The sequence below is a fragment of the Clostridium sp. TJA020 genome (assembly GCF_058310295.1).
Genome location: NZ_JBZEFC010000006.1, coordinates 1 through 115,343 on the forward strand (window position 1 = coordinate 1; position 115,343 = coordinate 115,343).

The 115,343-nt window shown below is 27.5% G+C and carries 99 protein-coding genes, 10 tRNA genes, 3 riboswitches and 2 other annotated features (1 of these 114 running past the window's edge); of the genes, 22 read left to right on the forward strand and 87 right to left on the reverse strand.

The window, feature by feature from the left end:
* Positions 1-686: 686 nt before the first annotated feature.
* The 13 genes from AC4FQ1_RS09690 to rph form a co-directional block, all read right to left on the reverse strand.
* Entirely contained in the window at positions 687-1,415 is a 729-nt protein-coding gene (locus AC4FQ1_RS09690; protein WP_491169562.1) for an MgtC/SapB family protein, read from the reverse strand.
* Positions 1,416-1,853: 438 nt separating this feature from the next.
* Positions 1,854-1,927, reverse strand: a tRNA-Gly gene (locus AC4FQ1_RS09695).
* A gap of 5 nt (positions 1,928-1,932) precedes the next feature.
* Positions 1,933-2,007: transfer RNA gene (locus tag AC4FQ1_RS09700), tRNA-Gly, on the reverse strand.
* A gap of 119 nt (positions 2,008-2,126) precedes the next feature.
* Positions 2,127-2,202: transfer RNA gene (locus AC4FQ1_RS09705), tRNA-His, on the reverse strand.
* Positions 2,203-2,206: 4 nt separating this feature from the next.
* Positions 2,207-2,283, reverse strand: a tRNA-Arg gene (locus tag AC4FQ1_RS09710).
* Between the two features lie 6 nt (positions 2,284-2,289).
* Positions 2,290-2,363: transfer RNA gene (locus AC4FQ1_RS09715), tRNA-Gly, on the reverse strand.
* 104 nt (positions 2,364-2,467) lie between these two features.
* Positions 2,468-2,543, reverse strand: a tRNA-Pro gene (locus tag AC4FQ1_RS09720).
* A gap of 3 nt (positions 2,544-2,546) precedes the next feature.
* Positions 2,547-2,623, reverse strand: a tRNA-Arg gene (locus tag AC4FQ1_RS09725).
* A 73-nt stretch (positions 2,624-2,696) separates the two neighbouring features.
* A tRNA-Gly gene (locus AC4FQ1_RS09730) sits at positions 2,697-2,770 on the reverse strand.
* A gap of 101 nt (positions 2,771-2,871) precedes the next feature.
* Positions 2,872-2,947, reverse strand: a tRNA-Pro gene (locus tag AC4FQ1_RS09735).
* 219 nt (positions 2,948-3,166) lie between these two features.
* Positions 3,167-3,643, reverse strand: a complete 477-nt coding sequence (locus AC4FQ1_RS09740) for a YfcE family phosphodiesterase (protein ID WP_303130184.1) — start codon at positions 3,641-3,643, stop codon at positions 3,167-3,169.
* 8 nt (positions 3,644-3,651) lie between these two features.
* On the reverse strand, positions 3,652-4,263 hold the full coding sequence (locus tag AC4FQ1_RS09745) for an XTP/dITP diphosphatase (RefSeq protein WP_491169563.1): 612 nt from the start codon (positions 4,261-4,263) through the stop codon (positions 3,652-3,654).
* A complete protein-coding gene (gene rph, locus AC4FQ1_RS09750; RefSeq protein ID WP_491148718.1) occupies positions 4,263-5,009 on the reverse strand; it encodes a ribonuclease PH in 747 nt (248 codons plus the stop codon). The genes AC4FQ1_RS09745 and rph overlap by 1 nt, the downstream gene beginning before the upstream one ends.
* Before the next feature lie 161 nt (positions 5,010-5,170).
* Between rph and AC4FQ1_RS09755 the strand changes: the two genes are divergently transcribed.
* Positions 5,171-6,712, forward strand: a complete 1,542-nt coding sequence (locus AC4FQ1_RS09755) for a hypothetical protein (RefSeq protein WP_491169564.1) — start codon at positions 5,171-5,173, stop codon at positions 6,710-6,712.
* 94 nt (positions 6,713-6,806) lie between these two features.
* Here the strand turns inward: AC4FQ1_RS09755 and AC4FQ1_RS09760 are convergent, their stop codons facing one another.
* The gene (locus AC4FQ1_RS09760; protein ID WP_491169565.1) at positions 6,807-8,291 is read right to left on the reverse strand and encodes an ABC transporter substrate-binding protein; all 1,485 of its coding nucleotides are present in this window, start codon (positions 8,289-8,291) and stop codon (positions 6,807-6,809) included.
* A 143-nt stretch (positions 8,292-8,434) separates the two neighbouring features.
* Between AC4FQ1_RS09760 and AC4FQ1_RS09765 the strand changes: the two genes are divergently transcribed.
* Positions 8,435-8,716 (forward strand): hypothetical protein, encoded by a 282-nt coding sequence (locus AC4FQ1_RS09765; protein WP_303130178.1) that lies wholly within the window; start codon positions 8,435-8,437, stop codon positions 8,714-8,716.
* A 35-nt stretch (positions 8,717-8,751) separates the two neighbouring features.
* On the opposite strand, the gene AC4FQ1_RS09770 is transcribed toward AC4FQ1_RS09765, so the two are convergent.
* The 3 genes from AC4FQ1_RS09770 to pcrA are packed head-to-tail and all read right to left on the reverse strand — an operon-like array spanning position 8,752 to position 13,285.
* Positions 8,752-9,024: a hypothetical protein gene (locus tag AC4FQ1_RS09770; protein WP_303130177.1), complete on the reverse strand. Its 273-nt coding sequence runs from the start codon at positions 9,022-9,024 to the stop codon at positions 8,752-8,754.
* 4 nt (positions 9,025-9,028) lie between these two features.
* Entirely contained in the window at positions 9,029-11,020 is a 1,992-nt protein-coding gene (gene ligA, locus AC4FQ1_RS09775; RefSeq protein WP_491169566.1) for an NAD-dependent DNA ligase LigA, read from the reverse strand.
* A gap of 21 nt (positions 11,021-11,041) precedes the next feature.
* A complete protein-coding gene (gene pcrA, locus AC4FQ1_RS09780; RefSeq protein ID WP_491169567.1) occupies positions 11,042-13,285 on the reverse strand; it encodes a DNA helicase PcrA in 2,244 nt (747 codons plus the stop codon).
* 134 nt (positions 13,286-13,419) lie between these two features.
* Here pcrA and AC4FQ1_RS09785 point away from each other — a divergent pair, with 134 nt between their 5' ends.
* Positions 13,420-13,866: a hypothetical protein gene (locus tag AC4FQ1_RS09785; protein ID WP_491169568.1), complete on the forward strand. Its 447-nt coding sequence runs from the start codon at positions 13,420-13,422 to the stop codon at positions 13,864-13,866.
* Between the two features lie 33 nt (positions 13,867-13,899).
* Here AC4FQ1_RS09785 and AC4FQ1_RS09790 read toward each other — a convergent pair whose 3' ends face one another.
* The 4 genes from AC4FQ1_RS09790 to AC4FQ1_RS09805 all read right to left on the reverse strand — a co-directional run bounded on the left by AC4FQ1_RS09790 (position 13,900) and on the right by AC4FQ1_RS09805 (position 16,263).
* A complete protein-coding gene (locus tag AC4FQ1_RS09790) occupies positions 13,900-14,385 on the reverse strand; it encodes an HdeD family acid-resistance protein (RefSeq protein WP_303130173.1) in 486 nt (161 codons plus the stop codon).
* 98 nt (positions 14,386-14,483) lie between these two features.
* Entirely contained in the window at positions 14,484-15,356 is an 873-nt protein-coding gene (locus AC4FQ1_RS09795) for an AAC(3) family N-acetyltransferase (protein ID WP_491169569.1), read from the reverse strand.
* 24 nt (positions 15,357-15,380) lie between these two features.
* Positions 15,381-15,965 carry a pentapeptide repeat-containing protein gene (locus AC4FQ1_RS09800; protein WP_303130171.1) on the reverse strand — a complete coding sequence of 195 codons (585 nt, stop codon included), beginning with the start codon at positions 15,963-15,965 and terminating at the stop codon, positions 15,381-15,383.
* Between the two features lie 19 nt (positions 15,966-15,984).
* The gene (locus AC4FQ1_RS09805) at positions 15,985-16,263 is read right to left on the reverse strand and encodes a hypothetical protein (RefSeq protein WP_491169571.1); all 279 of its coding nucleotides are present in this window, start codon (positions 16,261-16,263) and stop codon (positions 15,985-15,987) included.
* 267 nt (positions 16,264-16,530) lie between these two features.
* Here AC4FQ1_RS09805 and AC4FQ1_RS09810 point away from each other — a divergent pair, with 267 nt between their 5' ends.
* Entirely contained in the window at positions 16,531-17,433 is a 903-nt protein-coding gene (locus AC4FQ1_RS09810; protein WP_491169622.1) for a radical SAM protein, read from the forward strand.
* A 121-nt stretch (positions 17,434-17,554) separates the two neighbouring features.
* Positions 17,555-18,181 carry a superoxide dismutase gene (locus AC4FQ1_RS09815; RefSeq protein ID WP_303130169.1) on the forward strand — a complete coding sequence of 209 codons (627 nt, stop codon included), beginning with the start codon at positions 17,555-17,557 and terminating at the stop codon, positions 18,179-18,181.
* Between the two features lie 125 nt (positions 18,182-18,306).
* Here AC4FQ1_RS09815 and AC4FQ1_RS09820 read toward each other — a convergent pair whose 3' ends face one another.
* Both AC4FQ1_RS09820 and AC4FQ1_RS09825 read right to left on the reverse strand, forming a co-directional pair.
* Positions 18,307-21,624, reverse strand: a complete 3,318-nt coding sequence (locus AC4FQ1_RS09820) for an FtsX-like permease family protein (protein ID WP_491169572.1) — start codon at positions 21,622-21,624, stop codon at positions 18,307-18,309.
* A 14-nt stretch (positions 21,625-21,638) separates the two neighbouring features.
* On the reverse strand, positions 21,639-22,340 hold the full coding sequence (locus tag AC4FQ1_RS09825) for an ABC transporter ATP-binding protein (protein ID WP_491169573.1): 702 nt from the start codon (positions 22,338-22,340) through the stop codon (positions 21,639-21,641).
* Positions 22,341-22,473: 133 nt separating this feature from the next.
* Between AC4FQ1_RS09825 and AC4FQ1_RS09830 the strand changes: the two genes are divergently transcribed.
* Both AC4FQ1_RS09830 and AC4FQ1_RS09835 read left to right on the forward strand, forming a co-directional pair.
* The gene (locus AC4FQ1_RS09830) at positions 22,474-23,025 is read left to right on the forward strand and encodes a TetR/AcrR family transcriptional regulator (protein WP_491169574.1); all 552 of its coding nucleotides are present in this window, start codon (positions 22,474-22,476) and stop codon (positions 23,023-23,025) included.
* Positions 23,026-23,205: 180 nt separating this feature from the next.
* A complete protein-coding gene (locus tag AC4FQ1_RS09835; RefSeq protein WP_303130163.1) occupies positions 23,206-24,864 on the forward strand; it encodes a glutamine--tRNA ligase/YqeY domain fusion protein in 1,659 nt (552 codons plus the stop codon).
* A gap of 137 nt (positions 24,865-25,001) precedes the next feature.
* On the opposite strand, the gene gltX is transcribed toward AC4FQ1_RS09835, so the two are convergent.
* The 11 genes from gltX to AC4FQ1_RS09890 form a co-directional block, all read right to left on the reverse strand.
* Positions 25,002-26,660 (reverse strand): glutamate--tRNA ligase, encoded by a 1,659-nt coding sequence (gltX, locus tag AC4FQ1_RS09840; protein WP_491169575.1) that lies wholly within the window; start codon positions 26,658-26,660, stop codon positions 25,002-25,004.
* A 61-nt stretch (positions 26,661-26,721) separates the two neighbouring features.
* Positions 26,722-26,930 (reverse strand) — a binding site (T-box leader).
* A gap of 432 nt (positions 26,931-27,362) precedes the next feature.
* The gene (locus AC4FQ1_RS09845; protein WP_491169576.1) at positions 27,363-28,079 is read right to left on the reverse strand and encodes a pseudouridine synthase; all 717 of its coding nucleotides are present in this window, start codon (positions 28,077-28,079) and stop codon (positions 27,363-27,365) included.
* Positions 28,080-28,331: 252 nt separating this feature from the next.
* Positions 28,332-30,332 carry a triple tyrosine motif-containing protein gene (locus AC4FQ1_RS09850; protein WP_491169577.1) on the reverse strand — a complete coding sequence of 667 codons (2,001 nt, stop codon included), beginning with the start codon at positions 30,330-30,332 and terminating at the stop codon, positions 28,332-28,334.
* Positions 30,333-30,486: 154 nt separating this feature from the next.
* Positions 30,487-30,930 carry a YaiI/YqxD family protein gene (locus AC4FQ1_RS09855; RefSeq protein ID WP_491169578.1) on the reverse strand — a complete coding sequence of 148 codons (444 nt, stop codon included), beginning with the start codon at positions 30,928-30,930 and terminating at the stop codon, positions 30,487-30,489.
* A gap of 3 nt (positions 30,931-30,933) precedes the next feature.
* Entirely contained in the window at positions 30,934-32,286 is a 1,353-nt protein-coding gene (locus AC4FQ1_RS09860) for a glucose-6-phosphate isomerase (RefSeq protein ID WP_303130983.1), read from the reverse strand.
* Between the two features lie 442 nt (positions 32,287-32,728).
* Positions 32,729-33,526 carry a 7alpha-hydroxysteroid dehydrogenase gene (hdhA, locus tag AC4FQ1_RS09865; RefSeq protein WP_491148746.1) on the reverse strand — a complete coding sequence of 266 codons (798 nt, stop codon included), beginning with the start codon at positions 33,524-33,526 and terminating at the stop codon, positions 32,729-32,731.
* Positions 33,527-33,759: 233 nt separating this feature from the next.
* A complete protein-coding gene (guaA, locus tag AC4FQ1_RS09870; RefSeq protein WP_491169579.1) occupies positions 33,760-35,292 on the reverse strand; it encodes a glutamine-hydrolyzing GMP synthase in 1,533 nt (510 codons plus the stop codon).
* A gap of 196 nt (positions 35,293-35,488) precedes the next feature.
* Entirely contained in the window at positions 35,489-36,943 is a 1,455-nt protein-coding gene (gene guaB / locus AC4FQ1_RS09875) for an IMP dehydrogenase (RefSeq protein ID WP_491169580.1), read from the reverse strand.
* Positions 36,944-37,058: 115 nt separating this feature from the next.
* A riboswitch (purine riboswitch) is annotated at positions 37,059-37,156 on the reverse strand.
* 175 nt (positions 37,157-37,331) lie between these two features.
* Positions 37,332-38,957 carry a chaperonin GroEL gene (gene groL, locus AC4FQ1_RS09880; RefSeq protein ID WP_491169581.1) on the reverse strand — a complete coding sequence of 542 codons (1,626 nt, stop codon included), beginning with the start codon at positions 38,955-38,957 and terminating at the stop codon, positions 37,332-37,334.
* Positions 38,958-38,969: 12 nt separating this feature from the next.
* Positions 38,970-39,254, reverse strand: a complete 285-nt coding sequence (gene groES, locus AC4FQ1_RS09885) for a co-chaperone GroES (protein WP_491169582.1) — start codon at positions 39,252-39,254, stop codon at positions 38,970-38,972.
* A gap of 201 nt (positions 39,255-39,455) precedes the next feature.
* Positions 39,456-40,949, reverse strand: coding sequence for a 4Fe-4S dicluster domain-containing protein (locus tag AC4FQ1_RS09890; protein WP_491169583.1), 1,494 nt, complete (start codon positions 40,947-40,949; stop codon positions 39,456-39,458).
* A gap of 168 nt (positions 40,950-41,117) precedes the next feature.
* Between AC4FQ1_RS09890 and AC4FQ1_RS09895 the strand changes: the two genes are divergently transcribed.
* The gene (locus tag AC4FQ1_RS09895) at positions 41,118-41,414 is read left to right on the forward strand and encodes an HNH endonuclease (RefSeq protein WP_303130745.1); all 297 of its coding nucleotides are present in this window, start codon (positions 41,118-41,120) and stop codon (positions 41,412-41,414) included.
* Between the two features lie 52 nt (positions 41,415-41,466).
* On the opposite strand, the gene AC4FQ1_RS09900 is transcribed toward AC4FQ1_RS09895, so the two are convergent.
* The 20 genes from AC4FQ1_RS09900 to AC4FQ1_RS09995 form a co-directional block, all read right to left on the reverse strand.
* The gene (locus tag AC4FQ1_RS09900) at positions 41,467-42,366 is read right to left on the reverse strand and encodes a DNA-3-methyladenine glycosylase family protein (RefSeq protein ID WP_491148765.1); all 900 of its coding nucleotides are present in this window, start codon (positions 42,364-42,366) and stop codon (positions 41,467-41,469) included.
* Between the two features lie 17 nt (positions 42,367-42,383).
* Positions 42,384-42,788, reverse strand: coding sequence for a C-GCAxxG-C-C family protein (locus tag AC4FQ1_RS09905; protein WP_303130747.1), 405 nt, complete (start codon positions 42,786-42,788; stop codon positions 42,384-42,386).
* Positions 42,789-43,011: 223 nt separating this feature from the next.
* Positions 43,012-44,205: a phospholipase C gene (locus AC4FQ1_RS09910; protein WP_491169584.1), complete on the reverse strand. Its 1,194-nt coding sequence runs from the start codon at positions 44,203-44,205 to the stop codon at positions 43,012-43,014.
* 158 nt (positions 44,206-44,363) lie between these two features.
* Positions 44,364-45,212: a 3-hydroxybutyryl-CoA dehydrogenase gene (locus AC4FQ1_RS09915; protein ID WP_491169585.1), complete on the reverse strand. Its 849-nt coding sequence runs from the start codon at positions 45,210-45,212 to the stop codon at positions 44,364-44,366.
* Between the two features lie 34 nt (positions 45,213-45,246).
* Entirely contained in the window at positions 45,247-46,245 is a 999-nt protein-coding gene (locus AC4FQ1_RS09920) for an electron transfer flavoprotein subunit alpha/FixB family protein (protein ID WP_491169586.1), read from the reverse strand.
* A gap of 20 nt (positions 46,246-46,265) precedes the next feature.
* The gene (locus tag AC4FQ1_RS09925) at positions 46,266-47,045 is read right to left on the reverse strand and encodes an electron transfer flavoprotein subunit beta (RefSeq protein WP_491148771.1); all 780 of its coding nucleotides are present in this window, start codon (positions 47,043-47,045) and stop codon (positions 46,266-46,268) included.
* A 16-nt stretch (positions 47,046-47,061) separates the two neighbouring features.
* Entirely contained in the window at positions 47,062-48,201 is a 1,140-nt protein-coding gene (locus AC4FQ1_RS09930) for an acyl-CoA dehydrogenase (RefSeq protein ID WP_491148772.1), read from the reverse strand.
* Between the two features lie 60 nt (positions 48,202-48,261).
* Positions 48,262-49,044 (reverse strand): short-chain-enoyl-CoA hydratase, encoded by a 783-nt coding sequence (locus AC4FQ1_RS09935; protein ID WP_491148774.1) that lies wholly within the window; start codon positions 49,042-49,044, stop codon positions 48,262-48,264.
* A 275-nt stretch (positions 49,045-49,319) separates the two neighbouring features.
* Positions 49,320-49,958 carry a redox-sensing transcriptional repressor Rex gene (locus AC4FQ1_RS09940; RefSeq protein WP_303129807.1) on the reverse strand — a complete coding sequence of 213 codons (639 nt, stop codon included), beginning with the start codon at positions 49,956-49,958 and terminating at the stop codon, positions 49,320-49,322.
* Between the two features lie 593 nt (positions 49,959-50,551).
* A complete protein-coding gene (locus tag AC4FQ1_RS09945) occupies positions 50,552-52,771 on the reverse strand; it encodes a heavy metal translocating P-type ATPase (protein ID WP_491169587.1) in 2,220 nt (739 codons plus the stop codon).
* 15 nt (positions 52,772-52,786) lie between these two features.
* Positions 52,787-53,131: an ArsR/SmtB family transcription factor gene (locus AC4FQ1_RS09950; RefSeq protein WP_491169623.1), complete on the reverse strand. Its 345-nt coding sequence runs from the start codon at positions 53,129-53,131 to the stop codon at positions 52,787-52,789.
* Between the two features lie 230 nt (positions 53,132-53,361).
* Complete coding sequence (locus tag AC4FQ1_RS09955; protein ID WP_303129812.1) at positions 53,362-53,940, reverse strand: zinc dependent phospholipase C family protein; 579 nt, start codon at positions 53,938-53,940, stop codon at positions 53,362-53,364.
* A 305-nt stretch (positions 53,941-54,245) separates the two neighbouring features.
* Positions 54,246-55,097, reverse strand: coding sequence for a MurR/RpiR family transcriptional regulator (locus AC4FQ1_RS09960; RefSeq protein WP_491169588.1), 852 nt, complete (start codon positions 55,095-55,097; stop codon positions 54,246-54,248).
* A 239-nt stretch (positions 55,098-55,336) separates the two neighbouring features.
* Positions 55,337-56,218 carry an ROK family protein gene (locus AC4FQ1_RS09965; protein ID WP_491169589.1) on the reverse strand — a complete coding sequence of 294 codons (882 nt, stop codon included), beginning with the start codon at positions 56,216-56,218 and terminating at the stop codon, positions 55,337-55,339.
* An 11-nt stretch (positions 56,219-56,229) separates the two neighbouring features.
* A complete protein-coding gene (locus tag AC4FQ1_RS09970; protein ID WP_491148782.1) occupies positions 56,230-57,027 on the reverse strand; it encodes a sialate O-acetylesterase in 798 nt (265 codons plus the stop codon).
* Positions 57,028-57,115: 88 nt separating this feature from the next.
* Entirely contained in the window at positions 57,116-57,568 is a 453-nt protein-coding gene (locus AC4FQ1_RS09975; protein ID WP_303129820.1) for a NanQ anomerase/TabA/YiaL family protein, read from the reverse strand.
* Between the two features lie 38 nt (positions 57,569-57,606).
* Entirely contained in the window at positions 57,607-59,145 is a 1,539-nt protein-coding gene (locus tag AC4FQ1_RS09980) for a sodium:solute symporter family protein (RefSeq protein WP_303129822.1), read from the reverse strand.
* 87 nt (positions 59,146-59,232) lie between these two features.
* A complete protein-coding gene (locus AC4FQ1_RS09985; protein ID WP_491148785.1) occupies positions 59,233-60,099 on the reverse strand; it encodes an N-acetylneuraminate lyase in 867 nt (288 codons plus the stop codon).
* Between the two features lie 37 nt (positions 60,100-60,136).
* On the reverse strand, positions 60,137-60,802 hold the full coding sequence (locus tag AC4FQ1_RS09990; RefSeq protein ID WP_491148787.1) for an N-acetylmannosamine-6-phosphate 2-epimerase: 666 nt from the start codon (positions 60,800-60,802) through the stop codon (positions 60,137-60,139).
* A gap of 485 nt (positions 60,803-61,287) precedes the next feature.
* Positions 61,288-62,355: a mannose-1-phosphate guanylyltransferase gene (locus tag AC4FQ1_RS09995; RefSeq protein ID WP_491169590.1), complete on the reverse strand. Its 1,068-nt coding sequence runs from the start codon at positions 62,353-62,355 to the stop codon at positions 61,288-61,290.
* 166 nt (positions 62,356-62,521) lie between these two features.
* Here AC4FQ1_RS09995 and AC4FQ1_RS10000 point away from each other — a divergent pair, with 166 nt between their 5' ends.
* The 3 genes from AC4FQ1_RS10000 (at position 62,522) to AC4FQ1_RS10010 (ending at position 66,567) form a co-directional block, all read left to right on the forward strand.
* A complete protein-coding gene (locus AC4FQ1_RS10000; protein WP_491169591.1) occupies positions 62,522-63,136 on the forward strand; it encodes a DedA family protein in 615 nt (204 codons plus the stop codon).
* A gap of 144 nt (positions 63,137-63,280) precedes the next feature.
* Positions 63,281-63,613, forward strand: coding sequence for a DUF1622 domain-containing protein (locus AC4FQ1_RS10005; protein ID WP_303129834.1), 333 nt, complete (start codon positions 63,281-63,283; stop codon positions 63,611-63,613).
* 311 nt (positions 63,614-63,924) lie between these two features.
* On the forward strand, positions 63,925-66,567 hold the full coding sequence (locus tag AC4FQ1_RS10010; protein WP_491169592.1) for a cation-translocating P-type ATPase: 2,643 nt from the start codon (positions 63,925-63,927) through the stop codon (positions 66,565-66,567).
* Between the two features lie 34 nt (positions 66,568-66,601).
* Here AC4FQ1_RS10010 and AC4FQ1_RS10015 read toward each other — a convergent pair whose 3' ends face one another.
* The 4 genes from AC4FQ1_RS10015 to AC4FQ1_RS10030 all read right to left on the reverse strand — a co-directional run bounded on the left by AC4FQ1_RS10015 (position 66,602) and on the right by AC4FQ1_RS10030 (position 70,983).
* Positions 66,602-67,978, reverse strand: a complete 1,377-nt coding sequence (locus AC4FQ1_RS10015; protein WP_491169593.1) for an aldehyde dehydrogenase — start codon at positions 67,976-67,978, stop codon at positions 66,602-66,604.
* Positions 67,979-68,003: 25 nt separating this feature from the next.
* Positions 68,004-68,735, reverse strand: a complete 732-nt coding sequence (locus tag AC4FQ1_RS10020; protein ID WP_287567636.1) for a DUF3298 and DUF4163 domain-containing protein — start codon at positions 68,733-68,735, stop codon at positions 68,004-68,006.
* 207 nt (positions 68,736-68,942) lie between these two features.
* Positions 68,943-69,839: a 23S rRNA pseudouridine(2604) synthase RluF gene (gene rluF / locus AC4FQ1_RS10025; RefSeq protein ID WP_491169594.1), complete on the reverse strand. Its 897-nt coding sequence runs from the start codon at positions 69,837-69,839 to the stop codon at positions 68,943-68,945.
* Positions 69,829-70,983, reverse strand: a complete 1,155-nt coding sequence (locus tag AC4FQ1_RS10030; RefSeq protein ID WP_491169595.1) for an anti-sigma factor domain-containing protein — start codon at positions 70,981-70,983, stop codon at positions 69,829-69,831. Before AC4FQ1_RS10030 ends, rluF begins: the two co-directional genes overlap by 11 nt.
* Positions 70,984-71,255: 272 nt before the next feature.
* Here AC4FQ1_RS10030 and ispF point away from each other — a divergent pair, with 272 nt between their 5' ends.
* Complete coding sequence (gene ispF / locus AC4FQ1_RS10035) at positions 71,256-71,729, forward strand: 2-C-methyl-D-erythritol 2,4-cyclodiphosphate synthase (protein ID WP_303129848.1); 474 nt, start codon at positions 71,256-71,258, stop codon at positions 71,727-71,729.
* 60 nt (positions 71,730-71,789) lie between these two features.
* Here the strand turns inward: ispF and AC4FQ1_RS10040 are convergent, their stop codons facing one another.
* Complete coding sequence (locus AC4FQ1_RS10040) at positions 71,790-73,121, reverse strand: Na+/H+ antiporter NhaC family protein (RefSeq protein ID WP_303129849.1); 1,332 nt, start codon at positions 73,119-73,121, stop codon at positions 71,790-71,792.
* A 76-nt stretch (positions 73,122-73,197) separates the two neighbouring features.
* Positions 73,198-73,368: riboswitch (SAM riboswitch) on the reverse strand.
* Positions 73,369-73,505: 137 nt separating this feature from the next.
* Positions 73,506-74,180, reverse strand: a complete 675-nt coding sequence (locus AC4FQ1_RS10045; RefSeq protein WP_303129851.1) for a hypothetical protein — start codon at positions 74,178-74,180, stop codon at positions 73,506-73,508.
* Positions 74,181-74,350: 170 nt separating this feature from the next.
* On the opposite strand from AC4FQ1_RS10045, the gene AC4FQ1_RS10050 reads away from it, so the two are divergent.
* The gene (locus tag AC4FQ1_RS10050) at positions 74,351-74,755 is read left to right on the forward strand and encodes an HNH endonuclease signature motif containing protein (protein ID WP_303129853.1); all 405 of its coding nucleotides are present in this window, start codon (positions 74,351-74,353) and stop codon (positions 74,753-74,755) included.
* Between the two features lie 54 nt (positions 74,756-74,809).
* Positions 74,810-75,019, forward strand: a binding site (T-box leader).
* A gap of 73 nt (positions 75,020-75,092) precedes the next feature.
* Positions 75,093-77,024: a threonine--tRNA ligase gene (thrS, locus tag AC4FQ1_RS10055; RefSeq protein WP_491169596.1), complete on the forward strand. Its 1,932-nt coding sequence runs from the start codon at positions 75,093-75,095 to the stop codon at positions 77,022-77,024.
* Positions 77,025-77,071: 47 nt separating this feature from the next.
* On the opposite strand, the gene AC4FQ1_RS10060 is transcribed toward thrS, so the two are convergent.
* The 5 genes from AC4FQ1_RS10060 to AC4FQ1_RS10080 all read right to left on the reverse strand — a co-directional run bounded on the left by AC4FQ1_RS10060 (position 77,072) and on the right by AC4FQ1_RS10080 (position 81,004).
* Positions 77,072-77,629, reverse strand: coding sequence for a 5-formyltetrahydrofolate cyclo-ligase (locus tag AC4FQ1_RS10060; protein WP_491169597.1), 558 nt, complete (start codon positions 77,627-77,629; stop codon positions 77,072-77,074).
* A 27-nt stretch (positions 77,630-77,656) separates the two neighbouring features.
* Positions 77,657-78,046, reverse strand: coding sequence for a hypothetical protein (locus AC4FQ1_RS10065; protein ID WP_491169598.1), 390 nt, complete (start codon positions 78,044-78,046; stop codon positions 77,657-77,659).
* 237 nt (positions 78,047-78,283) lie between these two features.
* Positions 78,284-78,439: a hypothetical protein gene (locus AC4FQ1_RS10070; protein ID WP_303130594.1), complete on the reverse strand. Its 156-nt coding sequence runs from the start codon at positions 78,437-78,439 to the stop codon at positions 78,284-78,286.
* Between the two features lie 68 nt (positions 78,440-78,507).
* Entirely contained in the window at positions 78,508-80,334 is a 1,827-nt protein-coding gene (glmS, locus tag AC4FQ1_RS10075) for a glutamine--fructose-6-phosphate transaminase (isomerizing) (protein ID WP_491169599.1), read from the reverse strand.
* 409 nt (positions 80,335-80,743) lie between these two features.
* Positions 80,744-81,004 carry a GIY-YIG nuclease family protein gene (locus AC4FQ1_RS10080; protein ID WP_491148851.1) on the reverse strand — a complete coding sequence of 87 codons (261 nt, stop codon included), beginning with the start codon at positions 81,002-81,004 and terminating at the stop codon, positions 80,744-80,746.
* A 139-nt stretch (positions 81,005-81,143) separates the two neighbouring features.
* Between AC4FQ1_RS10080 and AC4FQ1_RS10085 the strand changes: the two genes are divergently transcribed.
* Genes AC4FQ1_RS10085 through AC4FQ1_RS10095 form a run of 3 tightly spaced genes read left to right on the forward strand, consistent with a single transcriptional unit; the run spans position 81,144 to position 85,205 of the window.
* Positions 81,144-81,590 carry a MarR family winged helix-turn-helix transcriptional regulator gene (locus tag AC4FQ1_RS10085; protein WP_303130599.1) on the forward strand — a complete coding sequence of 149 codons (447 nt, stop codon included), beginning with the start codon at positions 81,144-81,146 and terminating at the stop codon, positions 81,588-81,590.
* Between the two features lie 14 nt (positions 81,591-81,604).
* Positions 81,605-83,344 carry an ABC transporter ATP-binding protein gene (locus tag AC4FQ1_RS10090; protein ID WP_303130600.1) on the forward strand — a complete coding sequence of 580 codons (1,740 nt, stop codon included), beginning with the start codon at positions 81,605-81,607 and terminating at the stop codon, positions 83,342-83,344.
* Positions 83,331-85,205, forward strand: a complete 1,875-nt coding sequence (locus AC4FQ1_RS10095) for an ABC transporter ATP-binding protein (protein ID WP_491169600.1) — start codon at positions 83,331-83,333, stop codon at positions 85,203-85,205. Before AC4FQ1_RS10090 ends, AC4FQ1_RS10095 begins: the two co-directional genes overlap by 14 nt.
* Positions 85,206-85,247: 42 nt before the next feature.
* Here AC4FQ1_RS10095 and AC4FQ1_RS10100 read toward each other — a convergent pair whose 3' ends face one another.
* The 3 genes from AC4FQ1_RS10100 to AC4FQ1_RS10110 all read right to left on the reverse strand — a co-directional run bounded on the left by AC4FQ1_RS10100 (position 85,248) and on the right by AC4FQ1_RS10110 (position 88,737).
* Positions 85,248-86,345: a hypothetical protein gene (locus AC4FQ1_RS10100; protein ID WP_491169601.1), complete on the reverse strand. Its 1,098-nt coding sequence runs from the start codon at positions 86,343-86,345 to the stop codon at positions 85,248-85,250.
* A gap of 95 nt (positions 86,346-86,440) precedes the next feature.
* Positions 86,441-87,595 carry a tRNA uracil 4-sulfurtransferase ThiI gene (thiI, locus tag AC4FQ1_RS10105; protein ID WP_491169602.1) on the reverse strand — a complete coding sequence of 385 codons (1,155 nt, stop codon included), beginning with the start codon at positions 87,593-87,595 and terminating at the stop codon, positions 86,441-86,443.
* Entirely contained in the window at positions 87,592-88,737 is a 1,146-nt protein-coding gene (locus AC4FQ1_RS10110; RefSeq protein WP_491169603.1) for a cysteine desulfurase family protein, read from the reverse strand. The genes thiI and AC4FQ1_RS10110 overlap by 4 nt, the downstream gene beginning before the upstream one ends.
* A 191-nt stretch (positions 88,738-88,928) precedes the next feature.
* On the opposite strand from AC4FQ1_RS10110, the gene AC4FQ1_RS10115 reads away from it, so the two are divergent.
* Positions 88,929-89,093: a hypothetical protein gene (locus AC4FQ1_RS10115; RefSeq protein ID WP_491169604.1), complete on the forward strand. Its 165-nt coding sequence runs from the start codon at positions 88,929-88,931 to the stop codon at positions 89,091-89,093.
* Positions 89,094-89,163: 70 nt separating this feature from the next.
* A tRNA-Met gene (locus AC4FQ1_RS10120) sits at positions 89,164-89,239 on the forward strand.
* Positions 89,240-89,327: 88 nt separating this feature from the next.
* Here AC4FQ1_RS10120 and AC4FQ1_RS10125 read toward each other — a convergent pair.
* The gene (locus tag AC4FQ1_RS10125) at positions 89,328-89,960 is read right to left on the reverse strand and encodes a cyclase family protein (RefSeq protein WP_491169605.1); all 633 of its coding nucleotides are present in this window, start codon (positions 89,958-89,960) and stop codon (positions 89,328-89,330) included.
* 450 nt (positions 89,961-90,410) lie between these two features.
* A riboswitch (TPP riboswitch) is annotated at positions 90,411-90,517 on the forward strand.
* 37 nt (positions 90,518-90,554) lie between these two features.
* Between AC4FQ1_RS10125 and thiT the strand changes: the two genes are divergently transcribed.
* Positions 90,555-91,256 (forward strand): energy-coupled thiamine transporter ThiT, encoded by a 702-nt coding sequence (gene thiT / locus AC4FQ1_RS10130; protein ID WP_491169606.1) that lies wholly within the window; start codon positions 90,555-90,557, stop codon positions 91,254-91,256.
* Between the two features lie 52 nt (positions 91,257-91,308).
* On the opposite strand, the gene glmM is transcribed toward thiT, so the two are convergent.
* From glmM to cdaA, 8 genes are all read right to left on the reverse strand, one after another.
* Positions 91,309-92,655 (reverse strand): phosphoglucosamine mutase, encoded by a 1,347-nt coding sequence (glmM, locus tag AC4FQ1_RS10135; RefSeq protein ID WP_491169607.1) that lies wholly within the window; start codon positions 92,653-92,655, stop codon positions 91,309-91,311.
* Positions 92,656-92,728: 73 nt separating this feature from the next.
* Entirely contained in the window at positions 92,729-93,043 is a 315-nt protein-coding gene (locus AC4FQ1_RS10140; RefSeq protein ID WP_491148865.1) for a YerC/YecD family TrpR-related protein, read from the reverse strand.
* Between the two features lie 89 nt (positions 93,044-93,132).
* Positions 93,133-93,960 carry an AIM24 family protein gene (locus AC4FQ1_RS10145; RefSeq protein ID WP_491169608.1) on the reverse strand — a complete coding sequence of 276 codons (828 nt, stop codon included), beginning with the start codon at positions 93,958-93,960 and terminating at the stop codon, positions 93,133-93,135.
* A 121-nt stretch (positions 93,961-94,081) separates the two neighbouring features.
* The gene (gene buk / locus AC4FQ1_RS10150; protein WP_303130384.1) at positions 94,082-95,149 is read right to left on the reverse strand and encodes a butyrate kinase; all 1,068 of its coding nucleotides are present in this window, start codon (positions 95,147-95,149) and stop codon (positions 94,082-94,084) included.
* A gap of 23 nt (positions 95,150-95,172) precedes the next feature.
* Positions 95,173-96,081, reverse strand: coding sequence for a phosphate butyryltransferase (gene ptb / locus AC4FQ1_RS10155; protein WP_303130385.1), 909 nt, complete (start codon positions 96,079-96,081; stop codon positions 95,173-95,175).
* 190 nt (positions 96,082-96,271) lie between these two features.
* On the reverse strand, positions 96,272-97,870 hold the full coding sequence (locus AC4FQ1_RS10160) for an NAD(P)/FAD-dependent oxidoreductase (RefSeq protein WP_491169609.1): 1,599 nt from the start codon (positions 97,868-97,870) through the stop codon (positions 96,272-96,274).
* 11 nt (positions 97,871-97,881) lie between these two features.
* Positions 97,882-99,186 carry a CdaR family protein gene (locus AC4FQ1_RS10165; protein ID WP_491169610.1) on the reverse strand — a complete coding sequence of 435 codons (1,305 nt, stop codon included), beginning with the start codon at positions 99,184-99,186 and terminating at the stop codon, positions 97,882-97,884.
* On the reverse strand, positions 99,156-100,010 hold the full coding sequence (gene cdaA / locus AC4FQ1_RS10170) for a diadenylate cyclase CdaA (RefSeq protein WP_303130390.1): 855 nt from the start codon (positions 100,008-100,010) through the stop codon (positions 99,156-99,158). Before cdaA ends, AC4FQ1_RS10165 begins: the two co-directional genes overlap by 31 nt.
* A 167-nt stretch (positions 100,011-100,177) precedes the next feature.
* Between cdaA and AC4FQ1_RS10175 the strand changes: the two genes are divergently transcribed.
* Both AC4FQ1_RS10175 and AC4FQ1_RS10180 read left to right on the forward strand, forming a co-directional pair.
* Positions 100,178-101,182 carry a hypothetical protein gene (locus AC4FQ1_RS10175; protein ID WP_491169611.1) on the forward strand — a complete coding sequence of 335 codons (1,005 nt, stop codon included), beginning with the start codon at positions 100,178-100,180 and terminating at the stop codon, positions 101,180-101,182.
* Positions 101,183-101,244: 62 nt separating this feature from the next.
* Complete coding sequence (locus AC4FQ1_RS10180) at positions 101,245-101,868, forward strand: cell wall hydrolase (RefSeq protein WP_303130395.1); 624 nt, start codon at positions 101,245-101,247, stop codon at positions 101,866-101,868.
* Between the two features lie 28 nt (positions 101,869-101,896).
* Here AC4FQ1_RS10180 and AC4FQ1_RS10185 read toward each other — a convergent pair whose 3' ends face one another.
* The 10 genes from AC4FQ1_RS10185 to AC4FQ1_RS10230 all read right to left on the reverse strand — a co-directional run.
* Entirely contained in the window at positions 101,897-103,354 is a 1,458-nt protein-coding gene (locus AC4FQ1_RS10185; protein WP_303130396.1) for an NADP-dependent glyceraldehyde-3-phosphate dehydrogenase, read from the reverse strand.
* A gap of 246 nt (positions 103,355-103,600) precedes the next feature.
* Positions 103,601-105,148, reverse strand: a complete 1,548-nt coding sequence (locus tag AC4FQ1_RS10190; RefSeq protein ID WP_491169612.1) for a nitrite/sulfite reductase — start codon at positions 105,146-105,148, stop codon at positions 103,601-103,603.
* A gap of 489 nt (positions 105,149-105,637) precedes the next feature.
* Positions 105,638-106,843, reverse strand: a complete 1,206-nt coding sequence (gene iadA / locus AC4FQ1_RS10195; RefSeq protein WP_491148878.1) for a beta-aspartyl-peptidase — start codon at positions 106,841-106,843, stop codon at positions 105,638-105,640.
* 114 nt (positions 106,844-106,957) lie between these two features.
* Positions 106,958-107,596, reverse strand: coding sequence for a biliverdin-producing heme oxygenase (locus AC4FQ1_RS10200; RefSeq protein ID WP_303130404.1), 639 nt, complete (start codon positions 107,594-107,596; stop codon positions 106,958-106,960).
* 249 nt (positions 107,597-107,845) lie between these two features.
* Positions 107,846-108,376 (reverse strand): chromate transporter, encoded by a 531-nt coding sequence (locus AC4FQ1_RS10205; protein WP_303130405.1) that lies wholly within the window; start codon positions 108,374-108,376, stop codon positions 107,846-107,848.
* A gap of 1 nt (position 108,377) precedes the next feature.
* Positions 108,378-108,914, reverse strand: a complete 537-nt coding sequence (locus tag AC4FQ1_RS10210; RefSeq protein WP_303130407.1) for a chromate transporter — start codon at positions 108,912-108,914, stop codon at positions 108,378-108,380.
* Between the two features lie 148 nt (positions 108,915-109,062).
* A complete protein-coding gene (gene ptsP, locus AC4FQ1_RS10215) occupies positions 109,063-110,682 on the reverse strand; it encodes a phosphoenolpyruvate--protein phosphotransferase (protein WP_491148880.1) in 1,620 nt (539 codons plus the stop codon).
* 442 nt (positions 110,683-111,124) lie between these two features.
* Positions 111,125-112,624: a glutamate/gamma-aminobutyrate family transporter YjeM gene (gene yjeM, locus AC4FQ1_RS10220; RefSeq protein WP_491169613.1), complete on the reverse strand. Its 1,500-nt coding sequence runs from the start codon at positions 112,622-112,624 to the stop codon at positions 111,125-111,127.
* A 364-nt stretch (positions 112,625-112,988) separates the two neighbouring features.
* Entirely contained in the window at positions 112,989-114,026 is a 1,038-nt protein-coding gene (locus tag AC4FQ1_RS10225; protein WP_303129672.1) for a ribonucleotide-diphosphate reductase subunit beta, read from the reverse strand.
* 22 nt (positions 114,027-114,048) lie between these two features.
* A protein-coding gene (locus AC4FQ1_RS10230) for a ribonucleoside-diphosphate reductase subunit alpha (protein ID WP_491169624.1) crosses the window boundary here: on the reverse strand, positions 114,049-115,343 show its 3' portion. Its footprint extends 895 nt past the window's final position; 1,295 of the gene's 2,190 nt are visible here — the last part of the coding sequence; its start codon lies off the right edge, out of view; its stop codon occupies positions 114,049-114,051.

The following is a 115,343-nucleotide window of genomic DNA, read 5'->3' on the forward strand; positions in this document are numbered from 1 at the left end:
TTAGGCACGCCGCCAGCGTTCGTCCTGAGCCAGGATCAAACTCTCAATAAAAAGTTTAATCTCGCTCTTAAAACTTACTTGTAAAAAGAATTGCTGGTTCTAAATGTATTTCTATATTCTGTTCATTTTTCAAAGATCAAATTTCATATCGCTTCAAGCGACTTAATTATCTTATCATCAGAGAAATTCATTGTCAACACTTTTTTAATGTTTTCAACATTTTCTTGTGTTCTTCTCGTTTAATCTCTCGCGACGACATGGATTATTCTATCACAGTCTAAATATGTCACAATATATCTATATATTATTATTTAAATTTATAGTCTATTTTCTTTATTTTTCTTTATTTTTCTTTATTTTTATTATATTGATACTCCTGGTAAAGTTTTTGTTTATTTCACCTAATTAATATTAAAAATTTAATTTAAGTATTAATAATAAACACCGTGAATATATATATATATATATATATTTAATCTTAAATATATATTATTATAATTAATTAAAATAAATTTTTAAAATAATAACTTATACGTATTATAACTAATTTTCTTATACTTATATTTATAATTTAAGTATATTAAAAATCAAATGTTTTTTAATATATAAAAATAAAAAAACTCATATTAACATTAATGTTAATATGAGTTTATAAATAAAATATATATATTTTTTTATTTATATATTCATTTTATTATTTTAGCACTTAAAATTTCCTCAACTGAACATATATCTGAAATAATCTCATTTAAATCAATATTTCTAGGCGCTTCTATACTATAAACACACCTTTTTATATCATATATATTTTCATCATTTCTAATATATTCTTCTCTGCATTCTTTATAATAAAAATCTATCCCCTTTATATTTATATCTTCATCAGATAATATACGATCTATTTCTCTTATTGTATTTTTATTGCTTTTATACGTTACTTCAAACTTAAATATTTCTATTTTAGTTATAAATTTATTCTGAAACTTTTTAAAAAAAACTAATACAATAAATATAATTAATGCACTTATTATACTAATTGTATAAAATCCCATTCCAATAGCTAGTCCAACACAAGCAACTGCCCATATAGAAGCAGCTGTTGTAAGACCTTTTATGGATCCTTTATTTCTAATTATAGTTCCAGCTCCTAAAAATCCAATTCCAGATATAACTTGAGCTACTATCCTCCCTGAATCCACTTTTAAACTCCCTAACAATTCTTGGTTTAATTGAATTTGGTTAATTACAAAATATCCTAGTTGTAGTTCAATAAGTGCAGAAATAGTAGCTCCTAAACAAACTAACATATGTGTTCTAAATCCAGCCGGCCTATTTTTAAATTCTCTATCATATCCTATTATTCCACCAATAATAACTGAAAGCATTAATCTAATTAATATATCAATTTCTTTCATTAAATACCATTTCTCTATAAAAAATTATTCTATTAAAGTTTACTAAAATAAAATATAATATATTCATATATTATATTTTTTGAATACTATAAACTAGTAAATAAATTAATTTATTTATTACAAAGTTTAAAAGTAAAAAATCAAGAATTTATTAATATTCATTTTAAAATCAATTGATTTTAAAATTATATTTTATTTTTTAAAACATTCTTTTATAACTATTTAAAACATTAACTAATAATTCTATAAATTCAATCACTACATATAATTCTAAGAATTATTTGAAAATTTTATAAATTTAATTATAAAAAAGATATCCACAAAAAATATTCTTTAATTACATATCTTTTGTGGATATCTTTTACCAAATGTGGATTTTATCAAACACTTTATATATTTTAGGAATAAAAAAAACAACTAAACTTATTAGTTGTTAAATGGAGCGGGTGAAGGGAATCGAACCCTCGTAACTAGCTTGGAAGGCTAGGGCTCTACCATTGAGCTACACCCGCATATTTGGAGCGGAAAACGGGACTCGAACCCGCAACATCCACCTTGGCAAGGTGGCGCTCTACCATTGAGCCATTTCCGCATCTTTTTTTAAATTTAATTGTGGTGCAGATGAAGGGAGTCGAACCCCCACGCCGTAGGCGCTAGATCCNAATACCACAGTCAAAGTGTGGTGCCTTACCACTTGGCGATATCCCTGTATGGGGTGAACGATGGGACTCGAACCCACGACAACCAGTGCCACAAACTGGCGCTCTACCAACTGAACTACGTTCACCATATGGTGCGTTTTAAGGGATTCGAACCCCTGGCCCACGCCTTAGAAGGGCGTTGCTCTATCCAGCTGAGCTAAAAACGCATCTATTGGAGCGGGTGAAGGGAATCGAACCCTCGTAACTAGCTTGGAAGGCTAGGGCTCTACCATTGAGCTACACCCGCATATTCTTTTTCTCTTTACTATCTGATTATTAAGTCAACAATCAAACACCTTATCTTTTATACAAGTTTTAAACTTCCTTGTCAATATAAAACTTGATTTTAAGTGGTCGGGGTGACAGGTCTCGAACCTGCGACCTCATGGTCCCAAACCATGCGCGCTACCATCTGCGCCACACCCCGAAATGGTGCGTTTTAAGGGATTCGAACCCCTGGCCCACGCCTTAGAAGGGCGTTGCTCTATCCAGCTGAGCTAAAAACGCATCTCAGAACGTTTATTATTATAAATCATTCTTTATTTTTTGTCAAGAACTTTTTTTGAAGTTCTTTTCAAAGTGGAGCGGGTGAAGGGAATCGAACCCTCGTAACTAGCTTGGAAGGCTAGGGCTCTACCATTGAGCTACACCCGCATGTCTAACTTAATTCATCAATTAAGTTTTGCAACAACCTGCCCTATTATTTATACAGGTTTTTGTTTCATTTGTCAAGTTATTTTTGACAAATTTTTAAGTGGTCGGGGTGACAGGTCTCGAACCTGCGACCTCATGGTCCCAAACCATGCGCGCTACCATCTGCGCCACACCCCGTTGAGTCATTATCCATTGCTTTCGGAACCTCTCATTTCATCTGTTCTCTCTCGCAACGACAATGACTATTCTACATTATGAAACTTAATACGTCAATACTTTTTTTAAAAAAATTCTAATTTAATTTAACACTTTATACTTTTCTATTATATTGATAATTTTATAAATAAATTATCAATATAACAACCTGCTTATTAATAATTTAATCTCATAATATAACTACTCTAAACTTTCCAAATATACTTCAGGTTCTTTTCCATTTTCAATTTCTATAAACCCTATACTCCTTCCCCTACCTCTTGGTAAGGAAACACTACCTGGATTCATTAATATTATACCATTATGATTAATTATTAATTCTTGGTGAGTATGCCCAAAAAGAGCTATATTAGCATTTAATTCTTGTGCTCTATAGTAAATATTGTTCAAATCATATTTAACTCTATATTTATGTCCATGTGTTGCAAATATCTTAAATCCATTTATGTCTATAATTCTTTCTACAGGATATTCATTTGAATAGTCACAATTTCCTAATACAGCATATACTTCACCATTAAAATCTCTTGATAATTCTGAGACATCATCAACATTATCACCTAAGTGTATTAAAATATCTGCAGTTGCTATTTTTTCTTTTGCAACCTCAATATATTCTTGAATTCTATGAGTATCACTAACTACAGCTATTAACATAATACCTCCTACAATATATCAAAAATATTATCTTTTAATTTTTTTAAAGCAACTCCTCTATGGCTAACCTTATTTTTTTCTTCTGCTCCTATTTCTCCAAAAGTTTTATTAAATCCTTCATAATAAAATAAAGGATCATAACCAAACCCACCTTCTCCATTTAAACTTTCAATTATTTTACCTTCTACTTCTCCGCATATATCTAAAACTTTACCTTCTGAATTTATTAAAGTTAAATGGCACACAAATTTTGCTCCTCTATTTTCCATAGGTACACCTTTTAATTTTTCTAATAATTTTTTATTATTTTCATTGTCATTTCCATGCTCTCCCGCATACCTTGCTGAATATATTCCTGGTTCTCCATTTAAATAATCTACTTCTAATCCTGAATCATCAGCCATAACTATAAAATCACTATCTCCTCTATTTAATAGATAATTTCTTATTTCACTGGCCTTTTTAGTTGCATTTTCTTTAAATGTATTTCCATCTTCTATTACATCAATATTTATATTTTCATCTTTTAAAGATTTTATTTCTAGATTCATTTCTTTTAATATAGTTTTTATTTCTTTTATCTTCTTTTGGTTATTACTAGCCAATATTAATTTTTTCATTATTGACCTCCTGTTCCAATCCATAAAGCATCCATCTTAAGAGCACTTTTTTGAATCTCTATCATTTGTTTTAATCCTTTTTCACCTAAATCTAATAATTCATTAAGCTCACTTCTTGTCATTGGTGATTCTTCACCTGTTCCTTGTACTTCAACAAACTCACCTTCATGAGTTCCAATTATATTCATATCTACTTTTGCATTTGAATCTTCCTCATAACATAAGTCTATAATTTTTTCACCGTTTACTATACCTATACTTGTTGCAGCAACAAAGCTTCTTATAGGATAAACCTTAAAAGGCTTTTCTTTATGAAGCTTATTTACAGCATCAACCATAGCAACAAATGCTCCAGTTATTGATGTTGTTCTTGTTCCCCCATCAGCCTGTATAACATCACAATCTATCCATAAAGTTTTTTCACCTAAAGCTTTTAAGTCAACAACAGATCTCAATGCTCTACCTATTAATCTTTGTATTTCCATAGTTCTTCCATCAATCTTTAATCTAGCTATATCTCTAACTTTTCTTGTTCCAGTTGATCTAGGAAGCATATTATATTCTGCAGTAATCCATCCTTCCCCTGAACCTTTTAAAAATGGTGGTACTTTATCTTCAATAGATACATTACAAAGAACTTTTGTATCTCCTACCTCTATATATACAGAACCTTCTGCATATTTTGTGTAATTCCTAGTTATTTTAGTAGGTCTTACCTGATCATTTTTTCTTCCATCTATCCTCACTAAAATTGCCTCCTTATATTAAACCAATTTAAAAATATTTTATATATACTTTGTATCATTTTTTAGTTTTATGCACTTTTTTTAATTTTATCTCATATTAATTATTATAAGAATTATATATGAGGTGAAATATTTTGAGATATATAGGTCCATTTTTTCGAATGAATAGCTTATCACATTGTGAAATATGTGGTCAGCTTTTTCACTTATCAAAAGAAGCTGTAAAACTACTAGCTCTAAATTCTAAATGTGGATATACTTTATCTTCTAGAAGTGCTAAAAAAATTGCATCTACAAAAGATATTAGCATATTAAGTAAATTTTCTCCAGTACTCTGTTTATATAAAAAATCATCCCCAATTTTTATGCATAATAAAACTTCAAACGGATTTGATTCATCTTCTTTTAAACGTGAAATTATTCCAACAACAAATGCTTTACTTACAATGTCATTACTAGAACTTAGTGATTATTATTCTTTTTTAAGCAAAGATTCTAGTAATTATCAATTGGCAAAAGGATATAGACAATTAGCTCATGAACAACTGGATTTTTATTATGAAAATTTAAGAAATGCTGAAGGAATATTTATACCTAAAAAAAGTCTATTTGAAAATAATTCTAAAGAAACTAATTTAATTGATAAAAATAGAAAATTTGCATTTAGTGATCAAGCATTTATGATGAATGCTTACTATTTATATTCTAAATATGAAGATAATGAGCAAGTAAAAACAGATTATGAGGAATTTTCTAATCAAATTTTACAAATGTTTTTAGATTATAAAGAAGCACTTTACAATTTATCCTTTGATGAAGGACTTAAAACTTTGCTAGCTTTTAATATTTATTATAAAAATTCTAAAAATAAGTCTATAGTCCCTTTAATTATAGATTTAAGTGAATTTATGATTAATAAATTTGATGAAAAAAATTATTATATTGAATCATTGGATAAATCTACACTTCTTGCAATTAATTTAATGTATTCTTACGAACATACTACTCTAGTAACTTTTAAAGATAAATACTGCGAGATAATGGATAAATTACTTTCACTTTATGATGAAGATAATAATGTTATTGAAAATTTAACTACAAAGAAAGAAATTAAATATACATCTTTTGATATATGCTTTTATTTGTTATCTATAATAATGTATGCTGATATATCAGATACTTTAAGAGAGTATAATTCTACTATTTCTAAAATATATAAAAAATATATTTTAAATTCTAATATTGTTACTAGTTGGCCTGAAGCTCCAGACTTAGATAATGAAGAAAGGTATATGAATTTTAGTACTCTTTCTAAAGACATGTTAGATGAAACATTCTTTACAATGCCAAATTTACCATCTCTATCAACTACTGGTATGGCTCCTGTATTTTTAAAAAATATAGTTTACTCTAGAAAAAAAGAAGATTTCAAAACTTCTGATAAAAAAACATTTGATAGTTATAAAAATATGTTTATTTTCTATATGTTTATTTATACTTTTAAGGATGTTTTCTTTAGAAAATTAAACCTTTTAGAAAACACTTATGAAGATTCTAAGAAAACTAATATAGATGAAGATATTAATACTACTGAAGACTCTACTACTTCTATAAACACAAATACTATTAAAGAAACAAAAGAGTTAAATAATAATTCTGAAGAATCTTCTAATACTAAATCTACTTCTTTAGAAGAAACTTAAATATTATATAATGTCTTGTTTTAAAAATTTATTTATATATAAAAATAGGTTAGGCTTAACTTTTATATTTATAAAAGCTAGGCTTAACCTTAATTTATTTTAATGTTTCAAATTTTATATTTCCATTCCAATCAAATTCTATATTTTCAACTTCACTAGATATAGCAACATTTTTATTTTCAAATAGTAATGGTAATATTCTGTAATTATTAAATAAATTTGATTCTAATTCTATAAATTCTCCTTTACCACTTAATTCTTTTTTATAAATACTCTCCTCTTTATCTGTATAGTAAGGTTTTAAATTTTTATAAAATTCTAATCTATTATTTGTATTTGCTACTAAATCAACTATTAATATATCATATCTCTTTCTTAACTCTAAGTTATTAAAATCTTCTTCCGTAGTTAATGTATATCTTATATTACTATCTGTATTTGAATCAAACCATGATTGAATATATTTACATAAGGCTCTATTTTCATTATTATCTTTTGCTAATATAGTTATAACTTCTGGAAGCTTTGCAGAAACTTTATTAGTCATTACTTTTCTTGATTGGAGCTTATTTAAGTTATCTTTATCTCCTCTAAAGTAACTACACTCTGTAAGCTCTAAATAATTATTATTTTCTTCCTTATAATCTAAAATTACAGAATTCAGAGTATAATATATAACTTTTCTAACTGATAAAGGAAGTTCCTCATCTTCTGAATTTAAAACTATATACTTTCCACTATCAGAAGGAAATGTTTTTAATCTCCCCTCTTCTTCTAATCTATTTAACTCAGTATTTGGTGGTTCTACAACTAAATCTCTATCTCCAATTTCAAAAGCCGCCATTGATAATTCTTCACTTTCATCAGATATTATTTTTATACAATTTGGAGAGTCTGTATCGCTTTTTTTATTTTTTTCTAATAATATTTCTCTATCATTCACATCACTTATATAATATTCACCTGAGTATATTATATTTTTATGATTTCTTTTTATATTATTCCACATCATTAAGTACTTTCTCAATCTATACTGTGGCTTTGTTAATTCTTCTAAAAACTTTTCATCTTTGTTATTTAGTCTAATAGTTAATATATTATCTTTTGCTCCAATAGCAACTCCACTTTCAAATGTAACATTACCATTTCTAAATTCTTTTGCCCCATAAACATTTAAAAAAGAACTTATATTTTCATCATACTCTTCTTTCAATAATTCTTTAAAAAATTCTCTTATATCTTCTGCTGTTATTCTACTGCCATCACTCCAATAAGCATCTTCTCTTATTTTAAATTCATATTCTATACCATCATCTTTAATATTTATTTCAGTAGCTAATGAAGGAACTATTTTACCATCATCATTTTTTTCTACTAATCCTTTACTTGTTGCACAAATTACATCTTCTTCTCTAGTTGATAATTTACTTACATCTTTTAATTCATTAGGAACTGAATTAACCGCATATAAAATAACCTCTGAATCTTTAGAAGATGATATTTTTTCTATTTCTATAAAACTCAATAGAAATACTAACATTATGCCTATAATAAAGCTTGGTAATAAAAATTTTTTCACCTTATTCTATCTCCTTTTTTAAAGTTATCATAATTATTGTCACTTATGTATATTTTTAATCAACATGAGCAATATTTTTATAATATGTTAAATTTATAAATCCATTATGTTATAATTAAATTATGTTTAAAGGAGGCGATAAGATGACTTTTTTAGTTGCCACATTCTCTATAATAGGGATTATATTTATGCTAACTTTCATGTTTATTGGCATATGGCTTTTTATTGTAGCTTTAAAGACTTACAATCAAATTCGTTATAAAAATTATATTTTAGAAAAAATAAGTCAAAAGTTAGATTTACTTTCTGAAAGTAAGAGAGATTTTTCTTATGAAAATTTTCTAAATGAAGAGGCTTCAAATGATGAATTTATGTCTCCTGATTTAACTAACATAAAAGACTTTGAAAAAAAAGAGTATAAATAAAAAGCTTCTAAAAAAATAGAAGCTTTTTATTTTTATTATCTTACAGTTCCAAGCATAAATGCTATTATAAAAACAGATAACATTAAACTCAACCCAGAGTATAGATATTTATTTTTTCCACTTTCATTAATCCAAAACCTAGCAGCTAAAGATAACATAGTTATTGCAACTGTAACTTGTATTGCATAATAAGAATTAAATATTTCTCCAAGGTATAAAAATTGGTATGAAGTTAAAAAAGTACAAATTATTACTATACAAGCTATTATACTTAATAAAATAGTTAATATATTAATTAGCCGTTTCAATAACTTAGCCTCCTATCACAACTTCAAATTCATCTTCTGTTAAAGTCTTAACTCCAAGTTCTTCTGCTTTTGTAAGCTTTGAACCTGCTTCTTTACCATAGACTACATAATCAGTCTTCTTACTTACACTACCTGCTACTTTAGCTCCAAGCATTTCTAATTTCTCTTTTATTTCTTTTCTAGAGTATTTTTCCATAGTTCCTGTTACAACAACAGTCTTGCCATCAAATACACTTTCAATAATTTCTTTTTCTTCAAACTTAGGATTCACACCTATCTCTAAAAGTTCATCTATTGTTTTTAAAACTTTTTCTTCATGGAAGAACTCTACAATACAATTTGCAACTATATCTCCTACATCAGGAACAGATACTAATTCTTCAAATGTAGCTTTTTTAAGTCCATCTAATGACTTAAATTTATTAACTATATCTTTAGCCGTTTTTACGCCTACATTTTGTATTCCTAATGAGTATATAAATGCTTCAAGAGTACAATCCTTACTCTTTTCAATTGCATCTAAAAGATTTTGTGCTTTTTTATCTCCAAATTTATCAAGTTTAACTAAGTCTTCTTTATTTAACTTATATAAGTCACTTATTGATTTTATATTAAGCTTTTCAAATAATTGTTCAGCAGTTCTTTCTGAAAACCCTGAAATATTCATAGCTTCTCTTGAACCGTAATGAACTATAGTCTTAACAAGCTGAGGCTTACATGAAAGTGTATTTTCACAGAATATATGTGCACCCTCTTCTACTAAGTGACTACCACAAGCTGGGCAATTAGTAGGAGGTATTATTTCTTCTGTTCCTTCTAAGGAATCCTCTTTAACTCCCATTATTTCAGGTATAACATCATTACTCCTTCTCACTAAAACTTCAGCACCAATTCTTACACCTTTTCTTTTTATATCATCCATATTATTAAGAGTTGCTCTTTTTACAGTAACACCAGCAAGTTCAACCGGATCTAATATAGCAGTTGGTGATACCCTTCCACTTCTTCCAACATTCCATTCAACATCTAAAAGCTTAGTTGTTGTTTCTTGAGCTTCAAACTTATATGCTATTGCCCATTTAGGAAACTTTACTGTATATCCTAATAACTCTCTAGTTTTTATATCATCTATAACTATTACAAGTCCATCAATATCATAGTTTAAATCAAATCTTATATCTCTTATATAGTCTATTTCCTTTTGAATATCATCTATTGTATAACACTCTTTTATATAATCATCTACTGGAAAGCCCATTTCCTTTATAAACTTCATCATCTCTGTATAAGTTTTAAACTGCTTCCCTTCCTTATATCCTACATCATAAAAAAATGCTGATAAGTTTCTTCTTGCAGTTTCTCTTACATTTAAATTCCTTAATGCTCCTGCAGCCCCATTTCTTAAGTTTTTAAGAGGTACTTCTGCTAATTCATTATATTTTTCAAAGGCTTCCGTAGTCATTATGGCTTCACCATGAACTTCAAAAACATCATTACAGTTAACTTTAAGAGGAATACTCTTTATAGTTTTAACCTGTGCTGTAACATCTTCTCCAATACTCCCTGTACCTCTTGTTGCTCCAACTGCTAATATACCTTCTTCATTATATGTTAAGTTAACAGTTAACCCATCAAATTTTTTCGTAACTATATATTTAAGCTCAGGAAGATTTTCCCCCTTTGATCTCATCTCTTCAATAAACTTAACATTTCTATTATGCCAATCTATTATTTCTTCAATACTTTGAGCTTTACCTAAGCTCCAAAGTTTACCTTTATGAGTATATTTTTTAAACCCATCAAGTATTACATCACCAACTCTAACAGTTGGTGAATATGGTAAAACTTCATTAAGTTCCTTTTCTAAGGATACAAGCTCATCATATTTTTTATCATATTCTTTATCTGTAACTGATGGATTATCTAAACTATAATACTCGTATGAATATCTATTCAACTCTTCTACAAGAGCTTTCATTCTTTCTCTTTTATCCATAAACTTACTTGCCTCCTAATACTATAAAAGTTCTAAATTAGCCATTGATAATAATAGTACCTTAACACCTTGTTTATCAAATGCTATTGTAAGTTTTTTATCATTTCCAGCCGGTAATACTGAAACTACTGTTCCTTCACCAAACTTTTCATGTTTTACTTTTCTTCCAAGTGATATTTCTCCTAAATCTGAAGTGCTATTTTGTTTAGTTTCTGTAATTTTTCTACTTGAATTTTGATTTCTAATAGAAGTTCTTAAGCTATGTGGATTATTAAAATTTGGTTTGGATTGACCACCAAACATTCCATCTCTTGCTGCTCCATTAGCACTTCTATCATTAACATATTCTTTTAAATCAGATCTTATTTCTCCAATAAAATCTGATTGACTATAAGACATTGTTCTTCCAAATACTCTCCTTACTTCTGCTGAAGTCATATGAAGAGTTTCTTTTGCTCTTGTGATTCCAACATAACAAAGCCTTCTTGCCTCTTCCATCTGATCTTCTTTATCAAAATCGCTCATACTAGGGAATATTCCATTTTCCATTCCTACCATGAATACATGAGGAAACTCAAGACCTTTTGCACTATGAAGTGTCATTAAAACTACAGCATTATCTTCCTCTTCATCACCTTCATTAATATCTTGTACTAATGATACTTTTTCTAAATATGCAGCTAAACTTTTATCTTCATTATTTCTTTCAAATTCAACTGCATCTGAGACTAATTCTTCTAAGTTTTCTATTCTACTTTTATCTTCTATTTCATTTGATTTTCTAAGCTGATCTAAATATCCAGTATCTTTTAAAATTGTTTCTATAAGCATTGATACTGGCATACTTTCAGCCATTATTACAAAATTATTCATAAGATCCATAAACTTTTCTATAGAACCACAATTTCTTGCGGTAAGAGTTGAAATTGTTCTTACTTCTTGAAGTGCGTCCCATAAATTTAACTCAAAACTATCTGCAAAATCCTGAATTTTATTTACTGTAGCATCACCTATACTTCTCTTTGGTACATTTATTATTCTCTTTATACTTATATCATCTTGAGGATTTACTAATACATTAAGATATGCAAGTATATCTTTAATTTCTTTTCTATCATAGAATTTAGTTCCTCCAACAATTTTATAAGGTATACCTCGTCTTCTAAAGGTTTCTTCAAATACACGTGACTGAGCATTAGTTCTATAAAGAACAGCAAAATCTTTATTTTCTGCTCCTTCTTTAGCTTTTGTATCAATTATTTGTCTTGCTACAAAATCCCCTTCTTCTGAATCTGAGTATGCTCTATATATTTTTATTTTATTTCCTTGTTCTTGTTCTGTTCTAAGTGCCTTATTCTTTCTTCTAGAATTATTTACTATAACAGCATTTGCTGCATCTAGTATATTACCTTTAGACCTATAATTTTGCTCAAGTTTTATCACTTTACAATTTGGATAATCTTTTTCAAAATCCAGAATATTGCTTACATCAGCACCTCTCCATGCATATATGCATTGATCATCATCACCAACAACACAAATATTTTTATATCTTGCTGCTAAAAGTCTTACAAATTCATATTGAGCTCCATTTGTATCTTGATACTCATCAACCATTATGTATTTAAATTTATTTTGGTAAAATTCTAATACATCATCATGTTTTTTAAATAATTCTACTGTTTTAAATATAAGGTCATCAAAATCTAAAGCATTATTTTCTTTAAGTCTCTTTTGATACATTTCATATACATCAGCAATTTTCTTTTCTCTAAAATTGCTTTCATGTTCTCTCATGAAACTTTCAGCAGTAATCATATTATCTTTAGCTCTTCCTATCTTCCCCATAATTTCTTGAAGAGTTATATCTTTATCGTTTATATTTAAAGTTTTCATACAATCTTTTAATAAAGTTTTTTGATCTGAAGTGTCATATATAGTAAAACTTGATTTATATCCAAGTTTATCAATTTCTCTTCTAAGTATTCTAACGCAAGTTGAGTGGAATGTTGAAATCCACATATCATTAGCTTTTTCCCCAACAATAGCTTCTATTCTCTCTTTCATTTCTTTAGCTGCCTTATTAGTAAATGTAATTGCTAATATACTCCATGGCTTTATTCCTAAATCTTCTATCATATGTGCCATTCTATATGTTAAAACTCTAGTTTTACCTGAACCTGCACCTGCAAGTATTAGAACTTGACCATCAACAGTAACAGCACCTTCATACTGCTCTTTGTTTAATAATGATTTTAAATCCAAATCATCATCCTCCCTTCCTAGTATTAAAATATTATATCATACATCACCTTTTAGTGTTGCCAGAAAGTATAATTGTTAGTAAAAATGTGGTATAATATCTAAAATCATATTCCAGTTTTTAGGAGGTATTTGTATTGAAGTTTAAAACTATGATTTTAACTTTTCTTATTTCAATTTTAATTTTTAATTTTATATCTTGTTCTAATAAAAAAATAAATTTTGATGATACTCGTTCTTATTCAAATAAAATAACTAATGATATTCTTATATCTATTAATGATTTAGATTACAATGGCTTTATAAAAAATTTTGATGAAAACATGAAAGAAATTTCATCTAATGAAACTGAATTTTTAAATTTAGTTATGCCTATAAAAGGTGCTATAGGAACATATGAAGATGGTAGTTTAGAATTTGTACAAGGCAAAAAGAGTAAGGATTTTACAAGTATAATTTATAAAGCAAAATTTTCTAATGAAGTAGAACCAGTAAATATATCAATATCCTTTGATGAAAAAAATCATAAAGTTTCTGGACTATACTTTAATTCACCAAAAATAAAAGAATTATATAGCAAATAAAAAAATAGATAAGGATAAATCCTTATCTATTTTTTATATTTCAAACGCTAATATTATTTCAAATATTGCAAATAGTATTAAGTTTATTCCAATTAATATTGGTGCAAATGCTAACGCAACTACTGGGTATAATATTACTAAAACACTTAATATAATTAAACATATTGTATATATTGTTCTAAAATTAAAACCAGCTGATTTAAATTGAAATTCAGCTACAAGTGCTGATATACCTCTTATTAATCCCCAGATTCCAAAGAATATAACAAAAAATTGTGTTGAATAAACTGGTGAAAATAAAAGTGTTAATCCAAATAATATATCAATTATACCATTAAAGATAAAAAATCCTCTTCTATATGATTTAAATGCTTTAATTATAGACATAATACCTGAAGCTAAAACAAAAGCCCCAATTACCATAGTTAAATTAAATATACTTTCTAATGGATACATTAGAAATATTATACCTACTATTGCTAATAAGACTCCTTGTAAAATAAAAGGCCATTTTTTCATAATTATCAACTCCTTCTATTTATACTTTACTATTTTATTATATAAGTTACCATTTACCTTTTGTAAATTTTAAAATACATATTGTAAAATTTAATTAATTAATATAAATTACAATTTTTAAAATATTCTACAGCAAAATCAACACATTCTCTTTGATTAAATAATTTTATTTTTGCATTTGCAATGTTATCAACTTTAACATTACACTTTTCTTCAAATTCTTCACCTAGAAACATAAATAATTCAGTTTTAAACTCTATATCCTTAAATTGTTTAAATATTCTTTTTCCATTTTCTAATATAGGTGAAGCATTTATAGATTCTGTATAATTTCCTGCTCTATACTCTGCTAAATGAAATGAGGTATTAACATCATAATCAACACCTAATAATAATACTTTTCCATTTAACTCATAAAATCTTGCAAGAGGTGACTTTTCCCCAAGTGAATATTCTAAACTGTGATTATCTGTTATAAAATTCTTATTTTTTCCCCAAGCTGAAAATGATACTGTTGGATGATAACTTCTCTTTACACCATAGAAATTTCTAAAAGCTTCTGCTATTTTACCCATACTATAAGTTGGCGTAATTTTTTCATCAAAAGCTGGCATTTCTTCTCTTATAGTTTTAAACCATTCGGAAGGTACTGGTGGATTGCTCCAAAAAGCTGGATCACATATATCAGCACTATGAGCTGGCATTACTATAGTTCCTTCTTCCACTACTGTTTCTATTAAAGCCTTTATAACGGTAACTTCTCCTCCACATATCCATCCAAATTTACTTAATGATGAATGTACAAGTAATGTATCTCCCTTTTTTATTCCAATTCTTCGAAATTCATCTTTTAATATACTAAGAGTTATTGGTTTCTTAGTATCATTTATTAACTTTTCTATATTACTTATTTCATTATCCTGTTCTATATACTCATCATCTACATATAAGTCCTCTAAATTTATATCCATTTATTTGCCTCCAAACGTTAAGAATCACTCTATAATAATTTCAAAATCATTTAATAATCTTAAAACTTCAGGAATACTAAACTTTGCTTTATTTATATTATTTCTATTTGGATTTATCCTGTAATGCAAACATTCTCTGAAGTCTACTTTTGAAAGATTAGTATTTTCAAATATACTATCTTCAAGACTTGATTTTAAAAATGACGCCTCTCTTAAATCAGCATTTATAAAATCACTTGATGTAACATTACATTCTATAAAATTTGTCTTTGGTATTTTAAGCTCTGCAAAACTACAACTTTGTATTAAACAGCTTTTAAATTCAAAATCTAAAATAAATCTATCACATTTAGTAAAATCAACTCCAACTATTTTACAATCAATAAACTTAACTCCTCTAAGCTTTGAATAATAAAATTTTGTAAGAGATATATTACATTCCTTAAAAATACACTCTTCAAAATTTACTTCTAAAAACTTTGTTCCTGAAAAATCACATCTATTAAATATACATTTATCAAAATCTCTTTTTTTAATTTCTATATTTCTAGTATTAATTCTTTCAAATCTTTCATTATAATAATCATATTCTAAGAACTCGTCTATCATAAATTATCTCCTAAATTACTTAATTATCAGTTTTATTTTTCAATTCACTATATTCTACAATAAATTTACTATTTGGCAAATATTTTAATGTATATTCAACTCCTATCTTAGGTTTAAGTTCACACTGATTTATTATATATATAACATTATTTATTTCTAATTCAGTTATTCCTTTTGCATTATTAAATTTAGTACAAACTCCTGTTGTTGTGTAATAATCATTTGCAAAATAGTATTTAATATCTTTTACCTTAGGTAATATTATATTAAATAAAGTTATTTTACTAGAAATCAACAAAATAAAAATTAATATAAAATATTTTTTTGATATCTTCCCTTTAATTATTTTTATTAAATTAAATATAATTGAAAGTAACATAAATATAATTACTATTATTTGAAAGAGTAAAATTAATATAAACTCCATAAGTTCCCCCCTTTTTAATTATTATAATGTTAAGTTAATTAAATTTAAATTATAAGATTATTTAATTGCTAAACATTTTGCCTAGTAATATAATTTCAATATATTATCTACGAGGTGATTTTTTTGAAATATAACAAAATGGAAATGCTAAAAAATTGTAATCTTTGTATTAGAAAGTGTAATGTTAATAGATTAAACAATGAAGTTGGTGCATGTCTATCATCCGAAAAAATAAAAGCTGCTAAAGCTTATTTACATATGTGGGAAGAACCTCCAATATCTTTAGATACAGGATCTGGAACTATATTTTTTTCTAACTGTAATTTAAAATGTGTATTTTGTCAAAACCACGAAATTAGTCAAGAGAAATTTGGAGAATTTATAACTATAGAAAGACTATCAGAAATATTTTTAGAACTTCAAGATAAAGGAGCTAATAATATAAACTTAGTAACCCCTACACATTATGTCCCACAAATTATAGAAGCAATAAAAATAGCCAAAAAAAATGGACTTACTCTACCTATTTTATATAATACAAATGGATATGATTCTTTAGAAACTATAAAAGCCTTAGATGGTTATATAGATGTTTATTTACCTGATTTTAAATACTTTGATGATAAATATGCAATAAAATATTCAAAAGTTTCAGGATACAGAGAAAATGTTATTACTATTTTAAAAGAAATGTTTAAACAAGTTGGTAAAAATAGATTTGATGAAAAAGGAAGAATGATAAAGGGTATTATTATTAGACATTTAATGCTCCCTCATCTTTTATTTGATTCAAAGAAAATTATAGATACTATATATAGTTTATTTGGAGATGATGTATATATAAGTATAATGAATCAATATACTCCTATGTTTAATGCATTTAAATTTGAAGAGTTATCAAAACCATTAAATCCAAAGCTTTATGATAGTTTAATTGATTATGCAGCAAGCATTGGTGTAAAAAATGCCTTTATTCAAGAAAGTGGCACTAATAAAACTGATTTTGTTCCCGATTTTAATTTACAAGGAGTTTTAAAATAGTTCATACATCTTTTTACTATTATTGATTATAATAGTTTTATAGAATAAATTTTGAAATAGTCATAAATTATTTTGAATTTTTTATTTAAAAATTTCAAATACTAATGTAGAGGTGATTTAAATGGAACAAAACAAATTTACTTTAAAACCATTACCATATTCTTATGATTCTCTAGAACCTTATATTGATGAAAAAACAGTAGTAATTCATCATGACAAACATCAACAAACTTACGTTAATAATCTAAACAATGCACTGGATAAACATCCTGAATTTTTCAAGATGTCTCTAGTGGAAATACTTAAAAATTTAGATGATATTCCAGAAGATATAAATCAAGCAGTTGTTAATAATGCTGGTGGAGTATTTAATCATGAATTTTACTGGGATGGATTAGCTCCAAATAAAGGTGGAGAACCTACTGGAAATATAAAAGATGCTATTTGCAAAACTTTCGGTTCTTATGAAGACTTTAAAACTAAATTTAAGGAAGCAGCTACTACTCAATTTGGTTCTGGATATGCATGGCTTGTTTTAGATGAAAATAATAAATTAAAAATTACTAAAACACCAAATCAAAATTGTCCAATTTCATTAAACGAAAAACCTCTACTAACAATAGATGTTTGGGAACATGCTTATTACTTAAAACACCAAAACAAACGTCCTGATTATGTAGATTGTTTCTTTGAATTAATTAATTGGGATATGGTTGATGAAAGATTTAAAAAAGCTACAAACCTTTAATAAAACAATAAATTAATTATTTATTTTTAACAATAGTAAGTTTAATTTGAAATATATATCTATATTTTATGTTAAGCTTATTAAAAAAGAAGATTCCTTTATTAGGAATCTTCTTTTTCTATAAATTATTCATTTGATTTCAATGCTTCTATCATATTTACATTTTTCAATTTTAAATGCATTATAAACATTACTATGCTTGAAAAGATTATTGTCAATATTCCTGCATAAATAAAACTGCTCAAATGTAATGAAGGATTAAACATCATGTTATCCATCTCAGCTGTACTTAAAACATACTGGTGTAAAATTTTTCCCAAGCCACTTCCCACTATAATTCCCATTATAGTTAATATTATATTTTCTCTATAAATATACATAGTTACTTCGTTATCGTAAAATCCTAAAACCTTTATAGTTGAAAGTTCCCTTATACGCTCAGATACATTTATATTAGTTAAATTATATAAAACTATAAAAGCTAATATTGCAGCTGATATTATAAGTACAATAACAACTATATTTAAACTCGACATAGAGTCTTCAAAATTATCTTCTATAGAACCATTATAAGAAATATTTAATACTTTACCTTCTTTACTTAACTTTTTAGATAAATTTTCTTCAAAATTAGTATCATATTTATATTTTAAAAGTTCAGCATTATAAAGAGCCTCTTTATTGAATATCTTTTTATAAAGTTCTTTTGACATATAAATATAATGTCCAGCATAATTTTCTGTAACATCAGCAATCTTAACTTCAAAAGCTTTATTATCCGACGTTTTAAACTTTATTACATCGCCATTTTTAAGCTTAAATAATTTAGCTAATTTTTCAGATATTATAGCACCATCATTATTTAAATTATATTTTTCATCAGTCTTTCTATTATTTAATGTTATAAATTTATTTAAATTATCTTCGTTTTTAGGCACCATAAGAAATGCTTCCTGAGGATTAACTCCTTTTTCTTGAACTTTTACTTGTTCTTGATAAATTTCTAATCTATCTTCTATTTCAGGTAACCCCTTAATTAAACTTTCATAAGATTTCGTATCTTCATTTGAAGCATCTTTATTATATATAATCATAGCATTATATTTAACTATTTTACCAAACTGCAATCTTGCAAGGTCTGAAACTGAACCTTTTATACCAAAACCAGTAATAATAAGTGCCATACATCCTGCAATACCCAAAACTGTCATTAGCATACGATCCTTATATCTAAATATATTTCTTGCAGTAACTTTTTCTATAAAATTGAACCTTTTCCAAATAGGCTTTATTCTTTCTAATAATATACGCTTACCTGATTTTGGAGCCTTAGGCCTCATAAGTGTTGCAGAAGTGCTTTTTAAATCTTCTCTCAATACTACATAAGCAGATATTCCAGTACAAGAAATTGCTATTGCAATTGATATAAGTGCATAACTTAAATAATATGAAATTTGTAAATCTGTGAAATTATAAAGCATACTATAAGCATTATAAATAATTCTTGGTAGTAATTCATATCCAATCAATAATCCAAAAAAACTTCCAATTAAACTTGCAGTTGTTGCATACACTAAATATTTTAGTGATATATCAAAATTGCTGTAACCTAGTGCCTTAAAAGTTCCAAGTTGAATTCTTTGTTCTTCAATCATTCTAGTAATCGTTGTTAAACTTACTAAAGCTGCTATTGCAAAGAAAAATAAAGGAAATACTTGTGATAATGCTGTAATTCTATCTGCATTATCTTCATATTCGCTATAACCTAAATTATCATTTCTTGAAAATACATAATAATCAGGAACCTTGATATCTTTTATATTTTCTTCCCCTTTTTTAATTTCCTTTTCTCCATCTAATATTTTCTTTTCGGCATTAGACTTCTCATTATTAAATTTATTTAAACCTTCTTTGTATTGTCTTTCACCTTCATCTAATTTTTCTTTAGCTAACTTAAAGTTTTCTAACCCTAATTTTTTTCCATTATTATATTCTGATTCCTTTTCCTTAATAATTTTTGATGCTTTATTAAATTCTTGTTTATATTGATTAACTTGTACTATTCCATTATTTAATTTTTTATAATTACTTTCTAATTCCTCTTTACCTTTTTCTATATTAATTTTTGCTATTTCTAAATTTTTAATTATAGAACTCATACTATTTGAAATAGCATTAGCTTCCACCTCTCCATTAAAATACCCTTCTAATAAATTACCTAAATTTGAACCATTATTAATTGGTACTTCTTTTAAACTTTCAATTAATTGGTTTTTCATATTGTTAGGTATATTATTAGGAGGTAGCTTTAATAAAGCTTCTACTTGATTAAATAAAGGCTTTAGCTTATTTATATTATTATTTACATCATTTAATTTTTTATTTACTTCTTCCTTTGCCTTTAAAATTTCTGATTGTTTCTTTTGTAAATCCTTTAACTTATTTTCTAACTCTTCTTTTTTAGAATTTAATTGATTTTTAGAACTATCTAATTTTAATTTTGCATCTTGCATTTTATTATTAAATTCACTTAAGTTCTTATCGTATTTTTCTCTTCCCTCATTAATTTTCTTTTTAGACTCATTTAACTTACTTTCAGCTTTTTTAAGTTCATTTTTAGCTTTTATAATATCATTTTTAGCTTTTAAGAGTTTATCATTTGCTTCTTTTTTTATATCATCAAGGCGTAATACCCCTCGTTCTTTTGTTACACTTTCTACTTCTTTTATATGATTATTTAATAAATCATTGTACTTTTCACTATAACTGTTTAAACCTTTCAAATCGTTAAATGTTAAATAAGCTTCTGTATATACTGGCATTTTAAATTCAGATTCTGAAATTAAACCAAATCCATCAACCCTACCTTTTCCAATAGCACTTGTTCCTCTTTCATAATTTCCAATATACATAGGACTTTTTACAAAACCAACTACTTTATAAGTTTTATTTTTAATTTCGTCACTTAACTCTTTACTATTATCAGAAGAAAAACTTATCTTATCACCTATTTTATATAATTGTTTAATAGATTCTTTGCTATCTAATGCAATTTCTCCATTCTTTTCTGGTAATCTTCCACTTTCAACAACATATTTATTTAACTTATTATTACTATCATAAGAAATAAGTTTTAATAAAAGTCCTTCCCCACCTATTAATACATCCTTACTATATATAGGTTCAACATAGTCTACTCCTTTTATTTTTTTTAATTCATCTATATCACCTTTATCAATCCCCATTGTAGATTGTACTTTTAAATCCATCAAATTTTGTTCATCAAAATATTTATTAGCTGTATTTAACATATCAGGACCTGCCGATTTTAATCCTGAAAAAAATCCAACCCCTAACATAATTAAAAATAAAATAGATAAAAATCTTGATTTAGATGAAGAAATTTCTTTTAAAATAGTTTTAAATAAAGCCTTTTTCTTCATAAACTTCTCTCCTTTTACCATTCTATTTCATCAATAGATTTAGGATTCTTATTTACTTTAATATCCCTAACCTTTGCATCATTAACATGTATAACTCTATCAGCTATTGGAGATAATGCAGAATTATGAGTTATAACTATAACTGTAGTACCTGTATTTTTGCATGTATTCTGTAATAATCTTAATACTTGTCTTCCTGTTTCATAATCTAATGCTCCAGTTGGTTCATCACATAACAAAAGCTTTGGATTTTTAGCTAATGCTCTTGCTATTGCAACTCTTTGTTGCTCTCCCCCTGATAGTTGAGCTGGAAAATTATCCATACGATGACCTAATCCTACATCTTTAAGTACTTTATCAACATTTAATGCATTTTTAGAAATTTGAGTTGCAAGTTCAACATTTTCTTTTGCAGTTAAATTTGGTACTAAATTATAAAATTGAAATACAAATCCAATATCATCACGTCTATATTTTGTAAGCTCTTTTTTATTAAGCTTTGCAATGTCAACTCCATCAACTAATACTTGTCCTTCATCTGGAGAGTCCATTCCTCCTAATATATTTAAAACAGTTGACTTTCCTGCTCCACTAGGTCCTAATATTATTACAAATTCTCCTTTTTCAATTGAAAAACTTATTCCATTGTTAGCTACAATAACATTATCGCCCATTTTATAACGTCTATGCTCATTTATAATATCTACATAACCCATTTATTTCACCCTTTCATTATTTACAAATAACTCATGACTCACTTGTGTCATTTTATTTTTAATATTATAATAATCATCAAACAAATACAATACAATTAATTTAAATTACACATAAAGGAGAGTTTGTGTCACTATGTATAAAATTCAAACTAATTCACTGGCTATAAAGTCTCAAAATTGGATAGCAAAATCATTATTAAAACTAATGAAATATCAGCCTTATAAAGATATTACAGTAACACAAATATGCCAAGAAGCTAACTTAGTTAGAAAAACCTTTTATAGAAACTTTGATAGCAAAGAAGATATTTTACATTTTATATTTGATAACTTATTTAATGATTTTCAAATAAATAAAAATTTTGATAAATTATCTCCTAAAGAAATAATTTATTTATATTATAGTTATTGGATTAAACATAAAGACCTATTAAAATTAATACATGAAAATAACTTATTCTTTTTAATAAATAAAAAATATATAAATTATACTGAATCTTTTATATCACTACTTCCTGACACAAAAATTCAATTATTAGAAAATAATAATTTAAGTCCTTATTTTTTTAATTTTATAGCAAGTAGCATGAGTTCAATTTTAGAATTATGGGTAAAAAGAGACTTCAATGAATCTGTTGATGTTATAACCAACTTAACACAATCTTTATTATGTTCTAAATTATAAAATATATTTTTATAGATATAATATTCATTTGTGTAATTCATATGTTATAAAGGAAAAGTTATACTTTATTTTTTCACTATATTAGATTAAAATTAAAGGTAAATGTATAATATATAGACATAGATTAGAGGTTATTTTTAATGGCCCTATTTAAAATATAATTGCAGGAGGGTAATCTTTATGTCAAATGATACTAATTCATCTAACTTCATAAGAAATATAATTATTGAAGATTTAGAGAGCGGTAAACATGATTCTATAATTACTAGATTTCCACCAGAACCAAATGGCTATCTACATATAGGTCATGCAAAGTCTATTCTTTTAAACTTCGGACTTGGTGCTGAATTTAATGGAAGAACTAATTTAAGATTTGATGACACAAATCCAGTTAAAGAAGATACAGAATATGTTGAATCAATAAAAGAAGATGTTCAATGGCTTGGATGTCACTGGAATGAACTTCACTTCGCTTCAAATTATTTTGATGAAATGTATAAAAGAGCTATTCTTTTAATAAATAAAGGCTTAGCATATGTTTGTGATTTAACACCTGAAGAAATGAAGGAATATAGAGGAACATTAACAGAGCCAGGAAAAGAAAGCCCTTATAGAAATAGAAGCATCGAAGAAAACCTTGATTTATTCGAAAGAATGAGAAAAGGTGAATTTAAAGATGGAGAGAAAGTTTTAAGAGCAAAAATTGATATGGCGTCTCCTAATATGAATATGAGAGATCCAATAATTTATAGAATAGCTCATGCATCTCACCATAATACTGGCGACAAATGGTGCATATATCCTATGTATGATTTTGCTCATCCACTTGAAGATGCTATTGAAGGTATAACTCATTCAATATGTACTTTAGAATTTGCAGATCACAGACCTTTATATGATTGGTTCGTAAAAGAATGTGAAATGGAAAAAGTACCTCAACAAATAGAATTTGCAAGACTTAATATGACTAATACTGTTATGAGTAAGAGAAAACTTAAACAATTAGTTGATGAAAATATAGTTGATGGATGGGATGACCCAAGAATGCCAACTATATCAGGACTTAGAAGAAGAGGTTATACTCCAGAATCTATAAGAAACTTCTGTCAAGCAATAGGTGTTGCTAAAAATAATTCAATTGTTGACGCTCAAATGCTTGATTACTTCTTAAGAGAAGATCTTCAAACTAAAGCTCCAACTGCAATGGCAGTTACAAAACCTCTTAAGGTTATTATAACAAATTATCCAGAAGGTAAAACTGAAATGTTACCTATTCCAAATAACCCTAAGAATCCAGAGCTTGGAACTAGAGAAGTTCCTTTTTCAAGAGAAATATATGTTGAACAAGATGACTTCATGGAAGTTCCAGTAAAAAAATACTTTAGATTATTCCCAGGAAACGAAGTTAGACTTATGGGCGCATACTTTATAACATGTAATGATGTAATAAAAGATGCTGAAGGAAATGTTGTAGAACTTCATTGCACTTATGACCCTGAAACTAAGAGTGGTTCAGGATTTACTGGAAGAAAAGTTAAAGGTACAATTCATTGGGTTGATGCAAAAAGTGCTATACCTTGTGAATTTAGATTATATGAACCTTTAATATTAGATGATGCTCCAGAAAACGAAGGTAAACATTTCTTAGAACAAATAAATCCTAATTCATTAGAAGTTTTAGAAGGATTTATAGAACCAGTTGCTATTAAGGATGCAAAAAATCTTGATAAATTCCAAATGGTTAGAAACGGATTCTTCTCAGTGGACAAAAATTCTACTAATGATAAACTAATATTTAATAGAATTGTTCCTTTAAAGAGTTCATTTAAACTAAAATAATAAATAAATTTTAAATAAAAGAGTGGTCTTATAGGACCACTTTTTTTATTTAAAATTTTATAAAAATTCTATTTTAATTAAATACTTTAAAATCCTTAAATTAAAAGAGATGCTTTAAAAAGCATCTCTTTTATATACTAAAGACTAATAAACTTATTAAATCTTTCTCTTACTTTATCTTCACCCATTATTTGCATTATAGTATAAAGATCTGGAGTATTAGTTCTATGAGTAAGTGCTGCTCTTACTGCACCTGCTACATCAGAAACCATACCTTTAAAGTTTTCTGGATTTTTCTTATACTCTTTTCTATTTGTTGCATATCCAAGTTCTACTGCTAACGCTTTAAGTTCTTCGAACCATGTTTCTTGATCAGTATTAAAGTTATATACTTTAGCATAACTTTCTATTATACTTTTTGCATCTTCTAAATTTAATGTTTTTGGAAGCTCAACATTTTCTGCTGTTTCTTTATCAAATAATTCGTCAAAGAAATAAAATATTTTTTCTTTAACCTCATTCCATTTACCAAAATCTTTTCTTGGTTTTGGACCTTCCTTATCTATGTTAAATACTTCTTTCATCATATCTTCATTTGAAGTTACAAGGTCATACATTTCTTTATCAAAATCTTTTGCCCAATTTGTGTAATAATCATATACCACTGGTGCTTTCATCTTACATATAACATTTTTACTTACATCATGAAGTTTAACTATATCAAATAAAGCTCCTGATTTACTCATTTTATCTAGAGCAACAGGGAATTCATGATAATCAGCATCTGGATTTTCTGCTCTCCAATCTTCAAAGCTTGAATTTATTATATTTAAAAGATATTCAATAACTGATACTGCTGGATATCCTTCCTCTCTATAATAACTTACAGCACTTTCTGGATCTTTTCTTTTTGAAAGCTTTCTTTTTGATCCATTTTCTGATTTCATTATTGTTGGAACGTGAGCATAATTAGGTCTTTCAAATCCTAATACATCAAATAATTGAAGATGTATTGGAAGTGATGATAACCATTCTTCTCCTCTTATAACATCTGTAGTATGCATTAAAGCATCATCTATAGCATGTGCAAAGTGATAAGTTGGTAATCCATCTGATTTAATTATAACTATATCTTGAACATTTTCTGGGAATGATATATCTCCTTTTATTAAATCATGAAATTCTATTCTATTTTCTTCTTTTCCTGGTGACTTTAATCTTAATATGTACTCTTCACCAGCTTCTATTTTCTTTATAGCTTCTTCTGTTGAAAGATTTCTATATATAGCATATTCCCCATAATATCCTGGAGTTATTTTTTCAGCCATTTGCTTTTCTCTTATTTCATTTAACTCTTCTGGTGTACAGAAACATGGGTAAGCTAATCCCTTTAAAAGTAAATCCTTAGCAAAAGCATGGTATATTTCTCTTCTTTGACTTTGTCTATATGGACCATACTCTCCTTTTGAAGTTTCTTCTCCAGTCATTCCTTCGTCAAAGTCCATTCCAAAGTTATGCATAGTTTGTATTGTATCTTCTATTGCACCTTCAACTTCTCTTTTTTGGTCAGTATCTTCTATTCTTAAGTAGAAAATACCTTCACTTTGATGTGCAAGTCTTTCATTTATAAGAGCTGCATAAACTCCACCAATATGTTGAAATCCAGTTGGACTTGGAGCATATCTTACTACTTTAGCTCCTTCTTTTAAATTTCTTTTTGGATATTTTTCTAAATAATATTCTGGAGTCTTTAATTCATTTTTAAATATTAAATTTGATAATACTTCTCTACTCATTTTTACATCACCTTTCTAAAAGTTTATTTTCTATGTATTAAAAAAAGCCTTCTCCTCCTATACTTAGGACGAAAAGACTAAAGCTTTACGCGGTACCACCTAAATTAGTTTAAATTAAATTTAAACTCACTCATTTCTCTATAATGGGAGAACCCAAAATTAATATGCTCCAAAGCTTCTTTCTATAACTTTACTTATTAAGCTCACACCAAATTGCCTAACTCTCTGAAAAGTAAATATTCATATACTCTTCTTCTTCAACGCACTTTTAACATTTTTAATTTATCTTAAATCTAACTTATATAATTATACATTTATTAAATACTATTGTAAACATGTCAAAATTCCTTCTAATATAATTTTTGAATAAATATATTTATTTATCCAAATTAATTTTGCAATATAAATTTCATTTTATTAATTTTATGAAATATTTAAACCACATTGTTTAAATTTAATTATTTTTATTATTTAAATTAAGCATACAATAATAATTATTTATACAAAAAAGACGTAACCATTGGGGCTCGGTTACGTCTTAGCAATAAGCAATAAATAAAAAGGGGGCTATTTATTCCTTTTATTTATCCTCGCATTAGTATTATATGTTAACGCATTATAAAATGCAAGTAAATTTGATATTTTTATTTAATTCTCTCATATATTATGAATACTTTTCTTGCATATTAAATTTATTATTCGTTAAAAGCTTTTTAAATGTGCAATTTCTTCTTCTGTTAACTCTCTATATTCGCCCTCATCTAATTCATTATCTAGTTTAATTCCGCCAAATTCTATTCTTTGTAAATAAACAACATTCTTATCTACAGCCTCAAACATTCTCTTTACTTGATGAAATTTTCCTTCTTGAATTGTTATATTTACTTCTGAACCTTCATCAGTAGCGCTTAAGATTTCAAGTGTAGCTTCTTTACATTTATATCCATCATCTAATGTTATTCCATTTTTAAATGCTTCTACATCTTTTTCTGTTACTCTTTTATCAATTCTTGCAAAATAAATTTTGTCTACCTTCCATTTTGGAGATATTAATCTATGATTTAATTCACCATCATTAGTTAAAAATAATAATCCTACCGTATCTTTATCTAATCTACCAACTGGAAATGGCTCAAAAACTTGATGCTCAACTTCTAGTAAATCTATTACAGTTTCTTCTCTTGAATCATATGTAGCTGAAATAACACCATCAGGTTTATTCATCATAAGATATATAAATTCTCTATAAAAAATTTGCTCACCATTTATTTTTATAACTGACTTATCTGGATCAACTAGCATCGCACTATCTTTTACAATTTCACCATCAACTTCAATTACACCTTTTTTAGCAATCTTTTTTATTTCTTTTCTACTTCCATATCCTAAATTTGAAATTATCTTATCTAATCTTTGCACTATAAAATACACCTCTTATCCTTAACTTTATTTTTATATTAAATTTACTAATTAATTATTATAATTTTTAATTAAACAATTATTTTATATATTCATTAATATATTTTTTATTATCACCTATTTAGTATTTAAAAATATTAAATAAATCATTTATATATCAACAGTCTACTTAAGTTTCATCTTATTGTATTATTAATTTAATTAAAAAGCAATTATTTGCATAATAAAAAAGCCTCTAAAGGCTTCTTTATTTTAAACAGTAAATTCTATTTCACAGTAATCTTCATAATTAACTCTTTTATAAAAGCTCTTTGCAAGAACCATTACTCTATACTTTCCTTTTGAAAATGGTATAAATGTATAATATCTTTTTTTACTATAACTTTGAGCTTTTACCCAATTTCCTCTCTCCATTACATAGAACTCATAACATACATCTTTTCCACCATTGCTTTCTGCCCAAAAATTCACTTCTTTATTTATTTTTATTGGTTCTTTATCTATTGTTATTTTAGTATCTGTAACAGGAGTTGCATCATAAATATAAATAGAAATTTCCTTCTTTGTATCAAAATCTGTTTCACATTTAATATTTTTAGCATATACTTCAAATGTATATTTTCCTGAACACTTTGGTGTAATAGATAATTTTTTATTCTTAACAAAGCCGGTTGCTTCAACTTCATGACCATTTATTTTGGTAACAAAATTAACTAATATATTGTTTGTATTTTGTACTACTGCTTCTATTTCAAATTTATCTCCAACTAAAAAATTCTCCTTACATGGAAGTAATATATAATCTATAGTTCCTGGTAAGTAATCTTTCCCTTTAAAAAATAAACTTGATTCAACATCGTATTCGTTTAAAGAATATTTATCTTTAACTCTAATACTTATTTCATATTCACCCTTCTCATGAGGTACATAATTAAACCAATTTGTCCTTGTAAAATCTCTTCTATCTATTTCAACTCCATCTTTTAATATAACAAAAGAATATAAAAGTATACTGCCTCCCTCTGCTATAGCCCTAATATTTATTGGAGTATTTATAAGAACTTCCTTACGTTGATCTGATATTACATCAACAATTCTTATAGGTTTATCTCCTCTTTTATCTATATCAAAAAGTATTGTTTTTTTCTCTTCATAATCTCCTTCATATGAAATGTCTTTAACATATAAAGTTATTTTATATGACCCTTTTTCTCTAGGATTCCAATAAAATTCTTTACTTCTTGTATAACAAGAATCTTCTGCTATTGGCCCATCAATAATATATCTATATACTAATTCTCTTCCACCTGACGCATCTACTTTAAATGTTATATCCGTTCCTGAAATTTGTGGACTTTTTACATCAGCTTTAAAACTATTAATTCTTATAGCTTTATATGGTTTTACTTCATACACCATAACAGCTCTGTCATCATATTCTTTATTTGAAAATATATCTTTCATTAAACAAAGTAACTTATATTCCCCTTCTTCATTTTCTTGAAAACTTACAATTCTTCTTGATGAATAATCTTGTACACATATAGATCTTCCATACTTGTCCATTTTTATAAATTTAAATAACAATGGTCTTGCATCTTCACATGAAGCTTTTACTTTAAATACAAGTTCCTCATTCAATAATAATTCATCTGTTAAACACTTAAAATCTATTATTTCAACTTTATTTTTTTCTTTAACACTAAATTTTATAATTTTATAATCATCAACATTTTCCTTTGAATCAGGCCTTTTACATTCTATAAGTAATTCTTCAACGCCTTCTTTTGTTACAGCATAAGATAATTTACAATCTGTTGAATAGCCTCTAACTGGCTCCCAGCCATTATCTCCTTTTTTCCAAAACCTATAAAGTAATGTTCTTTCTTCAGAAACAACTTCTATATTAACTTTTTCACCAATAAAATATTCTTCCTTTTCTAGTAAAACATCCATAATCAATTTTTCTTCACCTATAATCTTTCTTATAATATATGCCTCTTTTGCTAAAAAATCATATGATTTTTTAGACCCTTTTCTTTTCCCTTGTACCATAACCATATAATTACCCTCTTTTTTCGGTGTCCATACACATGACTTTTTACTATTGAATTCTTTTATTGTATTCCATATTCCATCATTACCAATTAAAACCTTAAAATCGATGGCTTCTTCGAAGTCAACGCCTATTTCTATATTCTCTTTAGGTGCTTGAGGACTCCTTTTGCCAAATAAAATGTTCATAGTTCCCATAAATTTCACCCCGTATTAATAAATATAATAATACATTATATTATAACCCTTATTTTACAAATAAAATTCCATATTTATCTAAGTATATTATACAACATTATATTTAAACTACAAATAAAAAAGGCTTTAAGAAATAATTATATTTCTTTAGCCTTCAATTTTTTATAATATATTCAATTAAAGCTCTCAAATTTTTTATAAGCCTTTCTTCATCTTCTTTAGTTCTCTTTTTATTACCTTTAAGCCTTCCACCAGCTTTTCTAAATTTTTGTGCTATATATCTTTGTTCAAGCAAAACATCTATATTATCATCAGTGTATAATGTACCTCTTGGGTTTATAACTTTACAACCTCTACCTAAGCACATAGATGCCACTCCATAATCTTGAGTTACTACAATATCATTTATTTTTGAATTATTAACAACATACATATCTACACTTTGAAATCCGCTATCTACAACTATCACTTTTGAATAATCACTTTTTATAACATGATGTATATCAACAAAAATATTTACTTCTATAGCATATTCTTTTGCTAAATCTTCAATTTTGGAGATGCTTGGACAAGCATCTCCATCAATTATAATTTTCATAAACTACTTTAATTTAGCTTCTAATTCAGCTTTCATATCTTCATATCCTGGTTTTCCAAGTAAAGCAAACATATTTTTCTTGTATGCTTCAACTCCAGGTTGATTAAATGGATTTACTCCTAAAAGATATCCACTAATTCCGCATGCTTTTTCAAAGAAGTAAACTAATTGACCAAAGTAGTAAGGAGTTAATTCTGGTACTCTAACAACCATGTTTGGAACTCCACCATCATTATGAGCTAATAATGTTCCTTCAAAAGCTTTTTGATTTACAAAGTTCATATCTTTTCCAGCTAAGAAGTTTAATCCATCTATATTATCTTCTGTAGCTTCTATAATAACTGATTCTTCAGCTTTTTCTACATGAAGAACTGTTTCAAATAAGTTTCTTCTACCTTCTTGAATATATTGTCCCATTGAGTGAAGGTCAGTTGAGAAATCAACTGCAGCTGGGAATATTCCCTTATTATCTTTTCCTTCTGATTCTCCATATAATTGCTTCCACCATTCATTGAAGTAGTGAAGTGATGGTTCATAGTTAACTAATATTTCTATTTCTTTTCCCTTATTATATAAAGCATTTCTTGCTGCTGCATATTTGTAACAATCATTTTCTTTAAGTGAAGGATTTGAGTATAGTTCTCTTGCATCAGCTGCACCCTTCATCATTTCTGCTATATCAACTCCAGCTGCTGCTATTGGAAGTAATCCAACTGCAGTTAAAACTGAGAATCTTCCTCCAACATTATCAGGAATTACAAAAGTTTCATATCCTTCTGCATCTGCTAATGATTTAAGAGCTCCTTTTGAAGCATCTGTAGTTGCATATATTCTCTTTTTAGCTTCTTCTTTTCCATATTTCTTTTCAAGAAGATCTTTAAATATTCTAAATGCTATTGCAGGTTCAGTTGTAGTACCTGATTTTGATATTACGTTAACTGATATATCTTTACCTTCTACAGCCTTTAGTAATTGATTCATATATGTTGCACTTATATTATTTCCAACGTAAAATATTTGTGGAGCTTTTCTTTCTTCTCTTGGTAATACATTATAGAAGTTATTTGTAAGCATTTCGATTGCTGCTCTAGCTCCTAAGTATGATCCACCTATTCCTATAACTACAAGAACTTCTGAAGTTTCTTGAATTCTTTTTGCAGCTTCTTGAATTCTTGCAAATTCTGCTTTATCATAATTTACAGGTAAATCAATCCATCCTAAAAAGTCATTTCCTGCTCCAGTTCCTTCATGTAATTTCTTATGAGCTGATTGTACTAAATCATCCATAAAGTCGATCTCTTCCATATTTAAATATGGAGCTGCTTTTGATAAATCTAATGATAGTGCTTTAGTCATAATCGAGTCCTCCTTATTTGTGTAAAAATTATTGTTAAGACATAGTTTATCTTATGCATTACACTATATATTTTAAACCGATAATTCATTTTCATTAAAAAAATATCTTACTTTATTAATGAAAATGTTATCTATATATATTTTACTACATATAAACACCTTATAAAAGCATAATATTTACAATAAAACCTATGTAAACATTTAAATTTTTATATAATTTAATAAAAATAAAAATTAAATTTTTCTTATTATTACATAAACTTAATTTAGTTACTTTATTTAGTAAATCAATTAAAAATATATTAAAAATATACATATAAAAATAAAAAATTTAAACTATACATTTATCTTAACATATAAAATTTTATATTTATTAATTATAAAAAATACAAGCTACTTGTATTTTGTGTGAGTAGCTTGTATTTTGATATAAAATTTTCATCTATCTTTTATTTTTCATTTCAATCATATCTCCATATACAGGTGTTGGCATACCAAAACCACCTGAAACATCAACAATTTGTCCTGTAGTAAAAGCTGAATCATCACTTGCAAAATATACTACTGTTCCTGCTATTTCATCTGGTTTTCCCATTCTTCTAATTGGAGTATGCTTTAAGAAAAACTCTTTGAATTCATCAGTTAAGTTATCATTTACTGCATCTGTTGCTGTCATTCCAGGTAAAACTGCATTACAACGAATATTATCTCTAGCACATTGTACAGCAATTAATTTTGTTAAGTAATTAATTGCGGCTTTACTTGTTCCATAAGCAATTTGTGAAATGTCTGGACGTAATCCCCCAATAGAAGATATGTTTATAATACTTCCTCCACCATTTGAAGCCATATGTGGTATAACAGCTTGAGAAGACATAAAAACACTTGCAATATTCATATCAATAGTTTCTATATAATCTTTGTAATCTGTGTTTTTAATATCTAAATCTTTTTTAGGATTTGATGTTCCAAAGTTATTAACTAAAATATCAATTTTTCCTTCTTTTTTAATAACTTCATCTACCATAGAAAAATAAGTTTCTTTTTCAGAAGCATCATTATAAACAACCTTTACATTAAATCCCTTATCATTTAATTCTTTTGCTCTAGCATTAGCACGCTCTAAGTTTCTAGCTGCCATGTAAACAGTTGCACCTTCTTCTGCAAAACGTTTTACACAAGCTAGTCCAATTCCTCTTGTTGATGCAGTAATTAATGCTACTTTATTTTTTAATCTCATATTATCCCTTCTTTATACATATTATTTTTAAATTAATAATCTATAATTCCATTATAATAAAATATTAATAAAAAATCAGTATTGTTTAATTAATATTATTAGTATATTCTATATTTTTAATTCATATATAATCATTTTTAATGTTAATAAAAAGTAGCTATAAATTTTATAGCTACCTTGGTTTAGAAACTGATATTTATTTTTAGAGGTTATAGTAAACCTATCTAAACATTCTATTCCCACTCAATAGTTGCTGGTGGTTTTGAAGTTATATCATAAACAATTCTGTTTACTCCTTTAACTTCATTTACAATTCTTCTTGACACTAAGTCTAATAGTTCATATGGAATTCTTGCCCATTCTGAAGTCATAGCATCACTTGAAGTAACAGCTCTAAGTGCTATTGTGTGACAATAAGTTCTTTCATCTCCCATAACTCCAACAGATTTTATGTTTGGAAGACAAGCAAAGTACTGCCATATAGTTTCATCAAGATTTGCATTAGCTATTTCTTCTCTGAAAATTGCATCTGCTTCTCTTACTATTTCAAGTTTTTCCTCAGTTATGTCACCAAGAACTCTAATTGCAAGTCCTGGTCCTGGGAATGGCTGTCTCCATACTAACTTGTGAGGTATTCCTAGTTCTTCTCCTACTGCTCTAACCTCATCTTTAAATAATTCTCTTAAAGGTTCTATTAAATCAAATTCCATATCTTCTGGAAGTCCTCCAACATTATGGTGTGACTTAATTACAGCTGAAGTATCTGTTCCACTTTCAACTATATCTGGATAAATTGTTCCTTGAACTAAGTAATCAATATCTCCAACCTTTTTAGCTTCTTCTTCAAATACTCTAATGAATTCTTCTCCAATAATTTTTCTCTTAGTTTCTGGATCTGAAACTCCTTTAAGTTTTCCTAAGAATCTATCTTGAGCATTTACTCTTATAATGTTCATATCAAATTCTTTCTTAAATACTCTTTCAACTGTATCACCTTCATCTTTTCTTAAAAGACCGTGATCTACAAATATACAAGTTAAATTATGTCCTATAGCTTTATGAACAAGCATAGCAGCAACTGATGAATCAACTCCACCTGATAATGCACATAAAACTTTTTTATCCCCAACTAACTCTTTTATTTCTTTTATTTTATCTTCAGCAAATGAAGCCATTGTCCAAAGGCTTTCTAAGCCACAAATTTCATGTAAGAAATTTTGAAGCATTTTTTGTCCAAATGGAGTATGTTCAACTTCTGGGTGGAATTGAACTCCATAAAGATTTTTTTCTTCATTTTCCATAGCTGCAATTGGACATACTTCTGTATGTGCTATTATTTTAAATCCTTTTGGTGCTTCGCTTATGTAATCTGTATGACTCATCCAACAGATATCTTTTTCGTTTATTCCTTTAAATAATTTTGATGAATTATCTAGGTTTATTTCTGTTTTTCCATATTCTCTAACTGGAGCTGTTGATACTTTTCCACCTAAAGTGTGAGCCATAAGTTGATCTCCATAACATATTCCAAGTACAGGAACCCCTAATTCAAATATTTCTTCTGAAACTCTTGGAGCACCATCTCCATATACACTGTTTGGTCCACCTGTGAATATTATTCCCTTAGGATTTTTTGCTTTTATTTTTTCAATTGTGTAATTATATGGTATTATTTCACAATAAACTCCACATTCTCTTACTCTTCTTGCTATTAGCTGATTATATTGTCCACCAAAGTCAACAACTAAAACTAAATCTTTCTTCATGCGCTCCTCCTAGATACTTTTTTAAATATATTTTTTATTCTATTTATAAATAAATTATATCATATTAGAGAAAAAATTTCTCCATTAATACGAACATTTTTATTTTTTTTAAAATTATTCTTCGACTTTTGTATTTTATAAATTTTTATTCATTTATTAATATCTTAAATTACTATAATTATTTTTTACTTTATAATTATTTACTAATGCTATAGTTTGGTGCTTCTTTTGTCATATTAATATCATGTGGATGACTTTCTCTAAGTCCCGCTGATGTTTGAACAACAAAAGTTGCTGTTTCATATAAAGTATTTAAATCTTTTGCTCCTAAATATCCCATTCCGGCTCTTATACCTCCAAGCATTTGGAATATTGTATCAGCAACGAATCCTTTATAAGCTACTCTACCTTCAATTCCTTCTGGAACTAATTTTTTATTTCCTGATTGGAAATATCTATCCTTTGAACCACAAGCCATAGCTCCAAGTGATCCCATACCTCTATAAACCTTATAGCTTCTACCTTGATATATTTCTACTTCTCCAGGTGCTTCATCACATCCAGCAAATAATGAACCCATCATTGCTGCACAAGCTCCAGCTGCTAAAGCTTTAACTATATCTCCTGAATACTTTATTCCACCATCTGCGATTACTGATACCCCGTATTTTTTAGCTACCTCAACACAATCCATAACTGCTGTAAGTTGAGGAACTCCAACTCCAGCAACAACTCTTGTTGTACATATTGATCCAGGTCCTATACCAACTTTAACACAATCAGCTCCAGATTTTATTAAATCTTCTGTAGCTTCTGGTGTAGCAACATTTCCCGCTATAATTTGAAGTTCTGGATATTTTTCTTTAACTCTTCTTACTCCCTCTAATACACCTCTTGAGTGTCCATGGGCTGTATCTATAGTAATTACATCTACCTTAGCTTTAACTAGAGCATCTACTCTATCCATCATATCAGCAGTAACACCAACTGCAGCACCACATAATAACCTTCCTTGACTATCTTTAGCTGCATTTGGGAATATCTTTGCTTTTTCTATATCTTTAATTGTGATAAGTCCTTTTAAATTACCTTCGCTATCAACTAGGGGAAGTTTCTCTATCTTATGTTTCTTTAATATTTCCTTTGCTTCATCTATTGTTGTTCCTTCTTTTGCTGTAATTAATTCTTCTGAAGTCATAACATCTTTTATTTTTTTTGAGTAATCATCCTCAAATGTTATATCTCTATTTGTAAGAATTCCAACTAATTTTCCGTCAACTGTTATTGGAACTCCTGATATTCTATATTGACCCATTAATTCTTCAGCATCTTCAAGTGTATGTTCTGGTGATAAAAAGATTGGATCTGTTATTACTCCATTTTCTTGTCTCTTTACCTTATCAACTTCTTTAGCTTGAGCCTCAATGCTCATATTTTTGTGGACTATTCCGATTCCACCTTCTCTAGCTATTGCTATAGCCATTTTTGATTCAGTTACTGTATCCATACTAGCACTTAATAGTGGTATATTTAATGTTATTTTTTTTGTTAATTTAGTTTTTAATGATACTTCACTTGGTAATACCTCTGATTTATTTGGAACTAATAATACATCATCAAAAGTGTATGCTTGTTTTAATATTCTAGCCATATTTATTTCCTCCCCATTTAACTTCTACTAATTTTATGTATAAAAAAAACACATTAACTTCCTTAAGTGAAGTTAATATGCCATGTTATATTAGTATATAAGTATTATACTAATTTGGTATATTAAATCCACTCATAGTCAGAAATTTAAGGTTTCCGGTAGATACTCCTTGCCATATTCAAGGTATATACGAGTTTTATTTATGCTTTCTAAAATTAAATTAAACTTATTATAAATTACATTTTTTTTAAAGTCAATAATCTATTTATAATAAACTAATTCTTCATTTTATTGAAAACATATACATAATTATTTTCCTTATTTTTTAATAAATTATTCAAATAAAACAGGCATAATCCAAAAATTATGCCTGTTTATTATTTTACTCTTAATACATTCCATCCATTCCCATTCCACCTGGAGCCCCTACTGGCTCTTCTTTTTTAGGAATATCAACAACAGCTGCTTCTGTTGTTAAGAAAGTAGAAGCTACTGAAGCTGCATTTTGAAGTGCTGATCTTGTAACCTTAGTTGGATCTACTATACCAGCTTTAATCATTTCTTTATATTCTCCTCTTAATGCATCATATCCAATACCTGATTCACTATTTCTAACTTTATCAATTATTACTGAACCTTCAACACCAGCATTAGTTGCTATTTGTCTCATTGGTTCTTCAAGTGCTCTTACTATTATATCAATACCAACTTTAGTATCATAAACATCTGATGTTAATTCTGATACTTTATTTAGTACATTAACGTAAGCAGTACCACCACCTGCAACTATACCTTCTTCAACCGCTGCTTTTGTTGCATTTAAAGCATCTTCTATTCTAAGCTTTCTTTCTTTTAATTCAGTTTCAGTTACAGCACCAACTCTAATTACTGCTACTCCACCTGATAATTTTGCAAGTCTTTCTTGTAATTTTTCTTTATCAAACTCTGAAGTTGTTTCTTCAAGTTGAGCCTTTATTTGATTAACTCTTGCTTTTATTTCTTCTGAATTACCTTTTCCATTTACTATTGTAGTATTATCCTTAGTAATTTTAATACTTTCTGCTTCTCCTAGCATATCTAAAGTTACTTCTTTTAAATCTCTTCCAAGTTCTTCTGAAATAACTTCTCCACCAGTAAGAATAGCTATATCTTGAAGCATTTCTTTTCTTCTGTCTCCAAAGCCTGGTGCCTTAACAGCTATACAAGTAAATGTTCCTCTTAATTTATTAACTACTAATGTAGCCATAGCTTCTCCTTCTATATCTTCAGCTATAATTAAAAGTTTTCTTCCAGATTGAACTATTTGCTCTAATATAGGAAGTATTTCCTGTATGTTTGTAATTTTCTTATCAGTTATTAAAACATATGGATTATCAAGAACCGCTTCCATTTTTTCTGTATCAGTAACCATATACGCTGATACATATCCTCTATCAAATTGCATACCTTCAACAACATTTAATTCTGTTCCCATTGATTTTGATTCTTCAACAGTTATAACCCCTTCATTACCTACCTTTTCCATAGCATCTGCAATAAGTGTTCCTATTGTTTCATCAGCTGCTGATATAGCTGCAACTCTTGCTATATCCTCTTTTCCGTTTACTGGTTTTGAAATTGCTTTTATTTCTGAAACTGCTTTTTCAACAGCCATATTAATTCCTGTTCTTATAAGCATTGGATTAGCTCCTGCTGTTACATTTTTTAATCCTTCTCTTATAATAGCTTGTGCTAAAAGTGTAGCTGTTGTAGTTCCATCTCCAGCCACATCATTAGTCTTTGTAGCAACTTCCTTAACAAGTTGTGCACCCATATTTTCGTATGGATCTTCAAATTCAATTTCTCTAGCAATTGAAACACCATCGTTAGTTATAAGAGGTGATCCAAATTTTTTATCTAAAACTACATTTCTTCCTTTTGGTCCAAGTGTTACCTTAACAGTATCAGCTAACTTATCAACACCTTTTTGCATTGATCTTCTTGATTCTTCTCCAAATTTTATCATCTTAGCCATAAAACATCCCTCCTATTCAACTATTGCAAGTATATCTTCTTGCTTTAAAATTATATATTCTTCTCCATCTAACTTAACTTCTGTTCCTGCATATTTTGAGTAAAGTACTTTATCCCCAACCTTTACTTCCATATCAACTCTTTTGCCATCGCAAATAGCTCCAGGACCAACTGCAATAACTTCTGCCTCTTGTGGTCTTTCTTTTGCTGTACCTGCTAAAACTATTCCACTTTTTGTTTTTTCTTCTGCTTCTAATCTTTTTATAACAACTCTATCTCCTAATGGTTTTATAGCCATTAAAAACCCTCCTTTTACTTTTATTTTGTTAGCACTCTATAATCTTGAGTGCTAATTCTAATACTATATTATATTTTATATAAAATAAATTCAAACTCTACTTAAAATATTTTTATCCAAATTTTATTATTTATTCCTAATTATATTGATTTAATTTTATTTTACTTTAATTTTCTCTAAATTTCATAATTTTATAAATAATTACTTCCTATTTAAATTTATACTCTCAAATTCATTTATTATATCATTATCTATAATTGATTTTTTACAACCTGAATTGTTTAATTTATTAAATATAGATTTAGCTCTAATAGATGGTACAATTGTTCCTGCACCATTTATACATCCACCTTCACACATCATACCTTCAATAAAATTACCATTTAATCTTCCAATCTTGGCCATTGCCATAGCCTTTTTTATCTCATTTCCACCTGCTACTTTTACAGGATTAAAATCTATATCTATATTTTTGTCTCTTATATAACTTTCTATTGATGAAGTAAGTCCTCCATGCATCCCAAATCCTCTACCAAATATAGATGCGTCACAAACTTCTTCCTCTTCACATTCCCAAGGATTAACACCAAATGCATCAAATAGCGCTGTAAGCTCTTCAAAAGTCAATACATAATCTATAGCATCCTTAACCCCCTCCTTTACTGATTCACTTTTTTTAGCCGTACACGGTCCTATAAACACTACCTTTGCATCCTTATCTCTATTTTTAATTAGTCTTCCAGTAGCAACCATAGGTGAAACAGTATTTGATATATTTTCTTTTTGATCTCCATAAAGTTTTTCTATATATGTTAAAAATGCAGGACAACATGAGTTAGTCATATATTTTTTTCCTTCATTTATTCTTTCTTTAAATTCTTCACATTCATGAATTGTAACTCCATCAGCTCCGCAAGCAGCTTCTATCATATCAACAAATCCTAATTTTTTAATTGCACTTTTTATTTGTCCATAAGTTATTTTAGCACCAAACTGTCCAGTAATTGCAGGTGCAACTACTGCATACATCTTTCTTTTTCTAGCAAGTCTTTTAGCAACAGGAACTATTAAACTCTTATCTGATATAGCTCCAAAAGGACATGCTTGCATACATGCACCACAATTTACGCATAATTCTTCTTTTATTACAGCTTTTCTATCTTCTTGTTTCATAGTTACTGCTCCTGTTGGACATGCCTTTCTACAAGGCCTCATAACTTCTGATACAGCATCGTAAGGACAAGCTTTTTTGCACATTCCACACTCCTTACAAAGTTCTTGATTTATATAAGCTCTTCCACTTATTACTGTTATTGCTCCAAAGTTACATGCCTCTTTACATTTGTGTGCTAAACAATTTCTACATGAATCTGTAATATTATATTTATTTATTGGACACCTATCACAAGCAGCCTCAATTACATATATTATTTGTTCGTCTGGTCTTATATCAATAAGCTCACCATCTTCTATATCTCCATTAGAAAGAAATCCTGCTGCAAGTTTTGCCCTTTCTTGAACTATAGCCCTTTCTTTATATACACAACATCTATAAATAGCTTTATCACCCTTTATAATCTTATAAGGAATTTTCTCAATCTCCTCTTTAGTTAACATATCTCTTTTAGCAAGTTTTGCTACCTCAGTTAAAACTTCATGTTTTAACTTATTTAATTGAGTTTCAAATTGAAACATAAATTAACCCCCAAATTAATCATTGCCATAATATTTTACCATATTTTGTAAATTAAATAAATAGTATTTTTATCTCTTAGTAATTTCTTCTTTTGATTAGAGTAATATTTATTGATATAATATTAATAGGATATTAATATAAATTTCTTTATAAAAGGAGGTATTTATTTGATAACTAGATTAACTTGCGAACTATGCGATAGAATAGTTCCTGAATTAACGGAACATCATTTAATACCTAAAGAAAAGGGTGGAAAAAACTTAGATACTGTTATGCTTTGTACTACATGCCATAAACAAATACACGCTTTGTATACAAATAAAGAACTTGCAGCAAGACTTTTTTCAATTAATAGACTTAGAAATGATGAAAATATTAAAAAATATCTTAATTTTATAGTTAAGATTCCCGGAGATACAATAATACCAATTAAAAAATGTAAAAATAGAAGAAAACGTGCTTAACGTTAAAATATAAAAAGGACTAATTAAAAAATTAATTAGTCCCTTTTACTTCCTAATCTATTTTTATATTATTCTCTCTTGCATAATAAAAAAGATATTGTTGTGCAAATCCTGATAAACCCTTAAACTTATCTCTTGCAAATATTCTTATCTTATTTAAAGAACCTTCTTCTGCATTATAAAAATGCATCATCGCTCTTTTAACCCAAACATCAACTGGAAAAGCTGAATATTTGCTCATTGAAAATAACATTATACAATCAGCAACTTTTGCTCCTACCCCTTTAAATTCTTGAAGAGCTACATGGCATTCATCATCAGTTAATGATGTTATTCTATCTAAATTATATATACCATCACTATTTTCTAAATCTTCATTTATTCTATATACAGTATCAACAATATACTTACTTCTAAATGAAGCTCCAGTTTCTCTTATTTCATCTTCTGTAATATCCTTTAACATCTCTGGAGTTGGGAAAGTATAAAACACCTCTCCATTATACTCAATTTTTTCTCCCCATCTTTCACTTATTTTCTTTATAGTCTTTTTAATTGAAGGTATACTATTTCTAGCTGATATTATAAAACTTATAACAAGTTCAAATGGATCTTGGTTTAAAAGTCTTATTCCATAACCAAAATCAACTGATTTTTTTAATATTTCATCCTTTGAAAGTTCTTCTTTTATTTTGCTATAATCTCTTTCTAAATCAAAATATGTAAGCCATATATTATTAAAATCTTCTTTATTTGAATTTAAAATAGTAACTTTATCTCCATCTTGCACTACTTCTATAACCCTTCCGTAAGCTATTACTATGTAATCAAGTTCTGATTTTTTTTCCCATCTAAAACATTGTCCACACTCTAATATTTGCTTTATATTAAAATTTTTAACTCCTTCTAATATAACTTTATTATCTTCAAAAATAACTTCTTTAAAATCCATATTATTCTCTCCTTTTCTTATCTATTGTTTTCATTTACTATATCATCCAAAATAGATGCTGCTGTTTCTATAATAAACTTACAACTTCTATCATCATCTTCTCTTTTATGCTTTATATCTATGCAATTTAAGCTTTTAAATTCTTTATAAAATCTATTCATGAATTCTGCTGAAAGCTCCCTAACTATTGGACTTTCATGCCCCCTATCATTAGTAAAAATAATTCCAATAACAGCTATTGCTCCTGTTGCAGCACCACATGAAGAACCAATCCCCATTCCTCCTCCAAAAGATGCCATCATTTTAAAAGAATTTTTATTAAGTCCTAAATTATATTCTTCATTTGCAGCATATAATATACATTCTGCACAATTTAAATCATGTTCTATATTCCAAAACTTTAATGCTTTGTCTATAAGCAAATTCAACACCACCAGTAATTATTATTCTCTAATTATATTTATTAATTATATCACAAATATTTGTTTATTTTATATCTTATAATTTATTAATTTTATATTTACACAAAACCTTAACTTAAGTTTTACAAATACTTTATAAGGAACTATTTTAATAATTAATACCATTTTACAATATAAATATATTCTAAAAAAACAGACACTTATTTAAAGTGTCTGTTTTTTATTATTTTATAAAGTATGTATTATTTCCTGATATCCATTCATTAATATTTTTTTCAAGTTCAACATTTTGATTAGCTATTACTTTTATATATTCAGGTTTCCACTGATCAGTTATTTTTGTAAACTTACTTTTTCTAACCCACATTTTATTTATATCATTATATTTTATATTTTTATCTTTAATCTTTAATGTATATGTATCTTCAGCACCTTTAGCAAAATCATCTCCCGGATTATCTAATTGCCATTCTTGCTTGCTTCCATCTTTTGTTTCTATACCAAAGTAAATATAATCATCAGTTCCAGCATCCTTTTCATTGGCTGTTTTTATCATTACAACTAATTCACTTAAATTTTTATCAATTGAATCACTATTGAAAGTTACATCATGCAAAAATCTATATATATATCCTGCTGTTCCCTTTTGAGTGTTAGATAAAGTTATTTTAGCTGCATAATCCCAATCATCCCAGCTACAACTCATATTAGCATGGCTATAATATAATGATTTTGCTTTTTTAGCAAAACCTCTACAATATTCTTTAGACCAACCATTAAAATCCTTGTCTTTTATAATACTTTGATAAAATTCTTCATTTGTTTTACTTCCTGAAGTTTCTATTTTATAATTTTCTTTTCTTTCTTCTGCAAAAGTTTCAAATTTAACATGCCCTAAACTATCAACTGCAGTAACATTTGATGGATGGTATGGTGTATCTATATCACCAAAATAATGCATAGCTTCCCCTAAATAAAAAGCAGCTTTTTTATAATTCCCCTTTTTCCACTCATTTCTTGCTAAAGCTGAACATTTTCTTAATTGTGATTCCCCCGTATCTGGTATTGAATAAGCTAAATACCATTTATTATCTTTTGTAAAGTTATTTTCTGTATCTGGATCCCAGAAATGATCTTGATATAAATCATACTCATTAGGATCATAATCTGGATATGTAGAACCTAATTGCAATTCATGTAAATTACTCTTTAATATGTTTAAATTTTTTCTTATTATTTCTGGTTCATTATTTGACAAGTCATTCTCTAGAACTTTAATTGCTTGAGTAACTATCATAGAATGGGTTCCTGTCCCATCAATTTTTCCATCCCAAGCATAAGCTTTAATTGTACTTCCAATCCAAACAGAACTCGTGAGCAAAATAAATGCTAACCCCTTAAATAATTTTTTATTCAATTTTTTACACCATCTTTCTTCATTTGTTTTTTAATTTATTATAAATAAATTTCTATGTAAAGTATAATAATAAATTAAGGAGATAATAAATTTATTATCTCCTTATTAAAAGTGTAGTTTTATCAAGTGTAGTTTTTAATTGTGTATAAAATAAGTTATTATTTACTATAATCGAAGAATCCTTTTCCTGTTTTTCTTCCAAGCCATCCAGCTCTAACATACTTTCTTAAAAGGCTTGATGCTCTATATTTATTATCCCCTGTTTCTGTATATAAAACATCCATAATAGCGAGACATACGTCTAGTCCTATTAAATCTCCTAATGCTAAAGGTCCCATTGGGTGGTTAGCACCATATTTCATAGCTGTGTCTATATCTTCTGCTGAAGCTATTCCTTCTTGAAGGATAAATGTTGCTTCATTAATCATTGGAATTAAAATTCTGTTTACTACAAATCCTGGAGCTTCTGCTACTTCTACAGGCTCTTTTCCAATTGCTACTGATAATTCTTTAACTGCATCAAAAGTTTCTTGGCTTGTAGCTATTCCTCTGATGATTTCAACTAGCTTCATTACTGGAGCTGGGTTAAAGAAGTGCATTCCGATAACTTTATCAGGTCTTCCTGTAGCTGATGCAACTTCTGTTATTGATAATGATGAAGTATTTGAAGCTAAGATAGTTTCTGGTTTACATATTTTATCTAACTCTGCAAATATTTCTTTTTTAATTTTCATATTTTCGATAGCAGCTTCTACTACTAAATCACAATCTGCAGCTAAAGCCATATCAGTTGTTCCTGAAATTCTGCTTAAGATTTCTTCTTTAGCTTCTTCAGTGATTTTTCCTTTAGTAACTAGTCTAGTAAGATTTTTGTTGATTCCTGATAATCCTCTTTCAACAAATTCATCTTTTATGTCTCTAACTATTACTTCATAACCTTTTTGTGCGAAAGCTTGAACTATTCCAGCTCCCATTGTTCCAGCACCTAAAACAAATACCTTTTTCATTTTCGTACCCTCCTAAAATTCAAGTTGAAAGTTATTATTTTACTTCTTTGAACTGAGCTATAAGCTCTGGTAATACTTTATTTATATCTCCAACTATTGCATAATCAGCAATTTTCATAATTGGAGCAGTTTCATCTTTATTAATTGCTATAATCATATCTGAATCTTGCATACCAGCTGCGTGTTGAATAGCTCCTGAGATACCACAAGCAATATATATATTTGGTCTTACAGTTTTACCAGTTTGACCAACTTGGTAATCTCTTTCTATCCATCCTTTATCAACAGCTCCTCTTGAAGCTGCTACTGATCCTTCTAAAACTTCTGCTAATTCATGTAATTTTTCGAAGTTTTCTTTGCTTCCCATTCCTCTACCGCCAGCTACGATAAAGTTAGCTTCACTTATATCTACAACTTCTTTAGTTTCTTTTACTATTTCAACAACTTTAGTTCTAATATCAGCTTCAGTTAAATTAACTTTAGCTTCTTCAACCTTAAAGTTTGAATTTTTTTCTTCTACTTTTGCAAAAACTCCAGGTCTTACTGTAGCCATTTGTGGTCTATGATCTGGACAAGCAATTGTTGCCATTAAGTTTCCACCAAATGCTGGTCTTGTAGCTAAAAGATCTCCATTTTCAACTACAACATCTAATTGTGTACAGTCAGCAGTTAATCCTGTTGATAATCTTGCTGCAACTCTTGGTCCTAAATCTCTTCCTATAAAAGTAGCTCCTATAAATAATATTCCAGGTTTTCTTTCATTAGCTAAGTCGCAAATAACTTTTGTATATCCGTCAGTTGTATAATGTTCTAATAAAGCATTATCACATACGATAACCTCATCAGCACCATTTTCTCCTAATGTATTTGCTAAACCTTTTATATCTTTACCTAATAATAAAGCTGTAAGTTTAACTCCTAATTTATTTGCAATTTTTCTACCTTCACCTAATAACTCTAATGATACTTTTTGTAATTCGCCTTCTCTTTGTTCAGCAAATACCCAAACGCCATTGTAATCTGCTATATTCATTGTTAAATTACCTCCCAAATTTAGATGTAGTGTTTTTCTTTTAATTTTCCGATAACGTATTTAGCTGCGTCTTTTGGACCTTCTTTAATTAATTCGCCAGCGCCCTTCATTTCCTTAGTCATTGACTTCTTAACCTTTGTTGGTGATCCTTTAAGACCTAATTCTGCCTTATCTACATCTATATCATCTGCTGACCAGATTGTGATTTTTGAATCCTTTGTATCAAATATTAATCCAACATTCATGTATCTTGGCTTATTTAATTCTTCTATTGCAGTTAAAAGACATGGTGTATTAACTTTTATTAATTCATATCCATCTTCTAATGCTCTATTTATTAATAATCCATCTTCTTCAACTTTTACATCTTGAACATAAGTTACTTGTGGAATATTTAAATGTTCTGCTATTTCTGGTCCTACTTGAGCTGTATCTCCGTCAATTGCTTGTCTACCAGCAAATATTATATCGTATTCTAACTTCTTAATAGCTCCTGCTAATGCTTTTGAAGTTGCTAATGTATCAGCTCCTGCGAAAGCTCTATCTGTTATAAGTACTGCTTCATCAGCTCCCATACATAAAGCTTCTCTTAATGCACTTTCTGCTTGTGGAGGTCCCATACTTACTACAGTAACCTTTGCTCCATTATTTTCTTTTATTTGAAGTGCTGCTTCTAAAGCATGTTTATCTTCTGGATTTATTATTGATGGTACACCATCTCTTATAAGTGTTCCTGTTTTAGGATCTATTTTTACTGCTGTTGTATCTGGAACTTGTTTTAAACAAACTACTATATTCATTATTAAAAGGCCTCCCTTATCTTAACTTGCTTCCTGCGATAACCATCTTTTGAACTTCTGAAGTTCCTTCATAAATTTCTGTTATCTTAGCATCTCTCATCATTCTTTCAACTGGATATTCTTTAGTGTATCCATATCCTCCGAATAATTGAACTGCTTTAGTTGTTACTTCCATAGCTACACCTGCAGCAAATAATTTTGCTCTTGCAGCATCAACTGAATATGGAAGTCCTGCTTGTTTTTTGTATGCTGCTTTGTATACTAAGTTTCTTGCAGCTTCTATTTTTGTATCCATTTCAGCAACCATCCATTGTAATCCTTGGAATGCTGTTAATGATCTTCCGAATTGTTTTCTTTCTTTCATATAGTTAATAGCTTCTTCTAAAGCTCCTTCTGCAATTCCTAAAGCTTGAGATGCGATACCAATTCTACCACCATCTAAAGTTTTCATTGCAATTCCAAATCCTCTACCTTCTTGTCCAATTAGGTTTTCTTTTGGAACTATACAATTTTCCATAATTAATTCTGTAGTTGATGATGCTCTTATACCCATCTTATCTTCTACTTTACCAATTGAGAATCCTGGGAAATCTTTTTCAACTATAAATGCTGATATTCCTTTTGTTCCTTTTGATTTATCTGTCATAGCAAATATTATGAAAGTTTCAGCAACTCCACCATTTGTTATGAATATTTTTGATCCATTTAAGATGTAGTTATCTCCATCTAAAACTGCAGTTGTTTGTTGTCCTGCTGCATCAGTACCAGCACCTGGTTCAGTTAACCCGAATGCTCCAATTTTTTCTCCCTTTGCAAGAGGTATTAAATATTTTTCTTTTTGTGCTGGCTTACCAAATTCATTTATTAATGAAGCACAAAGTGAAGTGTGAGCTGAAAGTATAACTCCTGTTGTACCACATACTTTTGATAATTCTTCAACTGCTAAGATATATGAAAGTACATCTCCACCAGCTCCACCAAATTCTTTACTAAAAGGTATTCCCATCATACCAAGCTTAGCCATTTTTTTAACGTTTTCCATTGGGAATCTTTCTGTTTCATCAATTTCAGCCGCAATTGGTTTTACTTCGTTTATAGCGAATTCTCTAACCATTTGTCTTACTAATTCTTGTTCTCTAGTTAATTGGAAATTCATTTAAATTACCCTCCTAATAATACACCTAAATCTATTAGTGAATTTATATATTCTATTTCATTATTTGTTTTGGAAGTTTTTAGCTCTTCTTTCCATAAAAGCAGTCATACCTTCAACTTGGTCTTCTGTACTGAAACATTTACCAAAGTCTTCTGCTTCTATCATTATTCCTTCATCTATACTTACTTGCATTCCTCTTCCGATTGCATCTTTACATAACTTAACAGCTATTGGAGCATTGGCCATTATTTTTTCAGCCATAGCTTTTGCTTCATCCATTAAATTTTCTAAAGGAACCACTTTATTAACTAATCCTATTCTTAAAGCTTCATCAGCTTTTATCATATCGCATGTATAAATAAGTTCTTTTGCTTTTCCCTCTCCAACTAATCTTGCTAATCTTTGAGTTCCACCAAATCCTGGAGTTATTCCAAGACCTGCTTCTGGTTGAGCAAATTTAGCTTTTTCTGAAGCTATTCTTATATCACATGACATTGCAAGTTCACATCCACCACCTAGTGCAAATCCTGAGATAGCAGCTATAACTGGCTTGTCTAATTTTTCTAATCTTCTAAATACTTTGTTACCTAAAATACCAAATTCTTTTCCTTGTTCTTCGTTTAAATCTTTCATTTCTGAAATATCAGCACCCGCAACAAAAGATTTTTCTCCAGATCCAGTTAATATAACACAAGTTATGTTGTTATCCTTTTCTAAATCTTCAACAACTGTATTAATATCTTTTAATGTTTCTGAATTTAAAGCATTTAATGCTTTTGGTCTGTTTATAGTTACGATAGCTAAATTTCCTTCTTTTTGAAGAATTACATTCTTTAATTCCATTAATAAAGCCTCCCTTTTTTCACAACCCAATTAATATACATTATTTGAATATTTTTCTAATTTTCACTTTATCAAACATTAAAAACTTGAAATTTTGTAATTATTTTTCAATTGTTTGTTATAATATTAACAAATCTAACTAAAAAATAATTGAAGTCTCTCAACTTCAATTACAATTATAATACTTTGTTAAATTTTTTGCAATATCATTCTAAAATTTTGTGTATTTTTTTACAATTCCTCAAAACCTCTTATTTTATCTAGCTTTAAAGCTATTATTTATTATTCTTATCATGTAATAAATATATTAAAGTTAATAAACTTTCACTTAAATGTACATTTTCAACAGTTATATTTTCTGGAACAATTAAATCTACAGGTGCAAAATTCCATATTCCTTTTACATCACCTTCGACTAAAGTATCACAAACTCTTTGTGCATTAATTTTAGGTACACATATTACTCCAACGTCTATTTTGTTATCTTTTAAAAACCCTTCTAAGTTGTCAATATCCTGTATTTCAACATCTCTTATTCTCATTCCAAGTAATTTAGGATTAGCATCAAATATAGCCTTTAACTTAAAGTTCATTTTACTAAATCTAGTATAGTTGGCTATTGCTTGACCTATATTACCAGCACCAATTATTACTGCATTATACTCTTTATCCAATCCCAATATAGTACTTATTTGACTTGCTAATTCACGTACATTATATCCATATCCTTGTTGTCCAAAATCACCAAAACAGTTTAAATCTTGACGTATTTGAGAAGCTGTAAAGCCTATTTTTTCTCCTAATTCCTTTGAAGATATTCTGTCTACATCATTTTTTAATAATTCATTTAAATATCTGTGATATTTAGGCAGTCTCTTAATCACAGCCATAGAAATAGATTTCTTTTTTTCCATACGTATCTCCTTATTAATTTTTATATTTGATTAAACATAATTATATAAAACTCTATAATTGAGAGTTAAATTTTTAACTATCATTATATATATTACCATAATTTAATTAAAATAATCCAATTTTATTATAAAAAATAAAGTTTATATATAAGACGCCCATCTTATATATAAACTTTGCTTGAATAAGATGTAAAGTTTTAAACTCTACAACAGGAAAAATTCCTGTATGCTACCCATCTTGTTTTGCCTGAAAGATTTACCGTAGTAGATTATACTTTTCTTTTCTACCTTTGTCAATGGAATTACCTGTATTTAAAGGATTAGATAGGATATAATATTTTTTTAGGCATAATTTATATATAGATACTAAAATATAATTTCTTATTTTTAATAATATTTGTAATTTATAATTTCGTAACACATATTATAATTCATAATCTTTTATAAATCAAAGTGTTTAATATTATTTACAAAAAAATATATTTATATAAATTAATAATTAGCGTAAAACTACAATATAAATATCATAACTTTACGCTAATTTTATATTAAACAAAATATATTTTTAAAAGTCTTTTAAATACTTTTAAATTTTATAATCTAAGTGCTCTCATTGAATTTAATACTGCAATTAATGTTACACCTACATCTGCAAATACTGCTTCCCACATATTTGCATCTCCAAGAGTGGCAAGTACTAATACTAATATTTTTACACCTAATGAAAATATTATATTTTGCCATAATATTTTATTAGTCTTTCTTGCTATCTTAATTGAATCCACTAATGTTGAAGGTTCATCTTTCATAAGAACAACATCTGCAGCTTCTATAGCAGCATCTGAACCTATTCCTCCCATAGCTACTCCAACATCTGCTCTTGCAAGTACAGGGGCATCATTTATACCATCTCCAACAAATGCAAGTTTTCCTGTCTTTTTACTCTTTAATATTTCTTCAACTTTTTCAACTTTATTATCTGGTAATAATTCTGAATAATATTCTGTTATTCCTAACTCATTTGAAACTTTATCTGCAACCTTTTTACTATCTCCAGTTAACATAACTATTTTATTTACACCAATTAATTTAAGATTATCTATAGCACTCTTTGCATCATCTTTTATTTGATCTGAAATAATTATATTACCTTTATATTCATTATCTATTGAAACATATACTATAGTTCCTATTTCATTAACCTCTGGAACGTCAATACCATTTAATTTCATAAGCTTTTTATTACCAACTAGTATATTTTTATTGTAAGCTCTAACTATTACACCTTTACCTGAAACTTCTTCTTGTCTTTCAATTACATTATCATCTATATCACTATTACTTGATAATTTATACTCATCAACAATTGATTTAGCTATTGGATGATTAGAAAATTTTTCACAAGTTGCTGCATACTTTAAAAGATCAGATTTTGATATATCTATATTATTTATTTTTGTTACTTTAAATACACCTTTTGTTAAAGTACCTGTTTTATCAAATATAACTATGTCAACATCTTTAAGTGCTTCTAAATAATTTCCACCTTTAATTAATATTCCTTTTTTTGAAGCTCCACCTATTCCTGCAAATAATCCTAAAGGAACTGACACAACTAACGCACAAGGACAAGAAACAACTAAAAATATTAATGCTCTATATAACCATTCATCAAAACTATCTCCTGTTAATAATGGTGGTATTATAGCTAATGCTACAGCAGAAAATACTACAATCGGAGTATAATACCTAGCAAATTTTGTTATAAACTTTTCTGTTGAAGCTTTTTTACTACTTGCATTTTGAACAAGTTCTAATATTCTTGCTACAGTTGAATCTTCAAATACCTTTGTTACTTTAACTTTTATAGTTCCAGTATTATTTATAGAACCTGCTAAAAGTTCATCCCCTTTTGTTTTGCTTATTGGTACTGATTCACCTGTAAGTGCTGATGAATCTATTAAAGTTTTTCCAGATAATATTATTCCATCAAGAGGAACTCTTTCACCAGGTTTTATAACTATAATATCTCCAATACTCACACCCTCTGGTGATACTTGTACAATTTTATTATCTCTTTCTAAATTAGCATATTCAGCTTTTATATCCATAAGTTCTGATATAGATTTTCTTGATCTATTTACAGCATAGCCTTGGAATAATTCTCCTATTTCATAAAAAAGCATAACTGCGACACCTTCAGGATATTGTCCTATTGCTATAGCACCTATTGTTGCTATACTCATTAGAAAGTTTTCATCAAATATTTTACCTCTTATAATATTTTTAAATGCACTTAATAAAACTTCACTTCCTACTAATATATATGAAATTAAAAGTAAAGGTATATTTTCATCAAATATCATTCCAATTACAAAAAATACTATACCAAATATAAGCCTAAAATTTTCTTTTAAAAAAACTATTATTTTATTTTCTTCTTTTTTAGGTATACCCTCTTGTTCACTTTTATTCATTTCATCACTGTGATGATGTTCACTATAAGTGCTATCTGTAGTACAACAAGCATCAGTACAAATAGATAATGAATTTCTAAACTTAGAATTAGATTGATTAATTGAATATTTAACTACTTCAACATGCGGTTCTAAATCTTTAACAACCTTTCTTATCTTATCTATCATATAACTTTCAGTAAAATTCTCATCATATTTTACTATTAATAATTTAAATGAAAAGTTTAAACTTGCTTCTTTCACTTCTGGAAATTCGCTTACTATACTTTCTATTTTACCTGCACAATTTGCACAATCTAAGCCATTTAAAGATAATTTTAATCTTTTACTTTCCATATATGATCCCTCCTTTTATTCATTAACGTGATTTAATCCTTCATTAAATATTCTCATAATATGCTCATCATCTAATGAATAAAAAACTGATTTACCTTCTCTCCTAAACTTAACAAGCCTTGCTGCTTTTAAAGTTCTTAATTGATGTGATACTGCTGATTGAGTCATATTTAAAAGTGTTGCTATATCACAAACACACAGCTCCCTTTCATAAAGTGCACATATTATTTTAATTCTTGTTGTATCTCCAAAAACTTTAAAAAGTTCTGCTAAATCATATAAAGTTTCTTCCTTAGGTAGTCTCTCTCTTACATATTCGATTCCGTCTGGATGTGTTATATTAGCTGAACATTTATCCATATAAACTTCTTGCATAAAATTCCCCCTTATATATGAGTGATTGTTCATATGTTCATTATATGATTTTATTTTCAAATATGCAACCATTTTACTAAGAATTATTTTTAAATTTATAATTAACATTTTTATAAATTATATTAATATACTTACATAAAAAAGTTTATGTCACTAAAAAAGGATATAGACTGTATATGTATATTACACATATATAATCTATATCCATATTAATTTTACATTGCTAATTCTCTTCTTTGCTCATTTGCTACTACGGATTCTATAATCATATTAACTACATTAGTACATACATAATATGCAAAGTTTAAGTCATTTTCATAGCTTTCTTCAAATCTATATAGCTCTAAAGTTTCTTCTATAAATTGTTTTACATTGCCTCTATTTAATCTATTATTTTTAATTACATTTATTTCATAATTTTTAGAAACCTTAGAAAGTTCTCTTTCGTATAAAACATGAGGTTTCATTGAATTTTTGAATTCCCATCTTTCATAATGAGGTAAACAATAATAATCAGTTAAGAAGTGACATACAACCCCTAAAACCCCACTAAACTTTCCAACACTACTGTCATTCATAATATCTGTTACTGTAAGAGATGATAATCTATCAATCATCTCAAGTATCATATCTATACTTTCATCATAATAATGTTTTTTAAACTTATATCTTGAGGCACAATCTGGTTTTATATTTCCCCATATAAATCTCTTTCTATTTATTAAATGTAATCTATCTTCTCTCATATTATCTAATATATAGTCTGCTATCATTTTATGATTATTCATCATCATTTAAACATCGCTTCCTTTAAAAAATTATTTATTTATATGCTACTACAAAGCTTAATTAAAATATATATTATTATTTTGGTCTTAATGTTAATAAATATAATATCATTCCAAAAAAGCCCTCATACTTATTGTATAGAAAAGTAATATTAATATTACTAATTTATTATTACAATTCAATTAAAGTTTTTTGAATTTAATACATTTAATTTAAATATTACCACATTATTGAAATTATTCAAATAAAAAAACTACTATTTTACTTAAAAAAGTATTTATAGTAGTTTAATAAAATTATAAATCTTTAATTAAATGCTATCATTATATACTTCAATAGCATTTGTTGTTTTAACCTTTCTTTCAACAGCCTCATTAAACATTTCTTTTATAACTTCAGTATAAACTAAGTCTAACAAAAATATTTGTGGTATTTTTGATGATATTGATCCTGTTTCAAGAATAGTTTCACCAGATACATAAGTAAGCTCATAATCTGCAAGTCTTCTTAAAGGATTATCAGTATCCTCTGTTAATGTAATTATTTTAACCCCATTCTCCTTTGCTTGCTGAACTGTTTTAACTATTTCCTTTGTTACTCCAGAATGAGATACAGCTATTATTGCATCATCACTATTCATAATTGAAGACATTATAACCATTGTATGACTATCTGTTATAGGAGTACTATTAAATCCAATTCTCATAAACTTATAATTTATATCTGTAGCTACAACCCCTGAATATCCTATTCCTACAAAATAAATTCTTTTAGAATTCATTATTAAATTCTTACATAAATTTATCGTATTTGAATTAATTTTTTCTGTAGTTCCTTCTAATATATCAATGGTTGATTTTAAAAGCTTATTTGCGGTTTCTATAACTCCTTCATCTTTATGAACATGTGAGCTTATAGCACTAGTATTTTTCTTTACAGATAACTCTTTAGCTAAAGTAACCTTAAAATCTTGAAATCCACTAAAGCCCATTTTCTTTGTAAATCTAGTTATAGTTGCTTCTCCAACATTAGATTCACTTGCTATTACTGATATTGATTTATATATAAAATTATCTAAATCCGTCTTTATATATTCAATTAATGCTTTATCTGACTTTGTCGCTCTAAATTTAGGCTTTTCTAATTGACTTAATATTCCCATATTTGATATACCTCTTTTAATATTTATTTCGCTTAACACTTATAACAAGTATATCATCATTAGTAATATCATTACAAAATATGCATAAAATTTACAATTAAGTTTTATTTTTATTAATTTTTTACATAATAATATTATCATAATTAGATATATTAATTATTATAGTTTATTATCGAATATGAGCATAGTTATATAAAGGAACTAAATAATTCTATTTAGCTTCTTTATATCATGTTTATTTATACGTAATTTTTAAAATTATAAACTGCTCCAACCATACCCGCTGTATTTTTAAGCTTAGCAAATTGTATATTAGTATTTTCATAAACTGATTGTATTAAATATTTCTTTAAATAATTTTCTATTAAAGGTCTTAAAATATCTTCTCTAGCCATAATTCCTCCACCTAAAACTACAACCTCTGGATTAAATAAATATACTACATTAGATATTCCATGTGCTATTATATCAGCAATTTTTTCTATTTCTTCAATACAAATAGCATCACCATTTTCATAACCTTTAACTATTTCTTTTCCATTTAATTTTGAAGAATCTATTCCTTTTTTCTTAGCTACACTATTTACCAACGCAGTTGTTGATGCAACCTTTTGAATTTCTTCTCCATCAACTATCATATATCCTATCTCTCCTGCTGAATTAGTAAATCCATGTACAACTTTTCCATCTAATACAACTGCTCCACCAATTCCTGTTCCAACAGTTATACAAACCATTGACTTTTTACCTTTTCCAGCTCCAAGCCAAAGTTCTCCAAGAGCAGCACTGTTAACATCATTTTCAACAGTACAAGGAATTTCAAATTCTTCTTCTAAGATTTTTTTAATTTCAACTCCAATATAATTTGGAATAGTAGGTCCTGCATATAATATTTTACCTTCTTTAGGACATACCATTCCTGCAGTTGATACACATATACCATCTATATTATAACTTTCTTTAAATCCATGAATTATCTCTTTGACTTTATCTATTATACTAATACCACCTTTATAAGCTTCTGTTGGTCTCTCTGAAGATTCTAATATATCACCATTTTCATTTATAATTCCATATTTAATATTAGTTCCTCCAATATCTATTCCAGCAAATAATCTCATAAAAATCACCTCTACAAATTCTCATATAAATTAATTAATTCTTTTATATATTTTTTATTTTTTTCTAAATCTATTTTATATTTAAAGTTAAGTTGTTTATCTCCATAATAATAGTTATAAATATTATTAGCTAATTCTTCTCCAAGTTCATTCAAAGCTTCTTGTGAGTAATGTACTTCATCAATTAAAAGATTTCTTTCTCTAAATGATAATGCTAAATTTGATGCTACAATTAAATCTTCACATTCTTCTGCAGTAATAATTTGTGTAGCTGCAATATTGTAAACTCTTTTATCATCAACACCTTCCCAATATCCCGTAAGACTTACAAATACTTTTTCAATACCTATATTCTCCAAATCTTTTACTAATCCTTTTAATTTTTCTCTATAATATAAAGGATCCGCACCATATTTAGCATCACTTTCACCTTGAATCCAAATAGCACTTTGATTATTTATTGTGTAGATTTTTTTTAATTTTTCAATACCAGCCTTATATTTATCTAATGCATTCATTAAATAACTGTATCTATCATGCCCCCAGTTTTTTATCATAGAACCATCTACAGCACTATGTATAAAACATACGTAATTATCTGTTAATTCATTCCACTTAACAGAAAAATTTTGTGCAATAGTTCCATTTCCCCTAGATAACTCTAAAAATTTTCTCATTGGTATAATTTCATCTACTTCAATGTACTCAAAACATTTACCATTTGGAGTTATTGCATAATTTGTATCTCCCATTCCAAGAGCATTACTTTGTCCTATTAAAAAAAATACATCAATTAAAGGCTTATTCATATCATTCTCTCCTTTTAATTTTAAATAGCTTAATACCCTATAGCACTTTAACGTGCTACAGGGTATATAAAGACCTAAATATTTAAACTTATAATATCACCTTATAAATTGCCTTTTTAACATTGCTTTCTTTTTCATCTGCTTTTAAACAGGTCATATGAATATCCTCTGGATAGCATATTAAAAAGTCATCTTTTTCAAGAACTACTGTAGAATTCTCATCTCCTTCAAATTCAAGGAAATCGTCTTCTTCAACATACTTTTTAAAACTTAAATTATCTTTAAAATTTAAATTTATTCTTTCTTTTCCCTCAAACACTACATGAACATCTATATATTTTTTATGTCCTTCCCAAAATCTCTCTTCTTTATTTTTGGTAGTATAATTAACTCTATTTAAGAAAAGTTTTTTTCCATCAATTTCATGACTACCAGCCTCATAATTTATAACATTATTCTCTTTAGCATGTAATAGTGCTTCCTTAACAAGATTTTCTAAAAATCCATATCTTTCTATATCCTTTAAATTTCCGAATATCATTTCATTTCCTCCTAAATATAAAGAAATTAAATTTAAATTTATGATAAAGCTGCTTCTCTATTTTTTTCTTCTTTATCCTTTTCTTTATAGTAAACTGTAGCTTCTCTTTGAGTTTTTTCATCAACAACTTGTGATTGAGTCATTAATGATACTATCATTCCAACTATTACAGATACACCAATTGAAATAATTGAATATGACCATATACTTACATCAAATCCACCGTATTTACATACTACAACAGCTACTGCTGATGCTATAAATCCAGCATACGCTCCTGCTTTTGTTGCTTTTCTAAAGAATATACCTAATACAAATATTCCTGCTAAAACTCCAAGTACAAGTCCCATAAATCCATTAAACCATTCATAAGCTGATTTAACTCCTCCATTTGCAAGCATAATTGACATACCTATTGAAGCTATACCAACACCAAGTGATATATATTGAGCAAGCTTTGTTTGTTTTTCCATTGACATATCTTTTGATATATATTTTTGAATATCTAAAGTCCAGCTTGTTGCAACTGAGTTTAATCCAGTTGAAAGTGTTGATTGAGCTGCTGCATAAATTGCTGCAAGTACAATACCAGTAATACCAACAGGTAATTGATATGCTATATATGAAGCAAATATTTGATCTTGTTGAGCTGTTTGTAATAATTCAGGATTTTGTTTATAGAATACAAATAATGCTGTTCCAATTAAATAGAATATAGTTGCTACTACTAATGATAAAATTAAGTTTCCATAAGTCATTTTCTTTAATTGTTTTATATCAGTAGTTGTTGTAAACCTTTGCACTATATCTTGACTTGAAATATATGATGAAAAAGTATTTAAACCTCCACCAACAATTAATAAGAATACACTTGTCTTTAATATATTTGGATCGAATATTGGTTCATTTGAAGCTAAGAATTTTCCACCTTCAGTTAATTCTCCCATAACTGCTCCAAAACCACCGTTAATTGTTGAAACTAAGAATATTAATGAAAATATAATACCTGCTATAAGTACACAACCTTGAATAAAATCTGTCCATAATACTGACTTTAATCCACCTGTGTATGAATAAATTATTGCAATAACACCCATTGCAATGATAAGTACATTAACGTTTATTCCTGTAAGATTAGCTAAAACCATTGATGGTAAATACATAATTATTGCCATACGTCCAACTTGATAAATAATAAACATTATAGCACCAAGAATTCTAAGCCCTTTATCTTTATATCTTATTTCTAAATATTCATACGCTGTATCAATATCTAATCTACTATAAACTGGTAAGAAATATCTTATTGTAAGCGGTACAGCTACAAACATACCTAATTGAGCAAACCACATTATCCATGTACCTTTATAAGAGTTACCTGCTAAAGATAAAAATGAAATTGGACTTAAAAGAGTTGCAAATATTGAAACTGAAGTAACCCACCAAGGAATTGTTCCATCACCTCTAAAGAATTCCTTTCCTTTCATTTCTTTCTTTGAAAACTTTAATCCAGCAAATAACACAAGTCCTAAATAAACAACTAAAACAACTAAGTCAATCTTTGTAAAACCTTGCATCTCATTTTCTCCCCTTTTGCTTTTTTGACTTCATAACTTAACTAATTAATTAGTTAAGTTATGAAGTTTTATTTTAATTACTAAAAATTAAAAGTATTTCTTATTTATTTCCTTTGCCTTTTCAATCATTTCTTCTGTTGCTTCTTTCATTGGTTGTCTGCAATATCCTGCATCTACACCTTGCTCTTGTAAAATTAATTTAATTGTTTGATATAATCCATTATTTAATATATCTGTAATTAAATCATTAGTTACATGTTGAACTTCTAATGCAGTTTTTATATCACCCTTTTGTGCAGCTTCAAAAATTTGTCTTGCACGAACTCCATTAACATTAAATGTTGAACCTATAGCCCCATCAACTCCTAATACTGTTGCTGGCAACATCATCTCATCAAATCCTGCAAAAATTAATTTATCTGGGAATGCCTTTCTCATACGCTCTAATAAATAGAAGTCTGCTGCTGTGAATTTAACACCTATTATCTTCTCATTTTCAAAAAGCTCTGCAAATTGATCTATTGACATATTTACACCTGTTAAAAATGGTATTGAATATATAATAAGTTTATTATCAACTGAATTTATTATTGTTTCATAATAATGTTTAATTTCCTTGAAATCAAATTTATAATAGAATGGTGTAACTGCTGATATTGCGTCATATCCTAAGTCAGTTGTAAATTTTGCAAGTTCAACTGCTTCCTTTAAATTAACTGAACCTACCTGAGCAATCAGTTTAACTTGTCCTTTCGCTTCATCCATAGCTATTTCAAATATTCTTTTCTTTTCATCAGTTGAAAGCATAAAGTTTTCACCAGTACTTCCCCCAACATAAAGACCATCAATTTTACATACATCAATATTATGTCTAATTATTTCTCTTAATCCCTTTTCATTTATATTTCCTTCCTTATCGAATGAAACTAATAAAGCTGAATAAATACCTTTCATAATATAAAACCTCCCAATAAAACCTTTTTAAAATTATTTATTTTAAAACATTTGTAAATCTTCTAGTTATTTGTTGCGGTCTTGTTATTGCACCGCCAACTACAGCTGAGTGTGCTCCTAAATCAAAAGCTTGTCTCAAATCTTCTGGTGTATTTATTTTCCCTTCACAAATAACAGGAATATTTACTGTTTTTACCAACTTCTTTAATAATTCAAAGTCTGCTTCATCACTTTGTGTTGAATATGGTGTATATCCAGAAAGTGTTGTTGAAACACAATCAAATCCAAGTTTTTCTGCTTCTACACCTTCTTCTAATGTTGATATATCTGCCATAGCTAATCTATTATTTTCATGTATATAATCTACTAAATCCTTAAGTTTTTCATCATTTGGTCTTCTTCTTCCCGTTGCATCTAATGCTATCATTTCACATTCAGTGGTAAGAAGATCATCGATTTCTTTTTTAGTAGGTGTTATATAAATATCTGAGTCATTATAGTTTACTTTAATTATTCCAATAACAGGTAGCCCTGTTACCTTTTTTATTTCATTAATATCATTAACTCCTTGTGCTCTTATACCTACTGCCCCACCTTCTTTTGCAGCCTTAGCCATTCTTCCCATAATAAACGAACTATGTAAAGGCTCGTCCACTAACGCCTGGCAAGATACTATTAATTTCCCCTTAACTACATCTAACATCTAATCACCTTTTCTGAAAATTTTTTTCTTTTATATTTACATTGTAATCATTTTCTTAATATTTTTCAATAGTTTTTTAAAAAATATTTTCACTTAAAGAAAATATTTTTCAAATTATTGGTTTATAATTTTCATTAATTTACATTTATAAAACAAAAAGCGAAGATTCAAATGAGTTAAATATGAATCTTCGCTCTAAAAACAATTATCATCTCTTATATATTTTTGTTTAAGTAAACTGAATCATTATTTATATTAATTAATAAGTTTACTATAAATATTCCTACTAAGAATACAAATAAAAATAATTTCCCCATCTTTTCTTCTCCCATACCCTTAAAATTTTATGTAATTAAATTACATTGTAAAATAATTTTATAATATAAATAACCATTTTTCAAAACATTTTTATTATGTATTTATAAACTTTATATCCATTTTAAATTACATAAATAAAAGAAGGCTTTTATACCTTCTTTTATATTTTATAAATACTTTTTATAATCTTTTTTGCCTTCAAGTTTATTTAAAAGATGTTTTATTTCCTGATCTTTTTCCCTATTCATAACAAGCAATACATCACCTGCATCAACTATCACAATATCTTTTACACCTAATCCTATTATTAAGCTTTTTTTACCAAATACAGAACAATTCTCACATTCTTCTAAATATACATTTTCAGATACTGAATTACTATTTTGTTTCTCTAAAAATCTACTTAAAGCACTAAAACTACCTATATCATCCCATGTAAAATCACACTTTATAACATAAGCTTTTCTAGTTTTTTGCATAACTCCAAAATCTATGGATATACCATCTATAAGCTTATATTGTTCCTTTATTACTTCTTCTTCATTTTCTTCTCCTATATACTTATATATTTCCATTAAAGGCTTATGCATTAATGGAAGATATTTTTCTATTTCCCTTATTATTACATCAGCTCTAAATATAAACATTCCAGAATTCCACAAATAAGTTCCTTTATATATAAAATCCTTTGCAACTTCCATATTAGGTTTTTCAGTAAATCTAGCTACCTTATATGCTGGTCTATTGCCATTAATTTTATTGCCCATTTCAATATATCCGTAACCAGTTTCTGGTCTTGTTGGATATATCCCTAAGGTTACTATACATCTTCTCCTATTTGCTAATTCAACAGCTTGGGCAAGAGTCTCTATATATTCTTTTTCATTTTCTATATAGTGATCTGATGGTAAAACTATCATTACTGCATCTCTATCTTTTTTTAATAACTTAACTGCTGAAAGTCCTATACATGTAGCAGTTTCTTTATTCATAGGTTCTGTAATAATATTTTCTCTCTTTATACATTTAAGTTCTTCAGCTATCTTTTCTTTATAATCTTGATTTGTAACTACGTAAATATTATTTTTTTCTATTAGAGGAGTTATTCTATCAACAGTATTTTCTAAGAAGCTTTTATCGTTTATTACTTTAAGAAACTGCTTAGGATTCTCTGTTCTTGACAACGGATAAAGTCTACTCCCCTTTCCACCAGCTAAAATAAGCCCGTATATCACACCTTTTCAACTCCATGTAATACTATAGTGTATTCTATGTTATTTTTTATTACTTTGTGCAATAAAACTTTTTCATTGCTATAATACTTAAATTTAACTTTAATAAAACATATTTTTAACATATAAAGGCTATACTTTTCATAATATATATATGGAGGATTTAGCTATGAATTTTTTAAATAACTTTGTAGATATTATTGTTTCTTTAGTAGGTAACTTCGGTTATATGGGAGTATTTATAGCAGTATTTTTAGAATATGCTTGCCTTCCATTACCAAGTGAAGTATTACTTCCTTTTGTAGGATTACTTGCAGCTACTGGAAAAATTTCATTAATTGGTGCTATATTTGTTAGTGTACTTGGAGGAATATTAGGTTCTCTCACTTGTTATGCTATAGGATACTTTGGTGGTTCATTAATAATAGAATCTTTACAAAGAAAATTTCCAAGTTCAAGAAAAAGTATAAGTAAAATAAATCATTTTATAATAAAATATCAAAAATCATCTGTATTTTTAACTCGTTTAGTTCCACTTACAAGAACTTATATATCGCTAGTTGTTGGAACATTAAAATTTAATATTATACATTTTATTTTATATTCATTAGGTGGAATAATTTTATGGAATACTTTATTGATAGTTATAGGATATTTTCTTGGAGAAAATACACAACTTATTAGTAAAATACTTAAAGACTATAGTTTTATTATAGTAGTATTAATTATTATTTTTTGTATATATATCTTATACAAAAAATTTCTAAAGAAAAGAAGAAAGTAAAATTAAATTTAAAAGTAATGATTCTAATAATTTAATCATATGACTTTAAAAATATAAATAATATCAAAATAAAAATCTAAGAATATTATTAAAATATAATAAAATAACTTTTTAATAATTTATTTTAAAAGGAGGTGGTACTCTTTGCTTAAAGAAATATTAAAAATATTAACTTTTATATTAAATAGCTGCTCAGTAATTATTATTGTATGGGGAGTTATTCTAGCTTTTATTGCATTTGTAAAATTAGAATTAAAAACTAATGATAGACTTGATACAGTAAAAAAAATTACAACAATTAAAAATTATTTAGGAACTTACATTTTATTAGGACTTGAAATTTTAATATGTGCAGACATAATTGAATCAATATTAAATCCATCTATTCAAGATATATTAGTATTGGCTTCAATAGTTATTATTAGAACTATTATTTCATACTTCTTAAATAAAGAACTTAAATCTAGCGAAAAATAACTTATTTTTATTTATATATTTAAAATTATAAGTTTATTTATATATTAATTTTTACATACATTTAACAATGAAACTTCTTTCTATATTGTTGACTTTTAAAGTTGTAAGTATTATCCTTAAGTTAATAAATTAATAAGCGTCTTAAAAGGGAGTAGTTTAAAATATAACGTCAACAAACGCGGTATTATTTATACCTGGTGTTATATACCCTAGTGGTTACGAGACTTTTAATATAAATCATAAACTTATGATTTATATTAAAAGTCTCTTTTTTTTGTATTAAATATTATATTTTGAAAGGAGAAATTTTTATGAAACAATTTTTTAACAAGCCAGCTAATGAAGTTTTAAAAAACTTTGGTACTACAACCGAAGGATTAACTGACAATGAAGTTAAGGCTAAAAGAGAAAAATATGGCTATAATGCTTTAAATGAAAAGAAGAAAAAAAGTACAATTCAAGTTTTCTTTGAACAATTTAAAGACTTACTTGTAATAATTCTTATAATTGCAGGTATAGTATCCATGACAACTGGTAATATTGAAAGTACTATAGTAATCTTTGCAGTTATTATTTTAAACTCAATACTTGGAACTATTCAGCACATTAAAGCTGAACAATCCTTAAATAGTTTAAAAGCTCTATCTGCTCCTACTGCTAAGGTAATTAGAAATGGAATTAAAACTGAAATTCCTTCAAAAGATATAGTTCCTGGTGATATTTTAATACTAGAAGCTGGGGACTTAGTTGTTGCTGATGGTAGAATTATTGAAAATTATTCACTCCAAGTTAATGAAAGTGCCTTAACTGGTGAATCAGAAAGTGTTACAAAAACTTCTGATTGCATAAATAAGGACGAGCTTGCTTTAGGTGATCAAAAAAATATGGTTTTCTCTAGTTCATTAGTTACTTATGGACGTGCTTTAGTAATTGTTACTGCCACTGGAATGAATTCTGAACTTGGTAAAATTGCTACACTTATGGAACAAACTCAAGAAAAGAAAACACCTTTACAAATTAGCTTAGATGACTTTTCAAAAAAATTAGCAATAATAATACTTATTATTTGTGCAGTAGTATTTTGTTTAAGCGTTTATAGAAATACACCAATACTTGATTCATTAATGTTTGCTGTCGCTCTTGCAGTTGCTGCTATTCCAGAAGCTTTAAGTTCAATAGTAACAATTGTACTAGCTATAGGTACTCAAAAAATGGCAAAAGAAAATGCAATAATTAAATCACTTAAAGCTGTTGAAGGTTTAGGTTCTGTTTCAATTATCTGCTCAGATAAAACTGGTACTTTAACACAAAATAAAATGACTACAAAACAAATATATGTTGATGAAAAACTTATTCCTTCTGAAAAACTTGATTTATCAAATGAAGTAGAACAATATCTTTTAAATGGTGCTATTTTATGTAATGATTCAACATGTATAGATGGCCAAGAGCTAGGCGATCCAACTGAAGTTGCTTTAGTAAATCTTGCTCACTTATATAACTTAAAAGAAACTGATATAAGATCTGAATTTGAAAGGTTAAAAGAATTACCTTTTGATTCAGATAGGAAACTTATGAGTACTGTTCATGAGATTAGTGGTAATACTATAATGTTCACTAAAGGTGCTGTCGATGTACTTTTAAATAGAATTACTTCCATTAAAACTTCTAAGGGAATAAAACCTATTACAGAAAAAGATAAGCAAAATATAATAGATACTAATATGGAACTTTCACAAAACGGATTAAGAGTTTTAGCTTTTGCTTACAGAGAACTTCCTGAAGTTCGCGATTTAACTTTAGATGATGAAAAAAACTATACATTCTTAGGATTAATATCAATGATTGATCCTCCAAGAATAGAATCTGCCGAAGCTGTAAAAGACTGCTTAACTGCTGGTATAAAACCAATTATGATTACAGGAGATCATAAGATTACTGCTTCTGCAATTGCAAAACAAATTGGTATATTGCAAGATGGTGATATGGCTATAACAGGACTTGAACTTGATAAAATGGATGATGAAGAATTATCAAGAAGACTTGATCATATATCTGTTTATGCTAGAGTTTCACCAGAGCATAAAATTAGAATAGTTAATGCTTGGCAAAATAAAGGTAATATAGTAGCTATGACTGGTGATGGAGTTAATGATGCTCCTGCACTTAAACAAGCTGACATAGGTATTGCAATGGGGATTACTGGAACTGAGGTATCAAAAGATGCAGCGTCTATGATACTTACTGATGATAACTTTGCAACTATAATTAAAGCTGTTACAAACGGAAGAAATGTTTATGCAAACATAAAAAACTCAATTAAGTTCTTATTATCTGGTAATACTTCTGGTATACTAGCTGTACTTTATGCATCAATAATGGCACTTCCTGTACCATTTATGCCAGTTCATTTATTGTTTATTAATCTTTTAACAGATAGTTTGCCAGCTATTGCAATTGGTGTAGAAAACCCAACTAAAGATCTTTTAAAAGAAAAACCAAGAAATAGTAAAGAATCCATATTAAATAAAAGTTTTATTACTGACATAGTAATAGAAGGTTTAATTATAGCAATATTTACTATAATTTCATTCCATATTGGACTTGAATCTAGTGCCGCTATTGGTGCTACAATGGCATTCTCTACATTATGCTTGGCTAGATTATTTCATGGATTTAACTGTCGTAGTAAATCTTCAATATTTAAACTTGGTTTAACTACTAATAAATATAGCATATATGCTTTTTTAACAGGTGCTATTCTTCTAAACTTAGTTTTATTTGTTAAACCACTACAAAAGTTATTTGAAATAGCTCCACTTAATGTAACTCAAATAGGGCTTATTTATCTTTTAGCTTTCTTACCTACAGTTATAATACAAGGTATTAAAGTATTTAAAGAATCCTTTACAAAACAAAATTCTAAAGAAGATAGCAAAGAAGCTACCATATAAAAAAACTCCAACCAATTTTAGGTTGGAGTTTTTTTTATTTCATTAACTTCTTAACAAGCTTTAATTTATTCTTAAATGGTGCAAATCTAAATGGTAATTCAATAAATGTACCTCTATGGACTACTGATTTTCTATGAGTAAAAGTTTCAAAACTTACTTTACCATGATACTCTCCAATACCACTATTACCAACTCCTCCAAAAGGAATATATGTTGACGCCACTTGTATTACAGTATCATTTATTGTTGCACCACCAGATGTTGTACTCTTAATTACATAGTTTATTTTATTTTTATCTTCTGAAAAATAATAAAGTGATAATGGCTTTTCTCTATTATTTATAAAATCTATAACATAACTTAAATCATTAAATTCAAGTATAGGAAAAATAGGTCCAAATATTTCATTAGACATTACTTTGCTATTTTCATTAATATTAGTCAATATGATAGGTTCAATAAATCTCTCTTCTATATTAAAATTTCCACCATAATATATATTACCTTCATTTAAATATGAAGTTAATCTAATGACATCATCTTTTGTTATTATCTTTGGATATTCTTCATTATTTTTTATATTTTCTCCATATTGTTTTTTTATTTCATGAACTAATAATTTTAAAAATTCATTTTTTATATCTTTATGTACAAATAAATAATCTGGTGCTACACAAGTTTGTCCTGCATTTAAAAGTTTTCCCCAAACTATTCTTTTTGCACTTAATTTTAAATTTGCATCTTTATCTATAATGCATGGACTTTTCCCACCAAGTTCTAATGTTACTGGTGTCAAATTTTTAGCTGCTGCTTCCATTACAATTTTACCAACTGTAACACTACCAGTAAAAAATATATAATCAAATCTAAGCGATAATAATTCTGATACGGCTTCTTTTCCCACTTCTGGGGCAACAACTTTTATATATCCTTCATCAAAATTATTATTTATAATTTCTTCTAAAAGTATTGATGTATGCTTTGATCTTTCTGATGGTTTTATAACAGAACAATTTCCACCAGCAATTGACCCTATTAAAGGAGCAATTGTTAATTGAAATGGATAATTAAAAGGACCTATTATTAAAGAAACTCCATAAGGTTCTTTATAAACATATGCCTTGCTTGGAAAATATACTATTGAACTTCTTTTTCGTTCCCTTCTACTCCATTTCCTTAAACCTTTTATCATAGTATTTATTTCTTCATATACTATGCCAAGCTCTGTAGAATATCCTTCAAAATAACATTTATTTAAATCCTTTTTCAAGGATTCTAATATTTTATCTTCATTATTTTTTAAGATTGATTTTAATTTTTTTAAATTGTGTATTCTAAAATCAATGTCCAAAGTTTTTTTGCTTCTATAAAACTCTTTTTGCTTTATTAAAACCTTCTCTAATTCCCCCATCCTATTTCACCTCTATTTCTTTACTTTATTTAATTTTATCATATATAAAGTTACCATCAAATTTTTGTATAGGTATATTAAACTCTGGAATTCCTGAAGCATATGGTGCTATTTCATATTGTCCATAATATATAACTAAATTATCTCCTCTTATAAAAAATTTAACATCATCATTTATCCCATTAAAACCTTCTGAACCTTCAAAATATTTATCTTTATTCAAATCTATTTGTCTATTAATTTCTTTGTCTATAAACAACTTATAATCATATCCATCTTTAAATAAATCTTTTATTTTTAATTTTTCTCCCTTTTCAATATCTACAGTATATGCATTTCTAGTTGTTATGCCATGTGCTCCTCCTGTAAATTGATAATAATCTATATAGAAACTCATTAAACTCTCTTTCTCTAAAGTTATAAAAAATTGTGAAATTAATTGATATTGCATATTGCATATATATCCTGCCTTTTTATAATCATTCAATATTCCCTTTACATCATTAATCCAGTCATCAGTCCATCCCTTTATTTCATTATTTATTAACTTTAACGAATTGGGAACTAATTGTGGATAACTTACATTAATTTCTATACACTTATTATTCTCTTTTATATTCTTTTCAATAATAAATTTATTCTCATTTAACTTATTATTATACCCAAAACAAGTTATCCACATACCCTGTGCAAAGTTTGTGATAAAAAAAATTATGAATATTAGTATTGAAATCTTTATCATACTTAGTTTTCTCATATAAATACTCCTTTTTTCTACATAATATACTTTAAAATTCAACTTTTTATTAGTATTCTTCAAATTTCAATAAATTATCTACAGCTATATCAACAACTTTATCACAAGTTATCCACAACCTTTTGTGGACAATGTTAGTAATATTTTGAATTTATATAAATATTTTATTATTAATAAAACTTAAATATATAATAAAAAGAAGTAGATTTATAAATCTACTTCTTTTGTCTTCTTAGATTTTTGTATTAAATCATTTATTCCTTGAAGTTCTTTTTTAGTTAAGTCTCTCCATTCACCAATTTTAAGATCATCTAAATTTACATTCATAATCCTAATTCTTTTAAGCTTAACAACATTATATCCTAATGCTTCACTCATTCTTCTTATCTGTCTATTCATACCTTGAGTTAAAATAATTCTAAATGTTTTCTCTCCTTCTTTTTTAACAAAACATTTTTTAGTAATAGTTCCAAGTATTTTTACACCATTACTCATTTTATAAATGAATTCATCAGTTATAGGTTTATCAACAGTTACTATATATTCCTTTTCATGATTATTTCCAGCTCTCAATATTTTATTTACTATATCACCATCATTAGTTAACATTATTAATCCTTGTGAATCTTTATCTAACCTTCCTATTGGAAAGATTCTTTTTTTATGATTTACAAAGTCAACAATATTTCCTTTTACCTTTTTTTCAGTAGTGCATGTTATTCCAACTGGCTTATTTAATATTATATAAACTAATTCTTCTTCTTTTGAAATTATTCTACCATTAACTCTAACAACCTGCCCTTTAGAAACCTTAAGTCCCATTTCTGCTACTTTACCATCAACAGTAACTTTTCCAAGTTCTATAAGTTTATCAGCTTCTCTCCTTGAACATATACCTGTTTCACTTATATATTTGTTTAGTCGAACTTCTTCACTTCTATCTAAGTGTTTTATAACATCTTTAGTATTTTCTTTTATAGTATTCTTTCTTTTAGATTTATTTATAGAAGCATTATTTCTAATCTTTTTATTTTTATTTTTATTTTTATTTAAATTATTATTTTTTCTTGTACTATTATTGTTGTTAGTTTTTTTAATTTTCATTTTTATCTTCCTTTATTTTTGCTTGATGATTATATAAACTTCTTTCATTTCCAACATTGTTTATAGTTAAATCTATTTTATTTTTAACTACATAACTTCTTGTATTTTCTAATGCTCCATATTTTATAGGTTCTCCTGTTACAGTAATTAAAACACCTTTCTCTGGCAACATACCATTTTCTTTTGCATATTTTAAAATACCTTCCAATGTATTATCTAGCTTTGCATGATTTAAATCTAAATTTTTAATCATATTCTCACCTTTATCTGTTGGGGAATACGCTTCTATCACATTATTAAAACAATTAAGCTCTAGTTTAACTTTAGATGTAGTATTTATAAGAATAGTTCTATCTACAGTATTATATTTATAAGTAAAAAATACTGCCCCTACCGTAATAAATATTAAAGCAACAATAATAAATGATTTAAAATCTCTCATTCTTTTTGTTGGTTCAGAATTAATTTCTTCTCCAATATTTATACCATCTTCTTTATGAACCTTACAAACCCTTCCTGTACTAGTTAGTATAAGAACACCATTTTTTAATATTTTTAAAACTATTCCTCTTTCTATTTTTGTTTTATCATCTTTATTATTTTCATTATTATTTATTTCTATAATTTCCTCTTTATTTTCATTTCCATCTTTTTTTTCTATTATGAGCTTCTCAATTATTATTTTTTTATTCTTTCTATTTTTTCTTTCCTTAAGAGAAACCACATTTTTATTCTTATCTTCTTCTTTAACTTCTTCAATTGATAAATAGTCTTGTAAATATTTATAATTAGGATTTGAAAAAATAATAGTATAAGCTATTATATAATCGCTCCATTCCATTAATTTTTTCTTATGTCTTTTTACCTTTTTAGATAACATATTAAACGGTATTTTTTTATGACTATTTATATATTCTAAAATTTCAACTTGCCCCACTATAAAAAAAGCAATATTTAATATTAAATTTAATTCATTTTCACTTGGTACATAAGTAAATAAATCCTTAATTAAAATATTATAAGAAAAAAGTTCTTCTTCAAATTTTAATATTTCTTCTTTTCTATGTTCGTTTACATTATTACTTATTTCTACTAAATTTGGAGTAGTTGAGAATTTATATTTATTCTTATCAAATATATCCAAATTACAATTCTCCCCTTTTAAAAATATTTTTTGTAGTTTTTTATCATTTTCTATCTTAATTATACATAAATACATTCTGATTTTAAATGAATTTAAAAATTTATATTATAATCATAATATTTTATAATATATTATAAGATAAAAGATTTATATATGTTAAAAATACATTATTTATATATTTTTTAAGCATAAAAATTATAAAACTTCTTTACTTCTTTATACTATCCTTTTATGCTAAACTTATAAAAGAAATATCAAAGAGGTGATTATATATGCGTATAGGCTTAGGTTATGATGTACACCGTTTAGTAGAAAATAGAGATTTAATACTTGGTGGAGTAAATATTCCTTATGAACTTGGATTACTTGGGCATTCTGATGCAGATGTATTAGTTCATGCTATAATGGATTCTCTACTTGGAGCAACAGCTCTTGGTGATATAGGTACACATTTTCCAGATAACGATCCAAAATACAAAGGAATCTCTAGCATAAAATTATTATCAGAAGTAGGGAAACTTTTAGATAGAAACGGGTATGAAATAACTAATATCGATTCAACAATAATTGCTCAAAAACCTAAAATGGCACCACATATAGAAGAAATGAGAAAAAACATAGCCAAAGCTTTAAATATTGATTTTGATATGATTAATATAAAAGCTACAACTGAAGAAGGTTTAGGTTTTACTGGTGAGGGACTTGGAATATCATCACAAAGTATATGCTTAGTTACTTTAAAATAATTAAAAGAACACTATTTTAAAATAGTGTTCTTTCTTTATAAATATTTTTATATAAATAATTTATAAACTATCAACAAAATTTAAATTTTCTTTTTCAATATTAGCTTCTTTATTTCTTGCCCAATATATAAATATTGCAATTACAGCTGATATTCCCATAAGATATGGATAATATAAATACCCCATTATCTGAAATGCAGATACTCCAGCAAGTGATGATGCTGATATAAGTTGTGCTCCATATGGGATTATTCCTTGGAATACACATGAAAACATATCCATAATTCCTGCAATTCTCTTTGGCTCTAAGTCAAATTCATCTGATATATTTTTAGCTATAGGTCCAACTGTTACTATTGCAATAGTATTATTTGCTGTACATATATCAACCAAACTCGTAAGAGCTGCTATTCCAAACTCCGCTCCTCTTCTTGTCTTGAATTTTTTCATTCCTTTGTTAAGTATATACTCTATACCACCATTGTATTCAATAAGAGCTATCATTCCTGATATTAATAAAGAAATTATTATAAGCTCGCTCATCCCACTAATACCAGTAGCTAAATTTTGAAATAATCCAATTATATCAAAACTTGAAGTAAGTATACCTATAACACCGGCTAATATTATACCTGATGATAAAACAAAGATAACATTAACACCTAAAAGAGCTGCTACTAAAACACCTATATAAGGAACTATTTTTATAATGCTATATTCATAAGTTCCTAAACTAAATCCTTGTGTTCCTCTTGTTATAAAAGCAAAAATAATTGCTGTAATTATAGCTGCTGGAAGAACTATCTTAAAATTCATTCTAAACTTATCTCTCATATCACAACCTTGAGTTCTTGTTGCTGCAATTGTTGTATCAGATATTATTGATAAATTGTCCCCAAACATAGCTCCACTTACTACTGCGCCAACCACTAAAGCAACCGCAATTCCAGTTTTCTCAGATATACCAAGTGCTATTGGTACTAATGCAACTATAGTTCCCATTGAAGTCCCTACAGAAAGAGCTATAAAGCAAGCTACTATAAATATACCTGAAATTAACAGATTTGGAGGTAATACAGAAAGTCCTAAATTTACTGTTGATTCAACTGCACCCATAGCTTTCGCAACACTTGCAAAAGCTCCTGCTAATATAAATATTAAAATCATTAAAATTATATTAGGATTACCTGCTCCCTTACAAAAAATATGTAATCTTTCCTCAAAACTAATTTTATTATTCATAATCAAAGCCGTAACTGCTGCAATTAGAAATGGAATTATTACAGATACAGCATAAAAATCTTTTGCTATTAAAGATATTGAAACATATGAAACTATAAATACTAATAATGGCATTAATGCCAATACACTACCTGTTTTATTATTTTTCAATTTAAAATCCCCCTTTAATTTTAATAAAAAAAGCTTCTGATAGAAATCAGAAGCTTTATAAACTCTATATAAACACCACTTATCTATCAGTATTTAACTGCTGGAATTAGCACCACACCAAATAATTTATCGTATGACAAATTTCCAATGCAAAATTAATTACATTGAAAAATTATAGTCTTCCCTATATTATTTAGTAGGTTGCCGGGTTTCAAAGGGCCAGTCCCTCCACCACTCTTGATAAGACTTTATTTAATTTTTAATTTATTGTAACAAGTACTAACCATTAATGTCAATATATTTTTATTTTCATAAATCCCTATTTATACCTTTAATCAAATAAAATATAGGATAAAATTTAAGTTTTATCCTATACTTTTTTATTTATAATACCTCAGTTAGTTTATCTAGTATTACCTTTCTAAATACATTAGCTGCTTCTTTATCATGAGAAATTTTATGTGATATCTCAACAAAATCTTCTGTTGAAATTCCAATAGTATTTTTAAACTCTTCACATTTTCCAGTCATAATTACTGAATCTTTTATAAAATCTGCTAAATCTGAAGCTCTTTTAAATACTTTTATATACAAAAATTTGCTGTTATCTCCAAGCCAAGCTTTATTGAACTTTCTTGTAAAAGTTTTAAGTTCATTTAAAATTTCATCTTCTGGCTTATCCCACATATAACTTAATTCATCATACTGTTCTTTCATAATTTCTTTTTCTTTTTTTGTGATTTTACCTTTAGAATATAAGTTATTAATTAATTCTTTTGTTGGTGAAACTGGTACTTTCATAATTAATTTTTCTGTACCATTTGCCCAATTATAAAAGGCTTTTTGCATAAATGAATGTTGGAGATAACCTAAAAGGGCTCTGGAATTTGGGAAGTATGAATACAAACTCTCTATCCCATTTTTATTTGAGAAAATCAAAGCATGTATATATACAGACTTTGAATTAGGCATTTCATGTGTGAATGCATGCCCTCTCACAGCATTGCAATCATTTACATTTTTGCCCCAAAAACTGAATGAATTGTAATTATCCTTCATAAATATCACCTTTCCTCATAAATCTCAATATAATATACTATAAAGTATATGCTATACAATACACCCTATATAGTATATTATACTACTTTTTATTGTTTCTATTCTTGATTTTTATAAATATTTATATTAATATTCTGTAAATAACATAAAACTTTAAGGAGGTTAATCATTTGTATTTTTGTGAAATATGCAATAAAAAAGCCGATATCCACCATATAGTTCATAGAAGTGAGGGAGGATTTGATATAGAGCTAAATTATATGTATCTATGTCCTGAACATCATCGTGGAAAAAAAGGGCCCCATCATTGTCTAAAAACAGATATATTTTATAAAATTAATTTTCAAAAAAAATTATACAAGCTATTACCAAAAAGATTTTATTCATTTAAAGAACTTTGTATAATATTAAATGCATCAACTAATATAATTAAGCGTTTGACAAAAGACTTAAAATTATACAAAGAAGGCTATAAAAAAGAGGAAATTATTTTTATATTGATGGGAAAAGCATATTATTCTGAAGAATTATTGCAAAATATAGAAATCGAAGAACTTTGTGAAAGCATTTATTGACATCTTAAAATTGTATGATTATAATTAAGATAAATTATTTTATATAAATTTATATTAAACGCATTGATGAGAAGAGTAAGTTAACCCCTTATATTAAGAGAGAAAACACATTAGCTGTAAGTGTTTTTATATAAGCTTAGCTGAAAACTACCTCGGAGTGGCTCTAATCCAGCCCGTAATTGTCACGTTACGACATATTAAAGTGACTCTTTATTTTTAAGAGTAACTAGAGTGGAACCACGGATATTATACTTCGTCTCTAAATTTTGAGACGAAGTTTTTTTATTTAGTAATTAAATTTAAGTTTAAAATAAATTTCAGAAAGGAGTTTTTTAAAATGGTTAAAATCACTTTAAAAGATGGATCAATTAAAGAATTTGAAAATGATGTATCAGTATTAGAAGTAGCAAAAAATATTAGCGAAGGTCTTGCTAGAAACACATTTTGTGCTAAAATTGATGGAAAAGTTGTTGACTTACGTCAACCAATAAATGAAGATTGCGAGCTTGAACTTTGCACATTTGACTCACAAGAAGGAAAAGATGCTTTAAGACATACAGCTTCTCATGTATTAGCTTATGCTGTAAAAAGGTTATTCCCAAATACAAAAATCGCTATAGGACCAGCAATAGAAAATGGTTTTTATTATGATTTTGATAAAGAAGGTGCCTTCTCAACAGAAGATTTAGCTAAAATCGAAGCTGAAATGAAAAAAATAATTAAAGAAAACCCTGAAATAGAAAGATTTGAACTTCCAAGAAATGAAGCTTTAGAACTTATGAAAGATGAACCTTATAAAGTTGAACTTATAAATGACTTAGGTGAAGACGAAGTAATATCTTTCTACAAGATAGGAGATTTTACTGATCTTTGTGCAGGACCACATATAATGTCACTTAAACCAATGAAAGCTATAAAACTTTTAAGAAGTGCTGGGGCTTACTGGAAAGGTGACGAAAAGAATAAAATGCTTTCAAGAATTTATGGAACTGCATTCTTAAAAAATAAAGATTTAGAAGCTCATATAGAAGCTATGGAAGAAGCTAAAAAAAGAGATCATAATAAACTTGGTAGAGAATTAAAATTATTCACTACTGATGAAAATGTAGGTCAAGGACTTCCTCTATTAATGCCAAAAGGAGCTAGAATAGTTCAAACTCTTCAAAGATGGGTTGAAGATGAAGAAGAAAAAAGAGGTTATGTTTTAACTAAAACTCCTCTAATGGCAAAAAGTGACCTTTATAAAATTTCAGGACACTGGGATCACTATAAAGATGGAATGTTCGTTTTAGGTGATGAAGATAAAGATGATGAAGTATTTGCTTTAAGACCTATGACTTGCCCATTCCAATATGCAATTTATAATTCAGAGCAACATAGTTACAGAGATCTTCCTGTAAGATTTGCTGAAACTTCTACTCTATTTAGAAACGAATCATCAGGAGAAATGCATGGACTTATAAGAGTTAGACAATTTACTTTAGCAGATGGTCATATTGTATGTACTCCTGAACAATTAGAAGAAGAATTTAAAGGTGTTGTAAGCCTAATTGATTACATAATGAGTACTTTAGGAATAGATGGAGATATTTCTTATAGATTCTCAAAATGGGATCCAAATAACACTGAAAAATATATAAATAATCCAGAAGCTTGGGAAAATACTCAAGATATAATGAGAAATATATTAGATCACTTAAATATAGATTACGTTGAAGCTGATGATGAAGCTGCATTCTATGGACCAAAACTTGATATTCAATTTAAGAATGTACATGGAAAAGAAGATACAATAATAACTGTACAAATAGACTTTGCCTTAGCTGAAAGATTTGACATGACTTATATTGATAAAAATGGTGAAAAGAAACGTCCATATATAATTCACAGATCATCAATTGGATGTTACGAAAGAACTTTAGCAATGCTTATTGAAAAATATGCAGGAGCATTCCCAACTTGGCTTGCACCAGTTCAAGCAAAAGTTCTTCCATTATCAGATAAATATAATGACTATGCTGAAAAAATCGTTAGAGATTTAAGAAATAACGGTGTAAGAGTTGAAGGAGACTATAGAGCTGAAAAACTTGGTTATAAGATTAGAGAAGCTAGACTTGAAAGAACTCCTTACATCTTAGTTGTTGGAGAAAAAGAAGCTGAAAACAATACAGTTTCAGTAAGAAGTAGAAAAAATGATGATGAAGGTTCAATTGATTTTGAAAGCTTCAAAGCTAGATTACTTAAGGAAATTGCTAATAAAGAAAGATAATTTTAAAAAAGAGCTTAGAAATTCTAAGCTCTTTTTAATGCAATTTATTATTTAATTATCCTTTTTTCTGTTATTATTTTATCTACTTTTATATCATGTTCCTCAGTTGATATATGTTCTAAAACTTGAAAATCATAAGCTAATACAACTTTATTAATATTTACATTGGAACTACATAAAAGTCTATCATAATATCCTCCACCATACCCTATTCTATTTTTAAATTTATCAAAAGCTACTCCTGGCATAATTATTAAGTCCAAATCTTTTATATTCATATTAGATTCATTTTCACTAGGCTCTAATATTCCATAATTACTTCTTATTAAATTATTTAATGAATTTATCTTTATAAGTAACATATCTTTTCCTTTTACTTTTGGAACACATACAGTTTTTCCTTTATTTAATGCATCTTTTATTATTATCTCTGTGTCTATTTCTGAACCAAATCCTATATAAGAAAAAATAACTTTTGACTCATTGTATTCATCACTATTTATAAATTTATATATAATTTCATTATCTAGTTTTTCTTTTTCTATATTACTAATTTTATTTCTTTTATCTAAAATATATCTTCTAATATCTCTCTTATTGTTCATTATCTTTTCCCCTGTCTATAAAAATAATTAAATAATTTTACTAAAAGCTTCTATTAAAAAATATTTTAAAATTACTATAATTATTATTACTGAAAGTAAAAGTTCTTTAATAGCATATTTTCTTAATTTAACAGACTTTATATATTCTTTTGATTTTAATAAAAATATCATAGATATTAACATTAAAATCAAATTAGTAAATGCATTATAAAGCCAAGAATCAATCCCTCTTAATGTGAAAAATAATAAACATAAAAATAATATAAATACATATAAGAATTTATTTAAATTATTAGGATATTTTTTATTAAATTCTTCACCGTAAACTTCTTCTAAATCATCTTTTTTTATATAAATTAAAAATATCAATATAGCTAACTCTAATATTTTGAAAATTAAATTTGATATATTAACCATGTTTAATGCTCCTTCTTATTATTCATTATATTATTATCATACAGCAACGCATTGTCATTTTAAAATAAATTCTTACTTTATTTTATTTAATTTAATCCTGTATAGTATTAAATACATATTTTTTAATAAAAACTTTCTTAAATTATGAACCTAAATTATATACTAACTATTAAAATAATTTTTAAAATTTATAAAAATAAAAGCTTATGCCAAAAATGCATAAGCTTTTAAATTAATTTACTTAATTATATTCTCTAAATCTTCAATGACCATATTTATTATATCAATTTTGGATTTTGCAGCTTCATTATCAGGCATCCATTCTAAACCCGATTTCAAACATCTGCCAGTATCCTTATACTCTTTAATTAATCTTACTAATTCATCTCTCATAAAAAACCCACTCCTTATCTTTATTGGAAATTTATCTCAACTCAGATATTATACATCTTTATTGAGCATTATTCAACTGTAACTGATTTAGCTAAATTTCTTGGCTTATCTATATCAAATCCTTTAAGACTTGCTACATAATATGCTAATAATTGTAACTCAACAGCTGCAAGAATTGGAGCAAACATATCTATAGTTTCTGGTATAAATAGTACTTCATCTAAAACCCCTTGAGCTTTTTCGCTTCCTCTAAATGTTATTCCAAAGTTTATAGCTCCTCTTGATTTTATTTCAACTACATTACTTATCATCTTATCCATTAGATCCCTTTGAGTAAGAACTGAAACAACTTTTGTTCCTTCTTCAATTAAAGCAATTGGACCATGCTTTAATTCTCCTCCAGCATAAGCTTCTGAATGAATATATGATATTTCTTTTAATTTTAATGATCCCTCTAATGCAAGAGCAAAATCCATTCCTCTACCTAAGAAGAATATATCATCTTCGTCTTTAAGTGATTCTGCTACTGCTTTAACTTTGTCAGCATCATTTAATAAGTCTTCTATTTTTCCAGGAATCATTAATAATTCTTCTTTTAACTTATTTATTTCCTCTGTTTTTAAAGTTCCAAGTAATTGAGCAAAGTACATTGCTATTGTATGCATTATTACAACTTGTGTAGTATATGCCTTAGTTGAAGCTACTGAAATTTCAGGACCTGCCATAGTATATATAACATGATCAGCTTCTCTTGACATTGTGCTTCCAACAACATTTGTGACAACAAGAGTTTTAGCACCTATTTTATTACAATCTCTTAATACTGCTAAAGTATCTGCTGTTTCTCCTGATTGACTTAATACAATTACTAATGACTTTTCTGTAACTAATGGATTTCTATATCTAAACTCTGAAGCTATATCAACTTCAACTGGTATTCTTGCTAATTTTTCAACTGAATACTTACCCATAAGTCCAGCATGATATGCTGTACCACAAGCTACCATATATATTCTATCTATATTTTCAAGTTCTTCTTTTGTAATTTTAAAATCATCAAAAACAATTTCATGATCCATTGATACTCTTGAAGTCATAGTATCCTTAATTGCTTTTGGTTGTTCGTGTATTTCTTTTAACATGAATGAATCAAATCCACCCTTTTCAGCAGCATCTGCACTCCATGTTACTTCATATACATCTTTATCTATCTTATTTCCATTTTCATCTAAAAGTTCAACACCTTTATCTGTTATAACAACAAACTCATTATCTTCTAAAAGATATACTTTATTTGTTCTATTTAAAACTGCTGGAATATCTGAAGCTATAAAATTTTCTTCATCTGAAAGACCAACAATTAATGGACTATCTTGTCTTACTGCAATAAGCTTATCTGGCTCATTGTTTGAAATAACACCAATAGCAAAACTTCCTTGTAAGTCTTTTGTAGCTCTAACTACAGCTTTAAATAAATCTCCTTCATAATAATACTGTATAAGGTTTGGTATAACTTCTGTATCTGTTTCTGATATAAAAGTACATCCTTTGCTTTTTAAGAATTCTCTAAGTTCTATATAGTTCTCAATAATCCCATTATGAACTACAGCAATATCTCCTTTAGAACTTAAATGTGGATGTGAATTAGTATCTGATGGCGCTCCATGTGTTGCCCATCTAGTGTGACCAATACCTATTGTTCCATTAATAGGAGCTTTATTTAAACTTTCTTCAAGATTTGAAAGACGTCCTTTTTGCTTCTTTACTTCAATCTTTCCATTAGATATAACAGCAACTCCTGCTGAGTCATATCCTCTATACTCTAACTTTGATAATCCTTCTACTAAAAAGTCTGTTGCTTGTTTATTTCCAAAATATCCTACTATTCCGCACATAAAAAATCTTCCTTCTTTCTTCACAAATAATATTTAATTGTCATCTTCTTTAAGAATTATCCTAGCAAAATTGAAAGAAGGCATAATAATCCTAGGACTAAAAAAATCTTAAATTGAAGTTTTTACACCAAGCTAGATTTGTCCTATAAATTGCTTCATAGTTTTGCTAGCCGTTATCGGTAGTGTAAATACCGTGGGGCACCCGCCGAAAATTTCGATAACTCCCCAACCTCGTCAACTTAAACAAATTTAAGTTCTGGCGCTTCTAGACTAATTATACACTTTAAATTCTATATATATCACACTCCTACTTTTTCAAATTTTATACCTTCTTTGTAATTTTATCATAAATTTATATTTTGTCTATATATTTAAAATACTTTTTTCTCCAAAATTTGCTACAAGTTTTTTAATTTTCTATAGATTTATTTAAGCTTTTTATTAAAATAAGTTTCTGTTCTCTTTTCATCTTCTTTATTTGATATTCCCTTCTCATAGCATCTTTCTTATTTTTAAATTCTTCAAAATATACTAATTTTAATGGCCCTCTACCTCTAGTATATTTAGCACCTTTTCCTTCGCAATGCATCATAAATCTTTTTTCTAAATTATTTGTCCAACCTGTGTATAATGAATTATCTCCACACATTATTATATATACATAGTTCATATAATCACCTCACAAAATACAATTAAATTATATAATATATTATTAAATTTTTTTAATTTTTATCTATTGATTTTTGTATAGATTGATATTAAAATATAAAAATAATTAGTCGTCTAACTAATTTAGAAAGGAGTATTTTATGGATAATGAATTTAATTTTCCTTTTTATAAACTTTTAGGAGATGTTTTAAGAGGTCACTTTTCTCTTAGTCATAAAACATTAGAAAAAGAAGGTTTATATCCAGGACAACCCCCTGTTCTTTTCACTATATACAAAAATGATGGTATAAGCCAAAAAGAAATTGCAGAAAAAACAAAAATTAAACCTGCAACTGTTACTGTCATGATAAGAAGATTAGAAAAAGCAGGTTTTGTATCAAAAAGCATAGATTCTAATGATCAACGAATTTCAAGAATCCATTTAACAGAAAAAGGATTAAATGCATGTACAAATTTAAAAAAAGTTATATCAGAAATTGATTCAATATGTTTGAATAATTTCACTAAAGATGAAATTAATTCTTTGCAATATTTATTAAATAAAGTAAAAAATAATTTAAAAGAAAATAAAACCGAATTAAGTTAAGGAGTGAAAAATATATGTTAAAGCTGTTTAAGCATTTAAAGCCATATATGAAAAGCTTAATATTTATTATAATATTGCTTTTCGTTCAAACAATGGCTCAATTATATTTACCAACATTACTCTCTAAGATAGTAGATACTGGTATTATAAATGGCGATGTAAATTATATACTTAAAATTGGTGCTATTATGATTTTAGTATCTCTTATTGGAAGTATATGTACTATATTTGCTAGTTATATTTCATCAAAAGTCTCAATGTCTTATGGTAAAGATTTAAGAAGAAAAATTTTCGTTAAAGCTGAATCTTTTTCTTTAAAAGAAATGGACAAAATCGGAAATGCTTCACTTATAACTAGAACTACTAATGACGTTAACCAAGTTCAACAAGTTTTAATTATGATACTTAGAATGATGGTTACTGCTCCACTTACTTGTATTGGTGGTATTATAATGGCAATTTCCGTTGATAAGGATTTATCTCTTATTCTTTTAGTTTCAATGCCATTAGTTATTTTAGCTATAGGTCTTATAGGAAAAAAAGGAATGCCTTTATTTAAAGCTATGCAATCTAAACTTGATAATATAAATAAGGTTTTAAGAGAAAACCTTACTGGTATTAGAGTTATAAGAGCTTTTAATAAGCAAAGTTTTGAAACAAAAAGATTTTCTAAAGCTAATAATGATTTCACTACAAATGCAATTAAAGTAAATAAAATTATAGCATTACTTATGCCTATTCTTATGCTTATATTAAATCTAACTTCTGTTGCTATACTTTGGTTTGGCGCAAACAGAATAAACTCTGGTGTTATGGAAGTTGGTAACCTTATGGCTTTCTTACAATATGTTATGCAAATAATGTTCTCACTTATAATGGTAAGTATGCTATTTATAATGATTCCTAGAGCTTCAGCTTCTGCTGATAGAATTAATGAAGTCCTTGAAACTGAACCTTCAATTATAGATAGTAACAATAAGAAAACTAATTCTAATAAAAGAGGTTATGTTGAATTTAAAAATGTTTCCTTCTTCTTCCCTGGTGCTGAGAAAGGTGCATTAAATAATATTTCATTCGAAACAAAACCTGGTGAAACTACAGCCATAATAGGTGGTACTGGATCAGGTAAATCAACATTATTAAATCTTATAGAAAGATTTTATGATCCAACTAAAGGAGAAATTTTAATAGATGGCTTAAATATCAAAGACATGTCTCAAGAAGAACTTAGAAATAAGATAGGTTTTGTTCCACAAAAAGCTGTTCTTTTTTCAGGAGATATAAAAGAAAACTTAAGATATGGAAAAGAAGATGCTTCTATGGAGGAGCTTGTTCACGCATCTAAAATTGCCCAATCATATGATTTTATAATGGAAAAAGAAGATGGATTTGATTCAATTGTTGAACAAGGTGGTAAAAATTTCTCAGGCGGTCAAAAACAACGTCTTGCAATAGCCCGTGCTTTAGTTAGAAAACCTGAAGTATATCTTTTTGATGATAGTTTTTCAGCACTTGATTTTAAAACTGATGCTAAACTTAGAGCTGCTTTAAAAAATGAAACTAAAGATTCAGCAGTTATTATAGTTGCCCAAAGAGTAAGTACTATAATGGATGCAGATAGAATCTTAGTATTAGATGATGGTAACATTGTTGGAATTGGAACTCATCAACAATTACTTGAAAACTGTGCAATTTATAAAGAAATTGCCTCATCACAACTTTCAGAGGAGGAACTTTCAAATGAGCATAGATAATAAACATAAAAAACAATCCCATATGATGGGAGGAGGAAAAGGAGGTCATGGTATTGTTATTGGCGGTGAAAAAGCTAAAAATTTTAAAGTAACTGCCAAGAGATTATTAACTTACTTAAGACCTCATAGAATTAAACTTATATCAGTAATATTTATGGCAATTTTAAGTACTGCCTTTACTGTATTTAGCCCTAAATTACTTGGAGAAACTATTAATGTAATACTTGAAGGTATGATTGCAAAATTTAAAGGAATTCCTGGAGCATCAATTGATTTTACAAAATTATCTCACTATATTTTATTACTTTTATTCTTTTATATTTTAAGTGCAGCATTTATGTATCTTCAACAATATATAATGGCTGGAGTTGCTCAAAATACTGTTAAAGATATGAGAACAGATGTTGATAATAAACTTAATAAATTACCAATAAAATATTTTGATGCAAATTCAAAAGGTGATATTTTAAGTAGGGTTACTAATGATGTTGATAATATAAGTAGTACTTTACAACAAAGCTTAACTCAACTTATAACTGCTGTTGTAACTATAATTGGCATTACAATAATGATGCTTACAATAAGTCCCCTTTTAACTTTAATATGTATTTTAACTTTACCTGTTTGTATAATAGCAACTAGACCTATAATAGGTAGATCACAAAAATACTTCTCAGCTCAACAAAAAGAACTTGGAGCTCTTAATGGACATGTTGAAGAAATATATACTGGTAATATAGTTGTTAAGGCATTTGGACATGAAAAGAAAGCTATTAAAGAATTCGATGAAATAAATGATAGACTTTATAATTCTGCTTGGAAAGCTCAATTTATGTCAGGACTTATAATGCCACTTATGAACTTTATAAACAACATTGGTTATGTAATTATAGCTGTTGTTGGTGGTATACTTGTTACTAAAAACAAATTAAGTGTTGGTTATATTCAATCTTTCATTCAATATTCAAGACAATTTACTCAAATGATTAATCAAACAGCTAACATTGCAAATATTCTTCAATCTACAATGGCTTCAGCAGAAAGAGTTTTTGAAATATTAGATGAACAAGAAGAAATTGAAGATCCAGCTAACCCAGTTATTCTTGATAATCCTAAAGGAAATGTTGATTTTAAACATGTTAAATTCGGTTATAGCGAAGATCACATATTAATGAATGATATGCAAGTATCTGCTAAAGAAGGTCAGACTATTGCTATAGTTGGTCCTACAGGTGCAGGTAAAACAACATTAATAAATCTTATGATGAGATTCTATGAATTAAATGGTGGTGCTATTGAATTTGATGGTGTTGATATAACTAAGTTTTCTCGTGAATATTTAAGAAATATGTTTGGTATGGTTCTACAAGACACTTGGCTATTTAATGGTAGCATTAAAGATAATATAGCTTACGGAAAAGAAAATGCTACTTTTGAAGAAGTTGTAAATGCAGCAAAAGCTGCTCATGCTGATTATTTTATAAGAACATTACCTCAAGGTTATGACACAATATTAAATGAGGAAGCTTCAAATATATCACAAGGTCAAAAACAATTATTAACTATAGCTAGAGCAATACTTGCTAATCCTAAAGTATTAATACTTGATGAAGCTACAAGCTCAGTTGATACTAGAACTGAAAGTTATATTCAAAATGCAATGACAAGACTTATGAAAGGTAGAACAAACTTTGTAATTGCACATAGACTTTCAACAATAAAAGACGCAGATCTTATATTAGTTATGAATCATGGTGATGTTATAGAACAAGGTACTCACAACGAACTTCTTGAAAAAAATGGTTTCTACGCAGACCTTTATAATAGTCAATTTGCTCATGAAGATGTAGAAACTGCATAATAAAAAAATATGCTACTAAAAATTAGTAGCATATTTTTTATTTTAATTAAGCTTTATAATTGTAAAATATGATATATTTTCATCTCTACAACTTAATCTTATATCTTCATCTCCAAATGATTCTACTGATATTATTGTCCCTTCAGTTAAAAATATTATTCTATCAAAGTATACTTGAGTTACAGATTGACAATTCGAAAATACAGGAATTATATCGCCTTCATTTCCTATGCCATTTACCCTTAATCTATTTATACAACTTCCTTCTGGTATAGCTATATTAAATGTTATTCTATAATTTCCACTTTCCCCGATAATAATTTGATTATTATTATGCTCTAGTGAACCACTCTCATTAACTATATTATTAAACAAATTTAATAATCCACAAGAACTATTTATTGAATTGATTTTTGTATATGAACCAAAAGTGTTTATATTTGCTTCACCAGCTGGCCCTTGTGGTCCTTCTGGTCCCTGTGGTCCTTCTACACCTCTAGGTCCTCTTGCTCCTTGAGCACCCTCTGGTCCTACAGGTCCTATACAACCTCTTTCACCTTGATATCCTCTAGGCCCAATTGGTCCTCTCTCACCTTGAATACCTCTTGGTCCCCTTGGACCTACTGGTCCTTGTGGTCCCTGTGGTCCTACTGGCCCTACAACTCTTTCAGATTCTAAAAATATAAATGGATTTCTCGCTGTATTATTTGAAGCAAATACGGCTACTCCATTTCCTTCAGGTGATACATTTATATTTATTTCATTAATAGTATTTAAATTTAAATTTTCAAAAGCTTTTGCTAGGTTTATACTAATATATCTGCCTACTTCAGATGAATTTATTCTATAACTTATACAGCTATTTTCTATATTATTTCCACATTCTCTTATTTCAACATTTATTTTTATTAACATAGAATTTGTGCACCTTAGACTATCAAGATATAAATATAATCTAAATACATCCCTATTTAATTGATTAAATTCTAAATTAACATTAAATCTTAAATAAAATGATCCTTTAACAGTTGAACATACACAATTATTTCTTTGACAAATGACTATTAATTTATCTTGTACATCTCTAATTTCTCCATTTAAATACTGTTTTTCTTCAATAGGAGTAATTTTAAATTGCATAATTTAGCCTCCCCTTTTAATATAAAGTACACTATTTTTTAAAATATTCCTTTATATCAATATATTAAAATATTAAGAGAAGGTTAAAATAAAATTTAAAATACTACAATTTCTGTTTGTTCTATAGCTTTTTCTACTAATTCATCTACATTTAGGCTTTCTTCTGATTTTTTTATATATTTAACTACTGGTTTTGTTTTTGGATGCTTTGGTACAAATATAGTACAACAATCCTCATATGGAAGTATTGATGTTTCATAAGTTCCTATTTCTCTTGCTATATCCATTATGTCACCCTTATCCATTGTTATAAGAGGTCTAAATACTGGTCTATCAGCAACTTCAGTACTAACAGTAAGCCCTTCCATAGTTTGACTTGCAACTTGACCTATGCTTTCCCCACTTGATATACATTGAATTCCCTCTTTTTCTGCCATCTTACAAGCAACTCTCATCATAAATCTTCTCATTATAATAGTTAATTCATCTTCTGGACAATTATTTATTATTTCCATTTGAATATCAGTAAATGGAACTATAAATAGTCTAACCTTTTCTGTATACTCACTTAATATTTTTGCAAGCTCTTTTACTTTATCCTTTGCTCTCTCTGATGTGTATGGATGACTATGATAGTAAATGTAATTAAGTTCAACTCCACGTCTCGCCATTAAATAACCAGCTACTGGAGAATCAATTCCTCCTGATAACATAAGCATTGTACTACCATTTATTCCATAAGGAAGTCCTCCTACTGCCTTTATTCTATCTGCATTAGTATATATATAAGCTTTATCTCTTATCTCTACATTAACTAAGCACTCAGGATTTTTAACATCAACTTCCAAACTATCTTCATATATAGAAAGAACATATGCTCCTATTTCTCTTGATATATCCATAGACGTTCCTTTAAAACTCTTATTAGCTCTATTAGTTTGAATTTTAAATGTATTTGGTTCTGATTCTTTAATTTTCTTTAAAACCTCTTCCTTAATAGCATCCATATCTCTTTCAACTTGTGTCACTACACATATTTCTGCTATTCCAAATACTTTTCTTATTCTTTTAATTCCTTCTTCTATATTATCTATTTTAATAAAATATCTATTTTGATCATTTAATATTTCAAAATCTAATCCTTTAAGCTTCTTCTTTATATTATCTCTTAACCTTTTCTCAAACTTATTTCTGTTAAGTCCTTTTAAAAATATTTCAGATGCATATTTCACTAATATAAGTTTACTCATCTTTTTATCCTCCTTAAAAATGATAATGACCTTTTTAAATTATTTATAACTATATCAATTTCTTCTTTTGTGTTATCTTCACTAAAAGAAAATCTTACTCCACCTTCAGCATCTTTATCACAAAGACCAATTGCTTTTAAAACATAACTTCCACTTGCTATATTAGTCTTTGATGTACAAGCAGATCCAGTTGAAACATATATGTTATCTTCTTCTAACATATGAAGTAACACTTCAGCTCTTACCCCTTTAAATGTAATATTTAATATATATGGAGAGTGTTTTTCATCATTAGGACTATTTATATAAATATTATCTATTTCTTTTAATTTATTTATCATATACGTCTTTAACTCTAGAACATTCTCATAATTTTCTGATATATTACTACAAGATATTTCACACGCCTTTTTAAGTGCAATTATTCCTGGAATATTATGAGTGCCAGCTCTTAATCCACTTTCTTGGCTTCCTCCATGTATTAAAGAATTTGGTCTTATTCCTTTTTTTAAATATAAAAAGCCAGTTCCCTTAGGACCATGAAATTTATGTCCTGTTGTAGTTAGGATATCTATATTCATTTTCTTAACATCTATAAAAAATTTTCCATAAGCTTGAACTGCATCAACATGAAATTTCGCTCTACTACTCTTTTCTTTTATAAGTTTTCCTATTTTTTGTATATCTTGAATAGAACCAATTTCATTATTTACAAACATTATAGATATAAGTACTGTATCTTTGTTTATTGAATCTTCTAATTGCTTTAAAGAAATCATTCCATCTTTATCAACATCTAAATATGTAACATTAATACCTTTTTTCTCTAAATCCTCATATACTTTAAGAACTGAATGATGTTCAAATTTAGTTGTTATAACATGATTTCCGCTCTTTGGTATACCTTTTATAATTAAATTATTTCCTTCACTTGCACCAGAAGTAAAATAAATTTCGTCTTTATTTGCATTTATAGTACTAGCTATGTATTCTCTACATTCATCTAACTTTTTTTCTGATTTTATTCCTATCTTATGTAAAGATGATGGATTACCATAATATTTTTCCATTGCATCTCCCATAACTTCAATTACTTCCTTATAAGGTTTTGTAGTTGCAGAATTATCTAAATAAATCTCCAAAGTAATACCTCCTTTTTATTAGTATTTACCTTTAAAATAAACTTAATTCCAAATTATATTCTTAGTATTCCTATATGTTTACTATGATTTAACTTTATTGATATAATATCAGCTTTTTCTATTTTTTTAAAGTAATATTTTCATTTTACTTTTTTCAGTAATGTGATATCTTATTTTTAGGAGATGATATCATGAATAATAAAACTAAAATTTCAAATAATAATTCAAAAACTTTAATTTGTCCTATTTGTGGAGATATTATGAATGAAGACTTATATGCTTATGATAATTCAAAGATAGAAAAGATTAATTTTAAATGCCCTACTTGTGGTCATAAAGAAGTAAAAATTATATAATTTTATAAATTAGTTGACAAAGTGTTTATTTAGGAGTATAGTTAACCTACTGAATGATTTAAATAAATATCGCGGGATGGAGCAGTTGGTAGCTCGTCGGGCTCATAACCCGAAGGTCGTAGGTTCAAGTCCTGCTCCCGCAACCAAAAAAAAAGCTAGTTAGATTTCTAACTAGCTTTTAAGTTTAATTAAAATTTTATTTTTAATTGAAGTCTTCTTTAACTTATATTTTCTTTAATTATTTATTCCATAAACTCTGGAAGGTGCTCCATCTCCAGATTTTATTTTTAATGGTGCTATTATTATCTTAAAATTACCATTTATTTTATCTAATCCACAAAGGTTTTCTATTATAAGCTTATTATTTTTCAAAAGATTTTTATGATTTATTAACTTTTCATCATCTTCACAATCAATAGATATACAGTCCACCCCTATGCCTTTTAATGTTCTTATGTTACTAAGAAATCTTGATGCTTCATAAGATAATCTAGGATAATTTAAAAAATATTTTTTATCATTCCAATATTTTTCATATCCTGTATTTAATATTAAATACTCACACTCTTCTATTTCCTCTTTATACTTTAAAATAAACTTTAAGTCTATTATATTTCTTTCTTTGCAATTTATCATATATGCTCTTCCTATAAAGTCTTCTACATTAAAAGAATCTAAGGATTTCCCATCACTAAATACGTGCCTTGGAAAATCCATATGAGTTCCAGTATGTGATGATAAAGATATTTTTAATACATTGTATCCCTCCTTATCTATTGTACTTAATTCTTTTTTAAAATATCCTTCTTCTTCTGAATAAGAAGTCATATTATCTTCTAAATAATGTGTTAAATCATATATTTTCACTTTAATCACCTTTTCATTTTGATATTTTTATTTAATCTTTATAGATGCTTTAACTATATATTTAAAATAATAATTACTATTTTAAATTACTCTATCTATTATTAACTTAATTCACTCCTTTAATATATTCAGGAAAATTTCTTAACTTAGATACATAACCTATTCTATAAATGATGTTCTTGCTAACTCAACATATAAATAAAAAAATTATATTCGTATTTTAAATTACATTTTCTCCAGTCTATATGATAAAAAGTTTATAGCTATTTGTATTTTAATACGATTATTTTAATACGATTATTTAAATCCAACTATATACTATAATTATTTTTATAAGCTTTAATCACCATTAAATTTTACCACTTATTAACTTATATTTCATTTAATGTTTGAAATTTATTGACATTATAAACCTGTAATATTACAATAAGCTTGTCAATAAAATATTATTTTATGTGCTAGGGGTGCCTTTGTGGCTGAGAAATGCTTATATATTAGCATTAACCCTTTAACCTGATCTGGATAATACCGGCGTAGGAAAGCAAAAGACTCAGTTCTTTTACGTCCTTCTAGCACAAATAGGAGGTTTTTTTTATGGAATTTTTAAATGATTGGGGAGAAAGATTTACAAATCTTTATACAAATATCCCAGAAAAATTTAGGACAATTTTAGAAAGTCCTATGTCTATACTAACTATAATCGCTTGTTTGGTTCTATTCTTTGCTTTATTTAAATTTAGAAAAATTAAATTAAATGCAAGAATAATGACCAATATAGCTATCGCCTTAGCACTTTCTACAATTCTTAATGTTTTTAGACTATATAGATTTCCTCAAGGAGGAAGTATAACTTTAGGCTGTATGGTACCAATACTTATAATAGCATTTGCTTATGGTAAAGAAATAGGTTTTTTAACTGGATTTCTGTACGGAATAATTAATTTATTCACTGATCCATATATAATACATCCAATTCAAATGCTTTTTGATTATCCATTACCATCACTAGCTATGGGACTTGCTGGAATAAATTATTTCAGAAAAAATCATAGATTGCTAGGTGTCTTTGTAGCATTTCTTACAAAATTTTTATGTCACTTTATATCAGGAGTCGTGTTCTTTGGTTCATTTGCACCAGCTGAAATGGGTGCGTTATTATATTCAGCAGTAGTAAATCTTCCTTTAGTTGGAGCTGAAATGATAATATGCATGATTATTTTAAAACTTATTCCAACAAGTAGATTATTAAGAACCTTAAACCCCGAGTTTACTGATAATTCAATAAAAGCTGTATAAAAAAATGAGAAGTTATTTTAAAATAACTTCTCATTTTAACTATAATTAAAATTTATTTACACTTATCTAATATCATATCAGCTAAGTTATGAGCTAGATTATCTATTTCTTCTTGATCTTCACCTTCTAGCATAACTCTAACTAATGGTTCTGTTCCTGAAGGTCTTATTAAAACCCGTCCTCTTCCATCCATTAATTTTTCCATTCTTTCTATTTCAGCTATTATTTCAGCATCCTTTAAGTAAATATCTTTTTTATCATTAGGTACTGTTGCATTTACTAAAACTTGAGGAAGCTCTCTCATAATTGAACATAACTCACTTAAAGTTTTATTGCTTCTCTTTAATATTGATGCAACTTGTAATGCAGTAACTAATCCATCTCCTGTTGTATTACATTCTAAGAATATAATATGACCTGATTGCTCTCCACCAATTACGTATCCCTTATCTAGCATTTCTTCTAATACGTATCTATCTCCAACTTTAGTTTTTACAGTTTTTATTCCTAATTCTTTACAAGCAATATCTAGTCCTAAATTACTCATAACTGTAACTACTAAAGTGTCTTCTTTAAGTCTTCCTATTTCTTTTAAATATTTAGCACATAAAGTTAATATAAAATCTCCATTAACTAAATTTCCCTCTTCATCAACAGCTAAACATCTATCTGCATCTCCATCAAATGCGAATCCAACATCACAACCCTTTTTAACCACATATTCCATAAGTTCTTCTGGATGAGTTGATCCACAATTTTCATTTATATTTGTTCCATCTGGATTATCATTTATAACATAAACTTCTGCTCCTAAATCTCTAAAAGCTTGCACAGCTGCTTTATATGCCGCTCCATTTGCACAATCTAATGCTATTTTTAATCCTGAAAGATTTACTGCTGTTGTACTTTTTGCAAACTCAATATAATCTTCTAAAGCTGAAACTTCTACTCTTTCCCTTCCAAGTGCTGTTCCTACTGGACTTGGTACTCCTTCAAAACCTGATTCTATTACTCTTTGTATTTCATCTTCAAGTTCATCAGAAAGCTTGTAACCTTTGTTGTTAAAGAATTTTATACCATTATATTCTACTGGGTTATGTGAAGCTGATATCATAACTCCAGCATCTGCTCCATACTCTCTAGTTAAGTGTGCAACTGCTGGTGTTGGTATAACTCCAAGCACAACTGCTTCTGCTCCAACAGATAATATACCAGCAACTAATGCAGCCTCTAACATATCTCCTGATATTCTAGTATCTTTTGCAACTAATATTTTTGGTTTATGAGCGCCTTCTGTTAATACATAAGCTCCAGCTCTTCCTAAATTATATGCAAGTTCAGCAGTAAGTTCTGTATTTGCTACTCCTCTTACTCCATCAGTTCCAAACATTCTACTCATAAAAATTTACCTCTTTCTGTTCTTTTAAGTTAACTATTTTTAACTTTTCTACTACTATATTATATTTGTTTCATTATTTATTGACAACTTTTTCATTATTAATTCTATCTAAAATAATTTTATATCCGTCACTTCCATAATTTAAACATCTATTTACTCTACTTATAGTAGCAGTACTAGCTCCTGTTTCTTCTGCAATTTCTGTATAAGTTTTCTTTTCTTTCAATAACTTAGCTACCCATATTCTTTGAGATAAGCTTTTTAATTCAGTAATTGTTGCTATATCTTCAAAAAACTTATAACATTCATCCTTATTTTCTAATTTTAATATACATTCAAAAAGTAACTCTATATCCTCACCTTTTATCTTTGAATTTAGTGTACTCATAATTTCTCCTCCGTACTTTATAAATATACCCTATATTATATCATCTTTAATTTAATAATTCACAACTTTATTACACAAAAGAATTTACATTATTTATCATAAAAATCTTCTCTTTTAAAATTATCTTTTTTATTTATCTCTCTAATTTTATCATAAACTATTTTAGTTGGAACTAACCATACCTCACCAGTTCCCCTATAAACATTTAAAAATCCTTCTCCACTTGCTACACTTCCTATCATTGAAGTTGCAGACTTTTCTACTGAAAACTTTATATTTCCACTTCTTAAAATTGCAAAACTACCATCAATTTTTAAAGTATCATTATTTAATCTACAAACAAAAACTTCATTTTCTGGTACAGGAAGTTCTAATGCAACAATTCCACTTCCATAAACTTTTGTTTGAAATAAACCTTCTTCTCCAAAAAGTACAGCAGAAAATGTTTTTTGACCAGTTGCTTCTAAATAAACCTCTTCTTCACTTGCCAAAAACATTCCATCATCTATTATTATCTCATCATCTTGAAGTTCTATAAGTGCATAATGTTTAAAAGATGGCTCTAAAAAAATTTCTCCACTACCTTCATATGTAGGCTTGAACATTTCCTCCCCTGTCAATTTGCTTGATATAAATTTTTTTGATATACCAATTAAACCTCCAGTTTTATTTATTATATTTATGTCACCTTTCATGTAACTTAAAGCTCCACTTTCTACTTTAACACGACTTTCATTTAATATTATTCTTATTTGTTTTAATTTAATTCCACTTTTTTTCATAATATTTAAATCAAAAGCCGTATCTACATCAACAGCACCATTTAACTCATCATATTCTAAAACTTGAAACCTAGAATCATTTGTCATCTGAGCTATCATAGTTAATTGATTTTCAAAATTTAAGCTTGTCCTCATAATAACCTCCAATAATTAGGTATTATGTATCTAAAAAAGAGATACATCTACATTATAGACATATCTCTTTTTTTTATTCAACGGATTAATAAATTAATATCTATTCTCAAAACTAAATTAATTAATAAACTTTAGCTTCTTCTTCACCATTTAATACTCTTATAGCACCTTGTGCTAAAGCTAATAATTCATCTTCTCCTGGATATGCTTTAACTTCTGAAATCCAATCTACTCTCTTGCTTATATCTCTTACAACTTCTTCTGAGTAAGCTATACCACCAGTTAAAATTATCTTATCTACTTTTCCTTCTAATACTGTTGCCATTGCCCCTACTTCTTTTGCTACTTGATATATAAATGCATCGTATATTAATTTAGATTCCTTATCCCCTTTAAAAGCTGCATCTCTAACATCTCTAAAATCATTTGTATCAAGGTAAGCTACACATCCACCTTTACCTACTAACTTAGTATAAACTTCTTTCTCACTGTATTTTCCACTAAAACACATTTTTATAAGATCACCTGATGGAACTCCACCTGCTCTTTCTGGTGAAAATGGACCATCTCCATCTAATGCATTATTTACATCAACAACTCTACCATGTTTATGAGCTCCAACGGATACTCCTCCACCCATGTGTACAACTATTAAATTTAAATTTTCATATCCTTTTCCACTTTCTTTTCCAAATCTTTTAGCTACTGCTTTTTGATTTAATGCATGAAATTTACTTTTTCTTGGTAGTTCTGGTACACCTGAAATTCTTGCTACATCATCTAATTCATCTACAACAACAGGATCAACTATAAAAGCTGGTATATTTAATTCTCCGGCAATTTCCTTTGATAATATTCCACCTAGATTTGAAGCATGTGGTCCTTGAACTCCAATTTTTAAATCCTCTGCTAATTGATCTGTTACTTTATAAGTACCACCTGGAATTGGTTTAAGCATTCCACCTCTACCAACTACGGCATTTAATGTATTTATATCAAAGTTCTTTTCTTTTAATACATTTAATATAACTTCTTTTCTAAAATCTAACTGATCAAATATTGTAGCATATTTTGCTATTTCATCTGATGAATGTCTCAAAGTTTCTTCTAATACTTCTCTTTCATCTTCATAAACTCCAATTTTAGTTGAAGTTGACCCTGGATTTATAATTAATAATTTATATGACATCTATTACTACCTCCCAATAAATTCTACTTTAATGATTCAGCAACTAATGCTGCTAATGCTATTGAATTAACTTTTGTTTCAAATGAATCTGCTCTTGAAGTTAATATAACTGGTGCTGATGTTCCAACTAATAGTCCACCATTTTTTGATTTTGAAGTATAAGTTAAACATTTGTACATAACATTAGCTGTTTCTATATTTGGAAGCATTATTATATCTGCTTTTCCTGCAACTGGTCCTGATATTCCTTTATGATGTGCCGCTTCTTCTGATAATGCATTATCAAGGGCTAAAGGTCCATCAACTATACAACCCTTTATTTGTCCCCTATCATTCATTTTTGATAATAATGAAGCATCTAAAGTTGCTGGCATATCTGGATTTACTACTTCAACTGCACAAATTGGTGCTACCTTTGGCATTTGTAATCCACAAGCATGAGCTACTGAAACTGCATTATCTATTATTTGTTTTTTCGCTTTTAAATCTGGGTACGTATTAAAAGCTGCATCTGTTAGATATATTAATCTATCTATTCCTTCTATTTCAAATACTGCAACATGTGACATAAGTCTTCCAGTTCTTAATCCAACTTCCTTATTTAACACGCTTCTTAAAAATGTTGCAGTGTCTACTAATCCCTTCATGACCATATCTGCTTTTCCGCTTGATACAAGTTGTACTGCAAATAAAGCTGCTTTTTTATTATCTTTTTCATGTACTATTTCATATCCTGATAAATCCATTCCTATTTTATCAGCAATTTTTTTTATTTCATGTTTATCTCCAACTAATATTGCATCTGCTATACCTTTATCTTTTGCTGATTTTACAGCCTCTAATACTGGTTCATCTTGTGCTACAGCTACAGCTACCTTTTTAGGTTCAACTTCTTTAACCTTTGATAATAAATCTTCAAAATTCTTACTCATTTACCGCACCTCTTACCTTTTATATTTTAAAATCATTGATTTAGTGTACTTTTAATAATACTTCTGGTATTTTTTGTTGTTAATTTTGTAACAAATTATATTTATATTGTATCAGATAATTACTTTAAAACTTAAATTGTCAGAAAATTTATTTCAAAAAAAGTAGCTCAAAAAGCTACTTTTTTTCATTTTATTTTACACAATATTCTTCCATTATTCTTTCTGCAACTTTTATACCATCAACAGCAGCAGATACTATACCTCCAGCAAAACCAGCTCCTTCTCCTGTAGGATATAAACCATTAACAGTTACACTTTCAAGCATTTCATTTCTTGGCATTCTAACTGGTGCAGATGTTCTTGTTTCAATTGCAGTTAATACAGCATCATCCATATCATATCCCTTTATTCTTTTGCCAAATACTTTTATTCCTTCTTTAATTGTATCTACTACATATGAAGGTAAACATTCCCTCAAATCTTTAAATACATATCCCGGTTTATAACTTGGAATAACACTACCAAGTTTTGTTGATATGTTATCATTTAAAAAGTCCCCAACTAATTGTATAGGTGCATTATAGTTTTCACCACCTACCTTAAATGCAAGATTTTCATAATATCTTTGAAATTCCATTCCAGCAAGCGGATGATTTCCTTTAAAATCTTCAGGACCAACAGTTACAACTAATGCTGAGTTTGCATTATCTAAATCTCTAGCATGATAACTCATTCCATTTGAAACTAACCTACCTTCTTCTGATGCTGCGCCAACAACTACTCCTCCTGGACACATACAAAAAGAATAAACTCCTCTATTTTGAACTTCACTTTGATATGCTAATCTATATTCTGCAGCTTTTAATTTTGGATGATTTGCGTATTCTCCATATTGACTTTCATTTATAACTTCTTGAGGATGCTCTATCCTAACGCCTATAGCAAAAGCTTTTTGTTCCATTTTAACTCCACTTTCATAAAGCATTTCATAAGTATCTCTTGAACTATGTCCTATAGCTAAAACTAAACATTCACATTTAACTTCTTTTCCATTTACTATTATACTTTTAAGCTTTCCATCCTCTATATTTATATTTTCTAATTTTGAATTAAAATAAACTTCTCCACCTAGTGATTTTATTTCTTCTCTTATATTTTTAACAACTGTTTTTAATATATCAGTTCCAACATGTGGTTTTGCTACATAGGTAATTTCTTCTGGAGCTCCATTTTTTACAAGTTCCTCTAATACAAATGAACATCTTTTATCTTTTATTCTAGTTGTAAGCTTTCCATCAGAAAATGCTCCTGCTCCCCCTTCACCAAATTGAACATTTGAGTTTAAGTTTAATTTTCTATTCTTCCAAAACTCTTCAACAGTTTTTGTTCTACTATCAACATCTTCTCCTCTTTCAAAAATTATTGGATTATATCCATGCTTTGCAAGAGTTAAAGCTGCATATAAACCTGCTGGACCTAATCCTATAACAACAGGCCTTGAAGTTAATCTTTTATCTCCATATATAAAAGTTTCTTCTTTTATCTCTTCTTCAAGCTTTACACTATTACTTTTAATTTTATTAACTATCTTCTTTTCATTATTGCACTTTATATCAATACAATAACTAAATTTTATATTATCTTTTTTTCTAGCATCTAAGCTTTCCTTTATTATTTTTAATTCTTTTATTTCACTTTCTTTTATTTTTAACTTTTTAGCTACTTTATTTTTTAATAATGATTTATCTTCATCTATACTTAAAGTAACCCCATTAACTCTTATTGCCATACCATTTTCTCCTAAGTTGTTTTCTTATTATTATCTTGTTTATTTTCATTATTATCAGTTGAAGTTGCTTTATCCTTATCTTTTAAAGAGAATTTTACTTTTCCAACATTTGATATTTTAGCATCAATATTTTTATTTAACTTTACATTTGGTTCTCCTTCAAAAGTACCACTTTGGTTATAAGAACCTAAATCCAATGTAGCAGAAAAATCTCCACTTGTTAAGTTATCTAAATCAGTCTGTTTTCCATTTACAGTAATGCTAATTGTTTCAGTTTTATTATTAATCTCTAACTTGTCATTTAAACCTGTATATGTAATTGGAATATCGAAATTTTTTGTTGTATTTTTTTCAGTTTCATCTTTTTTATTTTCTTCTTTTAAAACTTCTATTTTTACATTTACATATCCATCTCCAGTTGCTAATTTAACTCCTTCTGGCAAAATTATTTTAACTTTTTTATAAGTTGTTTCTGTTATGCCAGACAAATCTATTGGCTCAGTTTTTAATGATTTTAATTGAGATATAACATTTGTATCTCCAACTACCTGTACCGCAGTTATATCTGGTGTTATCTTAGATATTTTATATCCATCTGGTAATTGTCCTGTAGTACTTGTCTCTATATCTATTGATTTACCATTATTAACAGAAACACTAATTTTACCAATAGTCTTACTTAATGTAACATCTTTTACTACTTCCCCATTTGAGTCTAATGCTTCAAGTGGAAATTGTTTTGTTATATTTCCACTTACATTTTTTAATTGCCCTACTAACGCAACTCTATCTATTTTATTAACAGAACTTTCAGGACCTGAAACTTGTACTTTTTCAGATGTAAAACTTTCATTTTTTTTATAAACATTATTTGAATAAGTTATATTTACATTTGATACTGTATCAAATTCCTTTTTAATTAATTTTTCTAATTTTACAGCAACTATAAGATTACTATCATTTTGTATATTTACTTGACTTGGAGAATTAACAACTTGAACAGGTATATTATTAATACCTGTTTTTAATGCATATTCTCCCATATCTGCAACTAACGAAAATTCCTCTTTAGTAACTGAATAAATATATTTAGAATCTCCTTCTATTTTAATATCTACAGTAAATTCTTGACCTGGTGATATAGCTAAATTAAACTGATTTAAAGATTGTGTATTAACAAGTCTAACAGGAACACCCTTTAATGTATAAGTTCTTATAGAACTTTGAACATTAGTTACATAAAGCCATAGACCAAATGATAGTAAAACACATACTAATTTTACTATTATTTTTTGTCTTTTATCCTTTTTATCCATGTTTTCACCCTCTCACCAGCTGATTTTACTTTTCTATTTTCATTATTTTTCATCATAGTTAACAATGTTGTTTTTAATTTTTCTTTATCATAGTTTCTTGTTAATCTTCCACTCATTGCAAGAGAAATTGTTCCAGTTTCTTCTGATACTATTATTACTAATGCATCTGAATTTTCTGAAAGGCCTATTCCAGCTCTATGTCTAGTACCTAGCTTCTTATTTATAGAATTATTACTTGTAAGAGGTAAAACACACCCTGAAGCATAAATTCTATCTTGCCTAATAATTGTTGCTCCATCATGAAGTGGTGTATTAACAACAAATATATTTTCTAAAAGTGCAGAACTTACAACAGCATCTACTATAGTTCCTGAGGCTAAAACCTCTCCAAGACCTGTTCCTTGTTCTATTGCAATTAATGCACCTGTTTTTGTTTCAGCTAAGTCTTGTACTGCCGTTACGATTTCATCTATTACTTTTTCTCTTTCTTGAACATCTCTAATATTATGTGTTTCATCAAATGCACTTCTTCCTAAATGCTCAAGAGCACGCCTTATTTCAGGCTGGAATATAATAACAACTGAAAGAACTCCTATAGTTAAAGTTTTATTTAATATAAAATATAGCATATCTAATCTTAGAATATAGCTTATTGGAATTAATGCAACTATTAAAATTATTCCTTTTAATAACTGCTCAGCTCTAGTTTCCTTTATTAACATATATCCTTTGTAGAAAATATATGAAACAACTAATATATCAACTATAGACCAAATTGATATATGTCTTATTGAATTCATTGCTCCAATAAAAAAATCTTGCATCAGTTTCACCCCTTTTTTTTCTTATGTCTTTTATAAATTATACACCAAATACACAAAGCTTAATATAACAAGTCTTTTACTTTTTTCTATTTTTAATAATAATTTAAAACCTTATCTAATATAATTTAAAGATTACTTTATTTAGATTATGAAAAGGAGGCACTTAAGTGGAAAATAATAAAAAATTAAATTTAGAAAAAATACTAAAATACATTAAAAACAAAAAAAAACTTATAATTATTTTTTTAATAATTATGTTAACTCCATTTTTACTGCTTATTATAACCAAAATAACTCCTTCTAGTAGAAGCATGACAAAACTTAATAAAATTTCAAAAGAAATTTCATCAATAAATGATACTTTCAAAGATTCTATAGAAGCAGAAAGTATAAACACAGACTCTGCAAAAAATTCACTTTCTTTAGCAATAGTTAATTTAAATAATATTAAAATACCTCTTGAAACAATGAATGTCCCAGAGGATGTAAATCTAGCTAAAGAACAACTACTTAATACATTAAATTTAAACATATCATTATGCGAACAAAGTCTTTCTATATTCATGAATCCAGCAAACCCAAAATTAAATGATAAAATAACCCAGTATAAAACATCCTTAGATGATTTTAAAGATAACAACTCAAAGTTATCAAACTTTAGAATAAAAAAAGTAATTTCAGAAGATTCTATTGAATTCTTTAATAAATCAATATCTTATTTTAATACTATGATTAAAATTAACATAATGAAAGATATTAACAAAGAAAAAATATCAGATTATATTTTAGGCGTAGATAAAATATCAAATAAATTTATTGAAATAAAAGAAGATTTAAAGCCAGCATTAGAAGACATAAAGAAGAATAATAGAAGTTTATATGTTTTAATAGAAGATTTAGAGAATAAAAATTTAATTTTTACGAATATTAAAAATGATTTATATTCATTAAGCATTCCCGAAGATGCTATTAAAATAAATGAATTATTAAAAGACACAATTAAATGTTATGAAAATTATTCCTACTCATTAAAGGATATATTATATAAAGATCTTAAAGAAAATAATGAATTACCATTATCACATTATGATGACTGTTTTTCTAATTATAATAAATTTATAAGTTCCTTAGATAACTTCAATAAAAACTTAGATTTATTTAAAAGAAATTAAGAATAAAATCTCTTTTTTCAGGTAATACTATTATTCGACTAGCTTGTAAAAGGAGGTTATTTATGAAAAAGTTTATAAGTCTTATATTATTTTCCTTAATGATGATATCTTCCATAGAAGCACACGCTTCTGTAATTAATTTATTTGATTATATATCATTACAAGATGAAAAATTAGACTTAATCGCAAGCAAGACTAATATTGATACTTCTAAAGATTTAAAAAATAAAACTACAAGCAATAATACAACTACTAATGATAGTAAAAAAATTTCAAACAATAATATAGAAGTCTTCAACCACAATGGTAATCAATTAATAATATCTAAAGCAGATATTGATTTAATGGCTAAGCTTGTTTATTGCGAAAGTCGTGGAGAACCATTTGAAGGGAAAGTAGCAGTAGCGTCTGTTGTATTAAATAGAGTTATGCACCCTCAATTTCCAAATACAATAAATGGCGTAATATTTCAAAAAAATGCTTTTTCATGTGTTGTAAATGGAAAATTAGAAGCTAATCCTACTAATGCGTGCTATGATGCAGTTTATGAAGCTATAAGAGGTAAAGATCCGACTAATGAAGCTTTATTCTTTTATAATCCTTCAATAGCTACTTGTTCTTGGATGAAGGAAACATCAAAAAAGGATACTAAAAGAATTGGTAATCATACATTTTTTAAAAAATAAAAAGAGGTTCCTAATTAGGAACCTCTTTTTATTTTAAGTTTATTACTGTAGCTTTAGGTCTAGACATAGCCTCAATTGAATATTGAACACCTTGTGTTCCCATACCTGATGATTTTACTCCTAAGAATGGGAAATGGTCTGGACCTCTTTCTGTTTTATTATTTACTTGAACTGTACCAACTTCTAATCTATTTGCAACATAAAAAGCTTTATTTATATCATTTGTAAATACAGATGATTGAAGACCATATTCTGATTCATTTGCAATTTTTATTGCTTCATCTGCACTTTTTACTCTAATTATAGGAAGAACAGGACCAAAAGGTTCTTCCCAAGCAATCCTCATATCAGTTGTAACATTATCAAATAATGTTGGCATTATAATATTTCCTTTTCTCTCTCCACCTAATAAAAGTTTAGCACCTTTATTTTTAGCATCTTCTATTAAACCTTCTACAAAATCACATGATTTTGAATTAATTAAAGGTCCTACAGTAAAATCTCCTTCTAAAGGATTACCAACTGTAACAGAATCTATTTTATGTAATATTTCTTCTACTAATTTATCTGCTATAGTATCTAATACCAATACTCTTTTAACTGCTGTACATCTTTGGCCTGAGTAAGAAAAAGCACCAGAAACTATATTCTTAGCAGCTAAAGTTAAATCTGCATCTTCTAATACTATTGCAGCATCTTTTCCACCAAGTTCCATTAAAAGTGGTTTCATTTCAGTAATTCTTGATATTCTTTTACCTACTTCACTACTTCCAGTAAAGTTTACAAAATCAATATCTTTATGTGTTACTACATAATCTCCTATTTCACTACCTTTACCTGTTATTGTATTTAATACTCCACTAGGTATTCCTGCTTCATTAAATGCTTTAGCAAGATAAAGTCCACAAATGCTTCCCTGAGTTGCAGGCTTAAATACAACGGTATTTCCTGCCATTAAAGCTGGTGCAATCTTTGATGCAGCTAAATTAACTGGATAATTAAATGGTGATATTGCAAGAACTACTCCTAAAGGTTCTCTAGTAACTATTGAGATTTTATCATTTTTAAATCCTGGGAATGAATCTCCTGGAATTGATTCCCCTTTTATATTTTCAGCAGTATCAGCGGTAAACCTTATTAAGTCTGCAGTTCTTTTTATTTCTGACATACAACTTCTTCTATCTTTACCTATTTCAATAACCATAACATCTGCCATTTCTTCTATTCTTTCTTCTAAAAGATCAGCAACATTATGAAGTAATTTTGATTTTTCATTTGTAGGTACATCTCTCCAGCTTAACTGAGTTTCCTTTGCTACATTTATTGCTTCATCAACAGCTTCCTTACTCATAGCTTCAACAAAACCTACTGTTTCTCCATTTATTGGAGACTTTATTTCTATTATATTATCATTATTTTTAATTTCCCATTTTCCTTTTAAAAGATTTGAATAAATCTTTTTGCCATCTATATTTTGAAAAAACATATTCCACCTCCATCAATAAAACATTTCTATTAATATTTATTATTAATTATAAATTATTTTTAATTAATTTTCTAGTTAATTCTTATTAATTAAGTAAGAATTAAAAGATTTTTAATAATTCTATATTATTATTTGACTTTATAAAGAAATTTATATGATATAATCTAAAATTTCATCTTCCAAATTTAAACAATTAAACTTAAATAAAATAAAAGGGCAAACATTATATGCTTACCCTCTTATTAATTAAACCAAATATTTTTTAGCTATATTATTAAATTTTTCAGTATTGTCACAGTACCATGATTCAAAGTTTAAATTAGCTTTTTCAAGTTCTAAGTATAAATCATATATGAAGTTTGGAATTTCTTCTTCTAACATATCTCCATAATATTCTCCTAATCTTGCACTTCCCACTTCAAAGCTACCATTAACATGTAACTCAAAACAATTTCTTGGTGCATCATTAACTCTCTTTGTTTTTCCTGCAAATCCTATACTTCCTATTTCATGAACTCCACATGAATTTTGACAACCTGAAATATTAACTAAAGGAAGTAAATCTTTATGAATCTTTTCATTTGATAACTTATCTAATATGCTTTTTAATAAACCTTGACTATTTCTTAACCCCATTTGACATATTGGCACACCTATGCATGATACAGATTGCATTATTTTTAGCTCTCCACCTTTTCCTTTAGTAAGCTCTAATAATAATTCTGCTTCTTTTCCATTAAGATTTCTTATAAAAATTCCTTCTTTTAATGAAAGTCTAAAATCTACATAATCCATATCTTTTGTTGCATCTATTATAGATTTTAAATCTTGCATTTTTAATATTCCACCAATCGGATGAAAATACACACTATAAAGACCATCTTGCTTTTGTTCTATAAGTCTATTATCCTTAATTTCTGTTTTTATTCCTTTCTTAATTATTTCTGTTTCTTTTACATGTATTTTTAAATCTTGTGACTTAACTTCTTCTAAATGTTTCTTATAACACTTAATGAATTCTTCATTTCCCATTCTATCTGCAATATATCTTATACGAGCTTTATTTTTATTTTCATAATCTCCTTCAGCTATAAATAGATTTTTCATAGCTTCAAAATGATATAAAACATCTTCTGCTTTTATAAGCTCATCATATTCTATTGAAAGTCTTGGATTTCTTCCAAGTCCACCTGCTAAATAAACTTTAAATAACTTTTCACCATCTTTGTTTATTGCTAAAAAGCCCAAATCTGTTGAAGTTACGTGAGGTGCATCTTCAATATTTGTTGCCATAGCAACTTTTATTTTTCTTGGTAATTTATATGTATAAACTTTTTGCATTATATGCTTATTTAATTCTTCTGCATAAGGAGTAACATCAAATGCTTCATTTTTTTCTACTCCTGAAAGAGGTGATATAGCAACGTTTCTTGGGAAGTTTCCACCTGAACCTCTTGTATATATTCCATACTCTAAAGCTTCTTCCATTATGTCACATACATCATCTATCCCTAATCCATGTAATTGTATTGCTTGCCTTGTTGTTGGATGAACCCATTCTAAATTATATCTATTAGCCCATTCATATATTTTGCACAAGTCCTCTTTAGATATTCTTCCTGAAGGAGTTTTTAATCTTATCATAAACTCCTTTCCACCTCTATGTGCATATACACCTAATCCTCCAGATATTCCTTTAAACTGCGCTACATTAAGTTCTTTATTTAAAAACTTATGTCCATTTTCTCTAAATTGAATGATTTCTTCTCTTAATATCTCATTTAATCTATTCACTCTAATTCACCTCTAATAATTTTTTAATTATAACTTTATAATTAATTTTACTCCCTTTATTTGGACATGTAAAAAAGTTATTCTTTATTGTTATTATAAGTAATAACCTATAACCACATAATCCTACATTGTTTATTATAAATAACTTAATTATTTTTATTACATATTTACTTAGGTGAATAATATTAATTAGTTATCAACATATTAGTAAAATATATCCACATAAAACCTAATCAATTCACACTATAAAGTAAATATATGTGGACAAATTTACTCAAAAAAAGTGTAAGTACCTACTTCAGAAAATCAAATAACATATAAGCCGTATACTTACACTAAAAACCTTATAAATTTTACTTAAAAATTGAATCTTAATTTGAAAAATATGCTTTAAATAAAATTAATATTTCTAATAAGAATATTATCCAAAGCTAATTTAATTTATTTATTCTAATATCAATCCTCAACATTAATTTAATTATATTGATTTTACTTTTTTATATAGAAAGATTTTTCTATAGCTTCCTCAAATGTTCCACGTAAAATAGGCTCTCCACTATTAACCATTAACCTTCCCATAGCAATAACTTTATCTATTGATAAGTCATCCTTATTAACAATAACCAAATCTGCATCCTTAAACTTTTCTATTCTTCCTTTATTATTTAATTTAAGTGCATCAGCCACATTTGATGTTATAACTTTAATTGCATCTTCTATTTTTACATTACCCTTATTAATAATCTTTTTAACTTCATCATAAAGACTATCTACACTACAAATACCTAAACCTTCTAATTCTCCTGATTCATTAAAAACAGGCATACTTCCATTTCCATCTGAGGTAAATGTTATTTGATTTATTTTAACTTTATTATTTAATAAATATTCCAAAGCATCTGAAGCTATTAATTCTCCTTCTTCTAAATGCTTTGGGTCTGAGCTTGTTGTGATATCTATATATCCCCCCTTCTTTGTCCATTCAATTCCAGCATTTAATAGTTCTTTTGTCCTACTCATATGAGTTGGTATAACTTGAGTAGACGGAATTTCAGACTCTTCTAACATTCTAAATAAGAAATCCAACTTTCTTGCTCCTCCACCTAAATGAGCATTAACAACTCCTGCTTTTCCAGACAAAAGACCACCAACTCTCGCCTGTGCTACTAAATTTATAAACTCATCAAATCTTGGTTGAGAACTTCTATTATCAGATAATGCAATTTCTCCAACACCTATTACTTCATTAATAAGCATTAAATCACCTTTAATACTATCTGTCATTGTTTTTACTGGAACTTCATAAGAACCTGTATAACATGTTGCAGTAATACCTTCTTCATTAAGTGACTTAACCTTAGCTAGTAATTCTCTCATATTTCTACACACACCATCTGTTCCAATGCATCCATTAACCGTTGTTATTCCTGCTCTTGTTAAATTACTAAGTTGAATTTCTGGTGTTCTTGTTTTAAATCCTCCTTCACCACCGCCACCAATTAAATGTACATGTGCATCTATAAATCCTGGAAATAAGTACTTATTTTCTCCATCATAAACATCAATATTAATAAAATCTTTTGGAATTGAAATATTATTATATATTCCTTCTATTTTATCATTAACTATTACAACATCCTTTTTTCCTAAACTTTCTGGACTATAAATCTCTATATTTTTTATAATCTTAATCATATAAATATCACTCCTAATAAAATATATCTTTAGTTTTTCCCATTTATAACTTATTTAAAATACAAAAAGAGATAATCTAAGTTAGATTATCTCTTTAAATTTATTAAATATATTTTATTGTTTTGAGAATACCAATTCATTTGAGATAGCTATGTTATAAACATATGAATTAGCCACTTCATCTATAAATTTCTCTTTTAAACTATCATTTAAATTAATATTATTTAATTTATTATGATAATTCATAATAAATACTCTCATACTATCTCCATCTTCTAATGATTTATATTTATAATAATTTAAGCCTTCTTCTTCGATTTTATATGTTTCTTTTAACATAGCATATATAGTTCTTCCACCAAAAAGATCCGCTAAATATCTAGTATAAGCATGTGCAACTAAAAGTTCTGGATTTTCTCTTCCAAGTTCATTAATTCTTTCAATATAAGCCTTTGTTGATGCAAGAATATTCATTGATTTTAATTTTTCTCCTAATAAAAATCTCAAATCCTTATATATTTCTTCTGAACGATATACTTCTTTAATTGCAAATTCCTTAACAACTTCATTAGTTGAATACTTTTCTAAATTAAATTCTATAGTTTTATATATTTCATAAAGATTAAATAAGTATTCTGAATAACTTTCTCTTGTTACTTTACCATCAAGTAAATCCTTTAAAAATCCTGTTTTCTCAGCAACATCATGTAATACATCACTATTTTTTTTAATATCTTTCATAAAAGAATTCATAAAAAACAACCTCCTAACGTTTAACTAAAATAATTTATATTTAAATTCCGCCTTAATGTCTATCCCTAATATGGATAAATAATATTACTTTAATTTAAAATATTCAATCTCATTATTTTATTAAATTTTTTTAAAATTAACCTTTACAGATGTTTTTTATTGAATTATATATATATATCTTAATAATACTCAATAATGATTGTTAATTAATAACTTATTAACCTTATGTTAATCATAGTGATTATCTGTTTAAAAGTTAGAATATATTATAATTCCAAATATTGCTGAAAGTATTATAGATATTATTGGATGTACTTTCTTAGAAAATAGTAATATACCAATTATTATAGTTATAATAATTGATTTTATATCTACATAAGCATCTTTTGCTAAATCAAAAAAAGCTTGTATTATTAAAGCTATAAGTACAGGTCTCATTGCAAGTAATGCACCTTTTAAAACTTTTGATTTTTTAAACTTTTCCATTGCCTTTGATGCAATAGATACTAATATAAAAGACATTGTAACAACACCTAAAGTTGCTGCTAAGCTTCCTAAAATACCAGAAACCTTAAATCCAACAAAAGTAGCAGAATTTATTGCTATCGGACCTGGCGTCATTTGAGATATTCCTATTATATCCATAAATTGATTTATATCTATCCATTTATAATTGTATATTATTTCTCTTTGAATAAAAGGTATCATAGCATAACCGCCGCCAAAACTTACAGCACCTATTTTTAAAAATACTAAATATAGTTTTAATATTAAGTTCAAGCTATTCAACCTTCTTTCTTAAAAATATAGCTCCATATATAGCGGAAGTTACTATTACTATTATTGGATTAATGTTAAATACTATTAATGCAATTAATGCTAATAATAATATAATTATGTTTCTTAAATTTCTATTTATACCTTTAGCTAAGCTAAACACTCCCGTTAAAACCAAAATTGGAACTGCAGAAGATATCCCCTTAAAAGCAAGATTAACATAGTAATTATGTCTAAACTGCATAAATAATGTTGCAATAAAAAGTATTATTAAAAAGGATGGTAATGCAACTCCAATAAGAGCAACAACAGCGCCAATAAAACCTGCTATATTATATCCGATAAAAATAGAGCAATTTACAGCCATTGCACCTGGAAAACTCTGAGATACAACTAAAATGTCCATAAATTCCTCTTTAGATACCCAACTCTGTTTTTTAACTACTTCTTCTTCAATTATAGGAATCATTGCATATCCTCCACCAAAAGTAAATGCTCCTATTTTGAAAAAAGTAATAAACATCTTAAAAACTTTATCCACAAAGTCACCTCCAATAACTATTAAATATACACATATTTTATCACAACTTATTATAATACTTTTAAATTATAATAAGCGTGAACAAAAGTTCACGCTTAAATACTGGGTAATTATCTTATTTAAATTGTGTTATTTATAGAAAAATATATTATTCTTGATCTAAAATAATCTTCTTAGCAGTTAATATTGATGATGCACTCATTGAGAATTCATCTAATCCATATTCTACTAATGTTGGTATAGCAGCTTCATCTCCTGCCATTTCTCCGCACATTCCAACCCATTTACCATGCTTGTGTGCTCCATCTATAGTCATCTTTATTAATCTAAGTACAGCTGGATGCATTGGGTTGTAAAGGTATGATACCTTTTCACTCATTCTATCTGCAGCTAATGTGTATTGAATTAAGTCATTTGTTCCTATTGAGAAGAAATCCACTTCTTTAGCTAATTCATCAGCCATAACAGCAGCAGCTGGTATTTCTACCATGATTCCCCATTGAATTGAATCTGAGAATTCTTTTCCTTCTGCTTTAAGTTCAGCCTTACACTCTTCAACAACTTCCTTAGCTGATCTGAATTCTTGAATTCCTGAAATCATTGGGAACATTACTGCAAGATTTCCGTATACTGAAGCTCTAAGTAATGCTCTTAATTGTACTTTGAATAATTCTTTTCTATCTAAACAAAGTCTAATTGCTCTATATCCTAAGAATGGATTCATTTCTTCTGGTAATGGTAAATATGGTAAAGTCTTATCTCCACCAATATCAAGAGTTCTTATAACAACTTGATTTCCATTCATCTTTTCTAAAACATATTTATATGCTTCATATTGCTCTTCTTCTGTTGGAGCACTATCTCTATCCATATATAAAAATTCAGTTCTAAATAGTCCTATTCCATCTCCACCATTAGCTAAAACACCTTCAACATCCTCTGCTTTTCCAATGTTTCCGCAAACTTCAATTCTTTTTCCTGATTTAGTTACTGTTTTAACTTCGATTAACTTCTTAAGTTCTTCTTGCTCTTTTAAGAAAGCTTCTCTTTTTGATTCATATTCTTTAACTGTAGCTTCATCTGGATTTATAATAACAATTCCTTCAATACCATCAACTATTATTGAGTCTCCAGTTTTAACTGATTTTGTTATATCTCCAAGACCAACAACTGCAGGAATTTCTAATGTTCTAGCCATAATAGCTGAGTGTGAAGTTCTTCCTCCAATGTTAGTTAAGAAAGCTACAACTTTACTTCTATCTAATTGAGCTGTATCTGATGGAGTTAAATCTTCAGCAACAACTATAGTATTTCCTTCAGTTATTGCAAAAGCATCTCCGCCTTTTCCAGCTAAGTTTGAAATTATTCTCTTTGAAACGTCTTTTATATCAGCTGCTCTTTCTCTCATGTAAGCATCTTCCATTGATTCAAATATCATAACGAAAGTATTTGTTACATTTTCAACAGCTTTCATTGCATTTAAGCTATTATTCTCTATTTCCATAGCCATAGCGCCTGTAAATTCTGGATCATCAAGTAAAGTTATGTGTGCCTCAAACACAGCAGCCTTTTCTTCTCCCATTTCAACAGCGGCTTTAGCTTTTATTCCTTCTAGCTGCTCCCTAGCTGCATCTAGTGCTTTTTGTAATTTTTCTTTTTCTGCGATTACATCTGTGATTTTCTCATCTGTTATTACTATTTCTTCATGCTCTTGTAAGAATACTTTTCCTATTGCGTATCCTTTTGAAGCAGCAATACCTTTTTTCATAATAAAACCCTCCTTAATTATGTTACTTTTCTGAAAATTAAGTACATAAAAAAAAATGTTATCTAATAACTAATCTTATGATAACTTTTACAATGTTAAGTACAACCTTTAATAATTATATCATAATTTATCGACTTGTTAAGACATATTATAATTTTTTTTGTCATTTATTATAATATTTAATACATATATTGTTGTAAATAATTTCATTTTATTGATTATTATTAAATTTATACAATTTTTATTTATTTTTTTTAAATTAATACAATATATAGTTGTTCTATACTACATTTATAATATATATCTATATGTTATATTCTACTCAAACTAATACTTTTAATGTAATCTTTTTATTTTTTATAAAAACTTTTATCAATAATAATTCTTATTAAACTTTAATGTGCACAATAAAATTATAATTTTATTGTGCACATTATTTAAATTAACCTAAATTCTTTTTCTTTCTTTCATATCTATCATATAAGATTATTGCAGCTCCTCCAAATACTATTGGTCCTGCTATTTGGAATATTGTAGCTACATAATCCTTTGATTCTATAATTGGTTGTATTATAGTGAATATATTTGCAAAAGTTATTGTAATAACAACAATTATTGTCCATATAGTTGTTGATGTATGTGTTTTAAACACTTCAAAAGGTTTATCTATATCCTTATTTTTCTTAAATGGGATAAATGCTAATGCTATAAACACATAAGGCACTGTCATTGCAACATTTCCCATAAGTATTAAGTAGTTTAAGAACTTAGATACTGATTCTCCACCAAAAGATGTAATTAATATTATTGCAATTACTATAGCACATTGAACTATCATAGCATTTCTTGGCATATTATTTTTATCAAGAACTACCCATGACTTTGGCCATATTCCTTTTGGAGTTCCTTCTATAAGTTGCTTAAGTGGTGAATATATAATTGTAAAGAATGCTCCCATTAAGGCTAAGAACATTGAAAGTCCTATAAATCTTGCAAATATACTATACAATATGTGACATGTTGATGCTGATAAATGTAAAGCCTGACCTAATGAATATCCTAAGTTACCCATTACTATATATGCTACATTTGCCATATTAACAGTTTTATCATTTAAAGCAACATTCCAGTTAGTAAAAAATCCTACACATAAAATTTCTATTGAATACGCTGTTGCAATAACTATAGCTGAAATTTTTATTCCTTTAGGGAATGTTTTTTCTGCATCTTTTGTTTGGTCAACTAAACCACCTATAACTTCAATTCCACCATAAGCAAATATAGCAAAAACTAAAAATCCTAAAATTCCTATTGGTGATTGGTATGATGGATTAGGTGATGAAACTAATGCATGTGCATCTATTGGTTGTGCAAATTTAAATCCATTTAAAGCAAGAATTATTATTGATATTATAAATAATAATATGTTAGCAAAAGCTGAAAAAGCTCCTCCTATTGATGTAACTTTTGTTATTTTATTTAATCCCTTTGATGCTGTAAATGTAATGACAAGAAGTAATATTACTGCAAATATTGCCATTGTCTTTGGTGCACTTAATCCAAATATTGATAATGTTGATGTTCTATCTATACCAAATACTAAATTTGATAATGGAACCCATATTGATGAAGAAACCGATACCATCCAAATTATGTTTGATGCATACCACATAAATGTAACTATAAATGCATACTTTTCTCCAACTGACCTATTCATCCATGAGTAAATACCACCTTTTTCTTTTCTAAATGCAGCTCCATATTCACACATCATAAATGCATATGGTATAAAGAATGTTATAGCAGATATTATGTACCATGGAATAGCAGCATATCCCATAAGATAATACGCTCTAGCTATATTAGTAAATCCAAATACTGATGTAAATATCATTAAAATTAATGATATTAAAGTTAACTTTTGACCTTTTCCATCACTCATAATTATACCCCCAAAATTTATATAAATTCTTTAATTATAATTTACACTTTTTATTTATCCATATTTTTTATTTAATCATATTTTTTTAATAAAGTTATCTATTTTTATGAATATTTATTTTCAATACACTTTAATTTCACAAACTTCAAATTTTATTAATAAAAATCATTATAATTTTGATAAATTAATTTTTATCAACACAAATATTTTTAATTTTGTGGGTAATATATTTTAATTTGTTAATTATTTATTTAAACAAGGAACGCTATAATTTAATAACATATTTATAAGTTATTGATTTTTTATTCAAGCGCAAAAAAGAACTAAATTATTTTTATAATTTAGTTCTTTTTATGAATATCTTTTATAAATCATCAATAAGTGTTGCTGCTTTTGCATACGCAGTTGATTTTGCTTCAAAGAAATCTGTTTTAACTGAATTAGCATTTGCTTGTCTATCCACCCATTCTGCTGGATTATTATCATATCCTTCATATAATTTAGGAAGTCCAATTGCTATTAATCTTATATTACCTAAATATTTTATATAGCTTTCAATAAGATTTTTATTTATTCCTTGTATAGTATCACCTATTACATAATGTCCCCAAGCAATTTCATTCTCTACACCTATTTTCATCATTTCAATTAATTCTTCTTTAAGTTCTTTTGTAAATATTTCTGGCTCTTCTTTTTGAAGTTCTCTTATAATATTTCTAAACAACCAAAGATGCGTATTTTCATCTCTATTTATATATCTTATTTCTTGAGCTGAACCTGGCATCTTTCCGTTTCTTTCTAAATTATAGAAGAACATAAAACCTGAATAAAAATATACTCCTTCTAGTATATAGTTAGCCATTATTGTTCTTAATAAATTATGTTTTGTTGGTTCATTTAAAAATTTATTGTATTGATCTCCTATAAATTTATTTCTTTCAAGAAGTATCTTATCATCTTTCCATTGATATAATATTTCATTTCTTTTCTCAGGTGAACATATTGTATCTAACATATAACTATAACTTTGTGAATGAACAGCTTCTTGGAAAGCCTGAATAGTTAAACAAAGATTAACTTCACTTGCAGTTATATAGTTATTTATATTAGAAAGATTTGCTGTTTGAATTGAGTCTAAAAATATTAAAAATGATAATATCTTATCATAAGCAGTTCTTTCTTCTTCTGTTAACTTCTTATAGTCTTTTAAGTCTTGTGCTAAATTTATTTCTTCTGGAATCCAGAAATTATTCATTCCTTGCCTGTACCAATCTGATACCCATGTATACTTCATATTATTAAAATCATTAAGATTTGTAGTATTTCCATTTATCATTTTCTTTTTTGAAGTTTCTGTATCTCCAAATTCATTGAACAATGGTTTTTTATTTATATCAAACATTTAGTATTACCCTCCTAAAATTCTATGCAGAACAACTTTCACAATCTGATACTTCTAGTGATTTACTTCTTACATAATATATTGACTTAACTCCAGCCTTACACGCATCTATATAAAGGTTCATTATTTGTCTCATTGTATAATTAGTTGTTATATAAAGATTAAATGATTGACCTTGGTCTATATGTCTTTGCCTTACACCATTCATTTCTATACACCATTTTTGATCTATATTATATGCTGAATTATAATACCAATAAGTATCTTCTGAAAGATTTGGTGCAGTCTTTGGAACTATACTACCTTTTTTCTCTTCAAGCCAAAATCTTGATATTACAGGATCTACCCCTTCTGAAGTTCCAGCTAAAGTTGCAGTTGAACCATTTGGTGCTATAGCCATAAGATATCCATTTCTCATACCATAAGTATTTATTTCTTCTCTTAGTTTATTCCACTTATCTGAAGTATATCCTCTTAGCTTAAAGTAATCTCCATTGTCCCAATCTGAACCTTCAAATTCACTATACCTTCCCTTTTCTTTTGCTATCTTCATGCTAGCTTTTATAGCATAATAATTTATATTTTCATAAACTTTATCAGCAAATTCTCTATGTTCTTCAGCAGTAAAGTGAATACTATTATTTGCAAGCATATGATGATAACCTGATGTTCCAAGTCCTACCCCTCTATATTTTTTATTTGTTATTTCTGCATAAGGAACTGAATAATAATTTAAATCTATAACATTATCCATAGCTCTTATCTGTGTTTCAACAACATATTCTATTTCTTCTTCTCTTGTAAAATCAATATTTCCAAGAACTATTGATGAAAGGTTACATACAACAAAATCTCCTGATTTAGTTTTTTCAACTACAATTTTCTCTCCATCTTCATCAATTATTTCTGCTTCTCTTATATCCATGGCACTCATATTTTGCATTATTTCTGTACAAAGATTTGATGAATATATCATTCCTTTATGCTTATTTGGATTCATTTTATTTGCTGCATCTCTAAAGAATGCAAAAGGTGTTCCAGTTTCAGCAGCACTTTTAATTATTAAACGTACTATATCTTTGACTTTCATTATACGCTTATCTATTCTATCATCATGAACACAATCATAATATCTTTTTTCCCATTCTTCTCCATAAAAATCTTCTAAAGAATATCCTTTAACCTGTCTTATCTCATGTGGGCACATCATGTACCAATTAGCATCTATATCCTCCTCTGCAAGTCTCCAGAAAAGATTTGGATAACAAAGTGCTGGAAATATATCATGAGCTTTTTTTCTATCATCCCCATTATTAG

Coding starts and splice junctions, on each gene's coding strand:
- glmS (WP_491169599.1), bottom strand. CDS start 80,334: ATGTGCGGAATAGTAGGATATTTTGGAAATAAACAAGCAACAGACTTT.
- AC4FQ1_RS10095 (WP_491169600.1), top strand. CDS start 83,331: ATGAGCATAGATAATAAACATAAAAAACAATCCCATATGATGGGAGGA.
- rluF (WP_491169594.1), bottom strand. CDS start 69,839: ATGAAAATTAAAAAAACTAACAACAATAATAGTACAAGAAAAAATAAT.
- AC4FQ1_RS09975 (WP_303129820.1), bottom strand. CDS start 57,568: ATGATATTCGGAAATTTAAAGGATATAGAAAGATATGGATTTTTAGAA.
- AC4FQ1_RS10140 (WP_491148865.1), bottom strand. CDS start 93,043: ATGAGTACACTAAATTCAAAGATAAAAGGTGAGGATATAGAGTTACTT.
- AC4FQ1_RS10060 (WP_491169597.1), bottom strand. CDS start 77,629: ATGAACAATAAGAGAGATATTAGAAGATATATTTTAGATAAAAGAAAT.
- AC4FQ1_RS09970 (WP_491148782.1), bottom strand. CDS start 57,027: ATGAATAAGCCTTTAATTGATGTATTTTTTTTAATAGGACAAAGTAAT.
- AC4FQ1_RS10165 (WP_491169610.1), bottom strand. CDS start 99,186: ATGGATAAAAAGGATAAAAGACAAAAAATAATAGTAAAATTAGTATGT.
- AC4FQ1_RS09985 (WP_491148785.1), bottom strand. CDS start 60,099: ATGAAAGGTATTTATTCAGCTTTATTAGTTTCATTCGATAAGGAAGGA.
- ispF (WP_303129848.1), top strand. CDS start 71,256: ATGCGTATAGGCTTAGGTTATGATGTACACCGTTTAGTAGAAAATAGA.
- cdaA (WP_303130390.1), bottom strand. CDS start 100,010: ATGCAAGATTTTTTTATTGGAGCAATGAATTCAATAAGACATATATCA.
- groL (WP_491169581.1), bottom strand. CDS start 38,957: ATGGCTAAGATGATAAAATTTGGAGAAGAATCAAGAAGATCAATGCAA.
- AC4FQ1_RS09925 (WP_491148771.1), bottom strand. CDS start 47,045: ATGAATATAGTAGTTTGTTTAAAACAAGTTCCAGATACAACAGCAGTA.
- AC4FQ1_RS10145 (WP_491169608.1), bottom strand. CDS start 93,960: ATGAGGACAAGCTTAAATTTTGAAAATCAATTAACTATGATAGCTCAG.
- ptsP (WP_491148880.1), bottom strand. CDS start 110,682: ATGAAAAAAGGTATTGCTGCTTCAAAAGGATACGCAATAGGAAAAGTA.
- AC4FQ1_RS09690 (WP_491169562.1), bottom strand. CDS start 1,415: ATGAAAGAAATTGATATATTAATTAGATTAATGCTTTCAGTTATTATT.
- thiT (WP_491169606.1), top strand. CDS start 90,555: ATGGAATTTTTAAATGATTGGGGAGAAAGATTTACAAATCTTTATACA.
- AC4FQ1_RS10090 (WP_303130600.1), top strand. CDS start 81,605: ATGTTAAAGCTGTTTAAGCATTTAAAGCCATATATGAAAAGCTTAATA.
- AC4FQ1_RS09950 (WP_491169623.1), bottom strand. CDS start 53,131: ATGGATAAATGTTCAGCTAATATAACACATCCAGACGGAATCGAATAT.
- AC4FQ1_RS10085 (WP_303130599.1), top strand. CDS start 81,144: ATGGATAATGAATTTAATTTTCCTTTTTATAAACTTTTAGGAGATGTT.
- AC4FQ1_RS10000 (WP_491169591.1), top strand. CDS start 62,522: ATGAATTTTTTAAATAACTTTGTAGATATTATTGTTTCTTTAGTAGGT.
- AC4FQ1_RS09980 (WP_303129822.1), bottom strand. CDS start 59,145: ATGCAAGGTTTTACAAAGATTGACTTAGTTGTTTTAGTTGTTTATTTA.
- buk (WP_303130384.1), bottom strand. CDS start 95,149: ATGTCATATAAATTATTAATTATAAATCCAGGGTCAACTTCAACTAAA.
- hdhA (WP_491148746.1), bottom strand. CDS start 33,526: ATGAGATTAAAAAATAAAGTAGCATTAATTACTGCATCAACAAGAGGA.
- AC4FQ1_RS09915 (WP_491169585.1), bottom strand. CDS start 45,212: ATGAAAAAGGTATTTGTTTTAGGTGCTGGAACAATGGGAGCTGGAATA.
- AC4FQ1_RS09755 (WP_491169564.1), top strand. CDS start 5,171: ATGAATAGCTTATCACATTGTGAAATATGTGGTCAGCTTTTTCACTTA.
- AC4FQ1_RS10080 (WP_491148851.1), bottom strand. CDS start 81,004: ATGAACTATGTATATATAATAATGTGTGGAGATAATTCATTATACACA.
- AC4FQ1_RS10070 (WP_303130594.1), bottom strand. CDS start 78,439: ATGAGAGATGAATTAGTAAGATTAATTAAAGAGTATAAGGATACTGGC.
- AC4FQ1_RS10010 (WP_491169592.1), top strand. CDS start 63,925: ATGAAACAATTTTTTAACAAGCCAGCTAATGAAGTTTTAAAAAACTTT.
- thrS (WP_491169596.1), top strand. CDS start 75,093: ATGGTTAAAATCACTTTAAAAGATGGATCAATTAAAGAATTTGAAAAT.
- AC4FQ1_RS09745 (WP_491169563.1), bottom strand. CDS start 4,263: ATGAAAAAATTAATATTGGCTAGTAATAACCAAAAGAAGATAAAAGAA.
- guaB (WP_491169580.1), bottom strand. CDS start 36,943: ATGGCTAGAATATTAAAACAAGCATACACTTTTGATGATGTATTATTA.
- AC4FQ1_RS09830 (WP_491169574.1), top strand. CDS start 22,474: ATGTATAAAATTCAAACTAATTCACTGGCTATAAAGTCTCAAAATTGG.
- AC4FQ1_RS09740 (WP_303130184.1), bottom strand. CDS start 3,643: ATGTTAATAGCTGTAGTTAGTGATACTCATAGAATTCAAGAATATATT.
- yjeM (WP_491169613.1), bottom strand. CDS start 112,624: ATGAGTGATGGAAAAGGTCAAAAGTTAACTTTAATATCATTAATTTTA.
- AC4FQ1_RS09825 (WP_491169573.1), bottom strand. CDS start 22,340: ATGGGTTATGTAGATATTATAAATGAGCATAGACGTTATAAAATGGGC.
- AC4FQ1_RS09765 (WP_303130178.1), top strand. CDS start 8,435: ATGACTTTTTTAGTTGCCACATTCTCTATAATAGGGATTATATTTATG.
- AC4FQ1_RS09940 (WP_303129807.1), bottom strand. CDS start 49,958: ATGGAAAAAAAGAAATCTATTTCTATGGCTGTGATTAAGAGACTGCCT.
- AC4FQ1_RS10100 (WP_491169601.1), bottom strand. CDS start 86,345: ATGCAATTTAAAATTACTCCTATTGAAGAAAAACAGTATTTAAATGGA.
- AC4FQ1_RS09860 (WP_303130983.1), bottom strand. CDS start 32,286: ATGACTAAAGCACTATCATTAGATTTATCAAAAGCAGCTCCATATTTA.
- AC4FQ1_RS10115 (WP_491169604.1), top strand. CDS start 88,929: ATGAATAATAAAACTAAAATTTCAAATAATAATTCAAAAACTTTAATT.
- AC4FQ1_RS09945 (WP_491169587.1), bottom strand. CDS start 52,771: ATGGAAAGTAAAAGATTAAAATTATCTTTAAATGGCTTAGATTGTGCA.
- iadA (WP_491148878.1), bottom strand. CDS start 106,843: ATGATTAAGATTATAAAAAATATAGAGATTTATAGTCCAGAAAGTTTA.
- AC4FQ1_RS10225 (WP_303129672.1), bottom strand. CDS start 114,026: ATGTTTGATATAAATAAAAAACCATTGTTCAATGAATTTGGAGATACA.
- AC4FQ1_RS09850 (WP_491169577.1), bottom strand. CDS start 30,332: ATGGGAACTATGAACATTTTATTTGGCAAAAGGAGTCCTCAAGCACCT.
- thiI (WP_491169602.1), bottom strand. CDS start 87,595: ATGAGTAAACTTATATTAGTGAAATATGCATCTGAAATATTTTTAAAA.
- AC4FQ1_RS10045 (WP_303129851.1), bottom strand. CDS start 74,180: ATGAAGGATAATTACAATTCATTCAGTTTTTGGGGCAAAAATGTAAAT.
- AC4FQ1_RS09990 (WP_491148787.1), bottom strand. CDS start 60,802: ATGTTAGATGTAGTTAAGGGGAAATTAATAGTATCTTGCCAGGCGTTA.
- AC4FQ1_RS09930 (WP_491148772.1), bottom strand. CDS start 48,201: ATGAATTTCCAATTAACTAGAGAACAAGAATTAGTAAGACAAATGGTT.
- AC4FQ1_RS09890 (WP_491169583.1), bottom strand. CDS start 40,949: ATGTTTCAATTTGAAACTCAATTAAATAAGTTAAAACATGAAGTTTTA.
- AC4FQ1_RS09900 (WP_491148765.1), bottom strand. CDS start 42,366: ATGGATTTTAAAGAAGTTATTTTTGAAGATAATAAAGTTATATTAGAA.
- AC4FQ1_RS09965 (WP_491169589.1), bottom strand. CDS start 56,218: ATGAGATTATTTGCTGGAATAGATATTGGAGGAACTAATATTAAATAT.
- AC4FQ1_RS09790 (WP_303130173.1), bottom strand. CDS start 14,385: ATGAAAAAATGGCCTTTTATTTTACAAGGAGTCTTATTAGCAATAGTA.
- AC4FQ1_RS09935 (WP_491148774.1), bottom strand. CDS start 49,044: ATGGAATTAAAGAATGTAATTCTTCAAAAAGAAGGAAATTTAGCTATC.
- AC4FQ1_RS10180 (WP_303130395.1), top strand. CDS start 101,245: ATGAAAAAGTTTATAAGTCTTATATTATTTTCCTTAATGATGATATCT.
- AC4FQ1_RS10015 (WP_491169593.1), bottom strand. CDS start 67,978: ATGGGGGAATTAGAGAAGGTTTTAATAAAGCAAAAAGAGTTTTATAGA.
- AC4FQ1_RS10020 (WP_287567636.1), bottom strand. CDS start 68,735: ATGAGAAAACTAAGTATGATAAAGATTTCAATACTAATATTCATAATT.
- AC4FQ1_RS10160 (WP_491169609.1), bottom strand. CDS start 97,870: ATGGCAATAAGAGTTAATGGGGTTACTTTAAGTATAGATGAAGATAAA.
- AC4FQ1_RS09960 (WP_491169588.1), bottom strand. CDS start 55,097: ATGGGAATATTAAGTCAATTAGAAAAGCCTAAATTTAGAGCGACAAAG.
- gltX (WP_491169575.1), bottom strand. CDS start 26,660: ATGAGTAGAGAAGTATTATCAAATTTAATATTTAAAAATGAATTAAAG.
- AC4FQ1_RS09835 (WP_303130163.1), top strand. CDS start 23,206: ATGTCAAATGATACTAATTCATCTAACTTCATAAGAAATATAATTATT.
- AC4FQ1_RS09920 (WP_491169586.1), bottom strand. CDS start 46,245: ATGAATATAGCAGATTACAATGGCGTTTGGGTATTTGCTGAACAAAGA.
- groES (WP_491169582.1), bottom strand. CDS start 39,254: ATGGCTATAAAACCATTAGGAGATAGAGTTGTTATAAAAAGATTAGAA.
- AC4FQ1_RS09815 (WP_303130169.1), top strand. CDS start 17,555: ATGGAACAAAACAAATTTACTTTAAAACCATTACCATATTCTTATGAT.
- AC4FQ1_RS09855 (WP_491169578.1), bottom strand. CDS start 30,930: ATGAAAATTATAATTGATGGAGATGCTTGTCCAAGCATCTCCAAAATT.
- AC4FQ1_RS09955 (WP_303129812.1), bottom strand. CDS start 53,940: ATGATGATGAATAATCATAAAATGATAGCAGACTATATATTAGATAAT.
- guaA (WP_491169579.1), bottom strand. CDS start 35,292: ATGAAGAAAGATTTAGTTTTAGTTGTTGACTTTGGTGGACAATATAAT.
- AC4FQ1_RS09820 (WP_491169572.1), bottom strand. CDS start 21,624: ATGAAGAAAAAGGCTTTATTTAAAACTATTTTAAAAGAAATTTCTTCA.
- AC4FQ1_RS10065 (WP_491169598.1), bottom strand. CDS start 78,046: ATGGTTAATATATCAAATTTAATTTTCAAAATATTAGAGTTAGCTATA.
- ptb (WP_303130385.1), bottom strand. CDS start 96,081: ATGAGTAAGAATTTTGAAGATTTATTATCAAAGGTTAAAGAAGTTGAA.
- AC4FQ1_RS09795 (WP_491169569.1), bottom strand. CDS start 15,356: ATGGATATAAATTTAGAGGACTTATATGTAGATGATGAGTATATAGAA.
- AC4FQ1_RS09810 (WP_491169622.1), top strand. CDS start 16,531: ATGGAAATGCTAAAAAATTGTAATCTTTGTATTAGAAAGTGTAATGTT.
- AC4FQ1_RS09800 (WP_303130171.1), bottom strand. CDS start 15,965: ATGATAGACGAGTTCTTAGAATATGATTATTATAATGAAAGATTTGAA.
- glmM (WP_491169607.1), bottom strand. CDS start 92,655: ATGAGTAGAATGTTTGGAACTGATGGAGTAAGAGGAGTAGCAAATACA.
- ligA (WP_491169566.1), bottom strand. CDS start 11,020: ATGGATAAAAGAGAAAGAATGAAAGCTCTTGTAGAAGAGTTGAATAGA.
- AC4FQ1_RS10185 (WP_303130396.1), bottom strand. CDS start 103,354: ATGTTTTTTCAAAATATAGATGGCAAAAAGATTTATTCAAATCTTTTA.
- AC4FQ1_RS10200 (WP_303130404.1), bottom strand. CDS start 107,596: ATGAATTCTTTTATGAAAGATATTAAAAAAAATAGTGATGTATTACAT.